Source organism: Streptomyces sp. L-9-10 (assembly GCF_004151105.1).
GTDB lineage: Bacteria > Actinomycetota > Actinomycetes > Streptomycetales > Streptomycetaceae > Streptomyces.
The window spans coordinates 1-115,343 of sequence record NZ_PHRF01000090.1; the positions used below are offsets into that span (position 1 = coordinate 1).

Below are 115,343 nucleotides of genomic sequence, written 5' to 3' on the forward strand. Positions count from 1 at the left end.
CACCGGCTCATGCCGCCGCTCGGGAGCGGACCTCGCCCTCTTCCCTTCCGTCCACGTCATGGTGGATGGGCGTACCCGAACCGGTCAGCGGAACCCCTGTCCCGCCCCGGCGCGCCGCGATGATCTCCGCCGCGATGGACAGGGCGGTCTCCTCGGGGGTGCGGGCGCCGAGGTCGAGGCCGATCGGAGAGCGCAGGCGGGCCAACTCGCCGTCGGTGACGCCGACATCGCGCAGACGCCGGTTGCGGTCCTCGTGCGTGCGGCGCGAGCCCATCGCGCCGACGAACGCGACCGGCAGCCGCAGGGCCGTCTCCAGCAGCGGCACGTCGAACTTGGCGTCATGGGTGAGCACGCACAGGACGGTCCGTTCGTCGGTCGCGGTGCGCCGGAGATAGCGGTGCGGCCAGTCGACCACGAGGTCGTCGGCCTCGGGGAAGCGGACGCGGGTGGCGAAGACCGGCCGGGCATCGCACACGGTCACGTGGTAACCGAGGAACTTGCCCGCCCGTACGAGCGCCGTCGCGAAGTCCACGGCGCCGAAGACGATCATCCGGGGCGGCGGCACCCTCGACTCCACGATCAGTGTCACGCCGCCGGGGCAGCGCGATCCGTCCTCCGCGATCTCGACGGTGCCGGTGCGGCCGGTGTCCAGCATCGCGCGGGCTTCCGCAGCCGCCGTCCGGTCCAGTTCCGGGTGTCCGCCGAGGCCGCCCTCGTACGATCCGTCGGGACGGACGAGCAGCGCACCGCCGAGGAGTGCCTCCGGGCCCCGGGCCACCCGGGCGAGTGCCGCCGTCTCCCCCTTGTCCGCGGCCGACACCGCCGCCCGGAACACCGGCGCGTCCGCGCGGACCGGCGTGATGAGGACGTCGATGACGCCGCCGCAGGTGAGCCCCACCGCGAAGGCGTCCTCGTCGCTGTATCCGAACCGTTCACGCACCGTCCTGCCGTCCTGGAGCGCCTGGACGCACAGGTCGTACACCGCTCCCTCCACACAACCGCCGGAGACGGAACCGATGGCGGTGCCGTGACGGTCCACGGCCAGGGCGGCACCCGGACCGCGCGGCGCGCTGCCGCCGACGGCCACGACGGTGGCGACGGCGAAGTCCCGGCCCTCCTCGAACCAGCGGTTCAACTGCTCGGCGACATCAAGCACTCCGGGCTCCTCCGGCCGCCGCGCTCCGGGTTTCCCCCGCCGCCCGCAGGACACGGTCCGGACGGATCGGCAGCTCCCGGTGGCGTACGCCGGTCGCGTGCCACACCGCGTTGGCGATCGCGGCGGCGACACCCACGACACCGATCTCGCCGATGCCCTTGATCCCGACCGGGTCGTCCGGGTCCGGGTCCTCCACCCAGTCCGCCTCGATGAGCGGCACATCGGCGTGCGCGGCGAAGTGGTAGCCGGCCAGGTCGGCGCCGACGTGGCCGCCCGATTCCCGGTCCCTGACCGCTTCTTCGTGAAGGGCCATGGACAGCCCCCAGGTCAGTCCGCCGATGAACTGGCTGCGGGCGGTGAGCGGGTTGACGATCCGGCCCGCGGCGTAGATGCCGAGCAACCGTCGTACGCGTACCTCACCGGTGGTGACATCGACCGCGACCTCGGCGAACTGCGCTCCGAAGGAGTGCCGTTCCTTCTTCGCGAGGGCGCCGATGGCCTCGGCGGTGTTCGACCGGGCGGTGATCCCCTCCGGCGGAACGCTGCCTCCCAGGGCCAGTCGCTCCCGCAGTTCGTCCGCCGCGATCGTCACCGCCCACGCCCAGGAGCGCGTGCCCATCGAGCCGCCGGCGAACATGGCCGGGCCGAGATCGCTGTCCGCGATGCGCACCCGGATCCGGTCGGGCGCCACACGCAGCGCGTCCGCGGCGACCGAGGTCATCGCCGTCCGCGCGCCGGTCCCGATGTCCGCCGCGTTGATCCGCACGGTGAAGGTACCGTCCGGCTCGGCGGTCACGGCCGCCGTGGACGGGCCGGCGCCCGACGGGTAGGTGGCAGCCGCCGTTCCGGTGCCGAGCAGCCAGCGCCCCTCACGGCGCACACCAGGACGCGGGTCACGGTCCGCCCAGCCGAACCTGCGGGCGCCCTCCTCGAAGCAGGCGAGCACATTGCGGCTGCCGAACGGCAGCCCGGACACGGGACCCGTCTCGGGTTCGTTGCGCGCGCGCAGCGCGATCGGGTCCATGCCGCACTTCTCGGCCAGTTCGTCCAGGGCGGATTCGAGGGCGAAGGAGCCCGGTGCCTCGCCCGGCGCGCGCATCCAGGCCGGGGTCGGCACGTCGAGCCGTACGAGCCGGTGGAGCGTGTGATGCGCGTCGGCGTCGTACAGCACACGCCCCAGCACGGCGCTGGACTCGACGAATTCGTGCACGGTCGACGTAAGACTCAGTGCCTGGTGGTCGAAGGCGCGCAGTCGGCCGTCGGCGTCGGCGCCGAGCCTGATCCGCTGCGCCGTGGGGCTGCGGTAGCCGACGAGAGAGAACATCTGACGGCGGGTCAGCACGACACGCACCGGGCGGTGGAGGACGGTCGTGGCCATCACCGCGGCCACTTGGTGCGGGCTGAGCCCCTTCGATCCGAAGCCGCCGCCGACATGTTCGGACCGTACCCGTACCGAGGCCGGGTCGAGGGAGAAGAGCTTCGCGAGTTCGGACGCCACCCAGGTGCTGCCCTGGTTGGAGTCGAGGACGTCGAGCCGCCCGCCGTCCCAGCGTGCCGTCGCCGCGTGCGGCTCCATCGGGTTGTGGTGCTCCTCAGGAGTGGTGTACTCCTCGTCCACGACGACGGCGGACGCGTCGAGCTGGGCCGCCAGGTCCCCCTTCTCCGTCTCCGCCCGGACCATCGGGTTGCTCTCCGGCGTGTACACGCCGGAGTGTCCGGCGAAGAAACCGACGTCGTGCGGCTCCTCGTCGTAGCGCACCACCAGCGCCTCGGCGGCCTCCCTGGCCTGCTCGGACGTTTCGGCCACGACCAGCGCCACCGGCCATCCCGAGAAAGGGACACGGTCGTGCTGGAAGATCCCGAGAACCGGGTTCGGCCGCCCCACCATGCCCACGTAGTCGGTCTCGACACGCGGTGCGTTCCCATGGTGCAGCACGGTGAGGACGCCGGGCATGGCCAGGACGGGGGCGTCCTCCACGGAGCGGATACGGCCACGGGCCACGGTCGACAGCACAAGCCAGCCGTGGGCGAGTTCAGCGAAGGGGATCTCTCCGGCGTAGCGGGCCGCCCCGGTGACCTTGTCGCGGCCCTCCACACGGGTGCGGGCGGAGCCGACGGCTCCCGTCACGGCGGAGTCTCCGGTCGCCGTGGCCGTCGTCCTCGGGGACGTCGGGGTTGTCGGCGTGGTCATCGGGGTGCCTCCTCGGTGAGTTCGGTCAGCACGGCCACGACGAGGTTGCGCGTCAACGTCACCTTGTATCCGTTCTCGGGAAGCGCCTCCGCTGCCTCCAGTTCGGCATCGGCCGCGGCGGCGAACGCCTCCGCGCTCGCCGGACCGCCGATCAGTACGCGCTCGGCCGCGCGGGCCCGCCACGGCCGGGACGCGACCGCCCCGAACGCGAGGCGCACGTCGCGTACGACACCGTCCCGGACGTCGAGCGCGGCGGCGATCGAGCCGATCGCGAACGCGTACGAGGCGCGCTCGCGCACCTTCCGGTACCGCGAGTGGGCGGCGACCGGGGCCGGCGGCAGTGTGACGCCGGTGATCAGCGCGCCGGGCGGAAGGGCGGTCTCGATGTGCGGGGTGTCGCCCACGGGCGGATAGAACGCGGTGATCGGCGACTCGCCCGGCCCGTCCGCCGTCTCATAGGAGATGACGGCGTCGAAGGCGGCGAGCGCGACGGCCATGTCCGAGGGATGGGTGGCGACGCAGTGCTCGGAGGCGCCGAGGATCGCGTGGTTGTGGTGCTCACCCGTGAGCGCGGGGCAACCGGTGCCCGGTGCGCGCTTGTTGCACCGTTTGCTGAGATCGGTGAAGTAGCCGCAGCGGGTCCGCTGGAGGAGATTCCCGCCGACCGTGGCCATGTTGCGCAGCTGTCCCGAGGCGCCGGCCAGCACGGCCTGCGCCAACGCCGGGTAGTGACGGCGTACCTCGGGGTGGGCCGCGAGATCGCTGTTGGTGACGGTCGCGCCGATGCGCAGCCCGCCGTCGTGCGTGAACTCGATCCCGTCGAGGGGGAGTTCCCGTATGTCGATGAGCAGCGCGGGCCGTTCCACACCTGCCTTCATCAGGTCGATGAGGTTGGTGCCGCCGCCGAGGAAACGGGCCTCGGGGGCGCCGTCGAGCAGGGCGACCGCTCCGGAGACGTCGAAGGCGCGTTCGTAGCCGAACTCCCTCATGCGGCGGTCTCCTTGACATCGTTCCGGGTCTCGGTCTCGGCCTGGGCCGCTTCCGCCGCCCGCGCGACGGCCTGCACGATCGACACGTAGGCGCCACAGCGGCACAGGTTGCCGCTCATCCGCTCGCGTATCTCCTCGGCGGTGAGTGCGGGCACCCCCGCTTCCGGCCGGACATCGTCGGTCACGGCGCTGGGCCAGCCCGCCGCGTGTTCCTCGATCACCGCGAGGGCCGAACAGATCTGCCCCGGTGTGCAGTAGCCGCACTGGTAGCCGTCGAGGTCGAGAAAGGCCTGCTGCACCGGGTGCAGTCGCTCACCCTCGGCGACGCCTTCGATGGTGGTGATCGCGCGCCCCTCGGCCGCGACCGCGAGCTGAAGGCAGGACACCGCCCGGCGACCGTCGAGAAGTACCGTGCAGGCGCCGCATTGGCCCTGGTCACAGCCCTTTTTGGTACCCGTCAGATCGAGATGCTCGCGCAGAGCGTCGAGCAGGGTGGTGCGATGGTCGACGGGGAGTGTGTACTTCTCGCCGTTGATGTTCAGGGTGATGGCGCTGTGCGTCGAGGTGGCGGCTGCCGATGAGGGGGGTGGGGCCATGATCAGCCTTCTTTCGCGTTGCTGATACGCGTCGAACGAGACGATCCGGGGGACTGTCCGGACGGGAGAGGACGCAGGTCGGCCACACTGGCCGGATATGCCGCTATGGTGAACCTAAGCGGACAATTGTCCGCTCACCATCGAACCTAACGGACAGCTGTCCGGTTAGCAAGGCGGGGCTTGGCCGTTATTCCGGGGCGAGGACTGGCTCTGATTCCGGAAGGATGACGAGCACGGCCGGAAGGAGGAGGACGGGTGCGGCCGGAACCGGAAGGAGGACGAGTGCGGGAAGAGCGAGTACGGGACGAGACGACTCTGCGCTCGGACGCGCAGCGGAATCGCGAGCGCATTCTGGACGTCGCGCTGGCCGAGCTGACGCGCGCCGCTGACGCCCCGCTGAGCGCGATCGCGAAGAAGGCGGGCGTCGGCCAGGGGACGTTCTACCGGAACTTCCCCAACCGCGAGGCCCTCGTCCTGGAGGTCTACCGCTACGAGATGCAGCAGGTCGCCGACACCGCCGCCCAACTGCTCCAGACCCGCGCACCTGACCGGGCCCTGAGGGAGTGGATGGACCGGCTGGCCCAGTACGCCATGGCCAAGGCCGGCCTGGCAGACGCGCTGCGCAATGCCACCAGCACGTACGGCAGCCTGGCGCAGCTGGGTCACGACCCGGTGACCCGGGCGGTCACGCTCCTGCTGCACGCGAACGAGGAGGCAGGCACCATCCGCCCGGGGCTGACCTCCGACGACTTCCTGCTCGCCATCGCCGGGCTCTGGCATCTCGACCCGCGCAGCGACTGGCAGCCGCCCGCGACGCGACTGCTGGACCTCGTGATGGACGGGCTCCGGGCGGGGGCGCCCGGAGCGGGCGGATCCGCGACGGTCGGCCCCGAGGCTGCGGTCGGCCCCGAGGCGGCGGACGGCCCCGAGGCGGCGGACGGGCCCCCGGCGGACAGACCGGGGGCCGGACGGACTTGAGGCAGGGCCCCGGATCATCGGGGCACGTCCATGCGCTGCGTGCCGATGACCGACAGCAGCCGCAGCGCCTCCTCGGACGGCGAGCCGGGGGCGGCGGTGTAGATCACGACCCGCTGGTCCCGGTCGGTGATGTCGAGGGTGTCGCAGTCGACGGTGACCGGGCCGACCAGCGGGTGCTGGAAGGTCTTGCGCGGAGTGGGCTCGGCGGACACATCGTGGGAGCCCCACAGCCGGGTGAACTCCTCACTGCCGGCGAGGAGTTCGTCCACCAGCCCGGTCACCTCGGGATCACCGGGGTAGCGGGCGGCGACGGCGCGCAACTGCTGGGCCGAGGCACGGGCGAACGCGTCCACGTCCGACACTCCGTACAACCGCTGTCCCCGCGGGGACGGATCGAGGAAGGTACGGCGTACCAGGTTGCGGTCGCGTCGCGACACGGCCGAGAAGTCCTCCATGAGGGCGGCCGCGAGATCATTCCAGGCGATGACCTCGTACGTCGCGGACGTCACGATCGCGGCGGCCTGCGGCAGTCGGCGCAGCAGGTCGAGGATGCTCTGCCGCACCTCGCGCGAGGGGCCGGGCGGAGGGCCCGGCGGTGCGCCGGCGAGGTGGTGGAGGTGGTCGCGCTCGGGGTCCGACAGGCGCAGGGCCCGCGCCAGCCCGGCCAGCACCTCGCGCGACGGGCGGGGGCCGCGGGCCTGCTCCAGCCGGGTGTAGTACTCGGTCGAGATATACGCCAGCTGCGCCGCCTCCTCGCGCCGCAGCCCCGGGGTACGGCGGCGCGGCCCGGCGGGCAGGCCCACGTCGGCGGGGGTGATCCGCTCGCGCCTGCTGCGCAGGAAGGCGGCCAGTTCTTGTCTGTCCACACCCTCAGTGTGCGCGCGGGCACGGTGGCTATCCAGGTACCGCCGGTGCCTGGATAGCCACCGCTGACGGGCGCAGGCTCGCTGCCATGGACCACACATCACCACCCACCTCCGACACGCGCACCGGCACACCCGGCGACACGCGCACCGACGTCACCACCGACACCGGCCGGGGCCTGCTGGCCGGCAAGGTCGCCTTCATCACCGGTGCCGGCCGTGGCATCGGCGCGCCGGCAGCCGGATCCCGGGTACGGCCCCGGGATCTGACTCCCCGCACCGTCCGGCGCGAGTACGACAGCGCGGCCGGGACACATGCCCGGCGTCGCTGTTCTCAGCGACACTCCGCTGATACCCGCCATGGGCTCCGACAACGACCGCGAACGCCGCCGTGCCACCATGGTCGCCACCGCGATCCCGCGTGCCTGTCCGTCAACCCCCCTCCCCGGAGCCCCCTGTGAACGTCGTCATCTTCGGAGCGTCCGGCATGGTCGGACACGGTGTGCTGCGTGCCTGCCTTCTGGACCCCGCGGTCACCAGCGTCCTGGTGGTGGGCCGCGGCCCGCTCGGCATCAGCCACCCCAAGCTGCACGAGGTCATCCACCAGGACCTCGCCGACCTGTCCGCCCTCAGCGGGCAACTGGCCGGCCTCGACGCCTGCTTCTTCTGTGTCGGCGTCTCCGTCGCCGGGCGCACCGAAGCCGAATACACCCGTATCACCTACGACTTCGCCCTCGCCGCGGCCTCCGCCGTTTCCCGGCACAACCCCGGTATCACGTTCGCCTACGTCTCCGGCGAGGGCACCGACAGCACCGAACGCGGCCGCTCCATGTGGGCCCGCGTCAAGGGACGAACCGAAAACGCACTGCTGGCCATGGAGATGGACGCCTACATGTTCCGCCCCGGCTACATCCAGCCCCGCCACGGTGCCGTCTCCAGGACCCCCGCCTACCGCGTGATGTACACCCTCACCTCCTGGCTCTACCCCCTCCTGCACCGCATCGCGCCGGGGCACACCACGACCACCGATCACCTCGGCCGCGCGATGCTCGCCGTCGCCCGGCCCCACGCGGCCCGGCCCGGCGCGGAGATCCCCCGCGTCCTGGACAGCCGGGAGATCAACCGCCTGGCCGCGTAGCGGCGGTGTCGCGTTCAGCGTGCCGGCCTTCGTCATGAAGGCCGGCACTTTGGCCTGGGCGGACGCGGACCGGCGGGACTCCTGAGGGGCGCGAGCTGCGTAGGGGCTCATAGGGGTTGTAGGGGATGAAGTTCATCCTCCCCTCTTCGTAGGATGGCTTTGCCCGAGGGAACACGGAAAGGCGGCGTACCGGAAGCCGCGAACCACCAGGGGCGGCGGATTCTCCGAATTCGCCCGTCCGTCATGTGTTCCGCCCTCGGCTTCGCACTGTCCTGGAAGGGGACACGAGGAGCGAATCTCTGCCAGCGCTGAGGGCCCAGGGAGGTCTTGTATGCCGGTCGGTGTCTTAGGGGTTGGATTTCATGTTCCTGAAGTAGTCATCGACAACGCGTGTATCAGCGAATGGGCGGACACCCCGGAGGACTGGGTGGCCCGGCGCACCGGAATTCACGAGAGGCGTTACGCGCCCGCCGGGGTGGCGACCTCCGACCTCGCCTACGAGGCCGTCACCGACCTGCTGAGCAGAACTCCCGGGATCGAGCGGGACATCGGCCTGGTGATCGTCGCCACCGCCACTCCCGATCAGCCGCAGCCCGCGACGGCCGTGGGCCTCCAGGGCCGCCTGGGCCTGGAGGCGGCGGCGTCCTTCGACATCAACGCCGTGTGCTCCGGCTTCGTCTACGGGCTGACGATCGCCGACGCGCTGCTCTCGACATCCTCCGCCTTCGGTACGTACGCCCTCGTCGTGGGCGCCGACATGTTCTCCTCCGTCATGGACCGCACCGACCGGAGAACGGTCAGCCTCTTCGGTGACGGCGCCGGGGCCGCGCTGCTCGGGCCGGTGCCGGAGGGGTACGGAATCAGCGCGTCGCGCATGGTGGCGCACGGGAGTCTGCGCTCACTGGTGGAGGTGCCGGCCGGCGGCACCAGAAAACCGCTGACCCCCGAGGCGCGTGCCGCGGGGGAGCATCTGTTCAAAATGGACGGAAGGCCCGTCGCGGAGTACGCCCTGCGGGCGCTTCCCGAGGTCGTCGGCGCGACTCTGGCGGACTGCGGGCTGTCGATCGAGGACATCGACCGGTTCATTTTCCACCAGGCCAATGTGCGACTGCTGGAGAACATCACGTCCGAACTGAAACTGGACCCGGACCGCGTTCCGATGACGGCCCCGCAGTACGGCAACACCGGAGCGGCCTCCATTCCCATCACGATGCGGGACGCGCAATCACGCAAGCCGTTCCAGCGCGGTGAGCGAATTCTCCTGGCGGCAGTGGGAGGTGGAATGACAGCGGCGGCCACTGTTCTGACCTGGTTCTAGTTCTGTCTTCCGCTGGATTCCCCCCACCGGATTCACCCCCGGATTCCGCCGGATCCCTCCGGACGGTTATTTGCGATTGATCGCGCCTGAGAACTGAGAAGAAGAGGTTGGAAAGTGACAGTCTTCGAAACCGAGTCGGTAGATGACGCGCTCAATGGCCAGGTGGCCGCCGGGCCCCCCGAGGGCCTGAGCGAGCCGCCCGAGGGTCTGTACGAGGTGCTGGACGGCCGGATGACCTGCGACGAACTCCACGACGTCATCAGGTCGGTGCTCCACGACGACGGCCGGCCCACGGCGGAACACACGCTGGAGGTCCTCCAGCCCGGGAACTACCGGGTGCGGCTCGGCGACAGCTGCCTGGAGGTCCGGAGCCGTCCGCTGCCCGACGTCGCGCCCGAGACCCTTGACCACATCCTGCCGGCGACGGGCAGCCGCCGGGTGCTGCTCACCACCTCCGGCCCCCTGCCCGACGACATACGTGCCCTGTTCGTCACCCTGTTGGAGAAGCTGACGCTCCGGGGCCAGTGCTACAGCGAAGCGGAGATCGATTCCATCGTCCGGGCCATGCCGCTGGTCGACCGGTACGCCACGAAGGAACCCGCCCTCGCCGACTGGGCGTTGATCTTCCGCGACCACTACGTCGAGAACAGCGTGGGCTTCCTGCTCGGCATGGAGCGGGCCGGTCTCGACCCGAACTGGGTCTTCGCGCTCTCCAAGGGCGACCGGACCCTGCACCGCAGCCGGGTCCACGCCTGGTTCCTGAACCACGGCTATCTCAGCGACGTACTGGACAACTCGGTCATCAACGACACGGCCGACCCGGCCGCCCAGGCCTACGCGCTCGGCGTCAGCGAACGCGTCAACGCCTTCATCCGGCAGGCCCACGCCGCCGGCCGCAAAGTGCTGGTCATCGATGACGGCGGGCTGCTGGCACAGGGGTACGGAGCGGACGGACAGCTCACCGAGTACATCGACGCCGCGCTCGAACTGACCGTCAGCGGTCTGAAACGCATCGCCAACGCCCCGGGCACACTGTCCATCCCCGTACTCAACATGGCCCGCTCGCGGCTGAAGACGATGCTCGGCTACAACGAGATCGCGGACTCCTGCGTCCGGCGCCTGCGCGCCATCCTCCCCGGCGAGAAGTTCATCGGCCGGCATGTGCTGATCCTCGGCTTCGGCACGCTGGGAGCGCGCGTGGCGCACGCGCTGCGGGCTCTCGGCTGCCGGGTGAGCGTCGTGGACACCGACATCCTCGCCCTCATCACAGCCGCGGAACACGGCTTCGAGACCTACACCACCGCCGCCGAGGCGCTGCGCGGCCACTCCCCGTTCCTGGTCATCGGTGGCACCGGAGAGCTCGCCATCACCGCGGAGGATCTGCCGCTGCTGCCCGACGGCGTCTATCTCGCCGGATTCGCCACCAAGGACTTCAGCATCCTCAGCGAGGGACACGCGGGGGCCGAGCCGACGGTCGTGCCGTACGTCGGGGTGCGCTACGTCCTCCCCTCCGGAGCCGTGGCCACAGTGCTCGGCGACGGCCGTTCGCTCAATCTCTTCGAGTACGAGGGGATCGCCAACCGCGGCTACGACGCCTACCGGGCGGGAACGCTGATCGCCGCCAAGGTCCTGTGCCGGGAGATCGGTTCGCTCGAACCCGGCCTCCATCTGGAGCCGGTGGACCGGGCCATCGACGAGGCCGAGCTGTTCCACGCCTACTACCGTGAGTACCTCGCCGGGAAGCAGCACCGACCGGCCGCGCCCGAGCACCTCCTGACCGCCACCGCCCTGTGACAGCGCGCATGTCCAGGACACATGTGTGCGTGGTCGGCCACGGGGTCGCGGGCCGGCTGCACGAGCGGTTGCTGAGCGCCCTCGGACACCAGGTCAGTGTGGTGGACCCGCTGGCCGGCGCGCCCGGCACGGACGCCCCCCGGTACGGCCGCGTGGCGGACGTACCGCGTGACGTGCCCGTCGACGTGTGGTCGGTGTGCTCGCCGACCGCGACGCACCTGGAGACCGTGGCGGAGGTGCTCGCCCGGGACCCGGCGGCTCGGCTGCTGGTGGAGAAGCCGGTCTGCCGCCCCGGCGAGGAGGCCGGTCTCACCGCGCTGCTGGCCGAGTACGAGCGGGCCCGACTGGTGGTGATGAACCAGTACGGGCACGCCCAGGCCGGCGCCGTGCTGCGCACTCTGAAGAAGGAGTTCGCGCCCGGATACCCGGTGAGCGGCGTCCGGGTCGGCTTCGGCAAGGACCGCAGGGAGGACATCGCGGCCGGCCGGTTCGTGGACCACGACTACGGGGTCTTCGGCTACGAGTGGCTGCACATGCTCGCTCTGGTCGGCGGCGTGCTGCCGGCCGGCGTGTACGACCGGTACCTGCGCACCGACCCGGCCGAGCACGACGTACGTGTGGAGGCCGACCCGGAACTGACCAGCACCGCCGCCTATGAGACCACCACCGTCGACGACCTCACCATCGAGCTGTACTCCACCATCGTGGGGCCCGACGCCCATCCGCTCGTCCCCACACCGAAATGGATGGGGCCGGCCCCCGAGGGCGCGGAGAGCAGACAGCGGCTGGTCGAGATCACCGCGGGACCGGTGCGGTTCACCGTGAAGCTGGATCCCGTGACGCTGCTCGACGGCTCACCGATGGCGCGCAACACGCACTGGCTGGCCGTCGAGGGACCCGACCACCGGACGGAGTGGTTCTTCCACGACTCCCCGATGGACAACGCGCTGCGGTGGTCGATGGACGCCCTGCTCACCGAACCCGCCCGCCCCGAGGTCGACCTGCGGCCGATTCGCCGCATCAGCCGACTCGCCGAGGTGGCCCGGTCCCGCGAGGGGCTGCCATCCACGGCACAACCGCATGCCACCCCCTCCGCCCGTCTGTGAGGTCACACGCCCATGAGCCGAATCTGCCTGGTGGTCCCCAGTAACAAGTTCGACCAGTACTTCATCCAGATCCCCCTGGACATCCTCATGGCCGCGGGCCAACTGCGCGCGGAAGGCCACGAGGTCACCGTCTGGGACCAGCGGCTGCAGGACGCGCCGCCGGGTGGCGACGACCCCGACATCCTGCTGATCTCCTCCGCCATCGCCGACCGCGCCCAGTGCTACCCACTGGACCTGGGCCCGATCAGGGCCGCCACGGACGTCGCGAAAGCCCGCTTCCCCGGCGCCCGCACCATCGCCATCGGGCCGCACGGCACCCACCTGCCCGAGGCGACCAGGCTCGACCTCGGGGTCCAGCACGTCGCCCTCGGTGAGGCGGACTCGGCGGCCGTCCAGGCCGTCCGCAGCCTGACCGCCGGCGTGACGGCCCCGGTGCTGTCCGGCGATGTCGCGCCCGCCTCCCCGCTCGCCATCGTCGGGGACCGCCCGAAGCCGTACCCGAACATCCCCCTGGAGGAGTTCGCGCTCCCCGCCTACGACCTGGTTCCCCTGCGGAACTACACGGCCGAGGTCATCGTCGACGGGCTGCCCCAGCCCGGCCCCTGCGGGATGGTGCTGGCAGCCCGCGGCTGCACGTACGGCTGCACGTTCTGCCATCTGCCGTTCGGCAACCGTATGCGGATCCAGCCCGTCGACCGGGTCATCGCCGAAGTGGAGGCCCAGCAGACGGCCGGCCTGGACTTCCAGTTCTTCCTGGACTACGTCTTCGGAATCAACAAGACCTTCTACACCGACATCTGCCACCGTCTGCGCGGCCAGGGAGTCGGCTGGGTCGGCCAGACCCGCGCCGAGATCGTGCTGAAGAGCGATGTCACCGAATGGGCCAGGGCGGGCTGCCAGGGCATGTGGCTGGGCGCCGAGTCGCCCGCCGTGGCCGGCACGGGCGTCCACAAACGCGTCAGCGAGCAGCAGATCCACGACGCCGTGCTCAAGCTGAAGGACGCCGGGATCGTCCCCTTCGCGTTCATCCTTCTCGGACTCCCCGACGACGACGCCTGCATGTCCGACTGGCTGGTCGACTGGGCGGGCGGCGTCCCCGGATGGTTCGGCATCAACCAGCTGTTCCTGCGCCCCGGGACCAGCCTCTACGACCAGCTCGCCCCGCAGTACAACGACGGGGTGATGCCCACGAGCTGGCGCGAGATCCAGGACGTGACCCGGCGCTACCGCGAGCGCTACCCGGCCGACCTGGACGACCAGGAACGCCGCCTCACCACACTGCCGAACTACCTGGGGAACGCCATTGTCCCGGTCGGGTGATCCTGTGGAGCTGAGGTTCGGGATCATCGGCTGCGGGTCCATCGGAGGTTTCCTGGGGCGGCTCCTCACCCGGGAGGACCCCGAGCTGAACGGCCGGGCCCGGCTGACCGCCGTGGCCGGCCGGGAACCGGCGCGCGCCCGGGAGCTCGGTGCCGAACTCGGCTGCGACCACCACAACGTGCCCGGACTGCTCGCCCGTACGGACGTGGACGCCGTCCTGCTGTGCACACCGAGCGGAACACACGCCGACCTCGGAGCCGCCGCGCTCCGAGCGGGCAGACACCTGCTCGTCGAGAAGCCCATCGATGTGTCACCCGCCGCCGCCGACCGGCTGATCTCGGTCGCGCGGCAGGAGGGCGGCACGCTCGGTGTGGTCTCCCAGCGCCGCTTCGACCCCGCGACCCGCCTCGCCAAGTCGGCTATCGACGCCGGCGAGCTGGGGCGTATCACCTCCGTCCTGATCGAACTGCCCTGGTGGCGCGAGCAGTCGTACTACAACTCGGGCAGCTGGCGCGGTACGCGGCTCCTCGACGGGGGAGGCGCGCTGATGAATCAGGCCGTGCACGCGGTCGACCTGGCCCAGTGGCTGGCCGGACCCGTCGTGGAGGTGGCCGCGCACACCGCCCTGCTCGCCCACCACGACATCGAGGTGGAGGACGTGGCCACCGCGAGCCTGCGGTTCGCCGGCGGCGCGCTCGGCGTACTGCTGGCCACCACCGCCGCCTACCCGGGCCGTACCGCCCGGATCTCGGTGCACGGCGACCGGGGCTCGGTGGTCATCGACAGCGACGAACTGGAGTACTTCCACGCCGCGCGCGAAGGTGAACGGGCGCCCGCCTACGGGGCGTTCGGCAGCGCCAACCAGGCCGCCGACCACGCCCCGTCCCAGAAGCGCGACACGGCCAGGGACCGCATCGGTCTGCTGTACCAGCCGCATCGTGACCAACTCCTGGACTTCCTCGACGCGGTACGGGACGGCCGGCCCCCGCTGGCGGACGCGGCGGCCGGACGGCAGGCGGTGGCCGTCGTGACCGCCGTCTACACGTCGGCGGCGACCGGAGGACCGGTACGGCTCAGTACCGGCACACGACACGAGGAGGGCGCACCGTGAGCGACATCGCGCAGGACAGGGAGGCGGACCGGAAAGCGGCGCTGGCCCTGCTCTTCGACCGCAGCGCACCGACCTACGAGCGGGTCGGGGTCGAGCACTTCAACGACCTCGGCCGGCGGCTGGTCGACCACGCCAAGGTCACCACCGGGCAGCGCGTGCTGGACGCCGGGTGCGGCACCGGCGCCGTGCTGGTTCCCGCCGCACGGGCGGTCGGACCCGAGGGCGAGGTCATCGGTGTCGACCTGTCCGGCGGGATGGTGGCACGGGCTCAGGAGGAGGCGGCCCGGCAGGGGCTGCTGCACCAGGTGCGGGCCGTCGTCGGCGACGCGGAGACCGTCGCCCTGGCGGACGTACCCACCGCGCCCGGCTCCTTCGACACCGTCCTGGCCGGGATCTGCCTGTTCTTCTTCCCCCGCCCGGGGGCCGCCGCCGCCCGCTACCGCGAGCTGCTGAAACCGGGAGGCCGGTTCGGGGTGTCCTGGTGGGGGCGGCCGGACCCGCTGTGGGACCCGGTGTACGCCGCCAGTGCCCCGTACGGCCGGGGCCCCTCCTCGCACACCCTGCCCGCGACGAGCCCCTTCCGTTCGGCCGACGCCCTGCACGCCATGCTCGACGAAGCCGGCTTCGACGAGGCCGAGACGGCCGAGGAGGACTGCGTCACCCACTTCGCCCACGCCGAACAGTGGTGGCGGTGGGTGTGGTCGACCGCCGGGCGCCAGTTCTGGGAGAGCGTCCCCGACGACGAGCGCGACAAGGCCGTCGCCGCCGTGAACGCCGAACTGGACACCCTCAAGGCCCCCGACGGGTCCCTCACCATGACCTCGAAGGTGCGGTTCACCCTGGCCAAGAGGTCCTGATGGGGACGGCTCCCGCCAGGACGGACCCGTCCGCCACCACCGTTCCGACCCGGTACGCGCTGTTCTCGCCGGAGTGGCTCGGCGGCGCCGACGCCGCGTTCGCCGCACTGCCGGCCGACGAGAGCGCCGCCATCCGGATCGCCCTGGACATCACCGACGCTCCCGAAGGCACCGCGGACGCGCTCGACATCCTGGTGGACCTCACGACCGGTGCCCTCCGGTTCGCGCCGGGCCACAGCGCCGTGCGTCCCACGCTCGCCTTCACACTCACCCACGCGGACGCCGGCACGCTGCTGTTCGGAGACCAGACGCACCGGACGCGTCTGTTCGAACACGGCGGCCTGCGGCTGGAAGGCGCGTTCCTGTTCGTCTTCTTCCTCGACCGGATCCTCCAGCAGGACGTATCGGGAGGGCTGGCGAGACTGCGGGCCGGAACCGCCGGCCTCGCGCACCCTCCCGGCTCGCCGCCCGCGCGGACACACCGCACGGGCCCCGGCCAGGAGGACGAGACAGCGGCGGTGGAGGCGGCGTACGAGACGCTGCCGCGGACCATGGCGGTCCTGCGTGCCGAGCTGGACCGCACCACCCCCGGCGCGCAGTTGTATGTCTCGCACGCCCCGTCGCGTACCGCCGTCTCCGTCGCCCTCGGGGAAAGCCGGCCCCACGTGCCCTTCACCCGCCGGTCGTGGCCGATCTGGTACTGCTGCTCCAAAGCGGTCGGGGCCGTGGCCGTCGGACAGCTCTGGGAGCGGGGCCTGGTGGACCCGCTGTGTCCCGTCGCCGCGTACCTGCCGTGGTTCGAGGGCGAAGGACGGGAGAACATCACCCTCTTCCAGCTGCTGACCCACACCACCCCGCTCCCCATGGCACTGGACCCCCTGCACGGCACCTTCGCCGCACCGGCGGACGTACGCCGCGAGCAGCTGCGCACGATGCGGATCCCACCGGGCGCCGAACCGGGGACCAGGATCAACTACGCGCCCTGGTGGGCCTGGTTCCTGCTGGCGGAGATCGTCCGGGCGGTCGACGGGCGGAGTTACGAGCACTATCTGACCGAAGAGGTGCTGGCACCCTGCGGGATGACCGACACCCGGATGGTGCTCACCCCCGAGGAGTACCGGGAGGCGGCCGACCGGCTGCCGCTGATCCACATCACTGGAGGCGGCTTCCCGGCGGAACCGACCCAGTGGTACGCCACGGAAGCCTCGTGCACCCGTCCCATCCAGGGGCTCAACATGCGCGGACCGATCCAGGACCTCGGCCGGTTCTTCGAAACGCTGCTGGCCGACGGCCGGGGAACGGGCGGCCGGATCCTGCGGCCACAGACCGTCATGGCGATGACGGCACGCCACCGCGTCGGCCTCACCGACGCCTTCGGCAATGCCGACTGGGGGCTGGGATTCCGACTGGAATCACACCACCTCGGCAAGGAGTACACAGCATTCAGCCAATATGCCTCCCGCCGTGCTTTCGGCCACTACGGACTGTGGACGTCCGTGGCCTTCGCCGACCCGGACACCGGAGTCGTGGCCGCCGTGCATCTCAACGGCAAGGCGTCGCAGGACGAACACCAGGAACGGATGCTCGCCATCGGCGACGCCATCCATCACGATCTCGGCCTTGCGTGATGTGCAGGTTCTTTCAAGAGGGGAATCAGAATGACTCAGCCGCGGAATGACGCCGGATCCACCGGGCCGGCCGGATCTCCACACGCCATCATCGACATCGCCACCGCGTTCTGGAAGTCGAAGGTCTTGCTCAGCGCCGTCGAACTTGGCGTATTCACCGAGCTTTCCGGGCGGTCCCGTACGGCCGAGGAACTCTGCGCGCGGCTCGGGATCAAAGGCAGGGGAGCGCCCGACTTCCTGAACAGCCTGGTGTCCCTGGGAATGCTGGAGCGTACGGAGGGGCGGTATCGTAACTCCCCGGTGGCCGAGGAATATCTCAACCCCCACAAACCCGCCACCGACGTGTCCGGATATCTGTCCTTCCTGAATTCCGGATTCGGCTGGTGGTCCCGGCTCTCCGAAGGGCTGCGCAGCGGCGACCGGCTCGATTTCTCCGGAGCCCTGGCCGAATCGGGCGGCGGCGACGGCCGTACGGCGGGCGACGGCACCCTGGTGGAGGCCGACGCCACCAGCGACACCTTCGGCGAGGCGTTCGCGACCCCCGACCAGGTCACGGGCTTCGTCCGGGCCATGACCGGCTACAGCATGGGGGCGAACCAAGCCATCGCCACCGCGTTCGACTGGAAGCCGGTACGCACGGTCGTGGACGTGGGCTGCTCCGAGGGCGCGCTGCTGGCCCAGGTACTCGGCGCGCACGAGCACCTGAACGGCATCGGCTTCGACCTGCCCGCCGTCAGCGACCGCTTCACCCACCACCTCGGCCAGGCGGGGGTCACCGACCGGTCCCGGTTCGCCGGCGGCGACTTCTTCCACGACCCGCTGCCGGCCGGGGACGTGATCGTCATGGGCCATGTGCTCCATGACTGGAACCTGGACATCAAGCAGATGCTCATCCGGAAGGCCTACGACGCGCTGCCGTCCGGCGGCTCGCTGCTCATCTACGAATCGCTCATCGACGACGACCGCCGGACCAACACCACGGGGATGCTGACCAGCCTCAATGTCTCACTGGTCTCCGCCGGGGGACTGGGCTACACCGGCGCCCAGTGCCGGGACTGGCTGACCGCGGCAGGCTTCCGGTCCGTCGCCGTCAGCCACCTCGACGGGCCCGAGTACATGGTCGTCGGCGTCAAGTAGACGGATCCGGCCAGATGACGACCGACGAAGGCGAGTTGTCCTTGTCGCGGACCGCTCCCGGCGGCTGTCCCCGGACCACGTCCGGGGACAGCGATCCGTCCGGGGGCGTCCCCCCGTCCGGCGGCATCCCCCCAAGGGCCCCCGGACATCAGGCGGTCGCCGCGCACACCCGGCACGCCACCGGGGTGCAGCGCGGCCCCATGCTCCCCTACCTCCCCCGGCACCCCGTACCGGACGTGGTGCGTGTGCTCGCGCCGACCGGCGACCGTCTCTGGCTCGTCACCCGGTACGAACTCGGGCGCCAGGTGCTGACCGACACCCGGTTCAGCCGGGCCCTGGCCGTAGCGGAGTCGGCACCCGCCATCCACCCCCTGCGGCCGGACCCGGTGGCCCTCACGAGCCTCGATCCGCCCGCACACGGCCGGCTGCGCAAACTGATCAACCGTGCCTTCGTCCCCGAGGCCATGGCCGCCCAGGAGGGCCCGGTCCGGCGGGCGGCCCAAGGCCTGCTCCGGGGCAGACACGCGATCGACCTCGTATCCGGCTACGCGATGCCGCTGTCGGCCTCGACGATCTGTCAGGTACTTGGCGTACCGGAAGCCGAACAGGACCGGTTCTCCCGGCTGGCCGACCGGGCGCACGGCATCACCCCCTGCTCACCGGCGGAGTCGGAAACGGCGAGGCGCGAACTGCGGGCGTACTTCGCCGCGCTGGCGGATCACGCCCGGCGTGACCCCGGGGACGACCTGCTCGGCACGCTGATCCTGGCCCGTGAGCAGGACGGCGCGCTGGACGAACCGGAACTGCTCGCCCTCATCGAGCTGCTGCTCAACGCGGGTTACGAGACCACGATCGGCCAGATCGGTCTCGCGGCGCTCGCCCTGCTGGAACATCCGGCGCAGTGGCGGGAGATGGTGTCCCGGCCTGCGCTGGTCCCGGGGGCGGTGGAGGAACTGCTGCGGTACGCGCCCGTCGTCCCGATCAGTTTCACGCGCGTGGCGCGTCAGGACGTCGAGCTGGGCGGGGTGCGGATCAGCGCGGGGGACGGTGTCCTGGTGTCCCTGCTGCACGCCAACTTCGACGCGGCGGAGCACGCGGCGCCCGAAGTCCTCGACGTCCGGCGGGACATGCCCAGGAATCTGACGTTCGGGCATGGACCGCATGTGTGTCTGGGGGCCCAACTGGCCAGGCTCCAGCTGCGCGTCGCGCTGGAAGAACTGGTCCGGGCGGCCCCCGGGCTGCGCCTGACCGTGGCCCCGGACGCCCTGCGATGGCGGCCCGCCGAGGCCGTCGTACGCGGGCCGACCACTCTCCCCGTGTCATGGTGAGGCGCGGCCCGGGGAGTTGAAGCGGGCCCGCCGTGTGGCGGTGAGCCCGTGCCCGGGGGGACGACCACCGCCCGTCCCCCCGCCCGTCGTCCCTCGTTCCCGGTCCCTCGCCCCTCACTCCCTCGCCCGTCGCGATCCTCGCGGCGGGCGACGGTTTTTCTGCCGTCCCGCCGTCTTTGCGGGTGACGCGGTAAATTCGAGGTAAAGCTATGGCCGGAGCGCGCCGACAGTCATTGGTACGTACCGATGGCGTGGAGCGGAGAATCAGTCCGGCAAATCACCACCGTGTGACCGATCCCTCCAGTACGTGGACGGAAGGGAAAGTGCCGGGTAACTCCGCAGTCAAGCCGACCGGTTTTGGCGCGTAATTGCTCACGCAACGTTCATTCGTGCGTTCTCGCTGGTTCGCGGTTACCGCCGGGGGGCCGTAGGGGACGGGCAACTCGGCGGCGCGCTGCACGGAGAGGTGAAAGCGTGAGAATGGCGAGTATGCGTCGTATCCCGCTCGCCCGGTTTCGAGTCCGATTGCACTACCGGAACCGACGAGGTGATGCCCGGTCGGGCACGTCGCGGACGTTTGCGTGAGGTGGGCGGGTCTGCACGCACTCAAGACAGTTCGCACTCGACTGATTACACTTGATAACCACGAGGTTCGGATTGCGGTGATTCTGCGTTCCTGGGTTTCAGCAACACATTCCTTGAGTGCAAAGGTAGGACGATGAGTTGGGCGAGCCGACGGGATTACGTGGCGGAATTCGGTGAGCTGCTGGCGGAAGCCGGGCCACATCGGGGCGGTGTGATGGCCCTGCACGGAGGCCCGGGGACGGGGAAGACCACGCTGCTGGGCAGATTTCGCGAACATGCCGCGGAGTCGGGAGCGTTGTATCTGGCCGCCACCGGTTTCCGGAGCGAGAACGACGTGCCCTTCGCCACCATCGAGCAACTGACGCACTCCTCCGGCATGCCCGAGGAGGCGCGGGCGGCCGTGCACCGGTTGTGGGAGGACGGCGTGCCCCGGGGAGCGTCCGACCGCGGGCATGTGGAGCGGATGCGGGACCTGACCTCCGCCCTGGAAGCCGTGGCGCGGGAAACGCCCCTGGTCGTCGCGGTCGATGACGCGCAGTACGCGGATGAGCTGTCCCGCTCCTGTCTGCTGCATCTGGCCCGGCGTGCCCAGAGCAGCGGAATCGTCATGGTCATGACGCTCGATCGGCCGATGGGCGAGGGCCACCTGGACCGGACGGAGGAGTTCCTGCTCGTTCCTGGATGCCGGGTGGGGGCGATCACGCCCCTGCCGGAGGCGGAGGTGCGGCGGCTGCTGGAGAGCAGGCTCGGCGCGGACACGGCGGCGGAACTGCTCGCCCCCGTACACCGTGTCAGCGGTGGCAGTCCCGCCCTCGTGTACGCGCTGATCCGCGACCACAGGGCCGCCGCGCGCAAGGCCGCCCAGGCCCCCGGTGCCCCGGCCGGTGAGCGCGGCCTCGTGGTGGGGGAGACCTTCGAGCGGACCTATGTGGCCCGTCTGAAGCACCATCCCCAACTGCTGTCGTGCGTACGGGCGCTGGCCGTCCTCGACCGGCACGCGACCCCGGCCCGGCTGGGGCAGCTGCTGGACCGTGGCCCGGAGCGGCTGGCCATGGAGGTGCGGGAACTGGAGCTGGCGGGGTTGCTGGAGGACGGCGCGTTCCGGCATCCGGCCGCCCGCAGGGCTGTGCTCAAGGCGCTCGGCGGGGACGAGTGCGCCGGGCTCCATCTGCGTGCGGCGGAGGTGCTGCGCGCCGAAGGAGTGTCCGTGACCACGGTGGCGGAGCATCTCATGGCCGGCGGCGCGATACCCGACGAGGCGGGCGTCGCGGTGTTGTTACGCGCGTCGCGGCAGTTGTTGGCGGAGGGGGACGTGGACACCTCGCTCCGGTGCCTGCGACTGGCGGACCGGGCCGGGCTGGAGGAACCCCAGCGGGTGGAGGTCGCCCTGGGGCTGCTCGGCGCGCTGTGGTGCGTCAATCCGGCGGCGGCGGAGCCGGAGGTGAGCCGTCTGATGTCCGTGATGCGTGCGGGAGCACTCAACGCGCGGGCCGTCCACGCGCTCGTCACGTGGCTGCTGTGGTTCGGCCGGACGAAAGAGGCGGGCGAGGCGATCACGTATCTGGAGCAACCCCACGACCCACGTGATCCGCGTACGAGGGAGCGGCTGGCGGCCACCCGGACGATCGTGGCGCACCTGAGTCCGGCCCTGCTGCCCGAACTGCCCGAGCCGGACCCGCTGTCGGATACGCGGGACACCATGTCGGCCGCCTATCTGGAACACGCGGCGCACATGTCCCGCGGCCGGTCGCGCGTACCCGTCGGCGACATCGACCTGCTTGTCCCCGGGCACGACGAGGAGGACAGCGGGGGGACGTTGCCTCCTCCCGTCCCCGGCCCCCGGTACTCCTGGGACCGTGACGCCATCACGCTGATCGAACTGCTCCAGCACGGGGATCTGCCCCAGGCCGAGCGGCTCGGCACGGCACTGCTCGACCGGCTTCCCGGTGAGGGATCTCCCGCACGCGTCGCGATCTTCCGTAGCGTGCACGCCTATATCGCCCTGCAACGAGGTGAGACGGCCACGGCCGTCACGCGCGCGGCCACCGCTCTGGAACTCCTTCCGCACCACGGCTGGGGTGTGGTCATCGGCTCCCCCCTGGCCACCCTGGTGGCCGCCCACACCGCCACGGGCCGGTTCGACGAGGCCGCGCGCTACCTCGAATATCCCGTCCCCGAGGAGATGTTCCACTCCACCGTCGGTCTGTTCTATCTGGTCGCCCGCGGCCACCACAGCCTGGCCACCGGCCGTCCTTACGCGGCTCTCAACGATTTCACCGCCTGCGCACCGCTGGCCGAACGATGGCACTCCCCCTCGCGCCACCTCCTCGGCTGGCGCACCGGAACCGCCGAGGCGTACGTCGCACTCGACGAACCGGCCCGCGCCCGCGCCATGGTCGAACGCGAACTCGCCGACGTCGGCCCCCGCCCCTCCCGCTTCCGTGGCAACGCCCTGCGCGTTCTGGCCGCCGCGAGCCCGCCGGCCGAGCGTGAGCAACTCCTCCGGGAAGCCGTGCGCATCCTGCGCCTGTCCGACAGCCGCCTCGCCCTGGCGCGGGCCCTCGACGATCTCGGCCGGAGCCATCCCGGCAACGGCCACGACCAGGAGTCCCGCCCCCCGTGGCACGAGGCACGGGAACCCGGACACCGGAGCGAAGCCCCGGCTTCCCCGTGGATGACCTGGACACCGAGCCGGCCCCGCACCACCGCCGACCTGCCCGCCGCCACCTCGGCCCCCGCCGACAAGCCGCTTCTCTCCGACGCCGAACGGCGCGTCGCCGCCCTCGCCTCCGAGGGCAAGTCCAACCGGCAGATCGCCCGGCACCTCTACATCACCGTCAGCACCGTCGAGCAGCACCTCACACGCGTCTACCGCAAACTCTCCGTCCGGCGCAGGGCCGAACTCACACAATTCCTCGGACTCCTCAGCAACGGCATGGACTTCCCCGCCGACTGAACCGGCCGATCGAGGGGTTACCATATGAGCGCCCCCTAGCTCGAAAGATAAACCTGTGACTGTCACTGAGGAATCGTTCACCAACTGGAAGCACCGCGAGGAGATAGCGGAGGCGATGATCCCGATCATCGGGAAGCTGCACCGGGAGCGGGACATCACCGTCCTGTTGCACAGCCGCTCCTTGGTGAACAAGTCGGTGATCAGCATCCTCAAGACCCACCGGTTCGCCCGGCAGATCGCCGGCGAGGAACTCTCGGTCACCCAGACGCTTCCGTTCCTGCGCGCTCTCACCACGCTCGATCTCGGCCCCTCGCAGATCGACATCGGTATGCTCGCCGCGACGTACCAGGCCGACGACCGCGGTCTCTCGGAAGAGGAATTCACCGCCGAGGCCGTCGCCGGCGCCACCGGCGAGAACAAGATCGAGCGCCGCGAGCCGCGCGATGTCGTCCTCTACGGGTTCGGCCGCATCGGCCGCCTCCTCGCCCGCCTGCTCATCGAGAAGACCGGCTCGGGCAACGGCCTGCGGCTGCGCGCCATCGTCGTACGCAAGGGCGCCGGCCAGGACATCGTCAAGCGCGCCTCACTGCTGCGCCGCGACTCCGTCCACGGCCAGTTCCAGGGCACGATCACCGTCGACGAGGCGAACGACACGATCATCGCCAACGGCAACGAGATCAAGGTCATCTACTCCGACGACCCGACGGCCGTGGACTACACGGCGTACGGCATCAAGAACGCCATCCTCATCGACAACACCGGCAGGTGGCGTGACCGCGAGGGTCTGTCGAAGCACCTCCGCCCCGGCATCGACAAGGTCGTCCTGACCGCGCCCGGCAAGGGCGACGTCCCCAATGTCGTCCATGGCGTCAACCACGAGACGATCAAGCCGGACGAGCGGATCCTCTCCTGCGCGTCCTGCACCACCAACGCGATCGTCCCGCCGCTGAAGGCGATGGCGGACGAATTCGGCGTCCTGCGGGGCCACGTGGAGACCGTCCACTCGTTCACCAACGACCAGAACCTGCTGGACAACTACCACCAGTCCGACCGCCGCGGCCGGTCGGCGCCGCTCAACATGGTCATCACCGAGACCGGCGCCGCCTCCGCCGTCGCCAAGGCGCTGCCCGACCTCGACGCGAGGATCACCGGCAGCTCGATCCGCGTCCCGGTGCCGGATGTGTCGATCGCGATCCTCAGCCTGCGGCTCGCGCGCGAGACCAACCGCGAGGAGGTCCTCGGCCACCTCCGCAACGTGTCGCTGAACTCGCCGCTCAAGCGCCAGATCGACTTCATCAGCGCCCCCGACGCGGTGTCGAGCGACTTCATCGGTTCGCGCCACGCCTCGATCGTGGACGCCGGCGCGACCAAGGTCGAGGGCGACAACGCGATCCTCTACCTCTGGTACGACAACGAGTTCGGCTACTCCTGCCAGGTCATCCGTGTCGTCCAGCACGTGTCAGGGGTGGAGTACCCGACCTACCCGGCCCCGGCGGTCTGATCCGGCGGACCCACGCCGGGGCCGCGCCCCTCAGACGGTCGGCTTCGAGCCGCCGCGGCCCTGGCTCAGCGCACGGGCGCACCACCCGATCAGCACGGCATTGACCAGGGCGCCGAGACCGATCGCGATGAAGATCATGGAAGCGTGGTCCGGCAGCGCGATCACGAGAAGGCTGACCGGTGCGGTGGCGATCAGCGGCACCACCCCGGCGAAGGAAGCGTCGGGGTTGTCGCCGAGGCTCACCACCACGGCCCAGATGACCAGGACCACGATCACGGCGAGATAGACGCGGGCGAGAACGCTGCCGAGCGCGTGGCGCACGGTGCGCAGGGCCGGGTGTGTCGACGTGGACTCGGTCATGACGGTGGTCTCCTTGTGTGTGGTGCTCATGGGCCGCACCTGTTCTGTCGGTCGTGGGATGGCTGTGCGGACGTCAGAGGTGCGTGCCGGGCGGGGTCACCCGGGCGAGGCCCAGGTCGTACGCGAGGATGGTCGCCTGCACCCGGTCACGCACCTCGAGTTTGCGCAGCAGCGCGTTCACATGGGATTTGACGGTGCCGACGGTGATGTCGAGTTCGGTGGCGATCTCCGCGTTGTTCATTCCCGAGGCGATCAGGGTGAGGACGAACCGCTCCCGTGCGGTCAGCCGGTCCAGGGCCGCCGCGTCCCGTCCGGTCCGCGGTCCCGGCGGACCGGCGGCGTAATGGCCGATGAGCCGGCGGGTGGCCGACGGGGCGAGGACACTCTCTCCGCCGGCCACGACCCGGATGCCGTGCAGCAGTTCGGCCGCCTGCACGTCCTTGAGCAGGAAGCCGGACGCACCGGCGCGCAGCGTCTCGAACACGTAGGCGTCGAGGTCGAAAGTGGTCAGTACGAGGACGCGCGGCGGATGGTCGCGCCCGGTGATGATCCGGGTGGCGGTGATGCCGTCGAGTCCGGGCATCCGTACGTCCATGACCATCACGTCGGGCGCGAGCCGGTCGGCCAGGGTCACCGCGGCGGCGCCGTCTCCGGCCTCGCCGACGACCGTCATGTCGGGCTCGGCGTCGATGACGGCGGCGAAGCCCGCCCGGACGACCGCCTGGTCGTCGACGACCACCACGGTGAGGGTCATTGGGGTTCCTCCTGGTCGCCCCTGAGCGGGGCGCTCTCGGTGCGGCGCGGCGGATACGGGTCGGTGTCGGCATCGGGGCGTCCGGCGTTCGGGGCGCGACCGGCCCGGGGCGTCGCTCCGTCGTCCGGGACGGTGCTGAACGGCAGACGCAACAGGACCGTGTCCGGCTGTTCGGTGGTCAGGGTGCCGCCGAGGGCGGCGGCCCGTGTCACCAGCCGCTCGCGTGCGGCGAGCCGGGTGGCGTGGGACACGCCGGTCGCGGTGAGGGTCAGGACGCGGTCCTCGGCGTCGAGGACGAGCGCGGCGGGCTCGTCACCGCCCGCCCGCAGAATCGTCTCGGCGGCGCGGTAGGCGGCGATGTCCACCTCCGCGGGCAGCGCCTTCGGCACCCGGTCGGTGAGCCGCACCTCCACCTGGCGGCCGGTGGCCCGGCACTGGCCGACGAGCAGGTCGAGTGCCTGGAGCGTGGGCTGCGGACGGAGTTCGGCGTGCTGTTCTCCGGCACGGACCGTTTCGAGCAGGGACCGCATGGCGGTCAGGGCGTCGCGAGCCCGTTCCGCCGTCTGCGCGAGCCGGCCCGCCTCCGCCTCCTCGACCACTTCGGCCGTGCGTGCCAGCACGGTGGTCTCCAGCCCGACGGTGATGCGGCGGCGTTCGGCCCACGCGTCCCGGACGGCCTCCTCGGTCCACGCCGCGAGACGGTCCTGGTGCGTGTCCCGCTCGGCCCGCCCGCGCTTCCCGTACCAGGTGCCCACGGACCAGGCGGCGGCGGCCGACGCCGTCATGGCGGTCGAGGCCCCGACGACAGCCCAGGCAGGCGTGGCGGCATCGCGGGCCAGTACGGCGGCGATCACCGCGGCGGTGTGGACGACAGCGGCCACGACCGGTACGGCCCGGCGCCGCACGGTCACGCCCGTGGCCCGGCGCGGAAGTGCCGTCGCCCCCTCCGCGGCCTCCCCGGAGGGAACTCCCGGGCCGGCCTCCGAGGAACTGACCGCCGGCATGGCGAGCGCCACACAGGTGGGGATCATGCTCAGCCCCGGCGGCAGGAGCACCGGCCCCGCGTATCCGCTCACGGCCATCGCCGCCGGCCAGAGTCCGGCGAGGACCAGCAGCACACTCAGCGCGATCCGCGGAGCCTGCCGCAGCCACAGCAGCGTGAGCACCTGCGCCGTGGCGAGCAGCGCGAACAGCGCACCGGGGGAGACCCCCGGCCCGATGGGCGTCGTACTCTCCCGGATGACGAGGAACGGCAGCAGCGGCTGGAGGCACAGCCCCGCGGCGGCGGTGAACTGGGCGAGGCGGTACGTACGCGGGACGGAGGCCGACGGCGCCGTCCTGTTCCGCCCCGGCAGTACCGCGCGCACCTCCCACCCCCCGTCCGGTGTCGGCCCGCTGGTGAGCGTGCCGCCCGCCTCCCGCGCCCGGCCGCGCAGGAAGTTCTGGCCGTTCCCGCCCCCGAGTCCCTGGCCGCGCGGCGTACCGGCACCGGACGCGTCAGGCGGCGCGTTGCGCACCACGATCTCCGTGTGGTCGTCGCCGTAGGCGCACCGCACGGTGGTGGGGGCGCCGGAGGCGTGGCGGACCACGTTGGTCAGTGCCTCGCGGACGATGCCGTACGCGGCGTCGCCGACGGAGCCGTCCGGCAGGGCCTCGGTCCGGCAGGTCACCGGCTGCCCGAGAGCGCGGAAGCCGGCCACCAGTTCCCGCAGCCGCTCCTCCGGCGCCGGGAGGTCCTCCGGTGTGGGCGTCGGGGCCCGCACCGCGCTCAGTGCCCGGGTCACCTCGCGGCCGGTCTCGGCGGCGAACTCCACTGCCTCGTCGACCAGTTCGGGCCGGCGGTCGCGCAGTCCGAGCGCCGCCTCGACGGTCACGACCACCGCGGTGAGGTGGTGGGCGCTGACGTCGTGCAACTCCCTTTCCATCCGGCGCCGTTCCGCCGCCGGGAGCCGGTGCCGCTCGTCCTCCGCCTGGTGCAGACGCCGTTCGGCGGCTCGCCGGGCGGCCCGCAGCCGCCGCAGGGACAGCCCCGTACCGGTGGCGGCCGCGTAGAGCAGCGCGGTGAGGACGAGATCGAGGCCCTGGCCGCCACCGAGACCGTGCAGGCTGAGACCGTGCACGAGCTGCCAGACCGCGAGTGTCGCCACGCACAGCAGCGCGGTGGTGGTGTCCCGTTCGACGGCCACCGTGAACAGGGCCAGCGCGACTCCGGCGGTGCCGAGCACGGCCACCGCGCCCGCGGGCAGCGGCGCCGCGCCGACCGCGCAGGCGGCGGCGACCAGGATGAGGACGGGCACGGGGCGGGTACGGCGGACCGCGAGCGCGACGGCCACCAGGCCGCCCACCAGAGCGGCCGCGAGGAGTTCCGCGGCCGTCGGAGCGGCGCCCCGCAGCAGCGCGTACCCGGGCCACACCACGGCCTGGGCGCCGAGCAGCAGGACCGGGAGAAACCGGTGGTCAGTTCGTTCCATGATGTGCCCACGTTATGGTCGCACGCGGATCGCGGGCATCGGGCCACAGGACGATCACCGCCTCCAACCAGAGATAGAGGCAGGCCGACGGCCGGTGAGGTGACGGAGTGCGGTCCGTGCCGTCCACTCCCGGGACGACGGTCAGGTGCCGGATGTGTGGCGGGGTGTGGCGCGCGAGTTGCGCAGTTCTTCGTTGATGCGCCGGGCTTCTTCGAGCTGGTCTTCGAGGATGACGATGCGGCACGCGGCTTCGACGGGCGTGCCCTGGTCGACCAGCTCGCGGGCGCGAGCGGCGATTCTCAGCTGATAGCGCGAGTAGCGGCGGTGTCCGCCTTCGGAGCGCAGGGGCGTGATGAGGCGGGCTTCGCCGATGGCTCTCAGGAAGGCGGGGGTGGTGCCGAGTATCTCGGCGGCGCGGCCCATGGTGTAGGCGGGGTAATCGTCGTCGTCGAGACGGCCGAGCGGGTTTTCTGCGGTCATGTGCACCTCTGATCGGGTAACGCGTCGAGGGGCCTTGGCGTCGTAGCACCAAAGCCCCGGGGGAGGCGCAACACCGTCTGCCGGCGGGGCATGCAGTACTGCTGGTTACGAGGAGGACATTAATCCTGGTACACCCGGATGTCTACTCTCGTCATAATAGATTTTCTATGCGGGGGAATACCGGGCTTCTGTCGTCATCACTGTCGTCGGCGCCGCCCGGAAGGCCGCCCCTGCCGGCGCCGAACGGCATGTTGTGGCCCGGGGGCGGGCGCGGCGGCGGAAACCCGTTGGAACCTGTCGGTAATGCCGCTGGGGGGTGATCGGAGACGGACCTAGCGTCATGGGCAGTCCCCGCGCCGGTCCGGTCGCGCCACCCGCCCCGAGAAAGGGCACACTCATGCAGTACCTCATGCCGATCGTCATCGGCATCCTCTATGTGTCGCTGATGTCCCTCATCCGCGAACCGCACCGGCGGCGCTTCAACGCGATCATGATCGCCGGAGCGGGGGCCGCCTACCTCAGCGGTGGCGGTACGGGCGGCTGGGAGTTCGCGTTCACCGCGCTCCTCGCCTATGTCGCCTACCGCGGCCTGGACTCGTGGACCTTCATCGGTATCGGCTGGCTCCTGCACACCGCGTGGGACGTGGTTCACCATCTCAAGGGCAGCCCCCTGATCCCCTTCGCCCACGACTCGTCGCTGGGCTGCGCGATCTGTGACCCGGTCATCGCGCTGTGGTGCCTGCGAGGAGGCCCGTCCCTGCGCGAACTCCTCCACCGGCCCGGCCGCCACCGGCAATGGTCGCGCGACGGGGCGAACATTGCCGGTGGCGGATACGGTCCAGGCGGCGGGCGCTAGCTGGTCATCGCCCGGCCGGTCTCCAGCAGGGTCTTGAGGTCGCTGAGCAGGAGGCTCCAGCCGCCACCCGTCTCGCTGATCTCTCCCGCGACCTGGGCCGCGTGGGCCGGTGCGCCGGTGACGTCGTGGGTCACGGTGAGCCTGGTGACGCCGCCGTACGGTTCTTCCTCGATCTCGTAGGTCAGGCGCGTGAACGGCTCGCCCGCCAGCTCGGGGGAGAAGAGCATCCGGTACGTCTGGACGAGTCTGCGCGGCGGGTCCGCTTCGACGATCTCGCCCTCGATGATCTGTTCCGGCGCGCCGTGGCGGCGCATCTCGTCGCTGGCCAGCACCCGGAACGTACCGCCGGCCCGCGGGTCGAGTTCCGACGCGCAGCGGTAGCCGTACCTCTCGCTCCACCCGGGCCGCGTGATCGCGTCCCAGACTGCCTGGGGTGTCGTTCTGATGTAGACCCGGTGGACCTGAACGGTCGTGGTCTCCTGGGCTGACACGGTCATGTGTTCCCCTCCAGCTCGTTCTTGAGCTCGGTGAGCGCCGTCACCTGACGCTCGGTGTACTTGTCGATCCACCGGTCGTGGATCAACCGGATCGGCACCGGGTTCAGGAAGTGCAGCTTCTCCCGGCCGGACTTACGCGTGACGACAAGTCCTGCTTCCTCCAGTACCTTCAGGTGTTTCATCGCTCCGTACCGCGTCATCTCCAGCTCGGACTCCAGCTCGGTCAGCGTGCGGCCGTCGCGCACGAAGAGCAGGTCCAGCAGGAAACGACGCGTCGGATCAGCCAGCGCCTTGAAGACACGGTCGTCGTCGGTCACGGCTTCAAAATAGGTGACCATATGGTCACATGTAAAGCGGTTCGGGCCCCGCTCGACATCCGGGTCAGGTCGACGGTCTACGGTCGACGACGTGAGCGCGACGCGGATCCCGCAGCCGTTCACGCCCCGGCCGACCACCCCGGTCACCGTTCTTTTCACCACCCCCGTGCGAGGAGTACGTACGTTGCCGTCGTCATCCGGCCTGGTCGCAGGCATGGAACGCCACCAGGTCGCCGTCTACGTCGGGGCCCTGGCCGCCGGGGGACTGGTGGGCTGGGCCGCACCCGACGCGGGGCCCGGCCTGGAGCGCGCCATCAACCCGGTGCTGGCCGCGCTGCTGTACGTGACGTTCCTGCAGGTGCCCGCCGCGGAGCTGGTCCGCTCACTGAGAGCGGGCCGGTTCCTGGCCGCCACGCTGGTGGTGAACTTCCTCGTGGTGCCGCTGGTGGTCGCCGCGATGTTCGCCTTCCTCCCGGACGACCAGGCCGTCCGCCTCGGCGTGCTGCTGGTACTGCTCGCCCCCTGTGTCGACTACGTGATCGTCTTCAGCGGGCTCGCCGGGGGCAGCAGCCGGCGCCTGCTCGCGGCCACCCCGCTGCTCCTGCTCGCCCAGATGGTCCTGCTGCCGGGCTACCTGTTCCTCTTCATGGGCCGGGACCTGGCCGACGTGGTGGCGGCCGGACCGTTCGTCGAGGCGTTCGTCGTGCTGATCGTCATCCCGCTGGCGCTGGCCTGGCTCACCCAGGCCTGGGCCGCGCGCCGCCCGGCCGGACAGAAGACCGCGGACGCGATGGGCACGGCGATGGTGCCGCTGATGGCCGCCACCCTGTTCACCGTGGTCGCCTCGCAGGTGCCCAAACTCGGCGACGCCGGCAGCCTGACGGACGTGGCCCGTGTCGTGCCGTTCTATGTGCTCTTCCTGGTCGTGATGGCGTTCGCCGGGCGCGGTGTCGCCCGCGCGTTCCGCCTCGACGTGCCCGCCGGGCGGGCGATCGTGTTCACCGGAGCGACCCGCAACTCCCTGGTCGTCCTCCCCCTCGCCCTGGCGTTGCCCGATGGCCTGGCCGTCGCCGCGGTGGTCGTGGTCACCCAGACCCTGGTCGAGGTGATCGGCATGGTGGTCTACGTCCGGGCCGTACCCCGGCTGCTTCCGCTCCAGGGCTGATCCGCCGTCATCCGTTCGGCTCTACTTTCACGAGCGCGCTGACCGGGGGCAGTTGACCGCTGACAGGCCCAGGTCCTGTCCGCACCCGTGGGACGTTTCATGTGCGGGCAATCCTGCTTACACGTAGCGGCATCACACTGATGAACCATGCGTCCGACATCCCCCGCCACTCGCATCAGCCGCCGGCAGCTGCTGGCCGTCTCCGGTGCCCTCGCACTGACCGCCGCCTGCGGCTCCAACACCGGCCGTGGCGGGGGAGCGGGCGGTGGCCCCGCGCTCGATCAGTGGTACCACCAGTACGGCGAGGCCGGCGTGGAACAGGCGGTGAAGCGCTACGCGGCCGCGTACCGGAAGGCGCGCGTCACCGTCCAGTGGCGGCCGGGGAACTACGACCAGCAGACAGCCGCGGCACTGCTGACCGAGAACGCGCCGGACGTCTTCGAGGGCGGACCGACCCTGGACCAGATCCGGGGCGGTCAGGTCGCCGACCTCACCGGCCTGCTGGAGGGCGTACGGGACGATCTCCATCCCGCGGTGCTCGCGCCCAAGACGTACCAGGGCAAGGTGTACGGCATCCCGCAGGTCATCGACATGCAGATGCTCTACTACCGCAGGAGTCTGCTGGACAGAGCCGGTGTCCGGCCGCCTCGGACCCTCGACGAACTGATCGACGCCGCGAAGGCGTTGACGACGAAGGACGTCAAGGGCCTGTTCCTCGGCAACGACGGCGGCGCCGGCGTCCTCGGCGCCACCCCGCTGCGCGCCGCGGGCCTGGAACCCGTCACCGCCGGCGGAGAAGTCGGCTTCGACGACCCGCAGGCCGCCAGGACCCTCGGCAAACTGCACCAGTTCCACGCGGACGGCTCCCTCCTCCTCGGCGCTCCCACCGACTGGTCCGATCCGTCCGCGTTCGTCCAGGGGCTGACCGCCATACAGTGGACGGGGCTCTGGGCCCTGCCGCAGATCCAGAAGGCGCTGGGCGACGACTTCGGTGTGCTGCCCTTCCCCCAGGACGGCCCGCGGGGCAGGCCGTCGGTCCCGGTCGGCGCCTACGGCGCGGCCGTCAGTACGCACAGCGCCGACATCGACGCCGCGAAGGCGTACGTGAAGTGGCTGTGGGTCGAACGCACCGATTATCAGGAGGACTTCGCGCTCTCCTACGGCTTCCACATCCCCGCCCGGATCTCGCTGGCGAAGAAGGCGGCCGGGCTCTCCAAGGGCGCGGCGGCCGACGCCGTCCGGTTCACGACCGACCACGGATACGCACAGCCCCTGCTGTGGACCGAGAAGAGCCAGACCGCCTACCAGGACGCCCTGAGCCGGATCATCACCGACGGCGCCGACCCGGAAGCACAGCTCAGGGCGGTCATCGCCACGACACGGGCCGAGTTGAAGCGGGTGCGGTCATAGACACCAGGACATCCACCTCGACCTCCCCCCGGACAGCCGCCGGGACCTCCCCCCGGACAGGTGCCCGGACAACTCACCGGACCGGCGGCTCGTGGGGGCGGCGCCTGCGCGGACCCCAGAACCGCTACGTATGGTTCTGGGTCTTCGTCGGCCCCTTCGCCCTCGGGCTCGCACTCTTCACCTACGTACCGTTGGCGTGGAGCGTGTGGCTGAGCTTCTACGACGCCCACAACACGGTGACCCCGACCGAGTTCGTGGGCCTGGACAACTACACCGAAATCCTCGGCGACCCCTCCTTCACCTCCAGCCTCACCACCTTCGCCGTCTTCTCCCTTTTCATCGTCCCGGCGACATACGCCCTCTCGCTCTCGCTCGCGCTGATGGTGCACCGGCTCCGCTTCGCCCAGGCGTTCTTCCGGTCGGTCTTCTTCCTGCCGACCGCCTGCTCCTACGTCGTCGCCGCGATCATCTGGAAGCTGTCGGTCTTCAACGGCGTGCGGTACGGGCTGGCGAACACGGTGCTGGACTGGTTCGGCGGCTCCGGCATCGCCTGGCTGTCGACCACCCGACCGCCGTGGTACTGGCTGGTCATCGTGACCGTGCGGCTGTGGCTCCAGGCCGGCTTCTACATGGTGATCCTGCTGGCCGGGCTGCAGCGCATCCCGCCCGCCCTCTACGAGGCCGCCGCGGTCGACGGGGCCCGTCCCGGCTGGCAGGTCTTCCGGCACATCACCTTCCCGCAACTGCGCGCGACCTCCGTCGCCGTCGTCCTGCTCCTGGTGGTCAACGCCTTCCAGGCCTTCGACGAGTTCTACAACCTGCTGTCCACCTCGGGCGGTTACCCGCCCTACGCCAGGCCGCCCCTGGTCTACCTGTACTACGCAGCGCTGGGCCAAGGGCAGAATCTGGGGCTCGGCAGCGCGGGCGCCGTGATCCTCGCACTGATCATCGCCGTTGTGACGGTGGTACAGGCACGCTGGTTCGGCCTCGGACGCCGGGAGGACTGACCCATGCCACGACACCCGGCCGGCGGCCCGGCGGCGTACGCGACGAACCAAGGCCTCCAGCGGTTCGCCCGCGGGCTGCGGCTCGTCCTCCTCATCGCGCTCGCCGGGCTCTTCCTCATCCCGTTCTACCTGCTGGTACGCAACGGACTGGCCACGGAAGCGGACATCACCGGGACCGGCTGGACGTTCTTCCCGGACAGCCTCCACTGGGACAATCTCCGGGAACTGTTCGACGACAGCAGCGTCCCCATGCCGCACGCCCTGTGGAACTCCGCCGTGATCGCCGTCCTCACCACCACCGGCACCCTGCTGCTCGCCTCACTGGCCGGATACGGCCTGGCCCGCATCGCATACCCCTACGCGAACCACGTCTTCTACGCGTTCCTGGTCACGCTCATGATCCCGTCCGCCGTCACCTTCGTCCCGAGCTTCGTCCTGGTCTCCTCGCTCGGCTGGATCTCCACCCTGCGCGGACTGATCGTCCCGACCCTCTTCAGCGCCTTCGCGGTCTTCCTCTTCCGCCAGTACTTCCTCGGTTTCCCACGCGAGTTGGAGGACGCGGCCCGGGTGGACGGGCTCGGCCACTGGCGCACGTACTGGCGGATCGTCGTGCCCACCACACGGCCGGTCTTCGCCGCGGTCGGCGCGATCGTCTTCATCGGCTCCTGGAACTCGTTCCTGTGGCCGCTGGTGATCGGCCAGGACCGCGACGCCTGGACCGTACAGGTCGTACTCGCCACGTTCACCACCGCCCAGACCGTCAACCTCCACGAACTCTTCATCGCCGCCGCCGTCTCGATCGTGCCCCTGCTCGTGGTCTTCCTGCTGCTGCAGCGTCACATCGTCGCGGGCGCCGAGCGCTCCGGGATCGACGAGTGACCGGGCCCGGCGGTGGCGCCCCGGCGCTTCCCGGCGCCCCGGCACTCCGCGGGCCCGTACGGCGTCCGCGACGGGTCAATCGGCGTACACCTCCGCCCGGTCCACGCTCACGAACGCGCCCTGGGACGCGGCGTTGTGCTCGCCGGTCACCCGCACGCGCAGGGTGTGGCGGCCGTGCGGGAGGCGGGGGCTGAGGTACTGGACGCTCTCGCCGGTCCGGATCGCGCCGTAGAGGTCGACGCGCTGCTCGGCGCCCCCGTCGACGCTCAGGGCCGCGATGCCGTTGCCGGTGTCACGGACGGACAGCAGGGCGACGCGGGTGCCGGTGAAGGTGAGGGTCGCGGTGTTGCCGGCCCGGTCGCTCCAGTGGTCGTCGCCCCAGAAGCACTGAGTGGCGCAGCCGGTGCCGGAGTTCCAGGCGCCCGTGTAGGCGACGGTGCCGTCGCCGCTGGAGCGGCCGTCGTCGTTGATCCAGTGGCCGCCGGATCCCGGGTCGCCGGAGGGCAGGTCCTGTGTCGCGCCCAGGGCGAGCGGACGGCCGAGGTCCGGGCTGCCGTCGGCGTTCCAGCTGATCTTCTGGGCGCGGGTGGTGCGGTCGGAATACGTATTCGTGGAGGTCGTCCTGGCGTGGTAGACGATCCAGTCCTCGGTGCCGTCGGGCGAGCGGAAGAAGGCGTGATGGCCCGGCCCGTAGACGCCGCGGTCGTCGGCGCGGGAGAACACCGGCCCGGAGTGCTGGGTCCAGGCGCGGGGCACGAGCGGGTCGGCGCCGTCCGGCAGGGACATCATCCAGACCTGGTAGTCCGGCTTGCCCGTGTCGCACGTGGAGTACGTCATCCACGTACGGCCGTTGCGGTTGAGGAACTCCGGCCCCTCGCGGACCTCGGGGCAGCCACCGGCGGCGTCGAGGGCGACCGCGTCGCCGGAGACGGTGTAGGGGTTCGACATCGGAGCGATGTTGAGACCGTTGTGCTGGTAGGGATTGAGACCGCTGTAGGCGAGATAGAGGCGGCCGTCGTGCTGGAACACGCTCGGGTCGATCGCGAAGTCGTCGACGTGGTTGGGCGGGGTGAGCCTGGCCTTGAAGCGGTACGGGCCGGCCGGGTCGTCGCGTTCGGACTCCAGGACGTACAGCCGGTGGTGTTCGTCGGTGCCGTCGTCGGCGGTGTAGTAGAGGTACCAGCGGTCGCCGAAGCGGTAGAACTCCGGCGCCCAGATGTTGCGGTCGCGTGAGGTGTCGTTGTCCGTCCACACCGTCACCGGGGCGGCGGGGAGCAGGGTGCCCAGCGAGGGCGAGCGCCACATCCGGATGCTGTTGCCCTGGGTGGAGGTCAGGTAGTACGCCCCCTTCCAGTACGTCGTGAACGGGTCGGGCCCCGAGTTGAGCGGATTGCGGAAGGTGGTGCCCGCGGCGGCCGGGGCCGGGCCTCCGGCGGCCGGGGCCGGGCTCGCGGCGACGGCCGGCGGGACGGAGACGAAGCCGAGCAGGAGGGCCAGGAGTACGGCGACGAGTGCCGCACGACGGGCCGGGCGGGACTTCGTACGCATGGGCCGGCTCCTTGCATCGATGTAAATCCCTGTCGGGCACCGTAGGGAAGGCGTGCGGAGGTGTCAACGGCGCGGGACGCAAAGGCGGTTGGCCGCCCCGGGCCGTCTGTTCACTGGCCGCCGAGCCCCGTCGTGGCCACGGACTTGACGATGTGCCGCTGGAAGAACATGAAGACCACGACGAGCGGCAGCGCGGCCAGGACGGCCGACGCCATCGACTGGGCGTACTGGATGCCGTAGGCGTCCTTCACCGACGTGATGCCCACGGGCAGGGTCATCAGGGCGGGGTCGGAGGTGGAGATGAAGGGCCACAGGAAGTTGTTCCACGCCCCGATGAACACGAAGATCGACACGGCGGCGAGCATCGGCCGGGACAGCGGCAGCAGCACCGACCAGAAGATCCGCCAGTGGCCCGCGCCGTCGATCCGGGCGGCTTCCTCCAACTCGTGCGGCAGCGAGTCGAAGTGCTTCTTCAGGATGAACACCATCACCGGCGCCACGGTCTGCGGCAGGATCACCGCCGCGTACGTGTCGAGCAGACGCAGGCTGAGCATCTGCTGGAACCACGGCACGATGAGGATCTGCGGCGGTACGAGTACGGCCGCCACGGTGACGGCGAACAGCCACCTGCGCCCGGCGAACAGCGTACGGGAGAAGGCGTATCCGGCCATCGCGGAGACCAGCACCGTGATCACGGTGACGGCGGCCGAGATGAGGAGGCTGTTGAGCATCCACAGCGGCAGGTCGCCGCGCTCCCAGACGGTGCTGAAGCCCTGGAGCGTGAAGCCATGGGCGGGCAGGAACCAGCGGAGGGGATCGCTCGCGTCCTGCTCGGACTTGAAGGCGGTCAGCAGCGCCCAGGCCATGGGCAGCAGCCACACCAGGGCCATGACCGCGAGGGCGGCAAGGGCGAGCACGCGCGAGGTCCGGCCGTCGCCGAGGGTGAGGTGTGTTCCGGGACGGGGCGCGCGGCGCCGGACCGCCGTCACCCGTCCGGTGTGCGGCACGTGCGGTGCGTGCGTGGCGGGGCCGGAGGCGTCGCGGACGGGCAGGTCGGTGGAGGTCATGTCACTTCTCCCGGCGGCGGAGGGCGGCGTACTGGGCGGCGGAGGCGAGGATGACCAGGGCGAAGAAGATGTAGCTGATCGCCGAGGCGTAGCCGAGCCGGTAGCCGGTGAAGCCGACGTCGTAGACGTACTCGACGACCGGGCGGGTGGAGTTGTCGGGGCCGCCCTTGGTGAGCAGATAGACCTGGTCGAAGACCTTCAGCGAGGCCAGGATCTGCAGCACGGTGATGACGACGGTGATACGGCTGAGCTGGGGCAGTGTGATCGACCACAGCCGCCGCCAGGCCCCGGCGCCGTCGATGGCGGCCGCCTCGTACAGATGGTCGGGGACCGACTGCAACGCGGCCAGGTAGAGCAGGAAGTTGAAGCCGACGGTCCACCACAGCGTGGTCAGGGCGATCGCCCCCATGGCCACCGACTCGTCGCTGAGCCAGGCCACGCGGCCGAGGCCGAGCGCGTCGAGCAGATGGTTGTACAGGCCGAGGTCGGGCTGGTACAGCCAGATCCACAGCAGACTGACGACGCCGACGGGCAGCAGGTAGGGGGCGAAGAACGCCAGCCGCCACACCCACTGGCCGGGCAGACCGGTGTGGACGAGCAGCGCCATGCCGAGCGCCACGGCGACGAGCGGGACGGTCGACAGGGCGGTGAACCACACGGTGTGGCCCAGGGCGCGCCACATCTCGGCGTCTCCCAGGGCCTCGGTGAAGTTGTCGAGGCCGATGAAGGCCGGGGCGTGGGCCGACAGGGAGGTGTCGGTCAGGCTCATCCACAGTCCCTGGCCCAGTGGCCAGAGCAGGAAGACGGCGAACAGGACGAGGAAGGGGAGTGCGAAGAGCAGGCCGGGGGAGAACAGCCGGCGCGCTGACAGGGCCCCGGGGCGGGGTGCGGCGTGGGGAGAGGACATCGTTGTGCCTCCTGCGCGGTGGTTCGCAGCCGGTCAGGCCGGGCTGGGCTTGGAGAGGAAGGTGTTGAGGCGCCGCACCATGGCGCGCGCCGCGCGGTCGGGGGCGAGGCCGTCGAGAAGGGCCTGCTGGAGGACCTGGGACATGGCGTTCTGGAAGTCGGATCCGGCGCCTGCGAACCAGACCGCCGGGTCGAGCACGACATGGCTCTGCGCCTGTACGTAGTGCGCCTGGGGCCGCAGACGCGCGTACTCCTTCGTGCGGGTGACGGGCCGGTAGGCGGGGATGTGGCCCGCGGTGGCCCAGATCTGGCCGGCCTTCAGCAGCGCCGCCATCGCCTGGTGGGTGCGGCGGCGCTGCGTGGCGTCCGGGCGCGGGCGGTGCGGCAGGACGAAGGAGTGCGCGTCCGCGTAGACGGCGGGCGTGCCGAACACCGTGGGAAAGGAGGCCGCTCGGACGTTCTTGTCGGCGGCCCGGAAGGTGCCCAGTTCCCACTCGCCCGACAGGATCATCGCCGTCCGGCGGTTGGCGAAGGCGGCGATGGCCGCCGCGTAGTCGAGTCCTCCGGGGTTGACGCGGCCGTCGACGAGCCGGGCCATGAAGGCGATGACCTCGGCCATGCGGTCCTCGTCGACTTCGGCCGGTCCGCCCTCGGGCAGCCGGAAGGCCCCGCCGGTCTGCCGGTACAGGCCGTAGAACAGACGCCAGCCCTGGGCGGTGTCGGTGACGTAGCCGAAGGCGATGCCCTGCTTGCCCGAGGCCCTGGCCAGTTCCCTCCCGGCGGCCAGGAAGCGGTCGGGCGAGCTGAACGCCTCCGCGTCCAGGGTGCCGTCCTTGGCCAGCAGACCGGCGGCGGCGGCCGGTTCGGGGTGGAAGAAGACGATGAACGGATGGGTGTCCAGCGGGATCGCGTATGTCGCGCCCTCGGACTGCGTGCGTGACCACACCGCGTCGGCGAAGTCGTCGCGGCTGACGCCGTATTCGGCCAGGACGTCCAGATCCCACGGGTCCAGCAGGCCGGTGGGCGCGTACCCGGCGAGGCGCGACATGTGCGCCACCGCCATGTCGGGACCGCGGCCGCCGGCGGAGGCCATGGCGAGCTTGGTGTAGTACGGGGTGCCCCACTCCAGGACGGTGCGCTCGATCCGCGTCCCCCGCGTATCGGGACGCGCGGCCCGCGTCATGTCGTCGAGGAGGGCGCCGTCGGCCCCGCTGAACAGGTCCCAGAGGTGGACGGCCGGCTCGTCGGCCGCGGCCGCGGATCCGCAGCCGCTGAGCGCGCCGCCGCCGAGGACCGCCGCCCCTGAGGCGAGGGCCGCCGTCAGCGCGCGGCGCCTGGTCAGGCCGGGGCGACCGACTGGTACGGGCGTGCCGGTCATGTGACTCCTTTCCCGCGGGTGGCGGTGCGGAGGGCGGGAACACGGTGGCTCCCGCTTCGCCGGCACCGCCGCGCCGCGGTCATACATCGATGTAAATGTGCGGGTGGGGTGTGCGGTTCACTGATTCCGTTCGCGCGGGTTCGGGGGACGCCGCGGTGCTACGGCGAGCCTTCGTACGCCGCCGGGCGGGTCTGGGCGTCGCGGAGCGGCGCGGTGTCGACCTTCTCGGAGCGGTCGAAGCGGTAGACGCCGTTGCGTTCCTGGAAGACGTCGGTGAGCTGGGTGTAGCAGTAGCCGAACATGCCGGGGTCGGAGAGCAGTACGCCGGTCAGGCCGGTGAAGCGCTCGACGAACTCCTCGGCGGTGCGGGGCCGTTCGCCGTAGCCCCAGGACGCGTCCCGCTCGGTGCCGGCCGTCCCGGCCGCCGCCTGCGGGTCCCACCAGATGCCGCCGAACTCGCTGCAGAAGTAGGGCTGTCCGCGGTACGGAACCGACCACGGCCGCCCGTCCGGCGCGGTGTTGACGTAGGGCCGGTCCTCCGCCAGGCCGTCCATGGTCCTGGCCAGGGCGGCCGGGTCCTGCTCGTAGCAGTGGGAGTCGTATACGTCGGTCTCCGGCACCCGGTGCGCGTATCCGGAGGCGTCGATCACCGGGCGGGTGGGGTCGGCCTGCTTGGTGGCGAGGAACATCGCCCGGGTCACGTCGTCCAGTGCGGTGATGCGGTCGTGCAGCGGCTGGTACGTCTCGTTCAGTGGGCACCAGCCGACGATCGAGGGGTGCGAGTGGTCCCGCTCCAGGGCCTCCAGCCACTGGGTGACGTACGACGCGTCGGGGCGCTGGTTGTCGTCGCGGGCGCCCACCTCGCAGCCCCAGTCGCCGAACTCGCCCCAGACCAGGTAGCCGAGCCGGTCGGCGTGGTGGAGGTAGCGCTCCTCGAAGACCTTCTGGTGCAGGCGGGCGCCGTTGAAGCCGGCGCGCAGGCCCAGTTCGATGTCGCGGACCAGGGCGGCGTCGCTCGGGGCGGTCATCAGCCCGTCCGGGTAATAGCCCTGGTCGAGCACCAGACGCTGGAAGACGGGTTCGCCGTTCAGTACCAGCCGCTTCCCGTGGACGGCGACCGAGCGCAGACCGGCGTAGGAGCGCGCCGTGTCGACGACCGTGCCGTCGGTGCCGAGGACTTCGAGGGACAGGTCGTACAGGTGCGGGTCCGCGGGCGACCAGACGCGCAGACGGTCGTCGGGCAGCCGCAGTACCAGGCGCGGGCACAGGTCGAGGTCCGCGCGGGCCTCGGCCGTGGTGATGTCGCCGTGCCCGTCGCGGAGCGTGGCCCGGACGCGGTGGCCGGGGGCGTTCGCGGTCAGCGGCAGTTCGAGGTGGAAGGAGCCGGAGGCCAGGTCGGGGGTGATACGGGGACGCTTGAGGGCGACGGCGCGCGGGACCGGCTCCAGCCACACGGTCTGCCAGATGCCCGTCGTACGGGTGTAGTGGCAGTGCGAGTTGGCGTACCAGGTGGCCTGTTTGCCACGGGCCTGGACACCGTGACGGCTGTCGCGGGCCCGGACGACGATCGTCAGCTCCTCGCCCGGTACGGCGACGTCGCCGAGGTCGGCCGTGAACGGGGTGAAGCCGCCGCGGTGCCGTGCCACCTCGCCGCCGTCGACCCACACCGTGGTGTCGTGGTCCACGGCCCCGAAGTGCAGCAGTACCCGGGAGCCGGCCCAGCCGGCGGGCACGGTCACCGTCCGCCGGTACCAGACGGCCTCCAGGAAGTCCGTCTCCCCGATCCCGGACAGCTCCGACTCGGGGCAGAACGGGACGAGGATACGGTCGGCGAGCTCGCGTTCCAGCAGACCGCGCTCGAGACCGGTGTCGGACCGGTCGGTCTCGAACTGCCACTCGCCGTTGAGATTGAGCCAGGCCTCACGGGCGAACTGCGGCCTGGGGTACTCGGGACGGGGCACGTCCGAGAGGTGCGGGACGGGCATGGCGCTCCTTGCAACGAGTAGTGCCGGGTCGGTGCGAGGCTTATGGCACCATGGCGATTACATCGATGTAAATACGTCGGTGGAGGGTGGTCCGGCCCGCAACCGTTTCGTGATGGTCGGTACGATCACGGCCGACGGAAGGATGAACACAGTGGCGGCCAGGCCGAGGATCAAGGACGTGGCGCAGTACGCCGGGGTCTCTCCCAAGACCGTCTCCAACGTCATCAACGACTTCGAGCATGTGTCGGAACAGACCCGCGCCGCCGTGCGCGAGGCGATCGACGCGCTCGGCTACCGGGTCAACATCGCCGGACGGCAGCTGCGTCAGGGCCGCACCGGCATGATCACCCTGGCGGTCCCGGAACTCGACGTCGCCTACTTCTCCGAGCTGGCCAAGCACGTCATGGCCGAGGCCGACCGCCGGGGACGCACCGTCCTGCTCCATCAGACCCAGGGCGTGCGCGAACGCGAGCTGGCCGCGCTGCACGGCTTCGACACGCAGTTCTCCGACGGCGTCATCCTCAGCCCCCTCTCCCTCCTGCCCCGGGACCTCGCCACCCGCGACCAGCGCCTTCCGGTGGTGCTCCTCGGCGAACGGCCCGTCGCGGGCGGCACCGACCACGTGGGCATCGACAACGTCCGGGCCGCCCGGGAAGCCACCGAGCACCTGCTGTCCCGGGGACGCCGCCGCATCGCCGTCCTGGGCGGAGCCGTCCGCGGACGCCAGGGCACCGACCGGCTGCGCACCGACGGCTACCGCCAGGCCCTCGACGCCGCCGGCCTGCCCTTCACCGCCGACCTCGTGGTGCCCGTCGAGGCGTACCACTGGCGGGACGGTGCCCGCGCCGCGGCGGCGCTGCTGGAGAAGGAGCCGCACCCCGACGCGCTGCTGTGCCTGAACGACCATCTCGCCCTGGGCGCGCTGCGCACGCTGTACGAACAGGGCCGCTCCGTCCCCGGGGACCTCGACGTGGTCGGCTTCGACGACATCGAGGCCTCGCGGTTCAGCGTGCCGAGCCTGACGACGATCGCCCCCGACAAGCCGGAAATCGCCGGAGCCGCCGTATCCCTGCTGCTGGAACGCATCGACGAGCCGGACACCGGCGCCCTTCAGGACCATGTGGCCGGGCATCGGCTCATCGTGCGGGAGAGCAGCGGCGGCTGACACAGGCCCCCGCCCGGACGCCGGACCGGGCCGGGCCCGCGAGCGGCGCCCGGCCCTCACTCCCGGTGGCAGCCTGTCGGGAGGGGGCCCTCGATGAGGTCGCGCAGCTGGGAGCGGGCGGTGATGCCCAGCTTGGGGAAGCTGCGGTAGAGGTGCGAGCCGACCGTGCGCGGGGAGAGGAAGAGCCTCTCGCCGATCTCGCGGTTGGTCAGCCCGCGGGCGGCGAGCCCGATGATCTGCCGCTGCTGCGGGGAGAGTCCGGTGAGCGCGTCGGGCGCCGAGTCCGTGACATCGAGGCCGGCGGCGCGCGATTCCGCACGGGCGCGCTCGGTCCACGGGCGCGCGCCCAGGCGCCGGAAGACCTCCAGGGCCTCCGTCAGCGGGGGTCGCGCCTCCGCGACGCGCCGACGGCGCCGCAGCCACTCGGCGAGATCCAGCAGGGTCTGGGCGCGTTCGAAGGGCCAGTGCTCCAGCACCGGGTCCGCCAGCGCCACCCGGAAGTGCGGCTCCGCGTCCCCGGCGTCCGCCAGCAGGCCGCGCGCCCGGCTGATCAGCGCGCGCAGACGGGGCGAGGCGTTGTCCGCGAGCGCGCGTGCGCCACGCTCGACGATCACGGCCGCCTCCTCGCGGTGGCCGGAGCGCACCGCGGCGGCGGCCAGATCGGCGAGGGCCGGATAGGAGGCGTGGTAGTGCACGGGTGCGCCGTCCGCCGTGAAGACCATGCGGAGCTGGTGGTACGCGGTCTCGTGGGCGCCTTCGGAGGCCGCCGCGGCACCGAGTGCCCGACGGGCACGGACGGACACCGAGCGGCTCTCCAGCGGATCGATCAGGGCGAGAGCGTCGGCGGCCCGGGAGCGGGCCGCCGACGTGTCGCCCCGGAAGGCCAGTACGGTGGCATCCGCCGAGGCCGCGCACGCCACGGCGTGGTCGAGGCCGGCCGTCGAACCGACCGTGGTGGTGCGGGCGCAGAACTCCCGGGCCTGGTCCCATCTCCCTTGTTCCACATAGGCCCAGGCGACCGCGCCGCCCAGCCCCTCCGGCAGGGGCCCGCGCGGTTCCCAGCGGCCGACGGCCTCGTCGACCGCGCGGACGGCGTACGGGGTCTCGTCCAGGAGCCACGCCATGATCGCGAGGGTGATGAGCCGGTCGGGCCTGCGTTCCGCCTCGGCGGCCAACCGCGGCAGCAGGGAGACGAGTCCGGCTCTGCCGTCGAAGGGATCGGACACGGCTCTCACCCACGTACGCAGCCAAGCGTCCGACGCGTCGTCGGGAAGGCGCCGCAGGAGGGCCTGGACGCGGTGCCGTTGGCGCTCCTCTCCTGAGTAGTAGCGGACCACGGCGGCGGCGGCCAGGAGGTCCAGCGCGTCGGCGGGCCGCGAGACCGCCAACTGCCCTGCGGCGTCGGCCAGTCGGGAGAAGACGACGGTGTGGCGCACGGTCAGCGCCGCCAGCCGTCCGGTCTGCACCGCGGCGGACGCCAGCAGCGAGGCGTCGTCGGTGCGCGCGCGGGCCGCGGCGGCGAGTTCCTCGACCCAGCCGATGTCGCCGGTGAACACGGCGGTCGCGGCGGCCTCGACCAGCAGCCGGGCGCTCTCCTCACGCCGGGGCGCGAGTTCCGCGGCGCGTTGCAGGGCTTTGGCCGCCGCCGCGTAGCCGCCGCGGCGGCGGGCCCGGCCCGCGGTCCGCTCCAGCTCCGCCGATACGGCCGCGTCCGGGCGGGAGGAGGCGGCGGCGAGATGCCAGGCACGCCGGTCCGGTTCGTCCCGCAGTATCTCGGCGAGTGCGAGATGGGCCGCGCGCCGCGCGTCGAAGGACGCGGCGTGGTACACGGCGGACCGGACCAGCGGGTGGCGGAACCGGACGTCCCGGCCCGTCCGCCGGATCAGCCCGGCCCGCTCGGCGGGCAGCCACGCGTCGTCGTCGGCGTGCGGCAGCCCGGCGGGGACGGCGATCACGGAGTCGACGCCGTCCATGGCGGCCAGGAGCAGCAGGGCCCGCGTGGTGGAAGCGGGGAGGTCGTCCAGACGGGCGGCGAAGATCCGCTCCAGGCGATCGGTGAGCGGGAGCGGACCCGTGGTCGGCGGACCCGCGGACGACAGTTCTGCGGACGGCGGACGTGTGGACGACAGACGTGTGGACGGCGGATCCGCGGTCGGTGGCGTGGCGCTCGCTCCGTGCGCGGCGGCCGACCTCGCCAGTTCGGCCAGTGCCAGCGGGTTGCCCCCGGCCTGGTCGAGGATCTGTGTCCTGGTCCGGCCGCTGGGGGGCACCGGCCGGCGGTCCAGCAGTCTGCCGGCCGAGGCGTCGTCGAGCGGTCCGAGGACGAGCGCCGGTACATGCCGCTCGAATCCCGGGAGAGGATCGCCGACGCGGGCTCCGATCAGCAGCGTGACCCGTTCACCTCGCAACCGTCTGGCGGCGAAGGCCAGCGCGTCCAGGGAAGCACGGTCGCACCACTGCGCGTCGTCCAGCACCACGAGCACGGGGCCCTCGTCGCCCAGGGCCGACAGCAGGCTCAGGACCGCGACCCCGATGAGCATCAGGTCGGGAGCCGCCGTGGCCGGCCCCACGCCGAAGGCGTCGTGGATCGCCGTGCGCTGCCTCTCCGGCAGCCCGTCCACCTCCGCCCGTACCGGCCGCAGCAACTGATGCAGCGCGGAGAACGCGAGGCCCGACTCCGACTCGCTCCCGTCGGCGCGCAGTACGCGGGCGCCTCTCGCCTCGGCGCGGAGCGCGGCCGAGCCCAGGAGCGTGCTCTTTCCCGTGCCCATGTCACCGACGAGCACCAGCACCGGCTCGGCCGATACCGAGTCGACCGCCGGAACCGAGCCCGTTGCCGATACCGAGTCGACCGCCGGACCTGAGCCGGCCGCCGATACCGCGTCCACCACCCCTGCCGATACCGCGTCCACCGCACGGAAGAGGCGTGCCAGCTCCGCGTCCCGGCCGACGATCAGCTCCCCCGTATCCGGCTCCGGTCCCCTGACCGCGCCGGGGTCGCCTGCCTGCTCGTCCACAGCGTCTCCGGTGATCGTGGCTCCGAACGGAGCCGCCGTGCCATGTCCCGCCCAGGCTACAAGTGGCGAGTCCGGTGTCCGGAGTTCACGAGTACAGGTGCAGTCAGATGACGGATACCGCACGCGCCGGGCCCGCTCCTACGCTTCCAGGAAATCTTCCGAATTCTTGAGGACGCCCTGTGGAACAGATCAAGCTCGGCAATGTCACCATCACCCGGGTCTGGGAATACTTCGGTTCCGTGGAAATGACGCCCGACACCTTCTTCCCGGAAAGCTCGAAGAAGGTATGGGACGACGGTGCCTCCTGGCTGACCCCGCATTTCCTCGATTCCGGGACCAATATCGTGAACTCCGCGATCCAGACCTGGCTGCTGCGCAGTGAGGGCAGGACCATCCTCATCGACACGGGCGTGGGAAATCACAAGGAGCGCCCGTACTCACCGGTCTGGAGCCATCTCGAAACCGGCTTCCTCGCCAATCTTGCAAGGGCCGGTGTCGAGCCCGAGGACGTGGACATCGTCGTCAATACGCATCTCCACGTCGATCACGTCGGCTGGAACACGTATCTGGACGGGCGGAGCTGGGTTCCCACCTTTCCCAACGCCACTTATCTGATGCCGAAGGACGATTTCGACTTCTGGAATCCCGAGAACGGCCACAAGCCGTCGCTCGGCCGCGGCAACCAGAACGTCTTCGAGGACAGCGTGGCCCCGGTGCACGAGGCCGGCCGGACGCTGCTGTGGGAGAACAGCCACCGGATCGACGCCGCCCTGCGCCTGGACGCGGCCCCCGGGCACACCCCCGGCTCCTCCGTGCTGACCCTCGAGTCCGGGTCGGACCGCGCGGTGTTCGTCGGCGATCTGCTGCACAGCCCGGTGCAGATCCTCGAACCGGACTCCAACAGCTGCTTCTGCGAGGACCCCGCGGGCGCTCGCGCCACCCGCCGCAAGGTTCTGGGCTGGGCGGCCGACAACAACGCGCTCCTGATCCCCGCGCACCTGGGCGGACACGGCGCCGCGGAAGTGGTGCGTGACGGAAGCACGTTCGCCATCAAGGGCTGGGCCCCCTTCGCCCCGTACTCCGAGCAGGGCTGAGGCCCACGGAAAGGCATGACCGTGAACCACCGGAACCACCAGAACGACGAGAACCACCAGAACGACGCGACCGATGCGAACGCCGCGAATCACCACCCCGGCCCCGTCGTGACCACCGTACAGGGGGCGGTCCGCGGCCTGCGCCAGGGCAGTACCACCGCTTTCCTGAACATCCCCTACGCCGCTCCTCCCCTCGGCGCCGGCCGGTTCGCCCCGCCACGGCCGCACGAGCCCTGGGACGGCGTACGCGACGCCACCACACCGGGCCCCAACGCGCCGCAGTCCCCGCGCGGGCTCGGCAGCGTGAACATGTCCCCGTACTTCGGCGACGGTTGGAGCCCCGGAGAGGACTACCTCACCGTCACCGTGTCGACGCCCGCGGACCTGGGCGGTGACCTGCCCGTCATGGTGTTCGTCCACGGCGGCGGATTCGTCGCCGGATCGACGCGGTCCGCGATCTACGACGGTTCCGGTTTCGCCCGCGACGGCGTCGTCCTCGTCACCCTGAACTACCGGCTCGGCATCGCGGGGTTCCTCGACCTCCCCGGAGCTCCCGCCAACCGCGGCCTGCTCGATGTCGTCGCCGCGCTGCGCTGGGTACGGGAGAACATCGCGGCCTTCGGCGGTGATCCGCACAACGTCACCCTCTTCGGCCAGTCGGCCGGCGCAACGGTCGTCGGCGGCGTCCTCGCCACCCCCGAGGCCGCGGGGCTCTTCCGCCGCGCGATCGTCCAGAGCGGCAGCGGTCTGGGAGCGTTCACCACCGAGCAGGCCGCCCGCGTCACCAGGGCGGCGGCCGAAACCCTGGGCGTCGAACCCCATGCCGACGCCTTCGCGGAGATCTCCGACGAGCGCCTGGTCGAGGCCGCCTCCCGGCTCGCGGGAATCGACCTGCGCACCGAGACGCACAGCGACCCGCTGGCCGGGCTCAGCCCCTTCAGCCTGGTCCTCGACACACAGCCCGCCGAATCCGTCGCCGCCGGCCTCGGCGCCGAGGCCGACCTGCTCATCGGGACCAACTCCGAGGAGGGAAACCTCTACCTGGTGCCCGTGGGCCAGTACTCCACCTCGACCGCGAGCGACGTCGACGCGCTGGCGACGCGCGCGCACCCGAGTCCGGCGCGGCTCGTCGAGGCGTACCGGACGGCGCGCCCCGGCGCGTCCTTCGGTGAGCTGCGGTCCGCCATCTTGGGAGACGTGCTGTTCGGTGCGGGCAGCTGGGCCCTGGCCGACGCGCATGCCACACGTTCGCACGCCGAATCCGGCACCTTCCGCTACGAGTTCGCGTGGCGCTCCCATGCCCTGGACGGAGAGCTGGGCGCCACTCACGCCGTGGAGCTCCCCTTCGTCTTCGACCTCGCGCATCTTCCCCAGTTGCACGGACCCGACGGCCTGCTCGGCCCCGGCACGCCACCCGCGGATCTCGCCGCCCGTGTGCACGAGGCGTGGATCCGGTTCGCCAGGACCGGTGACCCCGGCTGGGACCCGTACGACGACGAGCGCCGGACCACGATGCGCATCGACACCGTGTGGACCCAGGTCGACGACCCCCGGGGCCAGGAACGACAGGCGTGGAGCTGACCCGTCGTCCACCTCGTTCACCTCGTTCCGCGTGGACCCGGGACGATTTCCGAGTGGAACCCGGCCCGGGGGCGGTGCGTCACAGGGGCGGCAGGGGTTCCGTGCTGTACGCGCGGCTGCCGCTCCTCGCCGTCACCACCGTCAGCACCGTCAGTCCTCGGGGGATCCATGCGTACGAAGACCGAACGCGCCGTCAATCTGGTCGTCCTGCTCGCCCTGTGCACCGCCGCTGCCGGCTGTGACGGCGACAAGGACGACCGGGAGGCCCGTGCCCGCGAGGTCGCCGAAGCCTGGGAGGGCTCCAAGGCCGCCGACGTGTGGGGCGCGGGCTACTACCCGATGGGGGATGTGATCCAGCCGCCCGCCGGCGGCTTCCACGGCGACGCCGACAAACGCGCCCACGCGACCGGGAAATTCGTCCTGCGCGGCGAACTTCCCACCACCCGGCGCAAGGACGGACAGGTGAGATGGGAGAGCGGCGGCTCGCTCACGCTGCCGCTGACGGACGCGCGAACGGCATACGAGAGCGTGGCCCGCGGCGGCGGCGACGAACCGCGCCTCACCGTGACCGCGGTGAAGCCGGGCGAGATGACCCTCCCCACCAGCCGTGGCCCGGCGACCGTCCCGGCCTGGCTGTTCTCCCTGGAGGGCTACGACACTCCGCTCAAGCGCGCCGCCCTTGCCCCGTCGAAGCTCCCCGTGCCACCGGTCAAGCCGGTCGGGGACACGCCCACCGACGAGCTGGCGCCGCTCGGCCGACTGGTCGAGGTGGCCAGGGACGGCCGGTCCGTCACCGTGATGGCCAACCATGGATCCTGCGACGACGGCCCCGCCGTGGACGTGCTGGAGACGAGTGACGGCGTGGTGCTCTCCGCGTATGCCGTCGGGACGAAGGACGGCCCCTGCACTGCCGACCTGCGCCACGAAGAGCTGACGGTGAGGCTCGACCGGCCGGTCGGCGACCGTATCCTCCTGGACGCGTACACGGGCCGACCCGTGCCGTACGGGCAGCCGAACCAGCCCTCGGCGAGCTGGAGCTGAACCGACGTCAAAGCGCGTGACCTCACCGCGTCCGGGCCCTCACCGCGTCCGGGCCCTCACCGCGTCCGGGCCCTCACCGCGTCCGGGCCCTCACCGCGTCCAGGCTTCGCGACTCCAGGCTTCACCGCGAGTCGGACAGCGGCCGGCGGTCCGTCCACGAGGGCCCGGACGGCACAGTGACGTACGACCTCTCACGGACGCTGCGACCACTGGTGGACCAAGGGGCTGCCGGGCGCCGGAACACGGCTGCTCCCCGGTGACCGAACCGACGGGCCCACACGTACCCGCTCCGTGACAGCGCGGCCCGCCCGCTCCGTCACCGCGCGGTCCGTAGGATGCGTGCCATGCCGGACGCCTTGCCTCGCCCCGAGCCGTTCATCCCGCACACCGCCCCCGCGGCGCTCGATGACCTTCGCGCGCGGCTGCGCGCGACACGCTGGCCGGACTCGCCCGAGGACGCCGGGTGGTCGCTCGGGACCGACCTCGCCTACCTCCGCGAGCTCGTCGCGTACTGGGCGGACGGCTTCGACTGGCCGGCGCGGGAGGCGGCACTCGCCCGGCTTCCCCACTTCCGCGTCCGGCTCGGCGGCCTCGGGATCCACTACGTGCACGTCCGGGCCACCGCGCCGGCCGGGCCCGTGCTGCCGCTGGTCCTCAGCCACGGCTGGCCGGACTCGTTCTGGCGCTACGCGAAGGTCATCCCGCTCCTCACCGACCCCGGCGCACATGGAGCCGACCCCGCCGACGCGTTCGACGTGGTCGTGCCCGACATGCCGGGCTACGGGTACTCCGACCGCCCCACCGGCCCGCCGCTCGACTCCATCGCAGTCGCCGGCCTGTGGGCCGAGCTGATGAGCGTCCTCGGATACCCGCGATTCGGGGCCGCGGGCGGGGACATCGGCAGCCACGTGAGCCGCTACCTCGGGCTCGACCACTCCGACCGGGTCGTGGCCGTCCACCGCATGGACGCGGGCCTGCCCCTCTTCACCGGAGACCCGGCGGACCTCGCGCCCGAGGAGCGCGCCTGGTTCGAGGGCGCCGCGGCCTGGGGCGCGGCCGAGGGTGCCTACGCCGCCATGCACCGCACCAAGCCGCAGACCGCCGCCGTCGGGCTCACCGACTCGCCGGCCGGGCTCGCCGCGTGGATCATCGAGAAGCTCCGGGCGTGGAGCGACTGCGACGGCGATGTCGAACGGAGCTTCACGAAGGACGAGATCCTCACGAACGTCACGCTCTACTGGCTCACGGGGACGATCGGCTCGTCCATGCGCATGTACCACGCGAACGCCGCGATCCCGCCCGCGCAGCACGCCCGCCGGGTCGGGGTGCCGTCCGGTTTCTCGCTCTTCCCCGGTGACATCGTCCGGCCGCCGCGGGCGTGGATCGAGCGCATGGCGAACGTCGCGCGCGTGACCGAGCCCGCGCGCGGCGGGCACTTCGCGCCGTTCGAGGAGCCCGAGCTCTACGCGGAGGAGCTGCGCGCGTTCTTCCGCCCGTACCGTGCGGCGGCGAGGGGCTGAGGGCGCCGTCGCGCGCCCGGGGAGGCGGCGGGTCCCGTACGAAGCGGCCGGCAGGTCTCGTACGAAGTGGCCGACCGGTCTCGTACGAAGGTGACCGGCGTCCGTCCCGACCCGGCGGCTGTCTCAGGTGACGACCGGAGGCGGCGTGACAGGTGTGTCGGACGCGCCGCCCGCGGCGTCGGCGTAGCGGCGGGCCAGGCGCGCGAAGGCGTCCTTGAGTTCGGCGGGGCCCACGACCTCGATGTCGGCGTCGAACCGGCCGATGGTGGCGGCCAGGCCGGGCCATGACCACGAGCCCAGAACGAGCCGGCAGCGGTCCTGGCCGAGTTCCTCGACGACGCCGTCGCGGGTGTAGCGCGACACGTCGGCGGCGGGCAGGCCGAGGATCACCTCGCCGCGGCAGGGCCAGTCGCCGGCGCCGTCCAAGCCCTTGAACCGGCCGGCCACGAATGCCGCCACGTTCCCTCCGGGCAGTTCACGCGGGGTGAAGCGGGGCCCGGTGGGGGTACGCGGGGTGATCCGGTCCGCTCGGAAGGTACGCCAGTCCTCGCGGTCGAGGTCCCAGGCGACGAGGTACCAGCGCCCGCCCCAGGTGACGAGGTGATGGGGTTGCGCCCGGCGCGGCGGGGGGCCGACTCGGTCGTCGTCGGTGGCTCCCGCCGGGGACGCGGGAGCGTAGTCGAAGCGCAGTACCTCGCGGGCGTGGACGGCGGCGCTGAGTGCCATGAGCACGCCGTTGTCGACCTGGGGGTTCGGCCGGATCGCGGACGGCTCGACGGCGGTGAACCGGAGGGTGTCGATACGGCGGCGCAGCCGGGCGGGCATGACCTGCCGGACGGTGGTCAGCGCGCGTGCCGCGGCTTCCTCGATGCCGGCTCCGGTGGTGGTGGCGATCTGGAGTGCGACCGCGAGGGCCACGGCCTGCTCGTCGTCGAACAGCAACGGGGGCAACTCCGCGCCGGCGTCGAGCCGGTACCCCCCGTCCGGCCCCTTGGAAGCCACGATGGGATAGCCGAGCTCGCGCAGGCGGTCGACATCGCGGCGCACGGTGCGCGGGCTGATGTCCAGCCGCTCGGCCAGCAGCGCCCCCGGCCAGTCCCGGCGCGCCTGGAGCAGGGAGAGCAGGGAGAGCAGTCGGGCTGAGGTCTTCGGCATGTCTCGATAGTGCCCTGAGAAGCGGCCACATCCTGTCCGCTTTCCTTGAGACTGTGCCGTGTGCCAGAGAACGAGTACGAGTACGAGAACGACCGGAAGGACCTGATCACCGTGACCGCCACCAGTACGACCACGCCCCCCTCGGCTCTCGACGCCGAGCGGGCCGACCTGCTCGCCCAGCTCGCGACCGCGCGACTCACGCTGACCAACACGGTGCGTGGGCTCAGCGACGAGCAAGGCGGCGAGCGGCCTACGGCCAGTGCGCTGTGTCTGGGCGGGCTGATCAAGCACGTCGCGTCCATGGAGGAACAGTGGGTGCGCTTCGTGGTCGAGGGCCCCTCGGCCATGCGCTACGACCTGCCCGACGGTGTCACCTGGGAGGACTTCGCGGCCGGTGCCGCGAGCGAGTTCCCGCAGTGGGCCGTCGACCATCAGAACGACTTCCGGATGCTGCCCGGCGAGACGCTGGGCGGGATCATCGCGCGGTACGAGCGGATCGCCGCCCGGAGTGAGGAGGTCGTCGCCTCCGTGCCCGACCTGTCGGCGACGCACCCGCTGCCGGAGGCGCCCTGGCACGAGCGGGGAGCGGTGCGCAGCGTGCGCCGGGTGCTGATGCACGTCATCGCCGAGACCGCCCAGCACGCAGGGCACGCGGACATCCTGCGCGAGACGCTCGACGGGCAGACGTCAACCTGACCGGTGACGGAGCCGGATCGACCGGGCCGGGACGGGTCACCGCCCCGGCGCGGTGCCGCGCCCGGCTCGTACGCACCTGCCCGGTGCGCGCTCCGGTTCACACCGTCGAAGGGCCCGGACGATCAGGCGCCTGTCCACGGCGACCGCACGACTGCGGGTGAGTCACCGCCACGAAGTGGCTTCGGTGGCGTGCACGCAGTAAGTCTCATAGGTGCTCGCGCCGTTCGGCTTCGGGACCGCACAGGCCGATACCTCGAACTCGTCGTCCGGGTGACCGGGGATTGAGGTTCTTTGCCTCTTCTCTCGGGGGCAAGGCGTGGTGCGGAAGTGAAGGGAGCATCAAGTGCCCTACGCGTGCGCCCCCTTCGGTTCGCGGTGGTGCTCAGCCGCGTCCGGGTACCTCGCCCGCCGCCGGTTCGAGTCCCGGCCTCGCCGGATTCGGTCAGCACTCCGGCGGGCGTCGGTCAGCCGTGTCGGGTGTCCGGTGGGGGGGGGCGTCCTGACCGGTGGGGGACGTGTCTGTCCAACTGGCGAGGATGCCGAGGGCTTCGGCGGTGGGTGAGGCCGGCTCGGCGGTGTAGATGACGAGACTTTGGCCGGGGTCGTCTTCAACGGCCAGGACGACATAGTCGAGGGTGAGGTCGCCGACGAGCGGGTGGCGCAGGCGTTTCGTGCCGGTGGTGTGGGCGAGGACGTCGTGGTCGGCCCACATCCGGCGGAAGGTGTCGCTGCGCAGGGACAGCTCGTCGACCAGCTCGGTGAGCTGCGGGTCGTCCGCGTGGCGTCCGGCGTACAGACGCAGGGTGGCTACGCAGTCGGCGGCCACCTGTTCCCAGTCGGCGTACAGCCCGCGGGCCTCTTCGTCGAGGAAGACGAAGCGAGCGGCGTTGCGGTCGCGGTGGGGCCGGGCCTGGAAGTCGGTGACGAGGGCGTAGCCCAGCCGGTTGGCCGCGAGGACGTCCATGCGCCGTCCCTGGACGATCGCGGGGACGTGGAGTGCGTCCAGGGTGCGGTACAGGGCGGGGCGGACCTTCTGCGGCGCGAGGGGCCGTTCGCGACGGGTCCGGGCGGCGGCGGGCCGGGCGAGATCGAAGAGGTGGGCGCGTTCGGTGTCGTCCAGCCGCAGGGCGCGGGCGACGGCCTCCCAGACGGCTTCCGAGACTCCCTGGGTGCGGCCCCGTTCCAGGCGGATGTAGTAGTCGACGCTGACCCCGGCGAGCTGGGCGACCTCCTCGCGGCGCAGTCCCGGGACACGACGGGCACCCCGGTACGGGGCGATGCCGGCCTGTTCGGGGGTGATCCGGGCCCGGCGGGTGCGCAGGAACTCGCGGATCTCGCTGCTGCGGTCCATGAGTCCACCGTACGGCGCGCCCGCGTCCCTCTCAGCCGGCGCGGGAGGTACTGGCAGACCCCCGGTGAAGCGCCACCCCGTACAAGGGTCCGGGCCGGTCCGCCGGGTGGTTACCTGGACAGCGGGCCCACTGAGCCGCATACAGCGGCAGGTGCGCGTCGGAGCCCCGGAGCCGGGCGTCCCTGACACCGAGCTCGGTCCGCACCACAACGACACCATCCACGCGGAGATCCTTTGAAGCACATATCCCTGGGCGGGCTCGATGTCTCACGCATCGGTCTGGGCGCCATGACCATGGCCGGAACCTACACGACGGGCGGGGGACTCGATGACGACGAGTCGATCCGTACCCTCCACCGGGCACTGGACCTCGGGGTCACCCATATCGACACCGCCGAGATCTACGGCCCCTTCCACAGCGAGGAAATCGTCGGCAAGGCCATCAAGGCCCGTCGCGACGACATCGTCGTGGCGACGAAGTTCGGCCTGGTCTCCCACTCCGGTGGCGGCCCCGGTGTAACGGACAGCGGCGCCGCCAACGTGAAGGCCGCGGTCGAAGGCTCCCTCAAGCGGCTCGGCACCGACCGCATCGACCTCTACTACCAGCACCGCGTCGACCGGAACACGCCCATCGAGGAAACCGTCGGCGCGCTGGCCGAGCTGGTAGCCGAGGGCAAGGTCCGCCACATCGGGCTGTCCGAGGCCGGGCCCGAGACGATCCGCCGTGCGCACGCCGTGCACCCGGTGGCAGCCCTGCAGACGGAATACTCCCTGTGGACCCGCGACGTCGAGGCCGAGATCCTTCCGCTGCTGCGCGAACTCGGTATCGGATTCGTTCCCTACTCGCCGCTCGGGCACGGTCTGCTGACCGGGCAGATCCGCACCGTCGACGACTTCGCGGACGACGACTGGCGCAAGACCAACCCCCGTTTCACCGGGGGGAACTTCCGGCGCAACCTGCGCATCGTCGATGAAGTGCGGGCCATCGGCGCCGAGATCGGCGCGACTCCGGCCCAGACCGCGCTGGCGTGGCTGCTGACCCGCGGCGACGACATCGCCCCCATCCCCGGAACCCGGCGGGTCTCGCGCGTCGAGGAGAACACCGCCGCCGACGGTGTCGAACTCGGCGCCTCACAGCTCGACCGTCTGGACAACCTCACCCCGGCCTCGGGCGAACGTCACGACGAGGCGAACATGGCCAGCGTCGACCGCTGACGTTGACCGCGCCTGTTCCGCTCGCCGCACGGGCGCCGGCCCCGCGGCCCGCTGTCCCGCACCACGAACTGCCGTGATCGAAAAGGGTTTGCCGACGGGGACGCGGTTGGATAGACAGTGTCCCTGGACTCCCGCCGCGAGGGGTGAGGGGCCATGACAGCGAGAGGAGGGATAAGCCCATGATCCCCATGATCACCGCGCTTGTGTCCTCCCGGGGCACGGACCACGTCTGACCCCGGAGCGGACGGGCGCCTTCACCGGAGCGTGCCTTGACCGTGGAACAGAACCACCTGACCATGCGTCCGATCACCGGACGTGAAGAACTCGATCTCTTCTCCCAACTGCCCTACGTTCTCAACGAGGAACTGGCGGACGACCTCGCCGCCGGGCGCAGGCGTCCCGAATGGATGTGGCTCGCCCTGCGCGGTGACCGTGTACTGGCCAGGGCCGCCTGGTGGAGTCGGCCGGGCAGCGACGCGCCACGCGTCCTGGACGTCCTCGACGTCGACGACAGCGCCTCGGATCCCGACCGTGTGGACATCGGAGTGCGACTTCTGCGCGCCGCGATGGCGGCCACCCTCCCGAGCGGCTCGCCCCGCCCCGAGTACAGCCGTTTCGTCCCGCCGGACTGGCGTGAGAACGCGCGGACCAGACAGTCCGTCGAGGACCGCATGACCGTATTGGAACGGACCGGTGCCCGGCTCTTCGTCGAACGGCTGCGTCTGGAATGGCGTCCGGAATTGGCAACTCCCGAACCCGGCGGACGCCTGGTGTTCCGGCGGATCCACGATGCCGGGGAACTCGTCTTCCTGATGGCCCTGGCCATGGACGGAACGCTGGACGCACACGGCCGTGACGACCTGACCCGCATGTCCGTCCACGAAGCGGCCGCCAGGCACTACGAGGACGAGCTCGCGCGCTACACGAGCCCGCGGGACTGGTGGCGGATCGCGGCACTGCCCACGGGGGAGCCGGTGGGGTTCGTGCTCCCCGCCCGCAACGACTACAACCCGATCATCGCGTACCTCGCGGTCCTGCCCGCGCACCGCGGCAACGGCTACATCGACGACATTCTCGCCGAGGGCACCCGCGTCCTCGCCGAACAGGACGTCCCCCGCATCCGTGCGTCCACGGACCTGGGCAACGTCCCGATGGCGAACGCCTTCCGGCGCGCCGGATACGTCAATTTCCAGCGCGAGATCAACATGACCTGGAGCTGAGCGAGCAGGGGCCGGAGGTCCTGCGCCGCGTACTCAGCGGCTCGCGCGACAGCCTGACCAGCGCGGGGGAGCGACTGGGCGGCGAACACCGGGAATCCAGTTTGTCGGGAGAAACTGTTGATGTGTCAATTGCCTTACTCTAAGGTCGCGTTCATCGAACGACCGCCCCCGGTCGGGAGTGCACCACCAGGAGCCCAGCCGTCCCCGGGCGGCGCGGAACAAGGGAGATCCATCATGGTCAAGCACTACGTCAAGTACGCGTTCAGCACGCTCACCGCGGCGATGTTCGCCAGCATGGTCTGACGCTCGGTCCCGGCCTGGACCGGGAAGCCAACCCGGTCCAGGCATCAGGAGACCCCTTGTTCGGTACCGCTCTCAGCCAGCTCCGCTACGGCATGGCGATCCTGCGCAACCGTCGCATCCGCCCGCAGGACCTGGAACGCATCGCCCGCGACCTGATCGCGACCCTGGCCGAATTCGGCGAGCCCGGGGCGGACTCGGCTCTGCTCCCCGGTCAGGCAGGGGCTGTCGACCCCGCCGTACGACGGACCGTCACGGAGCGCAGCCTGCGGGCCACCGCGCGCGCCGCCGCCCAGCACACGGCGCACTACCGGCGGACCTTCGATGTCCTGGGACTCGACCCGGGCACCCTCACCCCGGAGACCTGGGACCGCATCCCCGTCACCTCCAAAGAGGCCCTGCGCGGTCTGCCGGCCGCCTTCGTGTCCGCCGCCTCCGCTCCCGCGCTGATGGCGCTCACCACAGGGACCAGCGGCACCCCCACCACCGTCTGGTACTCCAGGGCCGAGGTGGAGATCGCGGTCGCCATGAGTACGGTCTCCGCCGTGCTCGGCATGGGCCTGCGGCCCCGCCACACCATGGCGTACGCGGGCTGTTCCCGGGCGACCCTGCCGCTGCTCAACGTGGAGGAGTCGGTGACCCGGATCGGTGCCTCGTTCGTCCAGATCGGCACCGTGGACCCGGCCGTGGCACTGGACCGGCTGGCCGCCCCGCTCGGTCTGCGGGGCAAGGCCCCGCAGATCACCCATCTGACGGTCTCCGCGTCCTACCTCTCCGCCCTCGTCGAAGAAGCGGAGAGAAGCGGCTGGCACGCATCGGACTTCGGCCTGGAATCCATCGGCGTCGGCGGTGAAGTGCTCTCCGACCCGCTGAGGGAGCGGGCCGTAACCGCCCTGGGCGCCCGGATCTCCACGGCGTACATGATGACCGAGACCCTCCCCTCGGGAGGTACGCCGTGCACCGAGGGACATCTGCACCACACCACCGAGTTCGGGCACATGGAGATACTCGATCCCGTGACACACGAGCCGACGCCGCCGGGCGCTGTCGGCATCATCGTGCAGACGCCGTACGTCCCCTACCGGGACTGCACCCTGCTGCTGCGCTACGCGACCGGCGACCTGGTCGCGCGCCCCGGGGCAGAGCCCACGTGCGAACTGGCCCATCTGCCCGCGACCTCGCCCATACTCGGCCGCTGGTCGGGTCCGCGGAGCATCGCGATACCCACCCGGTCGGTGCTGAACCTGCTGGAGTCCGAGCCGGACATCCCGCTGCCGGCGCGCTACGCCCTGGTGGACCGGCCCGGGGACCCTGTCCTCCATGTCCTCGTCCGCCGACTGCCCGCCGCCGCCCTGCTCGGCAGGCTGGAGGAGCGGGCGGCAGCGGCGGGTCTCGCGCTGGACGGCATCGTGCTCCACGACGATCCGGCCACGCTGCCGCCGACCGGCCCGGTCCGGGCCGATCTGCGCGAGCACACCTTCGAGTCGGCCCGCCCCGCCGCCGTACGCGTATCGAGCCCGGCATGAGTACCGCCCTCGCCCTCGTGGGCCTCAACTGCGCCGTCGCCGCGATCACGGTGGCAGGTGCCGTCTACTTCGCGCGGGTCCGGATGCCCCGCCCTCCGGTCGGCATGTACGAACTGCCCGATGTCGTCGTGATGACCGCCGTCGTGGTGGCGGCTCCCCTGGTGTATCTGGCAGTGCCCCGGACCGCGGTGGCCGTCGTCTTCGGCCTGGTCCTCTGCGTGGCGCTCCAGTTCACCCTCGCGCCGCTGATCGGCGGAGGGCGGGCCTGGCCGGCCGCCGCGGTCTCCGTGGCCGCCACCGCCGGATGCGCGTTCGCGGACCTGCCGGTCGCCGTGACGGTTCTGACCGACGTACTGCTCGCCATCGCCGTGGTGGGAGTGGCCAACATGTGGGCGCAGAGCGGGTTGCGCTCCGTCCACGCGGCGTGGTTCGCGGGCATGCTCTGCTGCTACGACCTGGTGGCGACCGGACTCACCTCTGTCATGGACCGGTTCGCCGCCCAGGTCATGGGACTCCCGTTCGCCCCACTGCTGGCCGTCACCCAGGGCAGACCACCGGTGGCGCTCGGCCTGGGCGACCTGCTGCTCCTGGTGCTCTTCCCCCTGGTGGCGCTCAAGGCCTTCGGGCGGGCCGCCGGTCTTCTCGCGGCCGGGGTCGGACTGGCGGTGTCCGCGAGCGTCAGCCTGCTGTTCGGGCTGGGAGTGCTGACGGGGGCGTTCCCGCTCCTGACGGCCCTGGGACCGCTGATCGTGTTGCAGCATGTGCTGTGGTCACGGGCCAGGTCGGGCGAGCGGACCACCGCCGAGTGGCGCGCGGGAACACCGCGCGCGGCGGCGGCCGATATCCCCACGGACCCCGACCCGGCGCTGCTCCAGGCCCTCGAACCGACCGGCGTGGACGCGCTGCGGGCGGAGCTGTCCCGGGGCGACTGGCTCGCGGTCGTCGACGGCCGGGCGGTGGGCAGCGGGAAGTCGCCTGGTCAGGCACGTAGGGACGCCCGGATCCGCGGCTGTGAATCGGTGCCTGTGGTACGCCAGAACTGACCCGGACCGGCGGCCGGGCGGTCACGCGGTCATGCGCTCGGCCGGTCGGTCTCTGTCCCTGATTTGCGGGCGAGCAGGTGAACCTCCTGGAACTGCCGTCGGTCGGTGGGCTGAGGCTCGCGGACCATCCGGGCCACCTCGGCCAGGCCGGACGTGCGCAGCAGCGCGGCGAGGTGATCCGGCGACCACCGGTAGGCCGGCGCCACTGTGTGATCGAAGACCTGCGTCGGGTGAGACGCGTCGTCGCTGGCCGAGAAGCCGACCAGAAGGTGGCCGCCGGGTGCCAGCACGCGGTGGAACTCCGCCAGGATGACGGGGAGTTCTTCCGGCGGGGTGTGGATGATGGACCAGCGTGAGAGTACGCCGCCGAGCACGCCGTCGGCGATGTCCAGCGCGGCCATCGAGCCCACGTCGAACCGTAGTCCCGGATAGGCCTGTTGAGCCAGCTCGATCATCGCGGGAGAGGCATCGACACCGAACGCCACCAGCCCCGACTCGTGCAGGTGGGTGGTGATATGGCCGGGCCCACACCCCACATCCGCGACCTGGACGTCCCCACTCGCACGTACGACCTCGGCGAAGGCATCGAGGATCGCGCGGTCCAGGGGACTGTCACGCAGCGTGTCGCGGAACAACTGCGCATAGGTGGAGGCGGCGGCGTCGTAGCCCTCGCGAGTGACACTGAGGGCATCGGGTTCGACCATGGTCGCGACCGTAGTCCCTGGCGCCGAGGCGAGCCAAGGGAATTACGGTCTTCCCCGCCTCCCGTTCGGCCGGGCCCCAACAGGGCCGGGCTGATGGGCTTTTCCGGTGTGGGTCAGCCGAGCGATACGTCCGCCGAGCGCGACGGGACGGCATCGAGCGCGGCGAGCGTCGTGTCGTCGAGCGCGATCCTGGCCGCGGCGACGTTCGCCTCCAGGTGGCCGCTGTCGGCGGTGCCGGGGATGAGGAGCACGTTCGGGGCGTGCCGGAGCAGCCAGGCGAGGCCGACCTGCGAAGGGGTGCTGCCGAGGGACTGCGCCGCGGAGCGGACCGCGGGCTCGTCGGTCACCTTCGGGATGCCGGGGAACGCACCACCGAGCGGGAAGTACGGAACCCAGGCGATCCCCTCGGCGACGCAGAGCTCCAGCATCTCCTCGTCGTCGCGCGTCACGAGGCTGTAGGCGTTCTGCACGCAGGTGATGCCCGCCGGGATCGCCCGGCGCAGTCCGTCGAGTGTCACACTGCTCAGCCCGATCGAGCCGATCTTGCCCTCATCGCGCATCGCGACCATCACCGCGAGCTGGTCATCGAGGTCGACCACTTGGTCGCCCTCGGCCCGGAGGCCGGGACCGGCGTCGAGACGGCGCAGGTTCACGGCCGGGATCCGGTCGACACCGAGGCTGGTGAGGTTGTCCTCGACGCTGGCCCGGAGCTCCTGGGGCCGCTGCGCGGGACGGAGCGGGAGGGGGCCGCCGGGGTTCGGGTCGGCACCGACCTTGCTGACGACGAGGACGCCGTCCTCGGGGCGGATCGCCTCGCGGATGAGCCCGTTGACGAGACCGTCGCCGTAGAACTGGGCGGTGTCGATGTGGTCGACGCCGAGTTCGACCGTGCGGCGCAGGAGCGCGAGGGCCGCGCCGCGGTCGCCCCGGAGGCGCTCCAGCTGCATCGCGCCGTAGCCGACGCGGGAAACGAGGCGGCCGGCGAGTCGGCCACTGCCTCCCGGACGCGGCACGCCGGTGACGGTGACCTCGGGGGAGGGGGCGCTGCTTGATGTCATGGAATTCCGCCCTCGTGCGACGATGAAGGAAGCGGAGGAGCCTCCGTTATTCGACTGTAGCACTACCGGAGGTTCCTCCGTTTTGAGTCCTTCCACATCGATGCCCGAACAGATGCCCGAACCGACGTCCGAGTCGACCCCCGAGCCGACGCCCGGACCCACGCCCCGTCGCGCGCCCGAGCCGACCCCCGTCGGCGTTCAGGCCGACCTGCCCGCCGGTGCCGATCGCCCGGTCCGCGCCGACGCGCGGCGCAACCGCGAGAAGCTCCTCGCCGTCGCCCGCGCCGCCTTCGCGGCTGCCGACGACACCGTCGCCCTGGAGAGCATCGCCCGCGAGGCCGGGGTCGGAATCGGCACGCTCTACCGCCACTTTCCGACCCGCGAGGCACTCGTCGAGGCCGTCTACGCCGCCGAACTCGACGACGTCGCCACGAGCGCCCCCGGCCTGCTCGACGAGCTTCCGCCCGAGGCCGCGCTCCGTGCCTGGATGGACCGTTACGCGGGATTCGTCGCGACGAAGCGAGGCATGATCGACACGCTCCGCACGGGCTGGGCCTCGGGGCGGATCGCGACACCGACCACACGCGAGCGCATCACCGCCGCGATCGGAACGATCCTCGCGGAGGGAGCGCGAACGGGTTCACTCCGCGCGGACGTCGACCCCGAGGACGTCACCACGTTGCTCCTCGGCGTCTTCCTCTCCACGGCGGCCGGCGGCACTCCGGAGCGGACGGGGCGGCTGCTCGACCTCGTCGTCGACGCACTGCGCCCCTCGCGAGGATGAGGAGGGCAACGCGCCCGCCGGGCACCGTTCAGGTCGCCATGAACCGGCCCAGCTCGCGTGACTTCCGCCGCAGGGCGGCCACCCATGCCTCCTCCGTGGGACGGGGGGCCGCCGGGACCTGAACGTCCTCACGGCCGCCGTCCTCGCTGTCGTCGGCCGCCTGCCACCTCACCTCGATGCCCGCCCTCTCCGCCAGGACCAGCACCGTGGCGACGAACCCCTCGGACAGGGCGGTCATGACGGCGTGGCTCGTCCTCCGGTGCCGCGCGAGCAGGGCGTCGACGAACGCCTCGAATACGGCGGGATCGATCTGGCACGCGTCGGCCTCCATGGGCCCGATGCCGGACGGTCGCCCCAACTCGTCCTCGTGGACGTCCACCTGGCGCATGAACAGCCGGGAGGCCCCGTTGGACGGGTTCCACAAGGTCTGGTCGCCCAGTTCGTAGTGCTGGCTCATCGGTGCCTCCTGTCGTAGGACTTCCTGCCGACCACCGTGCCGCAAGCGACTTACTTGCCAAAAGCACCGCCCGGAATGCCTGGCCAATGCACTATTTGCCGTCCTCAAGAGTGTCCGAAGGCGACAGCCAAGCATTTTGTCACCGCTGTTGACTAACTACCGGGCGGGTGTCAGCATCGCTGCGACTTCTGGAGATCCGTCTTCCCGGTCAAGATCGCACAGGAGAGCCGACGTATGACGTCCCGTAGTACTGCTGTGTCCGTACACAATCCAGGAACAGGTGAAGTCCTCGGCGAGATAGAGGACTTCACAGCCGAGCGCATCGGCTCCGCACTCGAAGCCGCGGCGAACGGCCAGCGGGCCATGGCTGCGCTACCGGCCCATGCGAGGGCACAACTCCTGCTCAAGGCAGCAGAGTTGATCGAAAGGGAGGCCGACGCGCTGGCCCGGCAGCTCGCCGCGGAGAACGGCAAGCCGGTCTTCCAGACCACCGAAGAGGTCCGCGCCGCCATCAGGATCTTCCGTGGCTTCGCGGGCGAGGCCACGCGGCTGCTGGGGAGGCAGATTCCCCTCGACGCGGTACCGGGCCTGGAGCGCCACCTCGCCGTCACGATGCGCGAACCCCTCGGCCCCGTCGCGGCGTTGGTCCCCTTCAACTACCCCGTCGAGCTGTACGCCCACAAGGCGGCCGCCGCGCTCGCCGCGGGCAACGCGGTGCTCGTCCACCCGCCCGTGCGGTGCCCGCTCACGCTCATCCGGATCGCGGAACTCATCGCCGCCGCCGGCTTCCCCGACGGCGCGCACCAACTGCTCACCGGCGGGGTGCACGTCTCCCAGGAACTGGCCACCAGGGCGGGCGTCGCCGCGGTCAGCCTGACGGGATCCACCACCGCCGGACGCGAGATAGCCCGCCGCGCCGCGGACACCCTCAAGAAGGTCCACCTCGAACTCGGCGGCAACGACGCCCTGATCGTCTGCGACGACGCCGACGTGGAAGCCGCGGCGAACGCCGTGATCCTGGGGCGTCTCGCCCGTGGCAACGGGCAGATCTGCTGCGCGGTCAAGCGCGTCTACGTCCAGAACGGCGTGCACGACGCCTTCGTGGACGCCCTCCTGTCGGGTGCCGCCAAGCTCAGCGTCGGCGACCAGCTCGCCGACGGCACCGACGTGGGCCCGCTCATCAGCGAGGCCGCCGCCGAGCGCGTGGAGCAGGCCGTGGGCACCCTCGTCTCTGACGGTGCCCGCAAAGTGGCGGGCGGGGCCCGTCGCGGCGCCTTCTACGACCCGGCCGTCCTCGTCGACGTGCCCACCGACAGCGCGGCCTTCAACGAGGAGATATTCGGACCCGTCGCCCCCGTGGCCCGCTTCGAAGACCCCCTGGACGCCGTCCGGATGGCGAACGCCTCCCCGTACGGACTCCAGGCCGCCGTCTTCACCCGGGACATCCAGCGCGCGTACTCCCTGGCCGGCCGACTGGACGTGGGCGGCGTCGTGATCAACGGATCCACCGCGCTGCGCGCCGAGAACCTGCCCTTCGGCGGCCCCAAGGACACCGGCGGTTCCGCCGAGGGACTGCACGACACGGCTCTGGAGTTCACCCGGCAGAAGACGGTCATCGTGATGGAGGCCTTCCAGTGAGCGGTGCGCCCGCTCCGCCGGCTCTCGACGTGCGGGGGGTGCACAAGTCGTACGGCGGCACGAAGGTGTTGCACGGCGTGGACCTCAAGGGCCGTGCCGGTGACGTGCTCGCCGTGGTCGGCGCGAACGGCGCGGGGAAGTCCACCCTCATCAAGATCCTCGCGGGCGCGGAGCGCATGAGCAGCGGTGAACTGCGCCTCGACGGGCAGACCGTGGCCCTGCGCTCCCCGCATGACGCGCACACCCATGGCATCAGGACCGTCCACCAGGAACTCACCCTCGTCCCCGAACTGTCCGTCACGGAGAACCTGTTGATGGGCCACTACCCGCGGATGCCGGGCGGCCTCATCAACTGGCGGGCCGCACACGCCCGCGCCCGTGTCCTCCTGGAGGACATCGGATACGGGGCGATCGACCCCCGGGCCAGGGCAGGCAGCCTCACCGTCGCGCGCCAGCAGATGGTGGAGATCGCCAAGGCCCTCGTGGACGAGAGCGGAGAGCCGAAGGTACTGGTCCTCGACGAGCCGTCGGCGGTGCTCGCCGGCGCCGACCTGGAGGCCCTGTTCACCCTGATCCGAAGGCTCCAGAAGCGCGGCGTGGTCATCGTCTACGTGTCGCACCGGCTCGCCGAGGTCACCGAACTGGCCACCACCATCGTCGTCATCAAGGACGGCCGCGTCGTCGCCGAGACCACACCGCGGCACACGGACGAGAACGAGATGATCCGCCTGATGGCGGGCCGCCGTCCGCAGCAGCTGTACCCCGACCGTCGCACCGACGCGGGGCCCGAACTGCTCTCGGTCCAGGGACTCAGCAGACCGGGTGAGTTCGACGACGTCTCCTTCACCCTGCGGGCAGGTGAGATCACCGGCCTGTTCGGTCTCGTCGGGTCGGGACGCAGCGAGCTGGCCCACTGCGTCTTCGGTGCCCGGCGCGCGGCCGAAGGGACGATCAGGGCCGAGGGCTCACGCACCGACCGCTTCCGCAGCCCCAAGGAGGCCATCGGCGCGGGGCTGGCCCTGGTCACGGAGGACCGCAAACGCACCGGCCTCGTGCTCGGCCTCAGTACCGAGGACAATATCGGCCTGACCACGCTCAAGACCGCGACCAGGGGACCACTGCTCGACACCGCCCGGCGCAGACGAGACGCCCTGGCGATGACCGAACGGCTCGACATCAGGCCCGCTCATTCCCCGCGGCTGCCGGTACGCACGCTCAGTGGCGGCAACCAGCAGAAGGCCGTTCTCGCGAAGTGGCTCCTCACGTCGCCCCGCGTGCTCCTCCTCGACGAGCCGACCCGCGGTGTCGACATGGCGACCCGCGTGGAGATCTACCGCATGCTCGACGAACTCGCCCGCGACGGAATGGCCGTCCTGCTCATCTCGTCCGACCTCACCGAGGTCCTCGGCGCCACCGACCGCGTGCTGGTGATGCACGAGGGACGGATCACCGCCGAGCTTCCCTCTGACCGTACGTCCGAGGACACCGTCCTCGCCCACGCGATCGGACACGCCGCATGACGGACCAACTCTCGGCATCTCCACGGGATTCCGAGCATCTCTCGCAGAACGCCGCCGGGGCGGGGGCAGGCTCGCGGCTGCCCAGGATCAGGGTGGCGGGGCGCGACATCACCCTCGAAGTGGGCCTCGCCGCGCTGCTGGTCGCCTTCATCGCGATCGCCGGTGCGACCACCGACGCCTTCCTCACCGAGGCGAACGTGACGAACCTGCTCAAGCAGATGGTCACCACAGGACTGCTCGCCTACGGCATGCTCACGGTGATCCTGACGGGCGGCATCGACCTGTCGGTCGGCTCGGTGGTCGCCTTCTCCGGCATTCTCGCCGCGGGCCTGTCCGCCGGACTGCCCGTGTGGCTGGCGATGCTGATCGGCGTGGCGTCGGGCATCGGGTTCGGGCTGGTCAACGGGGCGCTCGTGGCCCGCTTCCAGCTCGCCCCCTTCGTCGTGACACTCGCCGCGCTCACCACCATCCGCGGTCTGGCCTTCGTCTACTCGGAGACCCCGGTCGCCCCGGAGAAGGCCGGTTTCTTCGAACTGGGATCGGCCGCGGTCGGCCCCGTGCCCGTGTCCACGATCATCATGATCGCTGTGTTCCTGCTCGGCGGAGTCTTCCTCGGCCGCACCCCGGCGGGCCGGGCGCTGACCGCGATCGGCGGCAGCGCGGAAACCGTACGGCTCGCGGGCATCGGCGTACGACGCCATGTGGTGCTCGCCTACACCATCAGCGGCGCCTGCGCCGGGCTCGCGGGCGTCATTCTCGCCAGCCGCGTCGGCATCGCCCAGCCCAGCGTGGGCACCGCCTTCGAACTGGACGCCATCGCCGCCTGCGTGATCGGTGGTGCCAGCCTGGCCGGTGGCAAGGGCACCGTGCGGGCGACCTGCGCCGGTGTTCTGGTGCTCGCGCTGATCAACAATCTGCTCAACCTCTATGACGTACAGAGCTTCTGGCAGCAGGTTTTCAAGGGGCTCATCATCGTTGCCGTCATTCTCGTCCAGCGCGCGGGACGGCTCCGTCCCGCCGCCGGAGCGACGACCCCGGGAAAGGGATCGCTGTCATGATCGCCCACAGCAAGAAGCGCCGCGCCGGACTGCTCGCCGGGGCCGTTCTCGTCACCACCCTGTCGGCCTGCTCGTCCGACGGTGGGAACGCGGGCGGTGAGGGGGACGGCGACTACACGGTCGGCGTCGCCAACTTCACTTTGAGCGGGCCCTACTTCAACGGCATGGACCGTGCGATCAAGGAGCAGGCGAAGAAGAAGGGCGTCGAGATCCGCAGCACGGACGCGGGCGGAGACGCGGCCAAGCTCGCCTCGAATGTCGAGGACCTGCTGAGCAAGGGCGTGGACGCGGTCATCATCTCGGGCGGCCCCCTGGAGTCGGCCCCCGCCGTCCTCAACGCCATCAAGGCCGCGGGCAAGCCCGCCGTACTCGTCGACCGCAAGTTCAAGACCGGCGAATACACGAGCTGGATCGGCCCCGACAACGAGGCGATCGGCAAGCAGAACGGCGAGTTCCTGGCCGGACAGCTGCCCGACGCGGCCACGGTCGCGATCGTCAAGGGCGGCCCCGCCGACAACAGCATCGGCCTGGCCCGCACCAACGGTGTCAAGAGCGCCCTCACCGGCGCCGGACTCAAGATCGTCGAAGCCCCCGACTTCGGCAACTGGAGCTCCGACGGGGGACTCACCGTGACGGAGAGCCTGCTCGCCTCGCACCAGGACATCGACGCCGTGTTCTGCGAGAACGACGCCATGTGCCTGGGTGCCCAGCGCGCCATCAAGGACGCCGGCCGCGACAAGGACATCGTGCTGGCCGGCGTCGACGGCCAGGCCGAAGCGCTCAAGGCCATCTCGGACGGCACGAACTACCTGGTCACCGGCCTCAACGACGCCGATCAGATCGGCAGCCTGGGCCTGGACAGGACCATCGACATCCTCGGCGGCAAGAAGACGGAGAAGGACACGGTGGTGCCTTCGCCGCGCGTCACCAAGGAGAACGCCGACACGTACTACGACCCGGACGGGGAGTTCTGATGAGCCGCAACGAATCGCACCGAGCCCGTCTCCCTCTGCGAAGAACACACCGCTACGTGATGACCGCCCTGGTCGGCGGCGCCCTCGCCCTCACACCGCTGCTCGCCGCGGCGCAGACCTCGGCCGAAAGCGCTCCCGCGTCCCTCGCCGGGCAGAAGCCGCCCGCGCAGAAGCCGCCGGCCAAGCAGCAGTGGAAGCTGCTGCACTCCGAGAACTTCGCCGGGAAGCTCGACCCGGGGAAGGCGCCGTGGGTCAGGGAGGCCTACGACAACCCGTTCGACACCGTCATGGACGACAACGGCAAGTGGTTCCACAACGACTACGGTGATGCCTGGGACGAGCAGCTCAACTCCTTCGCCACCTACCGGAAGGAGTTCCCGGTCGGCGAGGACGGCTGGCTGACCGCGTCGCTGTCGGCCCGCGACTGGAACAAGGACGGCACCATCGAGAAGCCGCCGTCCATCACCAACGGCACAGCGGGCAAGTCCACCGTCGCCAGACTCGACGTCCCCGACCACACGGGCGGCGCCATCTTCCGGCCCACCGAGGCACTTCCCGATCAGTACCGCATCGAGTACAAGCTCAAGACGCTCGACTTCGGCGGCAAGCGCAACGGAACCATCGACTACGACAACCGCGTCAACGGGTACAGCAAGGACGGGTGCAAGACACAGCACCCCTGGGGCGAGGGCTCCAGAAGCCCCGGCTGGGAGGGCGACGCCTCCGCCCCGTACTGCGAGTGGCAGGACGTCCGCGCGGGCAAGTACGGCTACAACGGATTCCACTACCTGTCCATCGTGGACTTCGCCGACCCCGCGCCCCGCAACAACCACTTCTGGCACTACCGGCGCAAGGTGCTCATGGACTCCTTCGCCCAGCACCCCGACCGCGTCGGCACGGGCACCGGAGGCCGCGTCTGCAACGCCAAGACCAACGAGTACTACGACTACAAGGACAGCAGCTTCAACACGGTCAACATGTGGATCAGCGGACTGCCCAACTGGGCCCCGGGCCAGGGCGGTCTTGCCGGTAACTCGCAGTGGTTCATGACCAGTTGCTCCAACGGCGTCGCCGAGCAGCAGCTGTCGTCCGCGGCCGAACTCCAGCCCGAGCTGATGCCGAACGAGGACTACACGTTCGCCATCGAGCGCGACGCGACGGGCTACACGCTGGAGGCCAGCGGGAACTTCGCCCGCGCCGGACAGCAGACACTCCGCTTCCACCGCGACTTCATCGTGGACAACAATCCGATCTGGCACTACAACGTCAAGCCCGACGAGTACGACGGCCGCTACAACAACACCCTCGTCCAGGGCAAGGACCTGAACGGGAAGGCCGAATGGCCCGACCAGTGGCCGAAGGACTCCGCCTACCCGGACTCCTTCGTCATCGGTGACCTCTACACCAACGTGTACGAGGGCAGCGCCAGCCTCACGGACATCAAACTGTTCGTGCCGAAGCCCGGGAAGAAGTGAGCTGACTCCCGAAGACCACGGCTCCGCCTCCTCGTCCGGCCGGCAGCGGGCGAGGAGGCGGAGCCATGCCACGCGGACCCGTGCCGCGGAAGTCGAAGACGACTGGAGCGCCGAGGCCGTGATCGGTAATTCGGTGGCGGCGAGAGCGAGTTGACGGGCACACTCGCTGATCGACTGCTTCCCGTTCCCGCGCGGGAAGCCGCACGGTCCAGGAAGGCATCCATGCCCGTCATCGAGGTGACAGACCTCGTCAAGGAGTTCCGCAGACCCAAGCGGCACCAAGGCTCGTTCGCGGGCGTCCGCACGCTGCTGACCCGCGAGTACACCGTCAACCGGGCCGTCGACGGCATCAGCTTCCGGATCGAGCCGGGCGAGATGGTGGGTTACCTCGGTCCCAACGGCGCCGGGAAGTCCACCAGCATCAAAATGCTCACCGGCATTCTCGTGCCCACCTCCGGCACCGTCCGCGTCGCCGGAGCCACGCCCTGGCGTGACCGGGCCCGTAACGCCCGCCAGATCGGCGTGGTCTTCGGCCAGCGCAGCCAGCTCTGGTGGGACCTGCCACTGCGCGACTCGCTGTGGCTGATCGGCCGGCTCTACGACGTACCCGCGGGCCGGTTCGCCGAGAAACAGAAGCAGTTCACCGAACTGCTCGACCTCGGATCCTTCCTCGACACCCCGGTGCGTCAGCTCTCGCTCGGCCAGCGGATGCGCGGCGACCTCGCCGCCGCCATGCTCTACGACCCGAGCATCCTCTACCTCGACGAACCCACCGTCGGGCTCGACGTCGTCGCCAAGGAACGAATACGCGCCTTCGTCGCCGAACTCAACCGCGAGTCCGGCACCACGGTCGTCCTCACCACCCATGACCTCGACGACGTCGAGGAACTGTGCGAACGCATCGTGCTCATCGACCACGGCAAAGTCGCCTACGACGGCGACGTGGACGAACTCAAGGCCCGCTACGCCCCGCACCGCGAACTCGTCGTGCAGACCGAGCACCTTGAGGAAGTCGAGGGCGCCGAGATCGTCCGCCGCGAGGAGGGCAAGGTGTGGCTCCGCTTCGACCCCGCGCTGACCTCGCCCGCCCGGCTGGTCGCCGCGGTACTGGCGGAACACCGGGTGACCGATCTGTCGATCGTGGAACCCGAGCTGGAGAGCGTCATCCACCGGATCTACGCGGACCGCGGATGAAAGCCCATCTCGCCTGCGCCCGGATGGAGTTCCGCGTCGCCCTCGCCTACCGCACGTCCTACCTGTCGACGTTCGTGATGATGCTCCTGCAGATCTACCTGCTGACGGTGGTGTGGAGCGCGTTCTACGACGGCCGCGAGGACGTGGACGGGATCCCCCTCGGCACCATGACGGCGTACGCGACCCTGGCCACCCTCCAGTACACGCTGGTCAGCCCCTGGCGGTCGTCGCCCATCGACCAACGGGTGCGGGAGGGCAAGGTCGCGGTGGACCTGCTGCGCCCCATCGGCTTCCCCGGGCAGATGCTGGCGGGCCAGCTCGGGTGGATCTCCGCCTCGGTTCCGGTCCTGGTGGTGGCCCTGCCGTTCGCGCTGCTGGTCGGCGCGGGCCGGGCCCCCGCGTCACCGGCCGCCGCGTTCGCCTATCCGCTGGCTCTGCTCGGCGCGCTGGTCGTCAGCCAGCTGCTGGGGTTGCTGCTCGGCATGGTGTCCTTCTGGACACTGGAGGTGAGCGGAGCCCTGCTGGCCTACCGCTTCGTCGCACAGTTCTTCTCCGGCGCCCTCGTGCCCCTGTGGTTCATGCCGGATCCGGTCAGGTCCGCCGCGGAACTGCTCCCCTTCCAGGCGACCGCGCACGCCCCGGCCGCCATCTACCTCGGCCAGGCGGAGGGCTCCGGTATCGCCGCAGCCCTCGCCGTGCAGCTGTGGTGGATCGTCGCCCTGAGCGGGCTGGCCGCGCTGGTCTGGTCGCGGGCACGGCACCGTGTCATGTCGCAGGGCGGGTGAGCGCGATGCGAGGGGTGCGTGTCTATCTGCTGCTGGCCGGCGCGGCGTTCCGCGCCGAATTCCAGTACCGGGGAAACCTGTTCATCAACATCATCGGCGGTCTGTTCTACCAGGGCGTCGGGCTGGCCTTCATCTGGGCGGTCCTCGACCGTTTCGGCGAGGTCGGCGGCTGGGGGCTGTCCGAGATCGCCTTCCTCTACGGGCTGCGTCTCACCGCCCACGGCCTCTGGCTCGTCCCTGGCCATCAGCTGATCCATGTCGACGAGGTCCTTGTCGAGGGGGAGTACGACCGGTATCTGATCCGGCCCGTGTCGCCGTTGATCCAACTCCTCACCCGCAGGCTTCGGCTGAGCGCGCTCGGCGATCTGGTGGGCGGGTTCGTCCTGCTGGCCTTCGCCTCGGCCCAGGCGCCGGTCGACTGGTCACCGGGAGCCGTCGGCTTTCTGCTGCTGGCGGTCGTCGGTGGCGCGCTGGTGGAGGGATCCCTGCAACTCGCGGCTTCGGGACTGGCGTTCAGGATGAAGAAGGTCACTCCCATCAAGTTCGCCATCGACATGATCTTCAGTGACTTCGGCAACTACCCGCTGAAGATCTTCGGTTCGGCCGCCGGCTTCGGACTGACCTTCGTCTTCCCCCTGGCGTTCGTCGCCTACCTCCCGGCCACCGTGCTGCTGGACCGCGAGGAGGAACTGGCCGTGCCCGCATGGCTCGGCTGGGGCGCGCCCGTCGTCGGCGTCCTGCTGATGTACGCCGCGTACCGCTTCTGGGTGCACCAGTCCCGCCACTACGAGAGCAGCGGGCACTGAGCGGGACCTCACGGCCCCGCGGGCCTCTCTCTTCGGAAACGCGGGTCTTTCACTTCAGGAACAAGGAACGGAGGTAGGCCGACACATCAGTCAGTCCGCCGCCTTCCTGGACGACCTTCCGTTGCCGGCCGGCCCAGGAACCGTTCGTGCGCAACTCCGCGAGAAGATCGCCGGCCAGGTCGAGGTCCCCCGCGTCGGAAAGTGCCGGAGCGACATGCTCCACCAGCCGATCCACCAACGTCCAGGCGGGTAACGGGCGCCCGGAGGACACGTCCAGGGCGTCGCCCTCCAGTCCGTACCGGGCAGCCTGCCAGTGGGCCGCGGCCAGCAACTGATCCGAAACCGGGGGAAGTTCGGCGTCTCGTTCCACATCCCGCAGGCAGGTGGCGACCAGCGCGCGGGTCAGTCCCGCCAGCAGGATCACGGTGTCGCTCGTGGGGCAGACATCCATGACCCGTATCTCGATGGTGGGTACGTTCTCGGAAGGGCGGGCGAACCAGTACGCCATTTTCCGGTCGAGGAGCACCTCCGAGGCGACCAGGCTGTCGAGCAGAGCGTCGTACTGGCCGGCGTCGGCGAACAGCGGAGCCGGACCCGCCACCGGTGTGTATCCCCACCAGGTTGACCGAAAGCTCGCGTATCCGGTCTCCCTCCCCAGTGAGATGGGGGAGTTGGCGGCGAGTGCCTGGAGTGTGGGCAGCCAGGTCCGAAGACGGTTGCTCACCCGGACGGCATATTCCCGGTCGGGCATACCGACGTGGACGTGCAGGCCGCACGGTATGTGGCCGAACACGAGAGCACCGTACTTCTGGCGGATCGCGCGATAGCGGGACCCGCTGGTCGATGGCATGTACGGCCCGGACACCAGCTCCGTCCCGCACGCCAGCACCGCACAGCCCGCCTTCTCCGCGGCGGCCGAGGCGGCCGAGCGCAGGGAGCGCACGTCGTCGGCCAGCAGGGACAGTTCGTGATGGGGCTCCGTCACGGCCTCCACCACCGCCGCGGACACCTCCGGCTTCAGCCGTTGAGCGGGTCCGGTGGTGGGCGCTGCCGCGATCACCGCCTCGAAAGCAGGCACGGCCGCCCCACTGTCCGGGTCGACCAGCAGGAACTCCTCCTCAACACCGACGGACAGCGGCTGTGCCATGGGCTTCCCCTCCCGGGCTTCGGAGCCTTGAGTATGTGCACGGCCCGAGCCCCACCGCCATACCACGTCACCCGTAACCGGCCATCTGCCCCAGAGCCCACGGAGGCCGCCGGCCACGCGCGGCGAGCGGTGCGCCCGCTGTACGCCGCCGGACCGCGCGGTCGCCCGCGATGCGCGGACCGCCGGTCACGGTCCCGGTCAGGAAGTCCCTGTCGTGTCAGGGGTCTTCACGTCCACGGACACGACGGCTTCGCTCGTGTACACGAGGAAGGTCAGCGTCTCCTGGAAGTACAGACGGACGGCGCGCTCGTCGTGCGACAGGTATCCGATGGACACGTCCTGGCCGATGCGCAGTTCGAAGTCGCCGCCCCGGGTGGACAGGAGGAAAGCCCCCTCGATCGCCGGCGCCCACACGATGTCGCCGTCCAGGAGGCGGGCCATGTGCTTGATGACCGGATAGCCGTAGTCGGAGGTCTCGCTGACGGCGGTGTACGCCTCGGCGCTCAGCGCGAGGGCGTACGGACCGCCGACCCCCGCCAGCCGCAGCGCGCTCGCGGCCTTGCTGACGACGGTCGGGTAGTCGCGCACGTCGGCGGGCACGGTCAGGGCCCGGTTCGACGAGCTCGCGCGCAGCCCCGCGACACCGGCGGCGGGATAGCCCTCGAACACGGCACGGTCCTCGGCGAACGCGAGTCTTCGCGCCGCGTCCTTCACGGGCTGCCAGTCCGCGTCCTTGGACCCGCGTTCCACATCGTCCACCTGCTGCCGGTCCACGGTGAACGGCACGCGCAGCTCCACCAGGGGCTGAAAGCCGCGTGCATGGGCCGTGACCCCGGGGGCCGGGGCCTCGGCAGCCTCAAGGTGGCCGGTGCCCACACCGGACAGCTCGGCGCCGCCCGGCTCGGGAACGTCCACGATCCGGCGGCCCGCCACATGGCGTGTGAACGTGCGCCGCGCCTCCTGCTCCATATCGGCCCACGCGGCGGAGGAGATGGGCGCCAGTTCACGGTGCAGATTGCTCATCGGCGGTACTCGCCTTCTGTCGCTCTCTCAGGCCACCGACTCCCAGAGAGCCGTCCACGGCCGGGAACCGGGCCACAGGGGGGTCGGGGACGGTATCGGTGTCTGCTCTCTCGGCTCTCTCGCCGCGGCCCGGCGGATCGGGGAGATCGTCCAGGAAGTCGCTGGTGGGCACGTAGAACAGTGACCCGGTGACCGGTGTGGAGAAGTCCAGGATCCGGTCGTGGGACACCGCGGGAGTGTTGTCGTGAGGCGCCGGGGGAGTGCCCAGGAACATGCGTTCCAGCATCCGCTCGGTCACGGTCGGGGTACGGGCGTATCCGATGAAGTAGGTGCCGAAATCGCCCTGTCCGACGGTCCCGAAGGGCATGTTGTCGCGCAGGATCTCGTGCTTGGTCCCGTCCGGGTCCTCGATCGTGGTGAGGGCCACGTGGGAATCGGCCGGCTTGACGGCGTCGTCGAGTTCGATGTCGGACAGCTTCCTGCGCCCGATGGCCCTCTCCTGCGCCTCGACCGTCAGAGCGTTCCAGGCCCGCAGATCGTGCAGATACTTCTGCACGACCACATAGCTGCCTCCGGAGAACGGCGGGTCCTCCGCGCCGATCAGCACGGCGGTGCTCGCCGCCGGGCCCGTCGGGTTCTCGGTGCCGTCGACGAATCCGAGCAGGTCACGTACGTCGAAGTACTTGAATCCATGGACCTCGTCGCACACGGTGACGACCTCACGGAGCCGCGCCATGATCTCGGCGGCGAGCGCGAAGCACAGGTCCAGGCGGGCGGCTCTGATGTGGAAGAGCAGGTCACCGGGTGTCGACACGGCGCGGTGGCGGGATCCCGTCAGCTCGGGGAAGGGATGCAGTTCCGCCGGGCGCGCCCCGGAGAACAGGCGGTCCCACGCCTGCGAGCCGATGCCCACGACGGCGCCGAGCCTGCCGTCCGGTGTGGCGCGGAAGCCGACCGTCCGCTGTAGCCCGTTCAGGTCCGACAACAGCCCCCGTGTGACCGGCTCGCCGCCCTGGTTGATGGTGAGGACCAGGAAGATCGCCGCGGCTGTCAGCGGGGACAGCACCGGCTGGGGAACCGGCTCGGGGGAGTGGGCGCCCATGGACCACATCCCTTTCTCGCGTCATGGCTCGGGAAGGCGAGGCTCCGTCCACCGTATGGCGGGACCGCGACACCCGCCACCGCGCCGCTCGGCCCCTCTTGCCCCTGGGCCGTACCGGGGCGCGGAGCCACTACACGGGCAGGACGCGGTAGACGGAGACGTGAGAGCGCGATTCGGCCGTGAACACGGATCCGTCCCAGTCCGCGTGCCTGGTCTCCAGTTCGAATCCGGCCAGCCGGGCCATGAGGTCGAGTTCGGCCGGCCAGATGTAGCGGTGAGGGCTGCGGAACAACCGCGCCTGCTGGGTCTCGTCGAACCGGAAGTGGTGCGACACCACATGCTGGCGCAGGACGTCGTAGGTGTCCAAACCGATGTAGCCGGGTTCGGAGTGCCAGACGGTGGCCTCTTGGCCCGGCGGCAGCTTGCGCAGCTCGGGCACCCAGAGCTCGATCACGAACCGGCCGCCGGGTGCGAGATGGCGGGCGGCGTTGCGGAAACACCGGACCTGCTCATCCTGGGTGAGCAGGTTGGAGATCGTGTTGAAGACGAGGTAGACGAGGCTGAATCTCCCGGGGGCGACGGCGGTCGCCATGTCACCGATGACCACGGGGATCGTCGCTTCGTCCGCCTTGGTACGCAGTCGCTCCACCATCGGGAGCGAGAGCTCGATGCCGGTGACGGAGACCCCTCGCTCGGCGAGCGGGACGGCTACCCGGCCGGTCCCGATGGCGAACTCGAGCGCTGCTCCGTCCCCCGCGAGCTGAGCGAGGCGGTCCACGGTCGGTCCCAGAACCTCGGGCGCGAACATGCCGGTGCCGGGCGTGTCATAGCGCTGGGCGGTATCGGCGTCCCAGATCTTCTCCTGCTGCATGCCGCCCACGCTTGCTGCCGCCCGGCGCGATGTCCAACGATTTTTCCGCCACCGCTTCTACGACTCACGAACTTGACGATGTGTCAACTGACCCCGCTTCCCGGCGTTTCGAGGTCCGCGGCTGACCGGATCATCGATCGGTCGGCCCACTCCTCGGGCTGCTGCCCTGACGCCGCTTCGCCGAGAACACCGTACTCAGTGTGGACGGCACCGGCGGGGATCGTTGAGCGGCTGGAACGTAGCGCACGCCGGCCCTCCACGTAGACTGCTCGTCGGCAGCGGGGGCCGAGCCCCCGGGGGAGGGCGTCGTGCAGGCGAGTGACAACGAGCGCCACTGGATCAGCGCGTGGCATGTTCCGTTGAACGTGGCCGCCATGCACTTGAGTGGCGTTCTGCTGTTCATCGGCTTCTGCTGGATTCCAGCCGCGTCCACGGCAGCCTATGGCCAAATATTCGGGCTGGTGATCTGGGTCCTGATGTTCCACGTCGTGATCCAGATTCCCGCCGGCCTTCTTGCCTCCCGCTGGGCGGTCCGCGGCCAGGTAGCCAGGGCCGGCCTGGTCGCGCTGGGACTCGCCACGTCGGCCACAGGGACGCTCTATCTGTGCACGGGTCAAGAGCTGCCGACGCGGGCTCTGTGGTGGCAGACCTTTGGGTGTCTCTGCGTATCCCTGAGCAGCTACGTATGGCTGTGCACCCTGCGCCGCACCACAGTTGAGCGACTCACCGGACGATTCACATACGCTGTCCAAACGCTCGCCATGTGGGCCTTGTTGCGTCCACCAGGGCGCGCTCCCCACTGACCCGCCACATGAGAGACGGCACCGCTGTGGCCGGTTTTGTCAGTTCACCCGGTTCCGCGAGATGGCTAGTGTCGTAGCCGAAGCGGTGCGCCCACGCCCGGCCGTTTACCGCTTGATAAGGAGGACCGGCAATGGCATGGATCACCAGATACCTTCGAGCGCTCAGCGGTGAGATGCGTGCACGTCGAAACCAGTACGGTGACAGGTATGGGCGGAAGGATTGATTCTCCGTTCATGCGCGACGGGATGCGTCGTCGGATCGCCGTATCCCGTCCCCCGCCGACGGGCGTAAGAACTCGTGTTCATGGACAGACAGAGCCTGTGGCGTCATCTGGGGCAGTGGGAAAGCCTGGCGGCTGAGGCCGAAGGCCCGTTCAGGCTCCGCTTCGGAACACTGTTCGTCGCCGACGCGGATTCCGCCCGGGAGATTCTGGTCGACTCGGCCGACCAGTACGTACAGCAGTCCGGATTCTTCCGCCTCGGTCCCGAGCCTCTTTCTCCGGCGCTTCGGACGGCAGCGTCACATGAACTGCTCAGAGCGTTGAGCCATCACGATCTCCATGCGTTGTTCGACGTTGACTGCGCCATTCATGAGTTGAGTGACAGCCGAGGCCGTCTGCGGCACCAACGGTGGGGAGTGGAGCTGGTCCGGCGGTACTTCGCCCCCGTTATCGCGCACCATCGCCCTACCGAACTCACCTCGCTTGTCGACGCGTACATAAAATCGAGCGTCATCGCCGACGACATCGTCGGTCGCGTGGCGACGCGCTCACACCGTTCGGTACGCCGTATCCGCGCCGGGTTCGCCGAACAGCTCAGACGGCTTCCAGCACGGGAATCCGAATCCGAAACGGAGTCCGAATCCGAAGCTACAACCGACGCCGACGTGCGGGATCTCGTCGACGTGGTACGCAGTCTGCGGGGGGAGTTGACCCCGGCGGACCGCGCGCAACTCCTCCAGCGACTCATACTCTCCGTGGTCGGCTTCACCGGAGTCGCCCTCGAATGGGTCGTGCTCCTCGGCATCCAACACGGGTACAACACCCCGGCAGTACGGCCGGACCAGCTCCGCTCTCTGGTCCGGGAGACATTACGTCTGTACCCGACCGCATGGCGCCTGGTCAGGGAAGCGGCCACGGACCACGAAATACGCGGTGTGCCGGTCAGCAAGGGCGAACATGTCATGATCGGCACACACGCGATCCACCGGTCGGGAGCCGTGTGGGACAGGCCATGGGACTTCGACCCGTCACGCTGGGAAAGGCTCGCCGACGACCAGCGGCGAGCCTTTCTCCCCTTCGGTAAAGGTGCGGAGATGTGCCCGGCCAACGGATTCGCCCTCAAAGCGCTGGAGCATCTCGGCTACCTCATCCTGCACGGCTACCGGGGCACCGTGCGGATCCGGAAGCGGACGCCGCACGCCCGCACGCTCCTGGCACCACCAGCAGGCTGGACCCGCCTCACCAAGAGCGGGTGACTCGGCCTCCGGCCGGCCGCCACGATCCGGTCCCGCGGGATGACCGGCCGACCGGAGCCGGCGCCCCAGTGGAGCCGGGTGCCTCGTCCGGGGCGAACGCGACCCGAGCCGGCCCCGGCACCAGTATGGCGAGGATTGTTTACTTCTGTTGTTCCTCTTGTTCTTTTTTGGTGGCGGCCCTACTTTCCAGCTACGACCTCGGATGAATGGCCTCGGACACCCCTCGAAGGAACGACATGAGATCTCTGCGACCGGGCTTCGCCCCCTCTCGGTCCGGCGGGCGCAACGCCATCCGCACCGCCACTGTCCTGGCTGTCGGGGTGTTAACTGCCCTGATGGGAACGGCCACCGCGCAGCCCGCCCTGCGGCCGCAGACCTCAACGGTCATCGGAGGTCTTGGCGGAGCGGCCGTCGTGGACAACACCGGCCGCACGGTCATCGACGTCACGGACTTCGGCGCGGACCCTTCCGGCAAGGCCGACTCCGCGGCGGCCGTCGACGCTGCGATCCACCACGCGAAGACCGTGGGCGGCCCCACCACCCTCCACTTCCCGTCCGGTACGTACCACATCTGGCCCGAACGGACGCCGAAGCGGGAGCTGTACGTCAGCAACACGGTCGGCAGCGACCAGGCGTTCAAGACGAAGAACATCGGCATCCTCGTCGAGGACATGCGGGACGTCGTCGTCGACGGCGGCGGGTCGACGATCGTCAATCACGGCTTCCAGACCGTCTTCGCGGCGATCCGGTCGAGCGACGTGCGCTTCACCAACTTCTCGCAGACGTGGGTCGCCCCCAAAACGGTCGACATCACGGTCGCCGACGCCGGGGTCGACTCCGGGCAGGCGTACCGGATCATCGACATCCCCGAGACATACGACTACGCCGTGGAAGGCACCTCGGTGCGCTGGAACGGCGAGCGGAGCCCGGCCACCGGACAGCCGTACTGGACCGGCACGAACTCCTTCGACTACTCCCAGGTCCACGACCCCGCGACCAACAGGACGTGGCGTACGTCCAACCCGGTCTTCCAGAACGTCACGAAGATCACCGACCTCGGCGGCGACAGGCTGCGGATCACCTACGGCGACAGCACCGCCCCCGGCGACCGCGGATACGTCTATCAGATGCGCGAGGTCACCAGGGACACGCCGGGCGCGCTGTTCTGGGAGTCGTCGCGTGTCACGGTCGATCACCTCCGGCTCGGCTATCTGCACGGCTTCGGCATCGTGGGCCAGCTCAGCGAGGACATCAGCATCGACTCGGTCACCTTCAAGGCCGACCGCGGCAGTGGCCGCGTCACCTCGGGCTTCGCCGACCACATCCAGATGTCCGGCGTCAAGGGCACCGTACGCATCACCAACAGCGTCTTCGACAACCCGCAGGACGACCCGATCAACATCCACGGCACCTACCTCCAGGTGACCGCCGCCGAGCGGCAGACGCTGCGGCTGCGCTACATGCACAACGAGACGTCCGGATTTCCCCAGTTCTATCCGGGCGACTCGATCGAACTCGTCGACAAGCGCACCATGCTCGCCGCCCCCGGCGCGACGGCGAAGGTGGTCTCGGTGACCGGACCGACCGGCAGCGGTGTCCCGGCCGGCACGGACCCGGACACCTACCTGCGCACCATGACCGTGGTCCTCGACCAGGCGCTGCCCGACGCGGTGCTCGCCGCCCCCGGCGACTACGTGGCCGAGAACACCACCTACACGCCGACCGTCGAGATCACCGGCAACACGTTCCAGGCCGTGCCCACGCGAGGGATCCTCGTGACGACGCGCAGGCCGGTGCGGATCGAGAACAACCGCTTCGACGGCATGAGCATGGCCAGCATCTACATCTCGTCCGACGCCCGCTCCTGGTACGAGTCGGGCCCGGTGCGGGACGTCACCATCCGCGGCAATGTCTTCGACCGCCCCGCGAGCCCGGTCATCTTCTTCGACCCCACCAACCAGGACTTCGTCGCAGGGCAGCCGGTGCACCGCAACATCCTCGTCGAGGACAACGACTTCAACCTCACCGGCGGGACCATTCTCTCCGGCCGCGGTGTCGGCGGTCTGACCTTCCGTGACAACCGCGTCGAGCGCTACGCCAAGCTGCGGCTCACAGGACCCTCGCGGGCCCTGCGCGTGGGCGACACGGCGACCGTGACCACGGACGCGCCGCCCGCGAGCCATACGTCCCCGCTGTTCACCTTCGACGGCTCGGATGACATCACCCTCGCCGACAACACCTATGGCAGCGGCTTCAACAAGCGCGTGAACACGGCCGATATGGATGTTTCCGAGATCACGGTCACCGGTGACGGCCTTGCCCTCAACGCCGACAGCATCTCGTCCGCGCCGGTGGCCGTCAGCTACTCCAGCTCCCGCCCGAGGGTCGCGACGGTCGACAGCAAGGGCGTGGTCAAGGCGGTGAGCGGCGGCACGGCGTCGATCACAGCCCGCGCCACCATCGGCGGGGTACGGGTGACCTCCAACCCGGTGAAGGTCCTGGTCACCACCACGAGGTGACCAGGACCGGTACGACCACGCCGCCCGGGCGGACGGGCATCGCCCGGGCGGCGTCTCCGCCGCTGGTCAGGCGATGGTGGCAGGCGTGCCGAAGGAGTGTCCCTTGTTGAGGACTTCGAGGTCTTCGAGGAGGCCGGGGCGGGCCGGCCGCCAGTCCGGCAGCCTCGTGCCCCGCGTCGACGAGCTCGGGAACGACGGCGGAGCCGGTGAAGCCGGACGCGCCGGTCACAACGATGCGCACGAGGAACCTCAACTGTTGATGTCGGTTACTGCCATCGGGGCTATCTCTGATATCAGCCGCTGTCATCACGTAGAACCCGCCCATGGCCAGATGGGAGCCGAACGCGCACGGGTGCCTGGCGACAGCAGCGCTGGAGCTCTACAACGAGCGCGGGTACGAGCAGACCACCGTGGCCGAGATCGCCAAACGGGCCGGGCTCACGGAGCGGACCTTCTTCCGGCACTACGCCGACAAGCGCGAGGTACTGTTCGCCGGCTCCGGCGAGTTGCAGGAGCTGTTCGTACGGACGGTCGCCGACGCTCCGGAGTCCGCGACGCCGATCGACGCACTGGCTGCGGGCCTCGACGCCGTCTCCGAGATGTTCGCCGACCTCCGCGAGTACGCGCGGAAGCGACAGACCGTCATCACGGCGAACCCGGAACTCAAGGAGCGCGAGCTGATCAAACTCGCCTCGATCTCGGCCGCGCTCACCGACACCCTGCGCCGACGCGGCGTCGCGGAGTCGGCCGCCGGCCTGACCGCCGAGGCGGGGGTCGCCGTCTTCAAGGTCGGCTTCGAGCGGTGGATCGTGGCGGCCGAGGAACGCGGGATGGCGCGGCTGATGCGGGAATCGCCGGACGAGCTCAAGGCTGTGATCGCGGGCGGCCGGGGCGTGTGGTGAAAGAGGCACGGTCCGCCCGCGGGGTGGGGCCCGCGTCCGCCGCGGAGGAGGGGACCCGGGCGAAAACCTGACGCGGCCGGCCGGAAACACCACGCGTGGTGTGCGTGTCATCCGAGTGCTCTGGGGGTGGGCAGGACCGCTTCCGTCGCAACGGGCTCCCACCGCGTGCCGGTCAGACGTCCGAACGCCTGGTCACCGAAGTGGAAGGCGAACCCGGTCGTTCCTGGCCGTGCGAGCTCCCCGGCGATGCGCTTGCGCGCCGTCATGACCGCTGCGCTGTCGGAGTCGGGGCGCGACCCCCAGTGCGGATGCGCGATCTGTGCGGGGATGTGGAAGACATCGCCGAAGACCACGACCCGTTCGTTCCCGGCAGTGATCACATACGAGGTGTGTCCGGGGGAATGCCCCGGCGTCACCAGGGCGTGCACGCCATCGAAGATCTCGTCTCCGTGTGAGATCAGGGTGCGCGCGTGCTTCATCGGTTCGATGGTGTCCTGAGCCGGTGCGCCGGGAACGGTCTCGCCGCGGCTGTGCGGTGCCCACTCCTCGACGGCGACGAGATAGCGGGCGTCGGGGAAGAACTTCTCCGGTGCGAAGGCCCAGCCGGTGTGGTCGGTATGCAGGTGGGTGAAGGCCACGGCCTCGATGTCGTGCGGCGCGATCCCCAGCGCGGCAAGGGTTTCCGGGAGCGCGCCGGAGTTCGTGTGCCCGACAGGCTCTCCGTCGACCCTGGTCGGCCCGGACACGGGTCCGAGGCCGGCGTCGATGAGCAGGCGGCGGCCGTCGCGCTCCACGAGCAGCCCTCCCGCAGACATGGCGACGAGGCCGTGCTCGTCGAGCGTCTCCGGATGCTCCTGCCAGTATTCCGCGGGTACCGCGGGGAGGAAGCTCTCCGGCAGCATGCCCATCGCGCCATCGACGACGTAGGTGAGGCGGGTGTCGCCCAGTTCGAGTGAGCGGACGGCGGACTGTTCGTTCAGTGCACCCATGAGTCGGGCCTGCTTCCTTGGTATGCGGTTGTACACACCGGTGCGGGACGAGTGGGGCTGTCCACGGCCACCAGCTTGAGGGCGCCGTCGGCCGTGTGCTGTCCGTTCTCCGGTTCTGGGGTACTAGGGATTTTCCCTGGTCCGTTCGGAGAGCGCGCACGAAAGAGTGGCAGTCCGTCGGCGCTTCCCGCGTCGGCCGACGTGAACATCGCGCGCTGCCGTGGGACCGCCGCACGCGCGCGCGTGGAGAGGTGGGCGAAATCGGCATGGCCGCAGCGGGCTGCGGCCTCCCGCACACCTGTCGCTGGGCAGGCATATCGCAGGCGAACGAGGGCTCCAGGTCGTAGCACTTCGGGTTTGCCGGAAGGGCAGGCGAAGGTGAAGCGACCGTGGAGCGGCCGATGACCGACAGGAAACGCGACGAGCGCATCTCGATCATTCTCACGCTTCTGTCGCAGCGCGGAGAACTGCAGGTCCACTTTCTTCCCAGAATTCTCGGAGTCTCCGGAGCCACGGTCCGCAGGGATCTGGCGGTCATGGAGGAAACGGGCCTCATCCGCCGTTCTTACGGCAAGGTCACCGCGGCCCGGCGTGGCGTCGAACTGCCGGTGAGTCTGAGGCATTCCCAGAACACCGAGGCGAAACGCCGCATCGGATCACTGGCCTCGTCCCTGATCCCCAGCCGTCCGCTCACCATCGCGCTGACCGGCGGCACCACGATGGACTTCGTCGCCAGGAACCTGGCCACCCGCTCGGATCTCACGGTCGTGACGAACGGCCTGGACACGGCGACGTCCCTTATGGCGCGTCAGCTGGTCCACGTCGTCGTCACCGGAGGAACCGCCAGGGCGCTCTCCAACGACCTCGTCGGAAAGGGAGCCGAGGAATCGCTGCGTTCGTACCGCTTCGACTTCGCGATCGCCGGGGCGGACGGCATCAGCCCGGCAGCCGGGATCACGCGGCACAGCTCCCGCGGAGCGGAGATCGACCGCGTCATGCTGGAGCAGGCGGAACAGACGATAGTCGTCGCCGACAGCTCCAAACTGGGCAGGGTACACAAGGCGAAAGTCGCGGACATCGGTTCCGTCGACACCATAGTGACCGACTCGCATGCGAATCCCGCCATTGTCGCCGCTCTCCGGAAGGCCGGCGTGACGACAACCATGGTGGTCGTTCCTCCCGTCGGCGGCGCCGCTCAACAGCGCCGCCGACAGCCGTGAGCGGCGGGAGAGAACCCGGTCCACGGATGCGCCGAACGTGCCGAACGCGACAACGTTCAACCTGAGTGCGCATTGTCGAACGCGCCTCGATCCGTTGTCGTGGACCGCGGTGACCACCGTGTATCCGGCCCTGATTTCAGCCACTTATCGCGAGCAGTGAGCAGTACGGGTAAGCGGTGTAACGGTACGTCACAGAAAACCTTGTGAGCCGGAAAGGCAGCTCCTAGGGTGTGCGGGAGCGCCCTCCCGATCCTCCTTTTGTGGGCGGTGGAAGGGCACTCGTACCTTCGATCCTTTCCCCGTCGTGCTCCGCCGAAGGAGGTTGTCCGACGTGCGTCCCCACCGCACACCCTGGTTATTACCGGGTACGGCTTATCACCGGGAACGGCACCCAACGGTATCCCCCCACGAAAGAGGTTCACCATGACGTCGCGTTCCACCCGCTCCCTGATAGGCGGGGCGTTCGCCGCCGGAGCCCTCGCCCTGTGCGCGGTTCCGGCCATTGCCGTCCCGGAGGCGCCCGAGGGCGGTACCACGCAGGCGATCTCCCAGAAGGTCTCCGTACCCGCCTACTTCTACCCCGGCCCTCTGTGGGACCAACTCACCCGGTCCGGAACGGGGGTTGGGCTGGCGGTCGCCAACCCGTACAACGGTCCCGGCGACGGTGACGATCAGTACACCTCGGCCATCAAGAAGGCCGACGCGGCCGGCATCACCGTCATCGGCTATGTGGCGACCGGCTACTTCGGTACCACCGGCATGACCACGCGGTCCGGCTCCACGGACCCGGACGAGTGGATGCGGCAGATCAAGGCCGATGTCGATGTCTGGTACCAGCTCTACGGTGACGCGGGACTCGGCGGCATCTTCTTCGACGAGGGCCTGGCGCGCTGCGGTTCCGGAAACACCGACGTGAACCGGTACATCGAGCTGAAGAACTACGTCGAGAGCCGCTATGGCGACGACGCGGTCGTCGTCGACAACCCGGGGACCGGTGTCGACGAGTGCTACACCGCGGCCGCCGACACACTGGTCACCTTCGAGGGCGACGAGAGTTCCTACCGTAGCCACCAGCCGGAGGCATGGGAGAGCAGCGCTTCCCCGGGCAAGGTCTGGCACCTCGTCTACGACGTCCCGGACGAGAGCCGGATGCGTGGCGTCATGGAACTCGCACGCCAGCGCAACGCCGGGCATGTCTACGTCACCCCGGACACCATGGCGGACAAGAACCCCTGGGACACCCTGCCCCCGGACGCGTACTGGAACTCCGAGATCAGCCTCGCCGGCGGCGGTGCGGCCCGGCGTTGACCTCCGCCGTCCGCGCACGAGCACCGCCCCGGGCGCTCGGTCCCCCCTCTTGTCACAGGCTCCTGGCAGCTCACGAGCTATTCCTTTTCATCCCCACGTGATTGGAAGACAGCATGAAACTCTCCACGCGAACCGCCGTCTACGCGCTGTTGCCGGCGGTCGCCGCGGGGGCCGCGTTGATGACCCTGGGCGGTCCCGCGCAAGCGGCCGAGATATGCGGTCAGTACGACAGGGCCACGGTCGGCGCGTACACGGTGCAGAACAACCTGTGGAACCCGGCCGGCGCGCAGTGCGTCAGCCCCACCGGGTCCGGCTTCGAGGTGACGAAGGCCGAGGGGCAGGTCCCCACCAATGGTGCCCCCAAGTCCTATCCGTCCATCTTCAACGGCTGCCACTACACGGCGTGCTCGCCCGGCACCAAGCTGCCCGCGCGGATCAGCTCCATCAGCAGCGCCCCGAGCAGTGTGTCCTACGGTTACACCGCTGACGGGGTCTACAACGCGTCCTACGACATCTGGCTCGACCCGGAGCCCAAGACGGACGGTGTGTCCCAGGTCGAAATCATGATCTGGACCAACAAGGTGGGTCCCATCCAGCCCATCGGCACCGATACCGGCACCACCGTGACGATGGCGGGCACGACGTGGCAGGTGTGGGAGGGCGGCAACGGCCGGAACAAGGTCATCTCCTACGTGGCGCCGTCCGCCGTCAACGAACTGAACTTCGATGTCAAGGAGTTCGTGAGCCACGCCAACAGCCGCGGCTTCGGAGACTCCTCGTGGTACCTCACGAGCGTCCAGGCGGGCTTCGAACCGTGGCAGGGCGGAGCGGGCCTCAAGGTCGACTCCTTCTCCTCCGAAGTGAACACAGGCTGATCCGTCCAGCGGCGTCGCCGTCCGGCGACGGTGCTCCACAGCAGTGAGAGAGGCCTCCTCGGTGAGCGGGTCGGACGCTCCCCGAGGAGGCCGTCGTGCTGCCGTACCGGCGCCGACCCGGTGCCGATGCCCGGCCGTTCGATGCGACCGCGGCCGGGCCGTCCCATGGCCGCGGACCGCTCTCGCGGCCCGGCTCCGCCCCCGTCGCACCGTACTCTCTGACCCCACATCACTTCCTTCCACCCTTCTCACCCTCACGCCACCTTTGGAGTTCCTCATGCGCTCCCGCCGCCGTTCCAGGACCGGAGCCATCGTGGCCGGCCTCGCCGTAGCGACCACCCTCGGCGCCGCCGCCACCGCGCTTGATCTGACCAGGGCCGGGGCCAACCCGACCTTCACTCTTCCTCCGGTCAACGCGCCCTTCGACTACCAGATCGGCGGGGCGTACACCCCGCCCTCCGGGGTGAAGGTCGTCAGCCGTGATGTGAAGGCGTCCCCGGCATCGGGTCTCTACAACATCTGCTACGTGAACGCCTTCCAGACCCAGCAGGAAGGCGATGCCGGCGGACCGCAGGAATGGGACAGCGACCTGCTGCTGACCGATGACGGCGGCCCGGTCGTCGACCCCGACTGGGACGAGGTCATCCTCGACATCACCACGGACGCCAAGCGTCAGCGGATCGCGGACAAGATCAATGGCTATATCGACCAGTGTGCGTCCAAGGGCTTCGACGCCGTCGAACTCGACAACTACGACACCTTCACCCGTGACGTGGTGAACGGCAGGATCACCGCCGACCACGCCCAGTCCTACATTCGTCTCCTGTCGCAGCACGCCCACGCCAAGGGGCTGGCCGTCGGGCAGAAGAACACCGTCGAACTGGCCGGCGACCGGAAGGCCAACGGGCTCGACTTCGCCATCGCCGAGGAATGCGGCGACCCCCGCTGGAACGAGTGCGCCGAGTACCTCTCGGCCTTCGGCGACAACGCCATCTTCATCGAGTACACGAGCGCGGGCATGAAGAACGCGTGCGTCTACGGCGACCGCGTGAGCGTGATCCGGCGGGATGTCGACGTCAGTCCGGCGGGCAGCAGCGGGTACGTGCGCGAGACCTGCTGACCGGGCACCACAATCCGCAGAACGACGGGCGGGCCGTGAGGACGCGTGAACCGGTGACGGTCACGCCTCCTCACGGCCCGTCGCCCGCTTCCGCGGGCCGGGATCAGGGCGTGGGGATCACTTGACGGACCCCGCCATCACCCCCTGCACGAAGTGCCGCTGGAAGGCGAAGAAAACCACGACGGGCACGATCAGCGAGAGGAAGGCCCCGGGGGCCAGAACGTCGATGTTGCTGCCGAACTGCCGTACCTGGGACTGTAGTTCAACGGTGAGCGGCTGCGATGACGTGTCCGCGAAGAGCAGCGCCACCAGCATGTCGTTCCACACCCACAGGAACTGGAAGATCGCCAGGCTGGCGATGGCCGGGCGTCCCACCGGGATGACGAGCCGGGTGAAGATCCGCCACTCGCTGCCGCCGTCCATCCGGGCGGCTTCCAGCATTTCGCGCGGTATGTCGGCGAAATAGTTGCGCAGCAGGAAGATCGCGAACGGGAGCCCGTAGGCGACGTGGAAGAGCACCACACCCGGGATGGTGCCGAACAGGCCCAGCTGCCCGAAGAGCTTGGCGACCGGCAGCAGGCCGATCTGGACCGGGACCACGAGCAGGGCCACGACCAGCAGGAAGATCCAGTCCCGGCCGGGGAACTCCAGCCAGGCGAAGGCGTATCCGGCCAGCGCCGCGATCACGACGACCAGCGCGGTGGCGGGCACCGAGATGAACACGGTGTTCCAGAAGGCCCGGGTGATCCCCGTGTTGCCGAGCAGTGCGGTGTAGTTGTCGAAGGACAACTGACCCGGGCTGGCCAGGGTGGTCCACCAGCCACTCGCCGCGTTGTCCTGTGCCGTGCGGAGCGAGGACAGGAGCAGACCGGCGAGCGGGGTGATCCAGACGAGACTGATCACGACCAGGAATGCCTGGACCAGACTGTTGCCCAGCCAGCGGCTGAGCCGGCTTCCCGCGGTGCGTCGCGGACGCGCGGACCCGACGGACGCCGGCTGCTTCACCTCCGCCGGCCGGGTGGGTGCGGTGGTGCTCATGACTGACTCCTGCGGAAGCGGCGGACGTTGAAGACCATGGCGGGGATGACGAGAAGCAGGAGCAGGACGCCGAGCGCGCTTCCCAGCCCCTGGTTGTTGCCTCCGCCGAACGAGACCAGCCACATCTGGGTGGCCAGTACGGTGGCGTCCTCCTGCACCGGGCCGGGCGCGATGATGTAGACGAGGTCGAAGACCTTCATCACATTGATCACCAGGGTCACGAAGACCACGGTCAGGATGGGAGCGAGCAAGGGCACGGTGATCTTGCGGAACACCTGCCACTCGGTCGCGCCGTCCATGCGGGCCGCTTCGAGCGTGTCACGCGGCAGCGAGGCCAGCCCGGCGCCGATCAGCACCATGGCGAACCCGGTCCAGATCCACAGATACGCTCCGATGATGGCCGGGGTGACCAGCGCGGGTCCGAGCCAGGAGACGCCTTCGTAGGGCGGGGCGAAGTTCGTCGCCGGAAGCCGCACGGTGTACGCGCCGGGGTCGAGGTTCCGGAAGCTGAAGGAGCCGTCGGCCGCCGTGGTGGCTCGGGCAACGGTCTTCCCGTCCCGCACCGCTTCGACGGCGACCTCCGGCAGCCCGCTCTCGGCCTTGTCGACCTTGCCCTGCTCGCCGCCACCCCCCGGGGCGAAGTCCAGATACACCACGCCGCGCAGCTCCGTCCCGGCCGCCTGCCGGGCAGCCGCCGCGAAGGCGGATTCGGCCTGGGACGGGACGTCCTTGGGCGCTACGCCGACGAGCCCCAGGACCGCTGTCCCGCCGGGTGACACCGTGTCCGACGTCGCGTACGACCCGTCGGACCCCTTGGTCAGGCCCTGGCCGTCACGGGCGCGTGCGGAGGGATAGGAGGCCGAGTCCTCGAAGGCGTCGTGCACCCCGACGGCGGCGGCGTTGAGGACGCCCTTGTCGGGGTTCTCCTCGTAGGCGAGGCGGAAGATGATCCCGGCCGCGAGGAACGACACGGCCATCGGCAGGAACAGCAGCAGTTTGAACGCGGTGGCCCAACGCACCTTCTCCACCAGGACGGCGAGGATCAGACCGAGCCCGGTGAGGACGGTCGGAGCGACGACGATCCAGATGGTGCTGTTGCGGATGGCCTTGAGCGTCGCCGGATCGCGGAACACCTCGGCGTAGTTCCCGCCGCCGACGAACCGGCTGCCGCCCGCGTCGAAGAAGCTGCGGCCGATCGAGAACAGCACCGGGTAGACGACGAGCGCGCCGAGGAGGAGCAGAGCCGGCAGGACGAAGGTGACGGCGACGGCCCGGCGGCGCCGCCTGGCGCGCTGATGGGCGTTCGTCCCCCGGGGAGCGGAGCCGGCCGGGTCTTTGGCCCGGGTGGGGGCGGTGGTGGCGGTCATGATGTCTGCCTCAGCCCCGGTACGCCTTGGCGGCCGCGGCTTCGAGGCGGCCCGCCGTGGCCTTGGGGTCGGAGGGGTCGCGCAGGAAGTCCTGGAGGAGCTTCCACTCGCCCATGCCCTTGGTTCCGCCGAACGCGGCAGGCGCCTGGTCGGACATGTCGAAGCGGACCGAATCCCCGGCCCCGACCAGCGATTCGGCGGTGCGACGGGTGGTTTCGTCGCCGTACTTCGCGAGGTCGACGTTCTTGTTCGGGGAGACGAAGCCTCCCAGCCCGGCCCAGACCTCCGCCGCCTCAGGGCTCGCCAGGTACTCCATGAAGGCCATGGCCGCCTTCTGGTTCTTGCCGTCCTTGAGCACCACGGCGGCATCGCCGCCGCTGACCACGGGGGCCTTTCCGCCGTCGACGGCGGGGAAGGGGAAGAACGAGGCTTCCTCGCCGATCTTCTTGCCGAACTCGTCCTTGGCGACCCCGGCCACGAAGTCGCCTTCGTAGACCATGCCCGCCTCGGGTTCGGGGCCGAAGACCTTCTCGACCGAACCGGGGAAGTCGGTGCTGAGGGCGCCCTTCTGGCCGCCCGCGATCAGTTCCTTGTCGGCGAAGAGGGTGCCGAGCGTGGTGAGTGCCTTGACCACCGTGGGGTCGGTCCACTTGATGGTGTGGGCGGCGAGCTGGTCGTACTTCTCGGGACCGGCCTGCGAGAGGTAGATGTTCTCGAACCAGTCGGTGAGGGTCCAGCCGTCCTCGCCCGCGACGGCGAAGGCGGAGAGCCCGGAGTCGGAGACCGCCTGTGCAGAGGTGAGCATCTCCGCGTACGTCTTCGGCGGCTCGACGCCCGCCTGGTCGAGGGCCTCGGGGCTGTACCAGACGGTCGACTTGTGGGCCGCCTTGTAGTACAGGCCGTACAGCGAGCCGTCGACACTGCCGTACTTCTTCCACACGGACGCGTAGTTGGCGTCCACGGACCGCTGTGCGGTCGCGGAGAGGGGCTTGAGCCAGCCCTGCTTCGCGAACTGCTGGAGTACGCCCACCTGGGGCACCATCGCGACATCGGGGGCGTTGCCGCCCTCGATCTTGCTTCCGATGACGGTCGAGACGTTGTCACCGGTCGAGACGAACTCGGTCCTGGCGCCGGTCTTCTCGGAGAAGGCGTCGAGCACCTTCTGGAAGTTCTTCTGCTCGGCCCCCGACCACACGCCGGCGACGGAAATCGTCTGCCCCCCGAGGGACTTGTCACCGCCGCCCGCGGTGGTGACGGGATCACCGCCGCAGGCGGTGGCGCCGAGAGCCAGGGTCACCGCGGTACAACTCAGGAGCATCGCGCTTCGTCGCGTCATGGTCTGTTTCCTCTGGGGTTGGGATGGGGGTTCGTGCGGTACGCACGGGGAGGCGCTGAGGGGTGTCGGCGCTCTCAGAGCTCGGTGTGGTCGCTGATCCACCAGGCGGCGGTGGATCCTGGAAGCACGCCGACGGGGCAGGGCCCGCTGGAGAGCAGTGGGGAACCGGAGACCGGGGCCGGTACGGGGGCGGTGCCGAAATTCACGGCGCAGACGAGCCCGTCGCCTCGGACGAAGGCCAGCACGTCCGGCCGGGTCTCCAGCCAGCGCAGCGTTCCTTCGCCCAACTGAGGCAGCCCGGCGCGCAGTTGAAGGCCGTCGCGATAGAGGTGCCAGAAGGAACGGGTGTCGGCGAGCGCGCGGTCGGTGGCGTGGTCGGCGAACCAGCCGGGCTGGGGCAGCCAGGGCTTGGCCCCATCGGCGCCGGACGTGAAGCCGAACGGGGACGCGTGTCCCGACCAGGGCAGCGGGACCCGGCAGCCGTCGCGTATCCGGGCCCGGCTGCCGGTGCGCCGGAAGATGGGGTCGGTGACCACGTCGTCGGGCAGGTCGACGACCTCCGGCAGACCGAGCTCCTCGCCCTGGTAGATATAGGCCCCACCGGGCAGGGCCAGCATCAGGAGGGCGGCGGCACGGGCGCGTGCCGCGCCCAGCCCGCTCTTCTCGGTGCCGGACTCCCCGTAACGGGTGACTGTCCGGACCTGGTCGTGGTTGTTGAGGACCCAGGTGACGGTGGAGCCGGTGCCCGCGATGTCCTGCATGGCCTCCGAGACGACCTTGCGGAAGGCGTCGGCGTCCCATGGCGCACTGAGCAGGTCGAAGAAGAACGCCTGGTGCAGCTCGTCCGGGCGTACGTACCGGGCGTGTTCGCGCGCGGTCGGCACGGAAACCTCGCCGACCAGCAGCCGTTCACGGCCGTCGCGGGCGGTGTACTCCTCGCAGACCGACCGCCAGTGCCGCCATACGTCGTGCACCTCGGGCTGGTTCCACGCCAGTGGGTTCACGGAGTCACGGGTGCGGGCGTCGGCCTCGGGGTCGGGGGAGTCGGGCAGGTCCGGGTGCTTGAAGAGGCCGGCCGCCACGTCGATACGGAAACCGTCGACACCGCGGTCGAGCCAGAAGCGCAGCGCTTCGTCGAAGTAGGCGCCGACCTCGGTGTCGCGCCAGTTCAGATCGGGCTGCTCGGGCGTGAACATGTGCAGGTACCACTGGCCGGGCGAACCGTCCGCCTCCGTGACCCGGGTCCATGCCGGGCCGCCGAACATCGCGTGCCAGTTGTTGGGCGGTTCCTCGCCGCCGGGCCCCCTGCCGTCGGCGAAGTGGAACCGGGCGCGTGCCGGACTCCCGGGCGCGGCGGCGAGCGCTTCGGTGAACCACGGGTGCTCGCTGGAGCAGTGGTTGGGGACGATGTCGAGCAGCACCTTCACACCGAGCCGGTGTGCGTCGCCGACCAGCAGACCGAACTCGGTGAGGTCGCCGAAGACCGGGTCGACGTCGCAGTAGTCGGCCACGTCGTAGCCGTGGTCGTGCTGGGGCGAGGGGTAGAAGGGGCTCAGCCAGATGCCGTCGACACCGAGCTTCTTGAGATACGGCAACCCGGCACGGACGCCGGCCAGATCACCGATCCCGTCTCCCGTGCTGTCCAGGAAGCTGCGCACATAGACCTGATAGATCACCGCGTCGCGCCACCAGGGACGTGCCGCGGAGAGTACGGGGCCGTCGCCGACCGGAGCTGGAAGCTTCACCCGTTGACCTTGTTTCTGCGCGAAGGGCATCCGCAGTTGACCCTGCGGTTATGCATACATGTTAGGTAGAGGTTTCCAGACAGTGTCAACGGTCAGCTCGAAACACAGGAGAAGTTGAGCCCTATATCCGCATTTAGGGACCAGAAGGGCAGGACGAGAGGCGTCGTTCGATACCTAACAAGTAACTAGGGTGTGAGGGAGACTCAGCCGCGGCGCGCGATGGCCGCCAGCTCGACGGCCAGCCGGCGCACAGCGGCCTCCGGCGTCTGATGCTGCGCCATCGCGTCGTTCACCACGGCCTGCACGGCGAGACTCACCTGCTCGTACCGCGGGCTCTTGGGCCGGGGCGCGGCGGCCAGCACGCTCGCGCGCAGCGCCGGCAGGTACGGGAACCGCCGTACGAGCTCGGGGTCCTGATAGACCGATGCCCTGACCGGCGGCAGCGAGCCCTCGGTGAGCACTCTGCGCTGCACCCGGTCGCTGGTGAGATAGGCGATCAGATCCCTGGCGGACGCGGGATACCGGGCATGCGCACCGACCGCGAGATTCGACCCCCCGAGGACGCTGGTGCCCGAGCCGTCGCTGCCCGGCAGCGGTACGGCACCGAACTTCCCGGCGATCTTCGAGTCCGCGCCGGACGCCCCGGCGAAGGTGTACGGCCAGTTGCGCAGAAAGAGCAGTTCGCCGTTCTGGAAAGCCCGGCGGGACTCCTCCTCCTTGTACGTCAGCGCGGCCTTCGGGATCCAGCCGTCACGCACCCCGCGGGCCAGGAGGCCGATACCGGTACGGGCCGCGGCCGAATCCACCGTCACCCGCTCGCCCTCGTCGCCAAGGATCGAGCCGCCCGCCGAATAGACCATCTCGGCGGCGTTGACGGTCAGGCCCTCGTACGGCAGGAACTGCCCCGCGTAGCCGCCGACACCGTACTTCGGGGCGATCGTCCTCGCCTGACGCTCCAGCTCGGCCCAGGTGCGCGGGGGCCGCTCGCCCTCCCGGTCCAGGAGGTCCTTGCGGTAGTAGAGCATCCCGGCGTTGGTCACATACGGGACGGCGTACAGCTTCCCCGCGTAGGTCGCGGTCTCGACCACCGGCGGGAGGAAGGACTCCAGCGGAAACCTGTCGGGCTCCAGCGGTGTGATCCAGCCGGCCTCGGCGAACTCCGAGGTCCAGGCCACATCGATGTTGAGGATGTCGTAGCGCCCGGCGCCGGAGCGCAGCTCCGTGATCATCTGTGCCCGCGCCTCGTCGGCGGAGTCCGGGAGTTCGACGAGTGTGACCTTCTCCCGCGGATGGCCCCGGTTCCAGTCGTCGAGCAACGGCCCCAGATAGTTGGTGAGGTCCCCGGCCGTGGCCAGTGTCATCGGCCCGCGTCCACCGTCCCGCACCCCGCCGGCCGCTTCGCCGCCGCGCACGCCGGCACCCGCGTAACCGGTCAGAACCATGGTGACGATCAAGAGCGCCCTACCGGCGGCACGTATCCACCGCATGGGTTCCTCCCTGTGCAAGGCCTCCAGGCATCGTCGTCCGGGGTTCCTGCATGTATACCCGTTAGGCATGGGCGATACTAGGCCCGGTCAGACGACGGGGGCGATCCGGGCCCACAGGCCGAGCGGCGAGGAATCCTCCCGGCGCGCGGCCCGACACCAGGGAGGAGGGAGCGCCCATGCGCATGCCTCTCCTGGCGCTGTTGTCCAGAGGACCGGCCCACGGATACGAACTCAAGCAGGACCTTGAGCAACTGCTGGGCGCAGCGTACCCTCAGCTGAACGTCGGCCAGATCTACGTCACCCTGAGCCGGCTGGAGAAATCGGGGCTGATCGCGGGCGAGGAGATCGCCCAGTCAAGCCGGCCCAACAAGAAGATCTACCGGCTGACGGACGCCGGAACCGAGGCGCTGAGCGTCTGGTTCGAGGAGACGGCGGACGAGCCACGGCTCCGGGACGACTTCTTCATGAAACTCGCCCTCGCTTCGCATACCGGGCTGGCCGACCAGATCGGCCTGATCAACAATCAGCGACGCGAATACCTCAACATCATGCGTGGTCTGTCGAAGCTGTCGATCACCGAGAACCGTGACAACCGCATCGCCCAACTGCTGATCGAGGGAGCCATGCTGCATCTCCAGGCCGATCTCGACTGGCTGGAGCGCTGCCAGGAAGAGCTGGAGGGCCCGCGATGAGCCGACCGGCCGACGCCGCCCATGTCGCGCTGCGCGCCGAAGCCCTGACCAAGACCCACCAGGGAGAAGGCGCGCCCGCCCACGCGGTCCGCGGAGTGGATCTGACCGTACGGCGTGGGGAGTTCGTCGCCGTCAGCGGGCCCTCGGGCGCAGGCAAGTCCACCCTGCTGCACCTTCTCGGCGGTCTCCAGCGCCCCGACAGCGGCAGCATCTGGCTCGACGGCGAGTGCACCGACTCCTACAGCGAAGCGCGCTGGGCCGTCGAACGCCGCCGCAGCATCGGCATCGTCTTCCAGTTCTTCAACCTTGTCTCGAACCTGACCGTCGCCGACAACATCGAGCTGCCCGCGCTGCTGACCGGCACCCCCTGGAAGAAAGCGCGCGCGAAGCGCGAGGAACTGCTGTCCGAACTGGGCCTGGAAGGCAAAGCGCGCAGTATGCCGGGCGAACTGTCCGGCGGTGAGCAGCAGCGGGTAGCCCTGGCCCGCGCACTCGTGAACCACCCGCGGCTCCTGCTCGCCGACGAGCCCACCGGCAGTCTGGACAGCAAAGGCACCCGGGAAGTGCTGCGACTGCTCTCCCGCTTCCACCAGCGCGGCCAGACGATCCTCCTGGTCACACACGACGCCCGGCTCGCCAGCACCGCCGACCGCGTCATCAGCTTCTTCGACGGCCGCATATCCGACGACGCCGTACTGGGCGGCACACACGCACGGCGCTCCGGCCTGTCCGGCGTCCTCGAACTGAAGGACTGAACGTGCGGGCAACCCTTCGCTGGGCGCACACCGATCTGCGCACCCATCGCGGCGAGGCACTGTTCATCGTGTCCGCCACCACCGGAATCGTCATCGCCCTGCTGCTCGCCGCCGCCCTGTTCGGTTATGCCACCAACCCCTGGCAGCGGATCTTCACCCAGTCCCAGGGCGCGCATGTCTGGATCCGCACCGGACCTGCCGCGGACCCCGGCCGGCTCGCCTCGCTGGACGGTGTCGAAGCCCTGTCCGGCCCCTACCGCACCGCGTCCGCCACCCTCGAATCACACGGCGCCCGAGCAGGTGTGGAACTGCGCGGCGCCGACGAGAACCCACCCGACACGGCACGGCCGCTCATCACCTCGGGCCAGTGGCTCACCTCCGGCAGCCCGGACGGTGTGGTCCTGGAGAGCAGCCTGGCCCGCGCCCTGTGGGCCGAGCCCGGTGACACCCTCACCGTCCCCGGCAGCGGCCGGACCCTGACCGTCCGTGGTGTCGCCGACAGCCCCGAACCCCGCTACCGGCCCGGCGAGCGAACGGGCACCGTATGGGCGCTGCCCGCCGCCGTCGGGCGCGCGGGCGGCACATGGTCGGGGCAGATCACCGGACTGCTGCTGACAGAGCCCGACGACACCGACTACGCCATCCAGCGCGCCGTCACCGAACTCGGCGCGGGAACCGTGACCGACGTCTCCAGCTGGCAACAGGCGCGCGCCGAAGCGCAGGGCGACACCCGGCTGCTCGGGCAAGTGCTCGCGCTGTTCGGACTCGGGGCACTGGTCGCCGCCGCACTGGCCGTGTTCGGGGCCATCAGCACACGGGTACGCGGACATCTGAGAGACATCTCCGTACTGAAGGCGATCGGATTCACCCCCGGGCAGGTCACCCGGGTCTTCCTGGCCCAACACGTCGCCCTCGCCCTGCTGGGCGCGCTCATCGCGACCGTGCTGACCGAGACGCTCGCCGGCCGGATCCCCGGCAGGCTGGGCGAGGCGGTCGACGTCTGGCAGCGGTTGCCCGGCCACTCCACCACACTGCTTGCCGTGGCGGTCGGCGCCGTCCTCTTCATCGGGGCCGCCACGTGGCTCGCCGCCTGGCGGGCGGGACGGGTGCCGCCCGTACCCGTGCTTCCACCGGCGGCAGCGCCCTCCGGCCGGCTCTCCCGGACAGCGGGGAAAGGAATGGCACTTGGTGTGCCGGCGGCGCTGGTGCTCGGCTGGCACCGGGCTCTCGTACGCGGCCACCGGACACCGGCGACGATCGTCCGGCTGGCGCTGCCGCTCCTGCTGATCACGGTGGCCCTCAGCGCCTTGACCACCGTGGGCCGCTTCGAGAGCAGACCCGCGCAGATGGGAATGGCTGCCGCTCTCACCGCACGCGCCGAACAGGGACTGAGTGACCGTGAGGCACGCTCGGTACTCGAAGCGGGCGACCAGGTCGTGGCGGCTCACCCGGGCGTCGAGGTGGCGGCGCTCGTGCCGGGACAGACAGGGACCATCGCACTGCGCGGCCTCGGCACCCGGGACGAGCCCTACCCCTTCACGGTCGTCGAGGGCAGACCCGCCGCCGGGCCGGACGAAGCCGTCGCGGGCCAGGGACTGCTCGACCTTCTCGATGTGAGCATCGGCGACTGGGTGAGGATGACCGTCGGCGGGCGACCGCAGATCCTGCACATCGTCGGGCGCAGCATCGAGCCCGAGAACAGCGGCCGGGTGATCTCCACCTCGCTCGACACCCTCCGCCAGAACGATCCCGGCCTGAGCCCCACGCTCTACCAGCTCCGGCTGCGGCCGGGAGCCGACCCCGAGGAGGTCCGTACGGCTCTGACGGATGCCGCCCAGGGGCGCCTCGACATCCGCGAGGTCACGAGCCCGGGTGACAGACTCTCCCCGATGCTGGGCGTCGTCGTGGGTGTTGTCGCCGTGCTCGCGCTCATCGGCCTCATCGAACTGTCGACGGCGATCGGCGGCAGCGTACGGGCAGGGGAGCGTGATCTGCTCGCGCTCAAGGCGATCGGCTTCTCACCGGGGCAGATCACCGCGGTCACGGTGACGGCCGTCGGCTCCACGGCCCTGCTCGCGGCGGTGGCCGGCACGGTGCTCGGGGTGCCCCTCGCCCGCCGGCTCATCGACGCCGAGGCACACTCCAGCGGGATCGGCGCGGGAGTCGCCCAAGCGCCCCCGCTGCTCCATCTCGTACTGCTCGCCACCGCCGCGGTAGTGGGCGCTGTCTCCCTGGCCCTCCTTCCTGCCACCCGGGCGGCCCGGCGCCGACCGGCGGACACGATCGGCGTCGTCGGCTGAGACGTGTGGGGAGAGCGGCGCCGCCGCGCGGACTCAGGTGAACCGGGTCCGCCCGCCCGCGGGCGCGGGAGGGACCACGACCAGGGTCGTCGTCACACCGCTCTGCCGGAGGGCCGCGACGATGGCGGCATTGGCCTGCGAGTCGGTGACGATGGTGTGGACGGAGCCGAGGTCGGCGATCTTCGCGCGATGGACTCGGCCCAGTTTCGAACTGTCGGCGACGACGATCGTATGGTCGGCCTGCTCCAGCATGATCCGGTCGACCTCGGCGCCCCGGGAACTGTGCCCGGTGAGCCCGGCCCTGGGGTTGATGCCGTCCACGCCGACGACGGCGAAGTCGAAGCGGTGGGAGCGCAGCGACTTCTCCGCCTCCTTTCCCACGAGATCGTTCGACAGCGGTCTGGCGGTTCCGCCGGTGACGACGACCTGGACCACCTGCCGGGTCATCAACTGGGCCGCCGTGTCCAGTCCGTTCGTCACGACCTTCAGATCCGCCCGGCTGACGAGCGTTCTCGCGACGAAACCCACGGTGCTGCCGCCGCTCAGGGCCATGGTGAGCGGGCGGTACGGAATCAGGGACGAGACCAGGGCGCCTATACGGCGTTTGGCCTCGGTGTTCTGGGAGCGCCGCAGGCTCACCGGCAGTTCGGCTCCGGGCCGTGCGGCCATGATCTTCCCGTAGGAGCGACGGATGAGCCCCTGTCCCTCCATCCCGGCCAGATCGCGCCGCACCGTGGCCCCCGACGTGCCGAGGATTTCCTGGAGGGTGCGGACCTGCAATTCTCCGCGTTGAGCGACAAGCGTCAAGATTCTGGAGATGCGTTCGTCTCGCGTCCTGTCATTCACCGGCGGCCCTGCCGAATCCGTGCACAGGAATTTCGGCGAACTCCTTGGTATTCTCCCGCAGAGGCTCTGCTGCCGGGGAACATGTCCGAAAGTCTCGGGCGCGAGTACTCGTTATCCGATTTCATGGAATATCCCGTGAGGCCGTTCCGATGGGGGTTCCGTGATGGAGCGATAGGGTGTACGAGGCGACAGTGCCGGGCGGTTGGTGCGCGAAAAGCGCTGGGCTCCTTGCCCCGGGCCCGGCCGTCGCCGCTCACCGGCCGGCGGACCGTCCGGCCGGGTCGGCTCCTCCGGGTACGCCGGCAGGACTCCATCTCGCATTGCCCGGAAAGAAGCGCCAGAGGCGTTATCTTTCAAGGCAACTATATTGCAACCTTGTTGCAATATTCGCCGTCCTGGGCGAAGTGATCATTTGGTGTGAGCGTTTCAGGGGGGCTTCGGCGTCAATGGCACCCGAGAGGTCAATTCCGCCCGAAAAGGAGAGAAGCGCGCCTCGGCTGTGAGCCCGCTGTGTCCCGGGAGGACGAACCGGGCAGCGGCAGGAGCTCGGCTCCGGACCGACGCGGTGGATCACGGTGTCCGCGCGGTCACGGTGCCTGCGTGGTCGCCGCGGGTGCGTCGTCCCGCGGCATCAGCCGGATACCGAGTGTCCACGCACGGATCGTCGTCGGTCCCCAGGTCCCGTGCTCCTTGCCGGCCGCGTTCACCCCCGGCGTCCTTCCGTCCGTGGTCGGTTCCAGCCGCCACAGCAGCGAGCCCGGCTCGGCGTGTACGACTTCCGCGCCGATTCCGGTCAGGACGTGTCCCTGCCCGGGGAACACGGACGTGGCGTTCGGGTTGGGCAGCGGGGCATGTCCGCACTCGACACGGTCCGTCAGCCGGTCGACCATACGGAGCACACCGTCCACCACGAAGGAGGAGCGCAGCCCGACGGCGAACACGTCGATGGTGCAGGCGTGACTCACCAGATGGTCTTTCGACCGCGCCGTCCACGTATCGTCGTCCTGGGGGAAGGAGGCAGTCGCCAGATTGCCCGGCCCCGGCTCGTCCGTTCCGTCGTCCCAGTTCACCCGGAAGCCCCCGCCGAGCAGCGTGTACCCCTCGGGAACGGACGCGGACGAACGGGGATGCGGCGCACGGCCGCCGCGCGCCCGGCCGATGAACAGCAGCTCCCGCGCCAGCCGGTCCCGGCTCACCCCGGCGATCTTCATGCCGATCGCGAACCCCGTCAGGCGATGCGGCTGAGGCATGCCATGGTCCTTGGACGACACCAGCCACGCCGAACCGTCCGCGCTGGGATATGACGCCGTCAGCAGCGCACCGTAAGGAGCGGCCACCGCGGTCGCCCCGCCGCCGATCACCACCATGTCACGGTCGACCTCGACCCGAAGGTCCGTGAAGTGCGCCTGGTCATGCCCGGCCCGATACCGGAACACGGCGGTGGTGATCGCCCCCGACGCGTCCTGGCAGCGGAACAACTCCTCCGTCGTGGCCCTCCCGGTCGTGGCAACGGACCTGTCCCGACACTCGCACGCCGCCGGGTCGAGCAGGGCCCCCACCTCGTCACGTATCCGTTCCAGAGCGGCACGGGTCGCCTCGTCGAAAGCGGGCCCCGGGGCGTCCGGGAGAGGCTCCGCCCTCGCCGTACTCTCCGCCGGCTGGGTTTCCGCCGGCTCGATCGCCGACGGCTCCCCCCACGCCTCACTCCACGCCTCGCCTCGCGCCTCACTCCGCGCCAAGTCATCGGCCCGTGCGAGGACTTCGGGGGAAGGGGCCGTCAGATCCGCGAACAGTCCGTCAGCGCAGTCCCCCAGGTCGCCGGCGACGAGCACGGGGTCCTTGAACCGGGGGGCCTGCCAGGAGCCGTCCCCGGACAGCCGCCACATCACGACCGACAGCAGCGGCAACTCCCGTTCGACCTCCATCCAGCCGGACGCGTGACTCCTGCCCATACAGGGCTTCAGCGCATCCGGGATCTGCGCCAGGATCCCGGGCCATTCGTCGTTCCAGTCGTCACCGGTGAAGTAACTCGCATCGGAATCATGCCCGTAAACAAGGACACCCGCGTCGGCGAAATGGACATCGAATTGACGCTCCTGCGTATAGAACGTCAGAACGTGGCAGGGGTGATCCTCCGTCAACCCGAAGAAATACCCCTCGCCCATGGGGCGCCCGTGGATCTCGTCGAGTACCGCCAGAGCACGACAGCGGCCAAGAAGTGCGGGAACATCCGGCATCACTTCGACTACATCGAAAATACTCATGCGCACCACCCAAACACACGCCACTGACAGCGCCCCCGCGCTCCTGTCGCCACAGAGGGGGAACCGCTGCGGAACACCGCGCAAACGCTCACCATTCATGAGCGCTTTTCTTTTTCCGGAGTGCGTGGCGTCCCGTGCGTGGTCCGTCCGCGCGGCCGTGCGACTCAGGTGGTTCCCGGTCGGCGGGAGACGGGGAAAGGGGCTCACAGGGGCGGAGAAGGGCGGAGAAGGGCGGCGCACGGCACTTCCCCGAATGCGCTGCGTGATGTGACATACCCGCGCGTCGGGGGGCTCGGCTGCCTTCGGCGGCGTTGCTGAGCAGCCGTCAGGCGGGCCGGTGGCCATTCGACCGTCCCGGTGTGCCGGTTACACAGAGTTGCTCGTCCGCGCTCGATTCCGCGGCCGGCGGCCGCCTCGGGCTCTCCCCCGGCCGCGCGTGAGAGGGGCCGGCTCGGTGTGTGCCCGGTGCCGGATCGGGCGCGCGCTCTGCCCTGTTTCGGCCGGTAGGGCGCCATGCGCTCCCGGGCGCCTGGACCATGGTGGTCCATCTGTGGGGCAGGGAACGGATGTTGTTTCGGGGATGGCCCTCATGCCACGCTGCGAGCGGCACGCGACGCACACGGCGATACGGCGTCCGCGACGCGAAGTGCTTTGACCGAGGCCGTCTGTGTCAGGCGGTACCTCGCTTCACACCGCTGCCCACGAAAGAGGACTCGTGTCTCACTGGCTTGCTTCCAGGATGCCAAGGCGCCGGTCGGTCGTCGACGGTGGGAAAGCGGTGTCCGATCTCGGCCTCAGACTCTGGGAAGACGAACTCGGTCCCGTGATGGCCTACGCGCGGATGTGTACGCGCAGCCGTGCCGCCGGGGCCGAACTCGCCGCGCAGGCCGTCGATTGCGGTCGCGCGAGGACGTCGCCGCAGTCCGTCTCGTGGGCCGACGAACTCCCCAGCGTTCCGCGTGCCCTGCGCTGGGTTCTCGACACCGCGGTCGTGTGGAGCACAACGGACGCGCGGCGTGAGCACCTCGCGCCCGCGCTGTTGCGGTGGCTGGAGGACGGCAGTTCCCAAGAGGGCCGTCGGCGGCTCGCCTTCAACGAGGATTCGCTCGCTCTGCGCGGCCTGAGAGCACTTGCCCCGCCCGACGGGGAGTTGTTCTGGTGGAGCCGTGTGGAGGCGGTGCCGGTGCCGGAACTCGCGCGGCGGCTCGGCCGTTCGTCCCAGGACGTGTCGGCGGAGGTCGACCGCGTGTCGGCGGAGTTCCGGGAGCGGTGCTGGAGCACGCACCGACTTGAACTCGCGGATTCAACGTGCCGTTCGTACTCCGGCATGCTGGACGCCATGGCCAGGGAGAGCGCCCCGTCACCCCCCTCGGACCTGCCGGAGCACCTCGGCTCCTGCGAGAGATGCGCGGAAGCCCTCACGTGTCTGAGTGTCAAGAACGCGTCCCTTCCCAAGGTTCTGGCCGAGGCCGCCCTGCGGTGGCGCGGCCCGGCCTATGTCGCACGGCGGCGGAAGCATCCGGTCGTGGCCGCGTCTGCCGCACCCGCGGACACGACCCGCCCGCTGCCCCCTCCCGGGTCGCCCGGCGGCGGGGCAGGCAATGGGCCGCGGCCGTCCGTCCTGGTGGGAGCCGTCACCGGGGTCGTGCTGATACTGGCGGCGGCCTACGCGCTGCGCGATGACCCGGTGGTCGAGAGCGGGCCGCCGTCCGACGCGTCGCCGCCCCGGCAGGAGCGGACGGCTCCGTTGCCGCCCACCGGGGTCCCGGAGGACATGCGCACCAGCTCTCCCTCGGCGAGCATGCCCGAGAGCCCGTCCCCGTCCGCGAGCAGCCCCAGTTCGTCGTCGACCGCTCGGCACGAGAAGAAGCCACCGGCCGAGAAGCCCCCCGCGTCGCGCGACGGCGCCGGCTGCACCACACGCTTCGCGGCGCGGAACACCTGGCCCGACGGAGTGCAGGCGGACCTGTTGCTCCAGCCGGGCCGGGCCGTCCCCGAGGGCTGGGTGGTGACCTTCGACCTCGCACCCGGCGCACGCGTCGACCGCCTGTGGCACGGCCGTTACGCCACTGAGGGCAGCCGGGTGTCGGTCAGGGCGGTCGACTACAACCGCACATTCTCCGCGAGTGCGACCGTGACCGTCGGCGTGGTGCTGCACGGTGACCCCGGGGGCGCGTGGGTCTCGGACGTCCGGATGAACGGGCGGTCCTGTCGGCCGACGGCATAGCGCCGCGGCGGTCCGGGGCCGGGAGAGGGCGGTCCGGCCCCGGACCGGGACAGCGGCCTTGTGCCGCACCGGCCGCTGTCTCAGCCGGCGTTCATGGAGAGCTTCTCGATCTCGGCCGCGTCGAGTGTGTCGCGTACCGGAGGGGTCGAAGGCACGGTGAATGGCTTGTCGAAGTCGGACAGGAGCATTGCCCCCTTCGGTTTCTGCCCTTCCACCTTCACCGTGTACGGTCGGCCCTCGGTGGCGACGTACACGGTCGACTTGCCGTCCTCCGCCGAGTCGATGTGTACGGGCACCGCCTTCACACCCTCCGCCGTGGCCACGGCGCCCTTGGTCAGCTTCGCTCCGTCACCGGGGGGCTTCGCGAGACCGTCCGCCCCCACGAACTCGCAGTACGCCGACGCCATCATCAGCACGAAGGAGTCTTCCACGTCGCCGTACAGGTACTTTTCCCTGGCATCGGGGAACTTGTCGAGAATCGGCTTGGCGACCGGGTCGTTCCAGTACGAGTCCTCCAGCTTGAGCCAGACCTTGTCGCCCTTCCTGATGACACGGTTGGTGAAGCCCTCATTGGTGAACGTACCGGCGCAGTTGCCTGCCTTGTCCATCGTCAGGTCGTGGGAACTCGTGGTGGAGTCCGCCGTGGAGACGCGCATCGTCCTGGCCGACGTGGTCGCCTCCGCGCTCTTTGCCAGGATGTCCCGAGCAGAGAGCTTTTCCACTCCCGAGGGGCCCTTCCGGCCGCCGGAAGAGGATTCCGTGTCCCCCGTGCCGGAGCTCCGGCGGTCCTTCTCCTTCACGGCGCTCCCGCTCTTCGCGTCGCTCTTCGTGCCGTTCTGCGCGCCGGGCTTCCGGCCGTCGTCACCCTCGCCGCCGCAACCGGTGACGCCCAGTACGACGCCGGCGCATACCGCCGCCGTCAGCATGGTGTGTTTCCTTGTCATCACTGACTCCTTCATGGATGTGAGGTGCGTCGATACGGAGACCGGGAGCAGCCGGCCTCCGCCTCTGCCCGAGCGGCGGTCCGAGCCGCGCCCGGGTGCCCGGCTTCCCTCGAGAAGCGCACGGGAACACGGACGTTCGCTCACCGCATCGAACATACGTGCTGCTTCACATCACACCACACACGACTGACACCACAGGGTCCGCGCCGTGATGCCCGCGCACTCATCGCCGATCCACCGCCACACACTGCTCAGCCTTGCTGCGCGTTGTGCCGGTGTGAGCCCGCGTTCCGGCCCGTACGCCCGCGAGTTGAGCGGTGATCACAGCACCACATGAACCGCGCACGGTGTCCGAGCACTTCAGGAGGCCGGTTCGGTGCCGACGCCTTCGTCTCCTCGGCCCGTACCGCCTTCCGTACGTCCTCGGGGGAAGAACGGGGAGGAACGTGGACGCCAGAGCCCCTGTGAACGCTGCCCGGCGCGTTCTCTCCGGGCGGTTACCAGGTGGTACGACGCGACGGTCTCCGCGCTTTACCCGACGTACCCGGGAGAGGGCAACGCCCCCGGAGAGCGACGGCCGTTGCCTCGCCCGAACAGTGGTGGGGCACCCCACCGGTGTGGCACCGTGATCGTGCGCCTGGACCGCCCTCCCCCGTGGCGGTCCAAGCCTCTTCCCCCCCCGTGAGCAGACAAGTCTTTCCCCCCACAGCAGACGCGACGCGCTCGAAGTGCTTCTGGCGTACCCGGCACAGGCTGATATGCCGCGGGGGAGAAGCGCATGAACGTCTCCGTCCCAGGTCCTGTCCAGACCGGGTGTTCTGGTGCGCGCGATGCGGCGGGGGACTCCTCGACGAACGCCGACAGTCCCAGGAGATTCGACGTGCCGCACCCCGGGCGCAACCTGCCCCTCTCTTCCGACCGGTCATCAGCTTCACCCGATCCCTCCCTCCGGGGCGCGGCGGGGCTGAGCGATCGCGAGCTGGTACGGATCACCCTCCGCGCCTCCGGCGGGGCGGAAGCCGCCGCCCGGGAGCTCTTCGACCGTCACCGTGGCGCGGCGACCGCCTACGCGGCACAGTGCACCACCACCCCGACCGCCGCGGCTCTGCTGCTCACCTCCGCGGAGTTCGCGGCGACGCAGTCCTTTCTTGTCGACGGCGGTTCCACGGCCTGGCGGCCCTATCTGCTGAACACGCTTGTGCGCACGGCCGCCGAGTGGGCCGCAGGGGACAAACAGCACCATCTCGCGCCCGAGCTGTGCTCCTGGCTGGCGGAGTCCGGCGGGGTGGTCGCGGGTCCGGTCCAGGGAAACGGCACCGCCGGTGTCGTCCTGCTCGTCCAGGCGTTCCACCAGCTTCCGGAGCGCCTTCAGGTCGTTCTCTGGCACAGGGTCGTGGACCAGGAGGACATCGCGCAGGTCGCACGGTGTACCGGCACCAGCCAGGACGCCGTCCGCATATGGGCCGACACGGTGGAGGACAAGTTCCTCACGGTGTACGGCCGGTTGTACGAGGAGACGGCGGCGGCGCGGTGCCGTCCCTTCAGCCGTCTGGTGCTCACGACGGCACGGACCGGTCTCCCCCAAGCGCCCGGCGACGGCGGCGCGAGCGGGCTCGAAGGGCACTTGGCCACGTGCGGGAACTGTGACCGGGTGTTCCGTCATCTGTCGCGGCCGCACGGGCACGAGTGGGGACCGCCGCTGGCGGAGAGCCTGCTGCCCTGGGGCGGGGGAGACTACTGCGCGGGCCGGGCGGTGGTCCGCGCGGGGGAGCCGCCCACCGGAGCGACGGCCGGGGACGTACCCCCGGCGTCGTCCCTCCGGCTGCGGATTCTCCGGACGCGGGCTCTTCGGACGTGGGCTCTTCGGACACGATCCGGCCGGGCGCTCGTCGCGGCCGCTGTCGCCGGGGCCGTGCTCGGTGTGGTGCTTCTCAGTACCGGAGACTCCGACCCGGCCCCCGGCGATCCCGCGGCCACACTGCGGGGCTCCCACGACAGCTCCCACACCTGGAGCGGAAGCACCACGTCTCCGAAGGGGCCGGGGCCGTCGCCTTCGGTGTCACCGTCCGCCTCGAAGTCGTCCAAGTCGTCCACGTCGTCATCGAAGCCGCCGGCCGACCCGCCCTCGACGTCGAAGAGCCCTCCGGGGCCCAAGCCCGGGAAGCTCGCGGACGCCCGGCTGCGCTGGGACTTCGAGAACGCGGGTGAACGTCCCGAGGACACCTCCGCGGCCGGACTCCCGGGCAGCTACCACGGCCGGGTCGAGTGGAGCGACGACCGGAACGGGTCGGTGTGGTTCAACGGCGTGAGCTACGTGGAGACCTCGCGGGCCGTGGTCGACACGGCCCGCAGTTTCACCGTCTCGGCGTGGGCGCGGCTGACGTCGAACGGGGAGTTCTACACCGTCGCCGCACAGGACGGCGGCAACATCAGCGGGTTCTTTCTCCAGTACGCCCAGGACGACAACCGCTGGCGGCTCGCCATGGGACAGTCCGACTCCACGGAGGCGGGGGAGGACGAGGCCGAGTCGGCCGGCCCACCGGCGATGGACACGTGGCAGCACCTCACGGGGGTGTTCGACGCGGAGAAGCGGCAGATCCGGCTGTATGTCGACGGCCGCCTCCAGAGCACCGCCGCACACCGCTCCACCTGGAACGCGAACGGATCCTTCACCGTCGGACGTGGCCTGTGGGAAGGGGACGAGGCCGACCAGTACAAGGGCTACGTGGACGACGTCCGCGCCTATCAGCGGGCCATGAGCGCCTCGGAGATCTCGGCCCTGGCCTCCGCGGGTCCCAACGGCTGACATTCCTCCTCCCCTCGGCCGGGAAGGGCGGTTCACCGGGGAAAGCGCGCGTGCGTCCTGAGCACTTGGCGGCTTGCCTCACCCGCCTCCAGACCACCGTGGGCCGCACCGGCGTACCGCCGTACTGCCGGACCGCGGACGGGCGGCGAGCGCCGCCACCTCCTGCCCTCCGAGGATCATGGGACCGAGATGAAGTGCTCATGCAAACGAGCGAATGGTCTCGTTACACTCCGCCCCATGTATCTCACCCCCCACGGTAGGACGCAGAACACGCAGGGCAACCGGCATATTTTCATTGAGCGTTCAGGTAAACGTCGGAGGATAGTGCGGTTCGCGGCGATCGCCCTCGGCGGTGCCTGCGGGGCGTACCTGATGTTCGTCGCGATCGTGATCGCCGGCCTCTGGCTGCCGGCCGGGCAACAGACCCCCACCGACAGGCAGGGCTACCAACAGGTCCGGCCGCCGTCTCCGCTCCCGGACAGTTCCTTCTCCTCCCATCCGGCCGAAGCCACTCGCGGATGAGTCCCCGGCACGCACTGCGCCGTCCCCCACGCGGGCACTGGGTGCTGTTGTCGCTCATCCTCACGGTCGTCGTCGTCACCCTTCTCTTCGAAGGCTGGACCACACACGAGGTCGACCCCGCACGCGCCAAACGCCCCTGCGCCGAGCCCATCCCGCGCGGCGCCGACACCGGGCGGCCCGTACTGAGATTCACCGGCGCCGGTGCCGAGACGGCCGCCATGCCCCCGCGCACGGTGGCCCTCACTTTCGACGGCGGCCCGGACCCGGTCTGGACACCCCGCCTCCTCGACCTGCTGGCGGTCCACGGCGCGAAAGCCACGTTCTTCGTCTACGGCAAGCAGGCGGCACGCCATCCGGGACTCGTCAGACGCATCCGGGAGGAGGGGCACGAGATCGGCTCCTACACCTACACAGGCGGCGACCTGGGAGCGGCCTCCGGTCCGCGCGCCCGGATGGAACTGGGCCTCACGCAGACGGTGCTGGCCGGTGTGATCGGTGTGCACACCCGGCTGCTGAGGCTGCCTCACACCACAACGGCGGACACCCTGTGCGGCGCCGAGTGGCCGGCCGCGCGGCGCGCCGCCGGGCAGGGCTATCTCATCGTCGCCTCGGATCGCAAGGACCGGAAGCCCGCCGACGGTGCCGTGCGCCAGTACAGCCACACCGCTCTCGGTTTCCGCGAGGCACGTTCGGTGCTGCGCGATCCCCGGGTCGAACGGTTCACCACCGTCTCGGCCGGCCTCGGGCAGCCCGGGGCCACCGGCCGAGCGCCGCTCGCCGAGCGGCTGAAGGGCATGGGCCTCCTGCACGCCCAGGAGCTGGGGCGGGCACTTCCCCGGGCGATGGCCTGGGCGCTGGTGGTGGCCGGCGTGCTCGGTCTGCTGCGGCTGGCGATGCTCGTCCGGTTCGCACGGATCCACGCGCGTAGGCGCGGCGGCCGGCGGCCGGGCGGTCCGCGGGCATCCGGGGTGACCGGACCCGTCACGGTGCTGGTGCCCGCGCACAACGAAGAGGCGGGCATCGTCGCCACCGTGCACTCGCTGCTCGGCTCCACCCACCGGGACCTTCAGATCGTCGTCATCGACGACGGCTCCACAGACGGCACGGCGGCGGCCGTCGCCCGCCTCACCGATCCCCGGGTGACACTCGTGCGCCAGCCCAACACCGGCAAACCGGGCGCCCTCAACACCGGTCTCGTGGCGGCGCGGCACGCCGTCGTGGTGATGGTCGACGCGGACACCGTGCTGGAGCCCGACGCCATCCACCATCTCGTCCAGCCGATGGCCGACCCCTCGGTCGGGGCGGTCAGCGGCAACACGAAGGTGGGCAATCGCCGCCATCTGCTGGGCAAGTGGCAGCACTTGGAGTACGTACTCGGGTTCAATCTGGACCGGCGCATGTTCGAGGTGCTGGAGTGCATGCCCACGGTCCCGGGCGCCATCGGTGCCTTCCGCAGGGAAGCGCTGCTGGGCGTCGGCGGCGTCAGCGACGAGACCCTCGCCGAGGACACCGACCTGACGATGGCCCTGTGGCGGGCGGGCTGGCGGGCCGTCTACGAGGAGTCGGCCGTCGCGTGGACCGAAGTCCCGGACACCCTGGGACAGTTGTGGCGACAGCGATACCGCTGGTGCTACGGCACGCTTCAGTCGATGTGGAAGCACCGGCACGCCGTGCGCGAGACCGGCAGGGCGGGCAGGTTCGGGCGACGAGGGCTGAGCTATCTGGCGCTCTTCCAGGTCGCGCTGCCGCTCTTCGCACCCGTGGTCGACGTCTTCGCGCTGTACGCCGTGTGCTTCCGCGACCCGGTCGAAGCGGTCGCCGTCTGGTTCGGCTTCCTCGGCGTGCAGCTGGCCACGGCGGGCTACGCGCTGTGGCTGGACGGCGAGCGGCTGCGGGTTCTGTGGTCGCTGCCGCTCCAACTATTCGTCTACCGGCAGCTGTTGTACCTGGTCGTCCTCCACTCGGTGATGACGGCGCTGCTCGGTACCCGGCTCACCTGGCACCGCATGCACCGCACCGGGACCGCCGACCCCTACCAGCTCGTCGCGCCGCCCACGGACGATCGCGTCCCGAGACTTCACCGCCCGAAGGGAGACCCGCGATGACCGACCCGCTCGGTACCGCCGGCACGAGCCCACCGGGCCCGGCGGCGGCGCGGCGCGCGGCGTACGGATGGCGCGGCACCACGCCCCGGCGGCGGGGCGGCCGGCGTGCCCGACCGCGCCGCGGGCGCCGAACGGTACGGACCGTGCTCGCGCTGACGCTCACCCTGGCGACGGCCGCGTGCGGTACGTACGCCTGGGCGGCGGCGGAGCTGAACCGCGGTGTGGACCTCGACGCGTACGGCGCCGGCCCGACGGCGGGAAAGGGCACCAACTACCTGATCGTCGGCTCCGACAGCCGCGAGGGGCTCTCGGACGCCGATGTGCGCGAGCTGCGCGCGGGCGGCGGGGGAGGCCGCCGGACGGACTCGGTCATGGTGCTGCACACCGGGGCCGACGGCACGGTGCTGGTCAGCCTGCCGCGCGACTCCTGGGTGACGATCCCCGGCTTCCACGATCCGGCGACCGGTAAGAACGTCCCGCCCGCCAAGGACAAGCTGAACGCCGCTTTCGCCTATGGCGGCCCCGAGTTGCTGGCTCATACCGTGGAACACAACACCGGTCTGCGCATCGACCACTACGCGGAGATCGGTTTCGCCGGCTTCGTGAAGGCCGTCGACGCCATCGGCGGCGTCCGCTTCTGCCTGGACCGGGACATCAAGGACGAGAAGTCCGGGGCGGATCTCCGCCGGGGCTGCCGGACGCTGCACGGCGGGGAGGCGCTCGCTTTCGTCCGCCAGCGCCATCAGGAGGCCGAGGGCGACCTCGGGCGCTCGGCGAACCAGCAGCGGTTCCTCTCGGCGCTGGCGCGGGAGGCCGCCACGTCGAGGACCTTGCTGGACCCCTCCCAGCTGTATCCCTTGCTGGACGCGGGCCTTGACACGCTGGTCGTGGACCGGGAAATGGACCTGCCGCAACTTGCGCGGATGTTCCGCTCGTTGCAAGGCTCCGGCGGGCAGGTCAGGCGGGTGGTCATGCCGGTGGACGCGGTGGGGCTCCCCACCTCCAAGGGGCACGTCATCCGCTGGGACACCGCGCGCGCCGCGCTGCTGCTCCGGCAGATCCGGGAGGACCGGCCGGTGACGGGTTCCGGCGGTCGCGGGGACTGACCTCCGCACGGAGAGCGGTCGGCGTCGGCCCCGGTCGGCGCCGGCCTCGGCCGAAACGCTCGCCCTCGCTGAGCGTTTCGGACAAAGGTGCTACCGGTCAGTAGTAAGAATGTCGCCGGGCATTCATGATGGGACGCGAGCATGACAACTCGTTCGTCAGGCCACTGTCCACGAGCCGTTGGCAGCTTCCCCCACATTCAGGAGAGCCCCGATGCATGCACGCGCCACCATCCCGCGCACCGCTGCGGCACTCGCCGCCACCTTCGTCCTCGTCGCGGTCCCCGTCGCCTCGGCCACCGCCGCAGAGACGGCCCCGGCGGCCCGCACCACCGAGGCCACCGCCTCCGTCGCCGGTGTCGACTACACCGCCTGGCAGCGGGACGTCGCCGCCGTCGTCGCCGAGGCGCGGCCCTGGATCGAGACCCGCACCGCGAGTGCCGGCACCGAGAAGCAGGCGATCGTCCTGGACATCGACAACACCGCGCTGGAGACGCACTTCCACCCGTTCTGGCAGCTGCCCACCCCCGCCGTCTCGGACGTCCGGGAGCTCGCCCGCTACGCCGACTCCCGTGGTGTGGCCGTCTTCTTCGTCACGGCCCGTCCCGGCATCATCTACTCCCTCACGGACTGGAACCTGAAGGAAGCCGGCTACCCCGTCGACGGACTGTACGTACGCGACCTGCCCGACCTCTTCGACGAGGTCAGCGCCTACAAGACGGAGAAGCGAGCCGAGATCGAGGCGAAGGGCTACACGATCATCGCCAACATCGGGAACAACACCACCGACGTCGTCGGCGGCCACGCCGAACGCACCTTCAAGCTCCCGGATTACAACGGCCAGCTCTCGTAGTGTCCTGAGCCGGGAACGCGGGAACTCGTCGAGGAACTCCTGCCGACCGCGCGATCGGCCACCGCGCGGTCGGCAGGATCACGGTCCGACGGTCGTCATCCCGGGTTTTCCTCCAGGACATCGGTCAGGTCGAGGAGGAGTTCGGACGCCGCGAGGGGATCGATCCCGCCGAAGCGGACCTCGCCCCGGTGGTTGGGGTACCAGTGTGTGCCGATCCAGACGCTCGACAGGCGGACGGGGGCCGCGTAGTCCAGGTCATTGATGTTGAAACCGTCTTCGGGCGCCACGCTCACCACCTGGTTGGGACCGCACACCTTGTAGACGCCGCCGAAGCCGCCCGCGTCCAGGACGTCCATGCGCTGCCAGCCGCGTTTGGTGAGACCGAGGAGCGCGCCGGTGACGACCGTGGCCCGCTCGAAGCGCGGCAGGCTGGACCCGGCGGCCTCCTCCGGCGTGAGACGGAGGACCGGGCGGGCGAGCTGGCGGAACGGCTGGAGGATCTCGTAGTCGGCGAAGACCTCCCGCCAGGCCGCGAGGGCGTCACCGAGGTGCAGCGGGTGCGGGATCCGCACGGTCGCGTCGTCGGGCAGGACGAACGTGTCGTCGGCGTGGTCGGCGAGGGTGCCGTCCTCGGCGACCCGGAAGGTGTGTGCACCGGCCTCGTGGGCACTCGACCACACCAGGCGGCGGGCCGGATGACGCATCAGCGGGTGATGCGCGAACAGGTCGCGGAACTCGGCCGCCGTCCACGTACCGCCCTGGACCATGGCGGTCTCCAGGCGCTGGATCCGGTCGGCCGCGACGGTGCGTACGTCCTTCTTCAGTGCGCCGAAGCGCTTGCGCTCGGCGGTCGCGAGGCCGGTGTCGTCCGCGGCACCGGGCTTGGGCAGGTCCTTGCGGCGCTTCCCGGCTCCGTCCAGGACGTACGGCCGCAGGAGTTCGTCGAAGCCGACGGTGAAGCGCCGCGTACCGTAGTCGATGACGGTGGTCCCGTCGGGTCCGAGGCCCAGATCGGGCACGAGCCGGTCGGCCAGCTGGTCGGCCGTCAGGCCCAGCCCCTCGGCCACCGCGCCGATCTTCTTCCGGGCGTGCTCCTTCAGTCCGGTGAACTTCACCCGCTGCGCGATCCCGTGCAGATGGGTCAGGGCCACGTCGCTGCCGATCTCGGCCAGCACGTCCAGACCGTCCACCGCCCGGCGGTGCGCCGACTCACCGGGCCAGGCGCGGATCACGGGGGTCAGCCGGCGTACGGTCTCGTCGTCGCCGAGCCGGCCCAGCGCCGTCAGCGCCCAACTCTGCTTGGCCGGCATGTGGGCTTGGCGCCAGCGCTGGAACACGCTCCACGCGAACTCGGAGAGAGACGCGGGCTCGCAGATCTCCTCGACCACGTCCAGCCCCGGGTAGTGCGCGCCCGGCGTGGACAGGGCGAGCATGGTGACCACATGCCGCGTCGCCTCAGGGGGCAGTGCGCCACCGGCCCGGACCGCGATCTGCGGCAGCAGCCGGGGATCGGCCCAGTCGGGTACCTGCGGCATGGTCCGGGGCAGTGTGTCCGTCAGCGGGTCGGCGTAGTCCATCAACTGACCGATCGCGGCGGCGGCCTGCGGCCCGTGGCCGACGGCGGCCTCGCGCACCGCGGTGTCGCCGTGCCGGGCGGCGATGTGCAGCAGAGCCGCCTCCGCCGCCCGCCGGGCCGGACCGGCCGGTCCGACCGCGTCCGGTACCAGGAGTTCCGCCGCCCGCGGTCCGTTCCTGTCGAGCCATGAACGCGCCGTGGCGGCCGACGTTTTGAGCCGCACCAACCAGTCGGCCATCATCCGGGCGATGCCGGCACTGAGGAAGGGAAGGAGCAGGTGCCCGGCGATCTGCGGCTCACGGGCGGCCAGCCGGACGAGGAACGTGTGTGCCTTGAGGCCGAACTTGGCCATGAACGGCCGCAGGACCTCCTGCCCGCTGTAGAAGGAGGTCGGGGCCCAGCCGTCGAGCAGCGGCAGGATCCGGTCTTCGGGGAGTTCCATGTACCAGCCCGCCCTGTCCACGTCGTTGGACAGATATCCCTTGCGCAGCCGGTCCTTGTCGTACTTCATGTGCTGGGGCCAGGGCCAGGGCACATAGTCGGTCGGGGTGGCGGCCCACTCCTCGCGTTCCCCGGGCAGCCACGCCTCGACAGGTTCCTCGGGGGCGGCCAGGCCCGTGACGGTCAACGGCCGGACGGTCCTGCGGGGCCGGGTCCAGGGCGGGCTCGTCAGCAGGCCGGGCAGGTCGGTGGCGTCGGCGTCCGGCAGCCGGCCGGAGTCGTCGAGGACGGCCCGGACGGCCTCACCGGCCGCCGCTTCGAGAGAGGGCAGGTGCTCGGTGGTCAGCTCCGGATGAGCCCCGATGTGCGAGACGAGCAGGGAATGGACGGCGGAGCCCGGCCCGTCCGAGGCCGCCGCGCGGGCCAGCAGCCGCAGGGCGCGTACGGGATAGCGCTCCATGGCCTTGACGACGTAGGGTCGTATGTCCTTCTCGCCGACGTGCTCCACGAAGTAGGACAACGCCCGGTCGGTGGGGACTTCGAGTAGCGCGCGGCGCAGTTCGGTGGGCTTGCGGTACGAGGTACGCGAGTGCTGCCACGCTTGCAGCCCCTGGATGATCAGCGCGTCGACGGCGGCACCCGCCCCTTCGGCCACTGTGGCGAACTCCGCCTGATCCGGAGGCACTTGGTCGTGCTCGGCCACCGTCGCGACCTGCTCGGCCGTGTGCGGCAGACAGCGCAACAACGATCGCAGACCGTGCTCGCCCGCCAGAGCCGCGGCGTTGGCGGAGCAGTCGGCGAAGCAGCCGGCGACCCAGCCGGTCTCGGTCGGGACGAGGTAGGCCACCACGATCCGGTGGGTGAAGTCGTCGCGATGGCCGGACAGCCGTGCGACGGCTTCGTCGTACGTCCGGTCGTCGCAGTCCGCGAGCAGCTCGCGGACCCGGTCGAGTGCTTCCCGCAGTCCGCCGTGAAGCGGCCTCGCGGATCCGGTGACAGCGGCGACGGAAGGGTGGATCGGCCCCGCCAGGGAGGAGACGGTGTTCCCCCGCCCCCTCAGCTCATCGTACTTGTGAGGGGAGTCCGCGTCCCAGAACAGAGCGGAGGACCGGTCCCACAACTCGTCGCGCAGGCGCACCAGACGAGGATCCGCCTGGTGGACCCAGGCGACCTCAAGACCCACCAGATGCATGACCCCGGACGCCGCGAACGGCAGCCCGTGAGCGGCGGCCCACGCGTCGACGACCGCGCGCAGGCCGACGTCGACGGTGGTCGCCATGGTGCCGATGACGGCGGCACCGAACGGGTCGGGTTCACCATGGAGGTGTGCCAGCGCGGCCTCGACCAGCGCCGGGGCCGTCCGTTCGCTGAAGGTCGCCGGAGTCCAGTGCTCGCGGTCGCGCAGCAGTGTCAGCGTACGGGCATCCTGCTTCGGATCAGGGGCGGACGGCGGACGGCGGACACCGCCACGCCGGGGGTACAGCGTGTTCCGCCACGCCGCGGGAAGCCGGAACGTGTCCTCGTCCGGGCGCCGTTGTGCCGTGGGCGCGGCGTCGGCCGGCGCTGTGGCG

Annotated in this window: 91 protein-coding genes and 1 pseudogene (1 of these 92 running past the window's edge); 55 read left to right on the forward strand and 37 right to left on the reverse strand. The window is 70.3% G+C overall.

The genetic code is table 11. From position 1 onward, the window contains the following. Window positions 1-7 precede the first annotated feature (7 nt). From CU044_RS20335 to CU044_RS20350, 4 genes are read right to left on the reverse strand one after another with little or no spacing between them, the layout of a single operon-like run. The gene (locus CU044_RS20335) at window positions 8-1,156 is read right to left on the reverse strand and encodes an XdhC/CoxI family protein (RefSeq protein ID WP_129770145.1); all 1,149 of its coding nucleotides are present in this window, start codon (window positions 1,154-1,156) and stop codon (window positions 8-10) included. Then, complete coding sequence (locus CU044_RS20340) at window positions 1,149-3,347, reverse strand: xanthine dehydrogenase family protein molybdopterin-binding subunit (protein ID WP_129770146.1); 2,199 nt, start codon at window positions 3,345-3,347, stop codon at window positions 1,149-1,151. The genes CU044_RS20335 and CU044_RS20340 overlap by 8 nt, the downstream gene beginning before the upstream one ends. Then, complete coding sequence (locus CU044_RS20345; protein WP_129770147.1) at window positions 3,344-4,336, reverse strand: xanthine dehydrogenase family protein subunit M; 993 nt, start codon at window positions 4,334-4,336, stop codon at window positions 3,344-3,346. Before CU044_RS20345 ends, CU044_RS20340 begins: the two co-directional genes overlap by 4 nt. Continuing rightward, on the reverse strand, window positions 4,333-4,932 hold the full coding sequence (locus CU044_RS20350; RefSeq protein ID WP_129770148.1) for a 2Fe-2S iron-sulfur cluster-binding protein: 600 nt from the start codon (window positions 4,930-4,932) through the stop codon (window positions 4,333-4,335). Before CU044_RS20350 ends, CU044_RS20345 begins: the two co-directional genes overlap by 4 nt. Window positions 4,933-5,214: 282 nt before the next feature. Here CU044_RS20350 and CU044_RS20355 point away from each other — a divergent pair. Next, a pseudogene (locus CU044_RS20355) lies at window positions 5,215-5,796 on the forward strand (TetR/AcrR family transcriptional regulator); the annotation flags it as partial. A gap of 128 nt (window positions 5,797-5,924) precedes the next feature. On the opposite strand, the gene CU044_RS20360 reads toward CU044_RS20355, so the two are convergent. Further along, on the reverse strand, window positions 5,925-6,776 hold the full coding sequence (locus tag CU044_RS20360; RefSeq protein WP_129770150.1) for a helix-turn-helix transcriptional regulator: 852 nt from the start codon (window positions 6,774-6,776) through the stop codon (window positions 5,925-5,927). 454 nt (window positions 6,777-7,230) lie between these two features. On the opposite strand from CU044_RS20360, the gene CU044_RS20370 reads away from it, so the two are divergent. The 12 genes from CU044_RS20370 (at window position 7,231) to CU044_RS20425 (ending at window position 24,552) form a co-directional block, all read left to right on the forward strand. Then, window positions 7,231-7,911: an epimerase gene (locus CU044_RS20370; protein ID WP_129770152.1), complete on the forward strand. Its 681-nt coding sequence runs from the start codon at window positions 7,231-7,233 to the stop codon at window positions 7,909-7,911. 331 nt (window positions 7,912-8,242) lie between these two features. Further along, window positions 8,243-9,229, forward strand: coding sequence for a ketoacyl-ACP synthase III (locus tag CU044_RS20375; protein ID WP_129770153.1), 987 nt, complete (start codon window positions 8,243-8,245; stop codon window positions 9,227-9,229). Window positions 9,230-9,343: 114 nt separating this feature from the next. Next, complete coding sequence (locus tag CU044_RS20380) at window positions 9,344-11,023, forward strand: NAD-binding protein (protein WP_275670204.1); 1,680 nt, start codon at window positions 9,344-9,346, stop codon at window positions 11,021-11,023. Between the two features lie 8 nt (window positions 11,024-11,031). After that, window positions 11,032-12,129 (forward strand): Gfo/Idh/MocA family oxidoreductase, encoded by a 1,098-nt coding sequence (locus CU044_RS20385; protein WP_129770154.1) that lies wholly within the window; start codon window positions 11,032-11,034, stop codon window positions 12,127-12,129. A 12-nt stretch (window positions 12,130-12,141) separates the two neighbouring features. Next, window positions 12,142-13,449 carry a radical SAM protein gene (locus CU044_RS20390; RefSeq protein ID WP_129770155.1) on the forward strand — a complete coding sequence of 436 codons (1,308 nt, stop codon included), beginning with the start codon at window positions 12,142-12,144 and terminating at the stop codon, window positions 13,447-13,449. A gap of 4 nt (window positions 13,450-13,453) precedes the next feature. Beyond that, on the forward strand, window positions 13,454-14,560 hold the full coding sequence (locus CU044_RS20395) for a Gfo/Idh/MocA family oxidoreductase (protein ID WP_240045730.1): 1,107 nt from the start codon (window positions 13,454-13,456) through the stop codon (window positions 14,558-14,560). Then, complete coding sequence (locus tag CU044_RS20400; protein WP_129770156.1) at window positions 14,557-15,417, forward strand: class I SAM-dependent methyltransferase; 861 nt, start codon at window positions 14,557-14,559, stop codon at window positions 15,415-15,417. Before CU044_RS20395 ends, CU044_RS20400 begins: the two co-directional genes overlap by 4 nt. Then, the gene (locus tag CU044_RS20405) at window positions 15,417-17,045 is read left to right on the forward strand and encodes a serine hydrolase domain-containing protein (RefSeq protein ID WP_129770157.1); all 1,629 of its coding nucleotides are present in this window, start codon (window positions 15,417-15,419) and stop codon (window positions 17,043-17,045) included. The genes CU044_RS20400 and CU044_RS20405 overlap by 1 nt, the downstream gene beginning before the upstream one ends. Window positions 17,046-17,075: 30 nt before the next feature. Further along, window positions 17,076-18,182: a methyltransferase gene (locus CU044_RS20410; RefSeq protein WP_129770158.1), complete on the forward strand. Its 1,107-nt coding sequence runs from the start codon at window positions 17,076-17,078 to the stop codon at window positions 18,180-18,182. A gap of 14 nt (window positions 18,183-18,196) precedes the next feature. Next, on the forward strand, window positions 18,197-19,510 hold the full coding sequence (locus tag CU044_RS20415) for a cytochrome P450 (RefSeq protein ID WP_129770159.1): 1,314 nt from the start codon (window positions 18,197-18,199) through the stop codon (window positions 19,508-19,510). A 718-nt stretch (window positions 19,511-20,228) separates the two neighbouring features. After that, window positions 20,229-23,051, forward strand: coding sequence for a LuxR family transcriptional regulator (locus CU044_RS20420; RefSeq protein ID WP_129770160.1), 2,823 nt, complete (start codon window positions 20,229-20,231; stop codon window positions 23,049-23,051). Window positions 23,052-23,106: 55 nt separating this feature from the next. Next, the gene (locus CU044_RS20425; protein WP_129770161.1) at window positions 23,107-24,552 is read left to right on the forward strand and encodes a glyceraldehyde-3-phosphate dehydrogenase; all 1,446 of its coding nucleotides are present in this window, start codon (window positions 23,107-23,109) and stop codon (window positions 24,550-24,552) included. 30 nt (window positions 24,553-24,582) lie between these two features. Here CU044_RS20425 and CU044_RS20430 read toward each other — a convergent pair whose 3' ends face one another. The 4 genes from CU044_RS20430 to CU044_RS20445 all read right to left on the reverse strand — a co-directional run bounded on the left by CU044_RS20430 (window position 24,583) and on the right by CU044_RS20445 (window position 28,617). Next, complete coding sequence (locus CU044_RS20430; RefSeq protein ID WP_240045731.1) at window positions 24,583-24,942, reverse strand: hypothetical protein; 360 nt, start codon at window positions 24,940-24,942, stop codon at window positions 24,583-24,585. Between the two features lie 43 nt (window positions 24,943-24,985). Continuing rightward, window positions 24,986-25,666 carry a response regulator transcription factor gene (locus CU044_RS20435; protein ID WP_129770162.1) on the reverse strand — a complete coding sequence of 227 codons (681 nt, stop codon included), beginning with the start codon at window positions 25,664-25,666 and terminating at the stop codon, window positions 24,986-24,988. After that, window positions 25,663-28,137 (reverse strand): histidine kinase, encoded by a 2,475-nt coding sequence (locus tag CU044_RS20440; protein ID WP_129770163.1) that lies wholly within the window; start codon window positions 28,135-28,137, stop codon window positions 25,663-25,665. The genes CU044_RS20435 and CU044_RS20440 overlap by 4 nt, the downstream gene beginning before the upstream one ends. 141 nt (window positions 28,138-28,278) lie before the next feature. Beyond that, the gene (locus tag CU044_RS20445; RefSeq protein ID WP_129770164.1) at window positions 28,279-28,617 is read right to left on the reverse strand and encodes a MerR family transcriptional regulator; all 339 of its coding nucleotides are present in this window, start codon (window positions 28,615-28,617) and stop codon (window positions 28,279-28,281) included. 397 nt (window positions 28,618-29,014) lie between these two features. On the opposite strand from CU044_RS20445, the gene CU044_RS20450 reads away from it, so the two are divergent. After that, the gene (locus CU044_RS20450; protein WP_240045732.1) at window positions 29,015-29,473 is read left to right on the forward strand and encodes a DUF6010 family protein; all 459 of its coding nucleotides are present in this window, start codon (window positions 29,015-29,017) and stop codon (window positions 29,471-29,473) included. On the opposite strand, the gene CU044_RS39655 is transcribed toward CU044_RS20450, so the two are convergent. Together CU044_RS39655 and CU044_RS39660 are read right to left on the reverse strand one after the other, a co-directional pair. After that, on the reverse strand, window positions 29,470-29,970 hold the full coding sequence (locus CU044_RS39655; protein ID WP_129770165.1) for an SRPBCC domain-containing protein: 501 nt from the start codon (window positions 29,968-29,970) through the stop codon (window positions 29,470-29,472). The two genes, CU044_RS20450 and CU044_RS39655, sit on opposite strands and share 4 nt — an antisense overlap. Continuing rightward, entirely contained in the window at window positions 29,967-30,287 is a 321-nt protein-coding gene (locus CU044_RS39660; protein ID WP_129770166.1) for a metalloregulator ArsR/SmtB family transcription factor, read from the reverse strand. The genes CU044_RS39655 and CU044_RS39660 overlap by 4 nt, the downstream gene beginning before the upstream one ends. Before the next feature lie 214 nt (window positions 30,288-30,501). Here CU044_RS39660 and CU044_RS20465 point away from each other — a divergent pair, with 214 nt between their 5' ends. The 4 genes from CU044_RS20465 (at window position 30,502) to CU044_RS20480 (ending at window position 34,748) form a co-directional block, all read left to right on the forward strand. Then, a complete protein-coding gene (locus CU044_RS20465; RefSeq protein ID WP_205124100.1) occupies window positions 30,502-31,452 on the forward strand; it encodes a bile acid:sodium symporter in 951 nt (316 codons plus the stop codon). Between the two features lie 147 nt (window positions 31,453-31,599). Then, entirely contained in the window at window positions 31,600-32,862 is a 1,263-nt protein-coding gene (locus CU044_RS20470) for an extracellular solute-binding protein (protein ID WP_193564021.1), read from the forward strand. 104 nt (window positions 32,863-32,966) lie between these two features. Then, window positions 32,967-33,869 carry a sugar ABC transporter permease gene (locus CU044_RS20475; protein WP_129770311.1) on the forward strand — a complete coding sequence of 301 codons (903 nt, stop codon included), beginning with the start codon at window positions 32,967-32,969 and terminating at the stop codon, window positions 33,867-33,869. 3 nt (window positions 33,870-33,872) lie between these two features. Further along, complete coding sequence (locus tag CU044_RS20480; RefSeq protein ID WP_129770167.1) at window positions 33,873-34,748, forward strand: carbohydrate ABC transporter permease; 876 nt, start codon at window positions 33,873-33,875, stop codon at window positions 34,746-34,748. A 75-nt stretch (window positions 34,749-34,823) separates the two neighbouring features. Here CU044_RS20480 and CU044_RS20485 read toward each other — a convergent pair whose 3' ends face one another. From CU044_RS20485 to CU044_RS20505, 5 genes are all read right to left on the reverse strand, one after another. Further along, the gene (locus CU044_RS20485) at window positions 34,824-36,296 is read right to left on the reverse strand and encodes a glycoside hydrolase family 43 protein (protein WP_129770168.1); all 1,473 of its coding nucleotides are present in this window, start codon (window positions 36,294-36,296) and stop codon (window positions 34,824-34,826) included. Window positions 36,297-36,406: 110 nt separating this feature from the next. Then, window positions 36,407-37,363, reverse strand: coding sequence for a carbohydrate ABC transporter permease (locus tag CU044_RS20490; RefSeq protein WP_129770169.1), 957 nt, complete (start codon window positions 37,361-37,363; stop codon window positions 36,407-36,409). Between the two features lies 1 nt (window position 37,364). Continuing rightward, window positions 37,365-38,270, reverse strand: a complete 906-nt coding sequence (locus CU044_RS20495; protein ID WP_129770170.1) for a sugar ABC transporter permease — start codon at window positions 38,268-38,270, stop codon at window positions 37,365-37,367. Between the two features lie 33 nt (window positions 38,271-38,303). After that, entirely contained in the window at window positions 38,304-39,647 is a 1,344-nt protein-coding gene (locus tag CU044_RS20500) for an extracellular solute-binding protein (RefSeq protein WP_129770171.1), read from the reverse strand. 158 nt (window positions 39,648-39,805) lie between these two features. Continuing rightward, the gene (locus CU044_RS20505; RefSeq protein ID WP_129770172.1) at window positions 39,806-41,632 is read right to left on the reverse strand and encodes a sugar-binding domain-containing protein; all 1,827 of its coding nucleotides are present in this window, start codon (window positions 41,630-41,632) and stop codon (window positions 39,806-39,808) included. 142 nt (window positions 41,633-41,774) lie between these two features. On the opposite strand from CU044_RS20505, the gene CU044_RS20510 reads away from it, so the two are divergent. After that, entirely contained in the window at window positions 41,775-42,797 is a 1,023-nt protein-coding gene (locus CU044_RS20510) for a LacI family DNA-binding transcriptional regulator (RefSeq protein WP_129770173.1), read from the forward strand. Window positions 42,798-42,853: 56 nt separating this feature from the next. Here the strand turns inward: CU044_RS20510 and CU044_RS20515 are convergent, their stop codons facing one another. Next, window positions 42,854-45,814: a LuxR family transcriptional regulator gene (locus CU044_RS20515; protein ID WP_129770174.1), complete on the reverse strand. Its 2,961-nt coding sequence runs from the start codon at window positions 45,812-45,814 to the stop codon at window positions 42,854-42,856. A 179-nt stretch (window positions 45,815-45,993) separates the two neighbouring features. Here CU044_RS20515 and CU044_RS20520 point away from each other — a divergent pair, with 179 nt between their 5' ends. From CU044_RS20520 to CU044_RS20535, 4 genes are all read left to right on the forward strand, one after another. Next, a complete protein-coding gene (locus CU044_RS20520) occupies window positions 45,994-46,908 on the forward strand; it encodes an MBL fold metallo-hydrolase (RefSeq protein ID WP_129770175.1) in 915 nt (304 codons plus the stop codon). A 15-nt stretch (window positions 46,909-46,923) separates the two neighbouring features. Further along, entirely contained in the window at window positions 46,924-48,489 is a 1,566-nt protein-coding gene (locus CU044_RS20525) for a carboxylesterase family protein (protein ID WP_129770176.1), read from the forward strand. Between the two features lie 168 nt (window positions 48,490-48,657). After that, on the forward strand, window positions 48,658-49,530 hold the full coding sequence (locus CU044_RS20530) for a hypothetical protein (protein ID WP_129770177.1): 873 nt from the start codon (window positions 48,658-48,660) through the stop codon (window positions 49,528-49,530). 344 nt (window positions 49,531-49,874) lie between these two features. After that, the gene (locus CU044_RS20535; RefSeq protein WP_129770178.1) at window positions 49,875-51,050 is read left to right on the forward strand and encodes an epoxide hydrolase family protein; all 1,176 of its coding nucleotides are present in this window, start codon (window positions 49,875-49,877) and stop codon (window positions 51,048-51,050) included. A 123-nt stretch (window positions 51,051-51,173) separates the two neighbouring features. Here CU044_RS20535 and CU044_RS20540 read toward each other — a convergent pair whose 3' ends face one another. After that, window positions 51,174-52,205: a WYL domain-containing protein gene (locus CU044_RS20540; RefSeq protein ID WP_129770179.1), complete on the reverse strand. Its 1,032-nt coding sequence runs from the start codon at window positions 52,203-52,205 to the stop codon at window positions 51,174-51,176. Between the two features lie 105 nt (window positions 52,206-52,310). Between CU044_RS20540 and CU044_RS20545 the strand changes: the two genes are divergently transcribed. Next, window positions 52,311-52,901, forward strand: a complete 591-nt coding sequence (locus CU044_RS20545; RefSeq protein ID WP_205124101.1) for a DinB family protein — start codon at window positions 52,311-52,313, stop codon at window positions 52,899-52,901. A gap of 442 nt (window positions 52,902-53,343) precedes the next feature. On the opposite strand, the gene CU044_RS20550 is transcribed toward CU044_RS20545, so the two are convergent. Next, on the reverse strand, window positions 53,344-54,252 hold the full coding sequence (locus CU044_RS20550) for a helix-turn-helix transcriptional regulator (RefSeq protein ID WP_129770180.1): 909 nt from the start codon (window positions 54,250-54,252) through the stop codon (window positions 53,344-53,346). Window positions 54,253-54,486: 234 nt separating this feature from the next. On the opposite strand from CU044_RS20550, the gene CU044_RS20555 reads away from it, so the two are divergent. The 4 genes from CU044_RS20555 to CU044_RS20570 all read left to right on the forward strand — a co-directional run bounded on the left by CU044_RS20555 (window position 54,487) and on the right by CU044_RS20570 (window position 59,556). Beyond that, window positions 54,487-55,467, forward strand: a complete 981-nt coding sequence (locus CU044_RS20555) for an aldo/keto reductase (RefSeq protein WP_129770181.1) — start codon at window positions 54,487-54,489, stop codon at window positions 55,465-55,467. Window positions 55,468-55,763: 296 nt separating this feature from the next. After that, the gene (locus CU044_RS20560; protein ID WP_129770313.1) at window positions 55,764-56,687 is read left to right on the forward strand and encodes a GNAT family N-acetyltransferase; all 924 of its coding nucleotides are present in this window, start codon (window positions 55,764-55,766) and stop codon (window positions 56,685-56,687) included. 359 nt (window positions 56,688-57,046) lie between these two features. After that, a complete protein-coding gene (locus CU044_RS20565) occupies window positions 57,047-58,513 on the forward strand; it encodes a phenylacetate--CoA ligase family protein (protein ID WP_129770182.1) in 1,467 nt (488 codons plus the stop codon). Next, a complete protein-coding gene (locus CU044_RS20570) occupies window positions 58,510-59,556 on the forward strand; it encodes a hypothetical protein (RefSeq protein ID WP_129770183.1) in 1,047 nt (348 codons plus the stop codon). The genes CU044_RS20565 and CU044_RS20570 overlap by 4 nt, the downstream gene beginning before the upstream one ends. A 29-nt stretch (window positions 59,557-59,585) precedes the next feature. On the opposite strand, the gene CU044_RS20575 is transcribed toward CU044_RS20570, so the two are convergent. Both CU044_RS20575 and CU044_RS20580 read right to left on the reverse strand, forming a co-directional pair. Continuing rightward, window positions 59,586-60,260 carry a class I SAM-dependent methyltransferase gene (locus CU044_RS20575; RefSeq protein ID WP_129770184.1) on the reverse strand — a complete coding sequence of 225 codons (675 nt, stop codon included), beginning with the start codon at window positions 60,258-60,260 and terminating at the stop codon, window positions 59,586-59,588. 113 nt (window positions 60,261-60,373) lie between these two features. Next, the gene (locus CU044_RS20580; protein ID WP_129770185.1) at window positions 60,374-61,318 is read right to left on the reverse strand and encodes an aldo/keto reductase; all 945 of its coding nucleotides are present in this window, start codon (window positions 61,316-61,318) and stop codon (window positions 60,374-60,376) included. 112 nt (window positions 61,319-61,430) lie between these two features. Between CU044_RS20580 and CU044_RS20585 the strand changes: the two genes are divergently transcribed. Further along, window positions 61,431-62,102, forward strand: coding sequence for a TetR/AcrR family transcriptional regulator (locus tag CU044_RS20585; protein ID WP_129770186.1), 672 nt, complete (start codon window positions 61,431-61,433; stop codon window positions 62,100-62,102). A 28-nt stretch (window positions 62,103-62,130) separates the two neighbouring features. Here the strand turns inward: CU044_RS20585 and CU044_RS20590 are convergent, their stop codons facing one another. Continuing rightward, window positions 62,131-62,559 (reverse strand): DUF6086 family protein, encoded by a 429-nt coding sequence (locus CU044_RS20590; RefSeq protein ID WP_129770187.1) that lies wholly within the window; start codon window positions 62,557-62,559, stop codon window positions 62,131-62,133. Between the two features lie 234 nt (window positions 62,560-62,793). Here CU044_RS20590 and CU044_RS20595 point away from each other — a divergent pair, with 234 nt between their 5' ends. The 8 genes from CU044_RS20595 (at window position 62,794) to CU044_RS20630 (ending at window position 72,009) form a co-directional block, all read left to right on the forward strand. Further along, a complete protein-coding gene (locus tag CU044_RS20595) occupies window positions 62,794-64,197 on the forward strand; it encodes an aldehyde dehydrogenase family protein (protein ID WP_129770188.1) in 1,404 nt (467 codons plus the stop codon). After that, window positions 64,194-65,717: a sugar ABC transporter ATP-binding protein gene (locus CU044_RS20600; protein ID WP_129770189.1), complete on the forward strand. Its 1,524-nt coding sequence runs from the start codon at window positions 64,194-64,196 to the stop codon at window positions 65,715-65,717. Before CU044_RS20595 ends, CU044_RS20600 begins: the two co-directional genes overlap by 4 nt. Beyond that, window positions 65,714-66,775, forward strand: a complete 1,062-nt coding sequence (locus CU044_RS20605; protein WP_129770190.1) for an ABC transporter permease — start codon at window positions 65,714-65,716, stop codon at window positions 66,773-66,775. Before CU044_RS20600 ends, CU044_RS20605 begins: the two co-directional genes overlap by 4 nt. Then, window positions 66,772-67,749, forward strand: a complete 978-nt coding sequence (locus CU044_RS20610) for a substrate-binding domain-containing protein (RefSeq protein ID WP_129770191.1) — start codon at window positions 66,772-66,774, stop codon at window positions 67,747-67,749. Before CU044_RS20605 ends, CU044_RS20610 begins: the two co-directional genes overlap by 4 nt. Beyond that, window positions 67,749-69,224 (forward strand): mucin-5B, encoded by a 1,476-nt coding sequence (locus CU044_RS20615; protein ID WP_240045733.1) that lies wholly within the window; start codon window positions 67,749-67,751, stop codon window positions 69,222-69,224. Before CU044_RS20610 ends, CU044_RS20615 begins: the two co-directional genes overlap by 1 nt. Before the next feature lie 222 nt (window positions 69,225-69,446). Next, window positions 69,447-70,418, forward strand: coding sequence for an ATP-binding cassette domain-containing protein (locus CU044_RS20620; protein WP_129770192.1), 972 nt, complete (start codon window positions 69,447-69,449; stop codon window positions 70,416-70,418). Next, on the forward strand, window positions 70,415-71,203 hold the full coding sequence (locus tag CU044_RS20625) for an ABC-2 family transporter protein (protein WP_129770193.1): 789 nt from the start codon (window positions 70,415-70,417) through the stop codon (window positions 71,201-71,203). Before CU044_RS20620 ends, CU044_RS20625 begins: the two co-directional genes overlap by 4 nt. Before the next feature lie 5 nt (window positions 71,204-71,208). Further along, entirely contained in the window at window positions 71,209-72,009 is an 801-nt protein-coding gene (locus CU044_RS20630) for an ABC-2 family transporter protein (protein WP_129770194.1), read from the forward strand. Between the two features lie 49 nt (window positions 72,010-72,058). Here the strand turns inward: CU044_RS20630 and CU044_RS20635 are convergent, their stop codons facing one another. From CU044_RS20635 to CU044_RS20650, 4 genes are all read right to left on the reverse strand, one after another. Beyond that, window positions 72,059-73,156, reverse strand: a complete 1,098-nt coding sequence (locus CU044_RS20635) for a glutamate--cysteine ligase (protein WP_129770195.1) — start codon at window positions 73,154-73,156, stop codon at window positions 72,059-72,061. A gap of 198 nt (window positions 73,157-73,354) precedes the next feature. After that, window positions 73,355-74,179: a family 1 encapsulin nanocompartment shell protein gene (locus CU044_RS20640; protein WP_129770196.1), complete on the reverse strand. Its 825-nt coding sequence runs from the start codon at window positions 74,177-74,179 to the stop codon at window positions 73,355-73,357. Continuing rightward, window positions 74,160-75,281, reverse strand: coding sequence for a Dyp-type peroxidase (locus tag CU044_RS20645; protein WP_129770197.1), 1,122 nt, complete (start codon window positions 75,279-75,281; stop codon window positions 74,160-74,162). The genes CU044_RS20640 and CU044_RS20645 overlap by 20 nt, the downstream gene beginning before the upstream one ends. Window positions 75,282-75,411: 130 nt before the next feature. Beyond that, window positions 75,412-76,152 carry a class I SAM-dependent methyltransferase gene (locus CU044_RS20650; RefSeq protein WP_129770198.1) on the reverse strand — a complete coding sequence of 247 codons (741 nt, stop codon included), beginning with the start codon at window positions 76,150-76,152 and terminating at the stop codon, window positions 75,412-75,414. A 308-nt stretch (window positions 76,153-76,460) separates the two neighbouring features. Between CU044_RS20650 and CU044_RS20655 the strand changes: the two genes are divergently transcribed. The 3 genes from CU044_RS20655 (at window position 76,461) to CU044_RS20665 (ending at window position 80,951) form a co-directional block, all read left to right on the forward strand. Beyond that, entirely contained in the window at window positions 76,461-76,955 is a 495-nt protein-coding gene (locus tag CU044_RS20655) for a hypothetical protein (protein WP_129770199.1), read from the forward strand. Between the two features lie 595 nt (window positions 76,956-77,550). Beyond that, window positions 77,551-78,432, forward strand: coding sequence for a cytochrome P450 (locus CU044_RS20660; RefSeq protein WP_240045734.1), 882 nt, complete (start codon window positions 77,551-77,553; stop codon window positions 78,430-78,432). A gap of 335 nt (window positions 78,433-78,767) precedes the next feature. Then, window positions 78,768-80,951 (forward strand): right-handed parallel beta-helix repeat-containing protein, encoded by a 2,184-nt coding sequence (locus CU044_RS20665; protein WP_129770201.1) that lies wholly within the window; start codon window positions 78,768-78,770, stop codon window positions 80,949-80,951. Here CU044_RS20665 and CU044_RS40215 read toward each other — a convergent pair. Next, a complete protein-coding gene (locus tag CU044_RS40215; RefSeq protein ID WP_345790144.1) occupies window positions 80,935-81,258 on the reverse strand; it encodes an NAD-dependent epimerase/dehydratase family protein in 324 nt (107 codons plus the stop codon). The two genes, CU044_RS20665 and CU044_RS40215, sit on opposite strands and share 17 nt — an antisense overlap. Window positions 81,259-81,274: 16 nt before the next feature. On the opposite strand from CU044_RS40215, the gene CU044_RS20675 reads away from it, so the two are divergent. Then, on the forward strand, window positions 81,275-81,853 hold the full coding sequence (locus CU044_RS20675; RefSeq protein WP_129770203.1) for a TetR/AcrR family transcriptional regulator: 579 nt from the start codon (window positions 81,275-81,277) through the stop codon (window positions 81,851-81,853). 107 nt (window positions 81,854-81,960) lie between these two features. On the opposite strand, the gene CU044_RS20680 is transcribed toward CU044_RS20675, so the two are convergent. Next, window positions 81,961-82,842: an MBL fold metallo-hydrolase gene (locus CU044_RS20680; RefSeq protein WP_129770204.1), complete on the reverse strand. Its 882-nt coding sequence runs from the start codon at window positions 82,840-82,842 to the stop codon at window positions 81,961-81,963. Between the two features lie 401 nt (window positions 82,843-83,243). Between CU044_RS20680 and CU044_RS20685 the strand changes: the two genes are divergently transcribed. From CU044_RS20685 to CU044_RS20700, 4 genes are all read left to right on the forward strand, one after another. Then, a complete protein-coding gene (locus tag CU044_RS20685; RefSeq protein ID WP_129770205.1) occupies window positions 83,244-84,062 on the forward strand; it encodes a DeoR/GlpR family DNA-binding transcription regulator in 819 nt (272 codons plus the stop codon). Between the two features lie 423 nt (window positions 84,063-84,485). After that, entirely contained in the window at window positions 84,486-85,370 is an 885-nt protein-coding gene (locus CU044_RS20690; RefSeq protein ID WP_129770206.1) for a spherulation-specific family 4 protein, read from the forward strand. 113 nt (window positions 85,371-85,483) lie between these two features. Next, window positions 85,484-86,245 carry a hypothetical protein gene (locus CU044_RS20695; protein ID WP_129770207.1) on the forward strand — a complete coding sequence of 254 codons (762 nt, stop codon included), beginning with the start codon at window positions 85,484-85,486 and terminating at the stop codon, window positions 86,243-86,245. Window positions 86,246-86,522: 277 nt separating this feature from the next. Continuing rightward, window positions 86,523-87,365 carry an endo alpha-1,4 polygalactosaminidase gene (locus CU044_RS20700; protein WP_129770208.1) on the forward strand — a complete coding sequence of 281 codons (843 nt, stop codon included), beginning with the start codon at window positions 86,523-86,525 and terminating at the stop codon, window positions 87,363-87,365. Window positions 87,366-87,482: 117 nt separating this feature from the next. Here CU044_RS20700 and CU044_RS20705 read toward each other — a convergent pair whose 3' ends face one another. From CU044_RS20705 to CU044_RS20725, 5 genes are all read right to left on the reverse strand, one after another. Beyond that, window positions 87,483-88,403 carry a carbohydrate ABC transporter permease gene (locus tag CU044_RS20705; RefSeq protein ID WP_240045735.1) on the reverse strand — a complete coding sequence of 307 codons (921 nt, stop codon included), beginning with the start codon at window positions 88,401-88,403 and terminating at the stop codon, window positions 87,483-87,485. Next, entirely contained in the window at window positions 88,400-89,770 is a 1,371-nt protein-coding gene (locus CU044_RS20710) for an ABC transporter permease subunit (protein ID WP_129770209.1), read from the reverse strand. The genes CU044_RS20705 and CU044_RS20710 overlap by 4 nt, the downstream gene beginning before the upstream one ends. A gap of 10 nt (window positions 89,771-89,780) precedes the next feature. After that, window positions 89,781-91,106, reverse strand: a complete 1,326-nt coding sequence (locus CU044_RS20715; RefSeq protein WP_240045736.1) for an ABC transporter substrate-binding protein — start codon at window positions 91,104-91,106, stop codon at window positions 89,781-89,783. A gap of 74 nt (window positions 91,107-91,180) precedes the next feature. Then, window positions 91,181-92,851, reverse strand: coding sequence for a glycoside hydrolase family 13 protein (locus tag CU044_RS20720; protein ID WP_129770210.1), 1,671 nt, complete (start codon window positions 92,849-92,851; stop codon window positions 91,181-91,183). Between the two features lie 203 nt (window positions 92,852-93,054). Beyond that, window positions 93,055-94,338: an ABC transporter substrate-binding protein gene (locus CU044_RS20725; protein ID WP_129770211.1), complete on the reverse strand. Its 1,284-nt coding sequence runs from the start codon at window positions 94,336-94,338 to the stop codon at window positions 93,055-93,057. Between the two features lie 176 nt (window positions 94,339-94,514). Between CU044_RS20725 and CU044_RS20730 the strand changes: the two genes are divergently transcribed. Genes CU044_RS20730 through CU044_RS20740 form a run of 3 tightly spaced genes read left to right on the forward strand, consistent with a single transcriptional unit; the run spans window position 94,515 to window position 98,085 of the window. Further along, window positions 94,515-95,030: a PadR family transcriptional regulator gene (locus CU044_RS20730; protein WP_129770212.1), complete on the forward strand. Its 516-nt coding sequence runs from the start codon at window positions 94,515-94,517 to the stop codon at window positions 95,028-95,030. After that, window positions 95,027-95,785 (forward strand): ABC transporter ATP-binding protein, encoded by a 759-nt coding sequence (locus CU044_RS20735; protein WP_129770213.1) that lies wholly within the window; start codon window positions 95,027-95,029, stop codon window positions 95,783-95,785. Before CU044_RS20730 ends, CU044_RS20735 begins: the two co-directional genes overlap by 4 nt. A 2-nt stretch (window positions 95,786-95,787) precedes the next feature. Further along, window positions 95,788-98,085: an ABC transporter permease gene (locus CU044_RS20740; protein WP_129770214.1), complete on the forward strand. Its 2,298-nt coding sequence runs from the start codon at window positions 95,788-95,790 to the stop codon at window positions 98,083-98,085. Window positions 98,086-98,118: 33 nt separating this feature from the next. Here CU044_RS20740 and CU044_RS20745 read toward each other — a convergent pair whose 3' ends face one another. Beyond that, the gene (locus CU044_RS20745) at window positions 98,119-98,931 is read right to left on the reverse strand and encodes a DeoR/GlpR family DNA-binding transcription regulator (protein WP_275670207.1); all 813 of its coding nucleotides are present in this window, start codon (window positions 98,929-98,931) and stop codon (window positions 98,119-98,121) included. A gap of 587 nt (window positions 98,932-99,518) precedes the next feature. Continuing rightward, window positions 99,519-100,883 carry a hypothetical protein gene (locus tag CU044_RS20750; RefSeq protein WP_165371944.1) on the reverse strand — a complete coding sequence of 455 codons (1,365 nt, stop codon included), beginning with the start codon at window positions 100,881-100,883 and terminating at the stop codon, window positions 99,519-99,521. Between CU044_RS20750 and CU044_RS38685 the strand changes: the two genes are divergently transcribed. Both CU044_RS38685 and CU044_RS20755 read left to right on the forward strand, forming a co-directional pair. After that, the gene (locus CU044_RS38685) at window positions 100,869-101,222 is read left to right on the forward strand and encodes a hypothetical protein (protein WP_165371945.1); all 354 of its coding nucleotides are present in this window, start codon (window positions 100,869-100,871) and stop codon (window positions 101,220-101,222) included. The genes CU044_RS20750 and CU044_RS38685 overlap by 15 nt on opposite strands. A 751-nt stretch (window positions 101,223-101,973) precedes the next feature. Further along, a complete protein-coding gene (locus CU044_RS20755; RefSeq protein ID WP_165371946.1) occupies window positions 101,974-103,422 on the forward strand; it encodes a cellulose binding domain-containing protein in 1,449 nt (482 codons plus the stop codon). Window positions 103,423-103,502: 80 nt separating this feature from the next. On the opposite strand, the gene CU044_RS20760 is transcribed toward CU044_RS20755, so the two are convergent. Then, window positions 103,503-104,366, reverse strand: a complete 864-nt coding sequence (locus CU044_RS20760; protein WP_129770218.1) for a hypothetical protein — start codon at window positions 104,364-104,366, stop codon at window positions 103,503-103,505. Window positions 104,367-105,246: 880 nt separating this feature from the next. On the opposite strand from CU044_RS20760, the gene CU044_RS20765 reads away from it, so the two are divergent. The 5 genes from CU044_RS20765 to CU044_RS20785 all read left to right on the forward strand — a co-directional run bounded on the left by CU044_RS20765 (window position 105,247) and on the right by CU044_RS20785 (window position 111,755). Continuing rightward, window positions 105,247-107,172, forward strand: a complete 1,926-nt coding sequence (locus CU044_RS20765; protein ID WP_129770219.1) for a LamG-like jellyroll fold domain-containing protein — start codon at window positions 105,247-105,249, stop codon at window positions 107,170-107,172. A 237-nt stretch (window positions 107,173-107,409) separates the two neighbouring features. Then, window positions 107,410-107,694: a hypothetical protein gene (locus CU044_RS20770; RefSeq protein ID WP_129770220.1), complete on the forward strand. Its 285-nt coding sequence runs from the start codon at window positions 107,410-107,412 to the stop codon at window positions 107,692-107,694. Next, complete coding sequence (locus CU044_RS20775; protein WP_129770221.1) at window positions 107,691-109,799, forward strand: bifunctional polysaccharide deacetylase/glycosyltransferase family 2 protein; 2,109 nt, start codon at window positions 107,691-107,693, stop codon at window positions 109,797-109,799. Before CU044_RS20770 ends, CU044_RS20775 begins: the two co-directional genes overlap by 4 nt. Further along, the gene (locus CU044_RS20780) at window positions 109,796-110,905 is read left to right on the forward strand and encodes an LCP family protein (RefSeq protein ID WP_129770222.1); all 1,110 of its coding nucleotides are present in this window, start codon (window positions 109,796-109,798) and stop codon (window positions 110,903-110,905) included. Before CU044_RS20775 ends, CU044_RS20780 begins: the two co-directional genes overlap by 4 nt. 211 nt (window positions 110,906-111,116) lie before the next feature. Beyond that, window positions 111,117-111,755 (forward strand): HAD family acid phosphatase, encoded by a 639-nt coding sequence (locus tag CU044_RS20785; protein ID WP_129770223.1) that lies wholly within the window; start codon window positions 111,117-111,119, stop codon window positions 111,753-111,755. 95 nt (window positions 111,756-111,850) lie between these two features. Here the strand turns inward: CU044_RS20785 and CU044_RS20790 are convergent, their stop codons facing one another. Then, on the reverse strand, window positions 111,851-115,343 hold the 3' portion of the coding sequence (locus tag CU044_RS20790; protein ID WP_129770224.1) for a DUF4132 domain-containing protein. Its footprint extends 218 nt past the window's final position; the window shows 3,493 of its 3,711 coding nt (coding positions 219-3,711); the start codon falls outside the window, past its right edge; its stop codon occupies window positions 111,851-111,853.

Coding starts and splice junctions, on each gene's coding strand:
- CU044_RS20535 (WP_129770178.1), top strand. CDS start 49,875: ATGCCGGACGCCTTGCCTCGCCCCGAGCCGTTCATCCCGCACACCGCC.
- CU044_RS20715 (WP_240045736.1), bottom strand. CDS start 91,106: ATGACGCGACGAAGCGCGATGCTCCTGAGTTGTACCGCGGTGACCCTG.
- CU044_RS20725 (WP_129770211.1), bottom strand. CDS start 94,338: ATGCGGTGGATACGTGCCGCCGGTAGGGCGCTCTTGATCGTCACCATG.
- CU044_RS20480 (WP_129770167.1), top strand. CDS start 33,873: ATGCCACGACACCCGGCCGGCGGCCCGGCGGCGTACGCGACGAACCAA.
- CU044_RS20695 (WP_129770207.1), top strand. CDS start 85,484: ATGAAACTCTCCACGCGAACCGCCGTCTACGCGCTGTTGCCGGCGGTC.
- CU044_RS20495 (WP_129770170.1), bottom strand. CDS start 38,270: ATGTCCTCTCCCCACGCCGCACCCCGCCCCGGGGCCCTGTCAGCGCGC.
- CU044_RS20540 (WP_129770179.1), bottom strand. CDS start 52,205: ATGCCGAAGACCTCAGCCCGACTGCTCTCCCTGCTCTCCCTGCTCCAG.
- CU044_RS20590 (WP_129770187.1), bottom strand. CDS start 62,559: ATGAGCCAGCACTACGAACTGGGCGACCAGACCTTGTGGAACCCGTCC.
- CU044_RS20465 (WP_205124100.1), top strand. CDS start 30,502: ATGGAACGCCACCAGGTCGCCGTCTACGTCGGGGCCCTGGCCGCCGGG.
- CU044_RS20430 (WP_240045731.1), bottom strand. CDS start 24,942: ATGAGCACCACACACAAGGAGACCACCGTCATGACCGAGTCCACGTCG.
- CU044_RS20705 (WP_240045735.1), bottom strand. CDS start 88,403: ATGAGCACCACCGCACCCACCCGGCCGGCGGAGGTGAAGCAGCCGGCG.
- CU044_RS20640 (WP_129770196.1), bottom strand. CDS start 74,179: ATGAGCAATCTGCACCGTGAACTGGCGCCCATCTCCTCCGCCGCGTGG.
- CU044_RS20470 (WP_193564021.1), top strand. CDS start 31,600: ATGCGTCCGACATCCCCCGCCACTCGCATCAGCCGCCGGCAGCTGCTG.
- CU044_RS20340 (WP_129770146.1), bottom strand. CDS start 3,347: ATGACCACGCCGACAACCCCGACGTCCCCGAGGACGACGGCCACGGCG.
- CU044_RS20630 (WP_129770194.1), top strand. CDS start 71,209: ATGCGAGGGGTGCGTGTCTATCTGCTGCTGGCCGGCGCGGCGTTCCGC.
- CU044_RS20570 (WP_129770183.1), top strand. CDS start 58,510: ATGAGTACCGCCCTCGCCCTCGTGGGCCTCAACTGCGCCGTCGCCGCG.
- CU044_RS20750 (WP_165371944.1), bottom strand. CDS start 100,883: ATGGGCAGGAGTCACGCGTCCGGCTGGATGGAGGTCGAACGGGAGTTG.
- CU044_RS20735 (WP_129770213.1), top strand. CDS start 95,027: ATGAGCCGACCGGCCGACGCCGCCCATGTCGCGCTGCGCGCCGAAGCC.
- CU044_RS20650 (WP_129770198.1), bottom strand. CDS start 76,152: ATGCAGCAGGAGAAGATCTGGGACGCCGATACCGCCCAGCGCTATGAC.
- CU044_RS20510 (WP_129770173.1), top strand. CDS start 41,775: ATGAACACAGTGGCGGCCAGGCCGAGGATCAAGGACGTGGCGCAGTAC.
- CU044_RS20685 (WP_129770205.1), top strand. CDS start 83,244: ATGACCGACAGGAAACGCGACGAGCGCATCTCGATCATTCTCACGCTT.
- CU044_RS20635 (WP_129770195.1), bottom strand. CDS start 73,156: ATGGCACAGCCGCTGTCCGTCGGTGTTGAGGAGGAGTTCCTGCTGGTC.
- CU044_RS20485 (WP_129770168.1), bottom strand. CDS start 36,296: ATGCGTACGAAGTCCCGCCCGGCCCGTCGTGCGGCACTCGTCGCCGTA.
- CU044_RS20700 (WP_129770208.1), top strand. CDS start 86,523: ATGCGCTCCCGCCGCCGTTCCAGGACCGGAGCCATCGTGGCCGGCCTC.
- CU044_RS20505 (WP_129770172.1), bottom strand. CDS start 41,632: ATGCCCGTCCCGCACCTCTCGGACGTGCCCCGTCCCGAGTACCCCAGG.
- CU044_RS20680 (WP_129770204.1), bottom strand. CDS start 82,842: ATGGGTGCACTGAACGAACAGTCCGCCGTCCGCTCACTCGAACTGGGC.
- CU044_RS20605 (WP_129770190.1), top strand. CDS start 65,714: ATGACGGACCAACTCTCGGCATCTCCACGGGATTCCGAGCATCTCTCG.
- CU044_RS20550 (WP_129770180.1), bottom strand. CDS start 54,252: ATGGACCGCAGCAGCGAGATCCGCGAGTTCCTGCGCACCCGCCGGGCC.
- CU044_RS20435 (WP_129770162.1), bottom strand. CDS start 25,666: ATGACCCTCACCGTGGTGGTCGTCGACGACCAGGCGGTCGTCCGGGCG.
- CU044_RS20575 (WP_129770184.1), bottom strand. CDS start 60,260: ATGGTCGAACCCGATGCCCTCAGTGTCACTCGCGAGGGCTACGACGCC.
- CU044_RS20785 (WP_129770223.1), top strand. CDS start 111,117: ATGCATGCACGCGCCACCATCCCGCGCACCGCTGCGGCACTCGCCGCC.
- CU044_RS20500 (WP_129770171.1), bottom strand. CDS start 39,647: ATGACCGGCACGCCCGTACCAGTCGGTCGCCCCGGCCTGACCAGGCGC.
- CU044_RS20710 (WP_129770209.1), bottom strand. CDS start 89,770: ATGACCGCCACCACCGCCCCCACCCGGGCCAAAGACCCGGCCGGCTCC.
- CU044_RS20375 (WP_129770153.1), top strand. CDS start 8,243: ATGCCGGTCGGTGTCTTAGGGGTTGGATTTCATGTTCCTGAAGTAGTC.
- CU044_RS20560 (WP_129770313.1), top strand. CDS start 55,764: ATGCGTCCGATCACCGGACGTGAAGAACTCGATCTCTTCTCCCAACTG.
- CU044_RS40215 (WP_345790144.1), bottom strand. CDS start 81,258: ATGACAGCGGCTGATATCAGAGATAGCCCCGATGGCAGTAACCGACAT.
- CU044_RS39655 (WP_129770165.1), bottom strand. CDS start 29,970: ATGACCGTGTCAGCCCAGGAGACCACGACCGTTCAGGTCCACCGGGTC.
- CU044_RS20450 (WP_240045732.1), top strand. CDS start 29,015: ATGCAGTACCTCATGCCGATCGTCATCGGCATCCTCTATGTGTCGCTG.
- CU044_RS20420 (WP_129770160.1), top strand. CDS start 20,229: ATGAGTTGGGCGAGCCGACGGGATTACGTGGCGGAATTCGGTGAGCTG.
- CU044_RS20645 (WP_129770197.1), bottom strand. CDS start 75,281: ATGGGCGCCCACTCCCCCGAGCCGGTTCCCCAGCCGGTGCTGTCCCCG.
- CU044_RS20390 (WP_129770155.1), top strand. CDS start 12,142: ATGAGCCGAATCTGCCTGGTGGTCCCCAGTAACAAGTTCGACCAGTAC.
- CU044_RS20405 (WP_129770157.1), top strand. CDS start 15,417: ATGGGGACGGCTCCCGCCAGGACGGACCCGTCCGCCACCACCGTTCCG.
- CU044_RS20345 (WP_129770147.1), bottom strand. CDS start 4,336: ATGAGGGAGTTCGGCTACGAACGCGCCTTCGACGTCTCCGGAGCGGTC.
- CU044_RS20410 (WP_129770158.1), top strand. CDS start 17,076: ATGACTCAGCCGCGGAATGACGCCGGATCCACCGGGCCGGCCGGATCT.
- CU044_RS20530 (WP_129770177.1), top strand. CDS start 48,658: ATGCGTACGAAGACCGAACGCGCCGTCAATCTGGTCGTCCTGCTCGCC.
- CU044_RS20690 (WP_129770206.1), top strand. CDS start 84,486: ATGACGTCGCGTTCCACCCGCTCCCTGATAGGCGGGGCGTTCGCCGCC.
- CU044_RS20385 (WP_129770154.1), top strand. CDS start 11,032: ATGTCCAGGACACATGTGTGCGTGGTCGGCCACGGGGTCGCGGGCCGG.
- CU044_RS20490 (WP_129770169.1), bottom strand. CDS start 37,363: ATGACCTCCACCGACCTGCCCGTCCGCGACGCCTCCGGCCCCGCCACG.
- CU044_RS20675 (WP_129770203.1), top strand. CDS start 81,275: ATGGCCAGATGGGAGCCGAACGCGCACGGGTGCCTGGCGACAGCAGCG.
- CU044_RS20440 (WP_129770163.1), bottom strand. CDS start 28,137: ATGGAACGAACTGACCACCGGTTTCTCCCGGTCCTGCTGCTCGGCGCC.
- CU044_RS20595 (WP_129770188.1), top strand. CDS start 62,794: ATGACGTCCCGTAGTACTGCTGTGTCCGTACACAATCCAGGAACAGGT.
- CU044_RS20625 (WP_129770193.1), top strand. CDS start 70,415: ATGAAAGCCCATCTCGCCTGCGCCCGGATGGAGTTCCGCGTCGCCCTC.
- CU044_RS20620 (WP_129770192.1), top strand. CDS start 69,447: ATGCCCGTCATCGAGGTGACAGACCTCGTCAAGGAGTTCCGCAGACCC.
- CU044_RS20610 (WP_129770191.1), top strand. CDS start 66,772: ATGATCGCCCACAGCAAGAAGCGCCGCGCCGGACTGCTCGCCGGGGCC.
- CU044_RS20445 (WP_129770164.1), bottom strand. CDS start 28,617: ATGACCGCAGAAAACCCGCTCGGCCGTCTCGACGACGACGATTACCCC.
- CU044_RS20775 (WP_129770221.1), top strand. CDS start 107,691: ATGAGTCCCCGGCACGCACTGCGCCGTCCCCCACGCGGGCACTGGGTG.
- CU044_RS20415 (WP_129770159.1), top strand. CDS start 18,197: ATGACGACCGACGAAGGCGAGTTGTCCTTGTCGCGGACCGCTCCCGGC.
- CU044_RS20350 (WP_129770148.1), bottom strand. CDS start 4,932: ATGGCCCCACCCCCCTCATCGGCAGCCGCCACCTCGACGCACAGCGCC.
- CU044_RS20525 (WP_129770176.1), top strand. CDS start 46,924: ATGACCGTGAACCACCGGAACCACCAGAACGACGAGAACCACCAGAAC.
- CU044_RS20585 (WP_129770186.1), top strand. CDS start 61,431: ATGCCCGAACCGACGTCCGAGTCGACCCCCGAGCCGACGCCCGGACCC.
- CU044_RS20770 (WP_129770220.1), top strand. CDS start 107,410: ATGTATCTCACCCCCCACGGTAGGACGCAGAACACGCAGGGCAACCGG.
- CU044_RS20580 (WP_129770185.1), bottom strand. CDS start 61,318: ATGACATCAAGCAGCGCCCCCTCCCCCGAGGTCACCGTCACCGGCGTG.
- CU044_RS20665 (WP_129770201.1), top strand. CDS start 78,768: ATGGGAACGGCCACCGCGCAGCCCGCCCTGCGGCCGCAGACCTCAACG.
- CU044_RS20730 (WP_129770212.1), top strand. CDS start 94,515: ATGCGCATGCCTCTCCTGGCGCTGTTGTCCAGAGGACCGGCCCACGGA.
- CU044_RS20760 (WP_129770218.1), bottom strand. CDS start 104,366: ATGACAAGGAAACACACCATGCTGACGGCGGCGGTATGCGCCGGCGTC.
- CU044_RS20615 (WP_240045733.1), top strand. CDS start 67,749: ATGAGCCGCAACGAATCGCACCGAGCCCGTCTCCCTCTGCGAAGAACA.
- CU044_RS20780 (WP_129770222.1), top strand. CDS start 109,796: ATGACCGACCCGCTCGGTACCGCCGGCACGAGCCCACCGGGCCCGGCG.